100 protein-coding genes, 5 pseudogenes and 1 other annotated feature (2 of these 106 cut by a window edge) are annotated in these 115,343 nt (G+C 62.9%); of the genes and pseudogenes, 55 read left to right on the forward strand and 50 right to left on the reverse strand.

Going from position 1 to position 115,343, the window contains the following annotated elements:
• On the reverse strand, positions 1–108 hold the start of the coding sequence (locus ABT375_RS10975; RefSeq protein WP_224548299.1) for a DUF721 domain-containing protein. Its footprint begins 435 nt before the window's first position; 108 of the gene's 543 nt are visible here — the first part of the coding sequence; its start codon is at positions 106–108; its stop codon lies off the left edge, out of view.
• Positions 109–134: 26 nt separating this feature from the next.
• Here ABT375_RS10975 and ABT375_RS10980 point away from each other — a divergent pair, with 26 nt between their 5' ends.
• The 5 genes from ABT375_RS10980 to ABT375_RS11000 all read left to right on the forward strand — a co-directional run bounded on the left by ABT375_RS10980 (position 135) and on the right by ABT375_RS11000 (position 6,656).
• Positions 135–1,202 carry an A/G-specific adenine glycosylase gene (locus ABT375_RS10980; protein ID WP_416462430.1) on the forward strand — a complete coding sequence of 356 codons (1,068 nt, stop codon included), beginning with the start codon at positions 135–137 and terminating at the stop codon, positions 1,200–1,202.
• Positions 1,189–2,121 (forward strand): NAD(+) diphosphatase, encoded by a 933-nt coding sequence (nudC, locus tag ABT375_RS10985; protein WP_416462431.1) that lies wholly within the window; start codon positions 1,189–1,191, stop codon positions 2,119–2,121. Before ABT375_RS10980 ends, nudC begins: the two co-directional genes overlap by 14 nt.
• 45 nt (positions 2,122–2,166) lie before the next feature.
• Positions 2,167–3,513, forward strand: coding sequence for a TldD/PmbA family protein (locus ABT375_RS10990; RefSeq protein ID WP_416462432.1), 1,347 nt, complete (start codon positions 2,167–2,169; stop codon positions 3,511–3,513).
• Positions 3,500–4,303 carry an inositol monophosphatase family protein gene (locus ABT375_RS10995; protein ID WP_416462433.1) on the forward strand — a complete coding sequence of 268 codons (804 nt, stop codon included), beginning with the start codon at positions 3,500–3,502 and terminating at the stop codon, positions 4,301–4,303. Before ABT375_RS10990 ends, ABT375_RS10995 begins: the two co-directional genes overlap by 14 nt.
• A 277-nt stretch (positions 4,304–4,580) precedes the next feature.
• A complete protein-coding gene (locus ABT375_RS11000; protein WP_416462434.1) occupies positions 4,581–6,656 on the forward strand; it encodes a TonB-dependent receptor domain-containing protein in 2,076 nt (691 codons plus the stop codon).
• Positions 6,657–6,729: 73 nt separating this feature from the next.
• Here ABT375_RS11000 and ABT375_RS11005 read toward each other — a convergent pair whose 3' ends face one another.
• Together ABT375_RS11005 and ABT375_RS11010 are read right to left on the reverse strand one after the other, a co-directional pair.
• Positions 6,730–8,109, reverse strand: a complete 1,380-nt coding sequence (locus ABT375_RS11005; protein ID WP_416462435.1) for an ATP-binding protein — start codon at positions 8,107–8,109, stop codon at positions 6,730–6,732.
• 9 nt (positions 8,110–8,118) lie between these two features.
• Entirely contained in the window at positions 8,119–8,808 is a 690-nt protein-coding gene (locus tag ABT375_RS11010; RefSeq protein ID WP_390902431.1) for a response regulator transcription factor, read from the reverse strand.
• Positions 8,809–9,464: 656 nt separating this feature from the next.
• On the opposite strand from ABT375_RS11010, the gene ABT375_RS11015 reads away from it, so the two are divergent.
• From ABT375_RS11015 to ABT375_RS11040, 6 genes and pseudogenes are all read left to right on the forward strand, one after another.
• Positions 9,465–9,662, forward strand: a complete 198-nt coding sequence (locus ABT375_RS11015) for a type IV toxin-antitoxin system AbiEi family antitoxin domain-containing protein (RefSeq protein ID WP_416464882.1) — start codon at positions 9,465–9,467, stop codon at positions 9,660–9,662.
• Positions 9,663–9,717: 55 nt separating this feature from the next.
• Positions 9,718–12,165 (forward strand): TonB-dependent receptor, encoded by a 2,448-nt coding sequence (locus tag ABT375_RS11020; RefSeq protein WP_416462436.1) that lies wholly within the window; start codon positions 9,718–9,720, stop codon positions 12,163–12,165.
• Positions 12,166–12,297: 132 nt separating this feature from the next.
• Positions 12,298–12,417, forward strand: a pseudogene (locus ABT375_RS11025) (IS5/IS1182 family transposase); the annotation flags it as partial.
• Between the two features lie 213 nt (positions 12,418–12,630).
• Positions 12,631–13,023 (forward strand): annotated as a pseudogene (locus ABT375_RS11030) (recombinase family protein); the annotation flags it as partial.
• A gap of 122 nt (positions 13,024–13,145) precedes the next feature.
• A pseudogene (locus ABT375_RS11035) lies at positions 13,146–13,394 on the forward strand (recombinase family protein); the annotation flags it as partial.
• Between the two features lie 54 nt (positions 13,395–13,448).
• On the forward strand, positions 13,449–14,087 hold the full coding sequence (locus ABT375_RS11040) for a zinc ribbon domain-containing protein (RefSeq protein WP_416464883.1): 639 nt from the start codon (positions 13,449–13,451) through the stop codon (positions 14,085–14,087).
• Between the two features lie 768 nt (positions 14,088–14,855).
• On the opposite strand, the gene ABT375_RS11045 is transcribed toward ABT375_RS11040, so the two are convergent.
• The 11 genes from ABT375_RS11045 to ABT375_RS11095 form a co-directional block, all read right to left on the reverse strand.
• Complete coding sequence (locus ABT375_RS11045) at positions 14,856–15,056, reverse strand: hypothetical protein (protein ID WP_416462437.1); 201 nt, start codon at positions 15,054–15,056, stop codon at positions 14,856–14,858.
• Between the two features lie 100 nt (positions 15,057–15,156).
• A complete protein-coding gene (locus ABT375_RS11050) occupies positions 15,157–16,140 on the reverse strand; it encodes a fumarylacetoacetate hydrolase family protein (RefSeq protein ID WP_416462438.1) in 984 nt (327 codons plus the stop codon).
• 15 nt (positions 16,141–16,155) lie between these two features.
• Complete coding sequence (locus tag ABT375_RS11055; RefSeq protein ID WP_416462439.1) at positions 16,156–16,941, reverse strand: SDR family NAD(P)-dependent oxidoreductase; 786 nt, start codon at positions 16,939–16,941, stop codon at positions 16,156–16,158.
• Positions 16,938–17,858 carry an NAD-dependent epimerase/dehydratase family protein gene (locus tag ABT375_RS11060; RefSeq protein ID WP_416462440.1) on the reverse strand — a complete coding sequence of 307 codons (921 nt, stop codon included), beginning with the start codon at positions 17,856–17,858 and terminating at the stop codon, positions 16,938–16,940. The genes ABT375_RS11055 and ABT375_RS11060 overlap by 4 nt, the downstream gene beginning before the upstream one ends.
• The gene (locus ABT375_RS11065) at positions 17,855–18,409 is read right to left on the reverse strand and encodes a cupin domain-containing protein (protein ID WP_416462441.1); all 555 of its coding nucleotides are present in this window, start codon (positions 18,407–18,409) and stop codon (positions 17,855–17,857) included. Before ABT375_RS11065 ends, ABT375_RS11060 begins: the two co-directional genes overlap by 4 nt.
• Complete coding sequence (locus ABT375_RS11070) at positions 18,406–19,569, reverse strand: alpha/beta hydrolase family protein (protein WP_416464884.1); 1,164 nt, start codon at positions 19,567–19,569, stop codon at positions 18,406–18,408. Before ABT375_RS11070 ends, ABT375_RS11065 begins: the two co-directional genes overlap by 4 nt.
• Positions 19,570–19,575: 6 nt before the next feature.
• Positions 19,576–20,631, reverse strand: a complete 1,056-nt coding sequence (locus ABT375_RS11075) for a VOC family protein (RefSeq protein ID WP_416462442.1) — start codon at positions 20,629–20,631, stop codon at positions 19,576–19,578.
• 15 nt (positions 20,632–20,646) lie between these two features.
• The gene (locus tag ABT375_RS11080) at positions 20,647–21,789 is read right to left on the reverse strand and encodes an FAD-dependent monooxygenase (protein ID WP_416462443.1); all 1,143 of its coding nucleotides are present in this window, start codon (positions 21,787–21,789) and stop codon (positions 20,647–20,649) included.
• A gap of 78 nt (positions 21,790–21,867) precedes the next feature.
• Positions 21,868–22,452, reverse strand: a complete 585-nt coding sequence (locus ABT375_RS11085; RefSeq protein ID WP_416462444.1) for a malonic semialdehyde reductase — start codon at positions 22,450–22,452, stop codon at positions 21,868–21,870.
• An 84-nt stretch (positions 22,453–22,536) separates the two neighbouring features.
• Positions 22,537–23,685: an LLM class flavin-dependent oxidoreductase gene (locus ABT375_RS11090; RefSeq protein WP_416462445.1), complete on the reverse strand. Its 1,149-nt coding sequence runs from the start codon at positions 23,683–23,685 to the stop codon at positions 22,537–22,539.
• A gap of 24 nt (positions 23,686–23,709) precedes the next feature.
• Entirely contained in the window at positions 23,710–24,927 is a 1,218-nt protein-coding gene (locus ABT375_RS11095; RefSeq protein ID WP_416462446.1) for an MFS transporter, read from the reverse strand.
• Between the two features lie 199 nt (positions 24,928–25,126).
• On the opposite strand from ABT375_RS11095, the gene ABT375_RS11100 reads away from it, so the two are divergent.
• The gene (locus ABT375_RS11100) at positions 25,127–26,074 is read left to right on the forward strand and encodes an amidohydrolase family protein (protein WP_416462447.1); all 948 of its coding nucleotides are present in this window, start codon (positions 25,127–25,129) and stop codon (positions 26,072–26,074) included.
• Between the two features lie 20 nt (positions 26,075–26,094).
• On the opposite strand, the gene ABT375_RS11105 is transcribed toward ABT375_RS11100, so the two are convergent.
• Positions 26,095–27,111 carry a cupin domain-containing protein gene (locus ABT375_RS11105; protein ID WP_416462448.1) on the reverse strand — a complete coding sequence of 339 codons (1,017 nt, stop codon included), beginning with the start codon at positions 27,109–27,111 and terminating at the stop codon, positions 26,095–26,097.
• 92 nt (positions 27,112–27,203) lie between these two features.
• Positions 27,204–29,546 carry a TonB-dependent receptor gene (locus ABT375_RS11110; protein ID WP_416462449.1) on the reverse strand — a complete coding sequence of 781 codons (2,343 nt, stop codon included), beginning with the start codon at positions 29,544–29,546 and terminating at the stop codon, positions 27,204–27,206.
• 190 nt (positions 29,547–29,736) lie between these two features.
• Between ABT375_RS11110 and ABT375_RS11115 the strand changes: the two genes are divergently transcribed.
• The 9 genes from ABT375_RS11115 to trbL all read left to right on the forward strand — a co-directional run bounded on the left by ABT375_RS11115 (position 29,737) and on the right by trbL (position 39,304).
• A complete protein-coding gene (locus ABT375_RS11115; protein ID WP_416462450.1) occupies positions 29,737–30,219 on the forward strand; it encodes a flavin reductase family protein in 483 nt (160 codons plus the stop codon).
• A 338-nt stretch (positions 30,220–30,557) separates the two neighbouring features.
• Positions 30,558–32,600 (forward strand): conjugal transfer protein TraG, encoded by a 2,043-nt coding sequence (locus tag ABT375_RS11120; protein ID WP_416464885.1) that lies wholly within the window; start codon positions 30,558–30,560, stop codon positions 32,598–32,600.
• A 2-nt stretch (positions 32,601–32,602) separates the two neighbouring features.
• Positions 32,603–33,004, forward strand: a complete 402-nt coding sequence (locus ABT375_RS11125) for a CopG family transcriptional regulator (RefSeq protein WP_416462451.1) — start codon at positions 32,603–32,605, stop codon at positions 33,002–33,004.
• A 53-nt stretch (positions 33,005–33,057) separates the two neighbouring features.
• A complete protein-coding gene (trbB, locus tag ABT375_RS11130) occupies positions 33,058–34,023 on the forward strand; it encodes a P-type conjugative transfer ATPase TrbB (RefSeq protein WP_416462452.1) in 966 nt (321 codons plus the stop codon).
• A 3-nt stretch (positions 34,024–34,026) separates the two neighbouring features.
• Entirely contained in the window at positions 34,027–34,368 is a 342-nt protein-coding gene (locus ABT375_RS11135) for a TrbC/VirB2 family protein (RefSeq protein ID WP_416462453.1), read from the forward strand.
• A gap of 8 nt (positions 34,369–34,376) precedes the next feature.
• Positions 34,377–34,649 (forward strand): conjugal transfer protein, encoded by a 273-nt coding sequence (locus tag ABT375_RS11140; protein WP_416462454.1) that lies wholly within the window; start codon positions 34,377–34,379, stop codon positions 34,647–34,649.
• Complete coding sequence (gene trbE, locus ABT375_RS11145) at positions 34,643–37,099, forward strand: conjugal transfer protein TrbE (RefSeq protein WP_416462455.1); 2,457 nt, start codon at positions 34,643–34,645, stop codon at positions 37,097–37,099. The genes ABT375_RS11140 and trbE overlap by 7 nt, the downstream gene beginning before the upstream one ends.
• Positions 37,099–37,854 (forward strand): P-type conjugative transfer protein TrbJ, encoded by a 756-nt coding sequence (trbJ, locus tag ABT375_RS11150; protein ID WP_416462456.1) that lies wholly within the window; start codon positions 37,099–37,101, stop codon positions 37,852–37,854. The genes trbE and trbJ overlap by 1 nt, the downstream gene beginning before the upstream one ends.
• Positions 37,855–37,990: 136 nt before the next feature.
• On the forward strand, positions 37,991–39,304 hold the full coding sequence (trbL, locus tag ABT375_RS11155; RefSeq protein ID WP_416462457.1) for a P-type conjugative transfer protein TrbL: 1,314 nt from the start codon (positions 37,991–37,993) through the stop codon (positions 39,302–39,304).
• A 71-nt stretch (positions 39,305–39,375) separates the two neighbouring features.
• On the opposite strand, the gene ABT375_RS11160 is transcribed toward trbL, so the two are convergent.
• The 14 genes from ABT375_RS11160 to ABT375_RS11225 form a co-directional block, all read right to left on the reverse strand.
• Positions 39,376–40,604 (reverse strand): IS3 family transposase gene (locus ABT375_RS11160; RefSeq protein WP_416462458.1). Its coding sequence is split into 2 segments (ribosomal slippage): positions 39,376–40,316 and positions 40,316–40,604, totalling 1,230 coding nucleotides; the frame shifts between segments, so codons are not numbered across the junction.
• Positions 40,207–40,323 (reverse strand) — a sequence feature (AL1L pseudoknot). Its footprint overlaps the gene before it by 117 nt.
• A 15-nt stretch (positions 40,605–40,619) precedes the next feature.
• Entirely contained in the window at positions 40,620–41,066 is a 447-nt protein-coding gene (locus tag ABT375_RS11165; protein ID WP_416462459.1) for an Arm DNA-binding domain-containing protein, read from the reverse strand.
• Between the two features lie 334 nt (positions 41,067–41,400).
• Entirely contained in the window at positions 41,401–42,495 is a 1,095-nt protein-coding gene (locus ABT375_RS11170; RefSeq protein WP_416462460.1) for an NADH:flavin oxidoreductase/NADH oxidase, read from the reverse strand.
• An 87-nt stretch (positions 42,496–42,582) separates the two neighbouring features.
• Entirely contained in the window at positions 42,583–43,353 is a 771-nt protein-coding gene (locus ABT375_RS11175) for an SDR family NAD(P)-dependent oxidoreductase (RefSeq protein ID WP_278393256.1), read from the reverse strand.
• Between the two features lie 2 nt (positions 43,354–43,355).
• Positions 43,356–44,339 carry a methylmalonyl Co-A mutase-associated GTPase MeaB gene (gene meaB / locus ABT375_RS11180; RefSeq protein WP_278393254.1) on the reverse strand — a complete coding sequence of 328 codons (984 nt, stop codon included), beginning with the start codon at positions 44,337–44,339 and terminating at the stop codon, positions 43,356–43,358.
• A complete protein-coding gene (locus tag ABT375_RS11185; protein ID WP_278393253.1) occupies positions 44,336–44,752 on the reverse strand; it encodes a cobalamin-dependent protein in 417 nt (138 codons plus the stop codon). The genes meaB and ABT375_RS11185 overlap by 4 nt, the downstream gene beginning before the upstream one ends.
• Positions 44,753–44,764: 12 nt before the next feature.
• Positions 44,765–46,474, reverse strand: coding sequence for a methylmalonyl-CoA mutase family protein (locus tag ABT375_RS11190; protein WP_416462461.1), 1,710 nt, complete (start codon positions 46,472–46,474; stop codon positions 44,765–44,767).
• 7 nt (positions 46,475–46,481) lie between these two features.
• Positions 46,482–46,883: a nuclear transport factor 2 family protein gene (locus tag ABT375_RS11195; protein WP_284114472.1), complete on the reverse strand. Its 402-nt coding sequence runs from the start codon at positions 46,881–46,883 to the stop codon at positions 46,482–46,484.
• Positions 46,884–46,916: 33 nt separating this feature from the next.
• Entirely contained in the window at positions 46,917–47,318 is a 402-nt protein-coding gene (locus ABT375_RS11200) for a nuclear transport factor 2 family protein (protein WP_284114473.1), read from the reverse strand.
• A 37-nt stretch (positions 47,319–47,355) separates the two neighbouring features.
• On the reverse strand, positions 47,356–49,134 hold the full coding sequence (locus tag ABT375_RS11205; protein ID WP_313231225.1) for an acyclic terpene utilization AtuA family protein: 1,779 nt from the start codon (positions 49,132–49,134) through the stop codon (positions 47,356–47,358).
• Positions 49,131–51,074, reverse strand: coding sequence for a biotin carboxylase N-terminal domain-containing protein (locus ABT375_RS11210; RefSeq protein WP_416462462.1), 1,944 nt, complete (start codon positions 51,072–51,074; stop codon positions 49,131–49,133). Before ABT375_RS11210 ends, ABT375_RS11205 begins: the two co-directional genes overlap by 4 nt.
• A complete protein-coding gene (locus tag ABT375_RS11215; RefSeq protein ID WP_416462463.1) occupies positions 51,071–51,874 on the reverse strand; it encodes an enoyl-CoA hydratase/isomerase family protein in 804 nt (267 codons plus the stop codon). The genes ABT375_RS11210 and ABT375_RS11215 overlap by 4 nt, the downstream gene beginning before the upstream one ends.
• Complete coding sequence (locus ABT375_RS11220) at positions 51,871–53,463, reverse strand: acyl-CoA carboxylase subunit beta (protein ID WP_416464886.1); 1,593 nt, start codon at positions 53,461–53,463, stop codon at positions 51,871–51,873. Before ABT375_RS11220 ends, ABT375_RS11215 begins: the two co-directional genes overlap by 4 nt.
• A 20-nt stretch (positions 53,464–53,483) precedes the next feature.
• Positions 53,484–55,073 carry a class I adenylate-forming enzyme family protein gene (locus tag ABT375_RS11225; protein ID WP_313231220.1) on the reverse strand — a complete coding sequence of 530 codons (1,590 nt, stop codon included), beginning with the start codon at positions 55,071–55,073 and terminating at the stop codon, positions 53,484–53,486.
• A 335-nt stretch (positions 55,074–55,408) separates the two neighbouring features.
• On the opposite strand from ABT375_RS11225, the gene ABT375_RS11230 reads away from it, so the two are divergent.
• Positions 55,409–56,299, forward strand: coding sequence for an alpha/beta hydrolase (locus ABT375_RS11230; RefSeq protein ID WP_284114479.1), 891 nt, complete (start codon positions 55,409–55,411; stop codon positions 56,297–56,299).
• Between the two features lie 75 nt (positions 56,300–56,374).
• Here the strand turns inward: ABT375_RS11230 and ABT375_RS11235 are convergent, their stop codons facing one another.
• The 3 genes from ABT375_RS11235 to ABT375_RS11245 form a co-directional block, all read right to left on the reverse strand.
• Positions 56,375–57,541 carry an isovaleryl-CoA dehydrogenase gene (locus ABT375_RS11235; RefSeq protein WP_284114480.1) on the reverse strand — a complete coding sequence of 389 codons (1,167 nt, stop codon included), beginning with the start codon at positions 57,539–57,541 and terminating at the stop codon, positions 56,375–56,377.
• A gap of 61 nt (positions 57,542–57,602) precedes the next feature.
• Positions 57,603–58,916, reverse strand: a complete 1,314-nt coding sequence (locus tag ABT375_RS11240) for an acyl-CoA dehydrogenase family protein (RefSeq protein ID WP_416462464.1) — start codon at positions 58,914–58,916, stop codon at positions 57,603–57,605.
• A 9-nt stretch (positions 58,917–58,925) separates the two neighbouring features.
• Positions 58,926–60,011 (reverse strand): phosphotransferase, encoded by a 1,086-nt coding sequence (locus tag ABT375_RS11245; RefSeq protein WP_284114482.1) that lies wholly within the window; start codon positions 60,009–60,011, stop codon positions 58,926–58,928.
• Between the two features lie 324 nt (positions 60,012–60,335).
• On the opposite strand from ABT375_RS11245, the gene ABT375_RS11250 reads away from it, so the two are divergent.
• Together ABT375_RS11250 and ABT375_RS11255 are read left to right on the forward strand one after the other, a co-directional pair.
• Positions 60,336–61,118: an SDR family NAD(P)-dependent oxidoreductase gene (locus ABT375_RS11250; protein ID WP_416462465.1), complete on the forward strand. Its 783-nt coding sequence runs from the start codon at positions 60,336–60,338 to the stop codon at positions 61,116–61,118.
• Between the two features lie 223 nt (positions 61,119–61,341).
• Positions 61,342–61,890 carry a TetR/AcrR family transcriptional regulator gene (locus ABT375_RS11255; RefSeq protein ID WP_284114484.1) on the forward strand — a complete coding sequence of 183 codons (549 nt, stop codon included), beginning with the start codon at positions 61,342–61,344 and terminating at the stop codon, positions 61,888–61,890.
• A gap of 33 nt (positions 61,891–61,923) precedes the next feature.
• Here ABT375_RS11255 and ABT375_RS11260 read toward each other — a convergent pair whose 3' ends face one another.
• Positions 61,924–63,426 (reverse strand): flavin-containing monooxygenase, encoded by a 1,503-nt coding sequence (locus ABT375_RS11260; RefSeq protein WP_416462466.1) that lies wholly within the window; start codon positions 63,424–63,426, stop codon positions 61,924–61,926.
• Between the two features lie 71 nt (positions 63,427–63,497).
• On the opposite strand from ABT375_RS11260, the gene ABT375_RS11265 reads away from it, so the two are divergent.
• From ABT375_RS11265 to ABT375_RS11290, 6 genes are all read left to right on the forward strand, one after another.
• The gene (locus tag ABT375_RS11265) at positions 63,498–64,280 is read left to right on the forward strand and encodes an SDR family oxidoreductase (protein WP_284114486.1); all 783 of its coding nucleotides are present in this window, start codon (positions 63,498–63,500) and stop codon (positions 64,278–64,280) included.
• Between the two features lie 462 nt (positions 64,281–64,742).
• Positions 64,743–67,100, forward strand: coding sequence for a TonB-dependent receptor (locus ABT375_RS11270; protein ID WP_313231211.1), 2,358 nt, complete (start codon positions 64,743–64,745; stop codon positions 67,098–67,100).
• Positions 67,101–67,236: 136 nt separating this feature from the next.
• On the forward strand, positions 67,237–68,004 hold the full coding sequence (locus ABT375_RS11275) for an SDR family NAD(P)-dependent oxidoreductase (RefSeq protein ID WP_416462467.1): 768 nt from the start codon (positions 67,237–67,239) through the stop codon (positions 68,002–68,004).
• Between the two features lie 55 nt (positions 68,005–68,059).
• Positions 68,060–69,232, forward strand: coding sequence for an acetyl-CoA C-acyltransferase (locus ABT375_RS11280; protein WP_416462468.1), 1,173 nt, complete (start codon positions 68,060–68,062; stop codon positions 69,230–69,232).
• 169 nt (positions 69,233–69,401) lie between these two features.
• Positions 69,402–71,336, forward strand: coding sequence for an acetate--CoA ligase (gene acs, locus ABT375_RS11285; RefSeq protein ID WP_416462469.1), 1,935 nt, complete (start codon positions 69,402–69,404; stop codon positions 71,334–71,336).
• 210 nt (positions 71,337–71,546) lie between these two features.
• Positions 71,547–72,317 carry a tyrosine-protein phosphatase gene (locus ABT375_RS11290; RefSeq protein ID WP_416462470.1) on the forward strand — a complete coding sequence of 257 codons (771 nt, stop codon included), beginning with the start codon at positions 71,547–71,549 and terminating at the stop codon, positions 72,315–72,317.
• 202 nt (positions 72,318–72,519) lie between these two features.
• On the opposite strand, the gene ABT375_RS11295 is transcribed toward ABT375_RS11290, so the two are convergent.
• From ABT375_RS11295 to ABT375_RS11305, 3 genes are read right to left on the reverse strand one after another with little or no spacing between them, the layout of a single operon-like run.
• Positions 72,520–73,389: a 3-hydroxybutyryl-CoA dehydrogenase gene (locus tag ABT375_RS11295; protein ID WP_416464887.1), complete on the reverse strand. Its 870-nt coding sequence runs from the start codon at positions 73,387–73,389 to the stop codon at positions 72,520–72,522.
• A 37-nt stretch (positions 73,390–73,426) separates the two neighbouring features.
• Positions 73,427–74,608 carry a beta-ketothiolase BktB gene (bktB, locus tag ABT375_RS11300; RefSeq protein ID WP_416462471.1) on the reverse strand — a complete coding sequence of 394 codons (1,182 nt, stop codon included), beginning with the start codon at positions 74,606–74,608 and terminating at the stop codon, positions 73,427–73,429.
• A 32-nt stretch (positions 74,609–74,640) separates the two neighbouring features.
• Positions 74,641–76,362, reverse strand: a complete 1,722-nt coding sequence (locus tag ABT375_RS11305; RefSeq protein ID WP_416462472.1) for an acyl-CoA dehydrogenase — start codon at positions 76,360–76,362, stop codon at positions 74,641–74,643.
• Positions 76,363–76,463: 101 nt separating this feature from the next.
• Here ABT375_RS11305 and ABT375_RS11310 point away from each other — a divergent pair, with 101 nt between their 5' ends.
• Entirely contained in the window at positions 76,464–77,105 is a 642-nt protein-coding gene (locus ABT375_RS11310; RefSeq protein ID WP_416462473.1) for a TetR-like C-terminal domain-containing protein, read from the forward strand.
• Between the two features lie 352 nt (positions 77,106–77,457).
• On the opposite strand, the gene ABT375_RS11315 is transcribed toward ABT375_RS11310, so the two are convergent.
• Entirely contained in the window at positions 77,458–77,808 is a 351-nt protein-coding gene (locus tag ABT375_RS11315; RefSeq protein ID WP_416462474.1) for an ArsR/SmtB family transcription factor, read from the reverse strand.
• A 56-nt stretch (positions 77,809–77,864) separates the two neighbouring features.
• On the opposite strand from ABT375_RS11315, the gene ABT375_RS11320 reads away from it, so the two are divergent.
• The gene (locus ABT375_RS11320; protein ID WP_416462475.1) at positions 77,865–78,668 is read left to right on the forward strand and encodes a glucose 1-dehydrogenase; all 804 of its coding nucleotides are present in this window, start codon (positions 77,865–77,867) and stop codon (positions 78,666–78,668) included.
• Between the two features lie 51 nt (positions 78,669–78,719).
• On the opposite strand, the gene ABT375_RS11325 is transcribed toward ABT375_RS11320, so the two are convergent.
• Both ABT375_RS11325 and ABT375_RS11330 read right to left on the reverse strand, forming a co-directional pair.
• Positions 78,720–79,460 (reverse strand): SDR family NAD(P)-dependent oxidoreductase, encoded by a 741-nt coding sequence (locus ABT375_RS11325; RefSeq protein WP_416462476.1) that lies wholly within the window; start codon positions 79,458–79,460, stop codon positions 78,720–78,722.
• Positions 79,461–79,462: 2 nt separating this feature from the next.
• Entirely contained in the window at positions 79,463–79,876 is a 414-nt protein-coding gene (locus tag ABT375_RS11330) for a DoxX family protein (protein WP_416462477.1), read from the reverse strand.
• Between the two features lie 169 nt (positions 79,877–80,045).
• On the opposite strand from ABT375_RS11330, the gene ABT375_RS11335 reads away from it, so the two are divergent.
• Positions 80,046–80,372 (forward strand): winged helix-turn-helix transcriptional regulator, encoded by a 327-nt coding sequence (locus ABT375_RS11335; protein ID WP_416462478.1) that lies wholly within the window; start codon positions 80,046–80,048, stop codon positions 80,370–80,372.
• A gap of 29 nt (positions 80,373–80,401) precedes the next feature.
• Here ABT375_RS11335 and ABT375_RS11340 read toward each other — a convergent pair.
• A pseudogene (locus ABT375_RS11340) lies at positions 80,402–80,809 on the reverse strand (integrase); the annotation flags it as partial.
• 552 nt (positions 80,810–81,361) lie between these two features.
• On the opposite strand from ABT375_RS11340, the gene ABT375_RS11345 reads away from it, so the two are divergent.
• From ABT375_RS11345 to ABT375_RS11360, 4 genes are all read left to right on the forward strand, one after another.
• A complete protein-coding gene (locus tag ABT375_RS11345; protein WP_416462479.1) occupies positions 81,362–81,850 on the forward strand; it encodes an RNA polymerase sigma factor in 489 nt (162 codons plus the stop codon).
• Positions 81,843–82,853, forward strand: a complete 1,011-nt coding sequence (locus ABT375_RS11350) for a FecR family protein (protein WP_416462480.1) — start codon at positions 81,843–81,845, stop codon at positions 82,851–82,853. Before ABT375_RS11345 ends, ABT375_RS11350 begins: the two co-directional genes overlap by 8 nt.
• 127 nt (positions 82,854–82,980) lie before the next feature.
• Positions 82,981–85,494 (forward strand): TonB-dependent receptor domain-containing protein, encoded by a 2,514-nt coding sequence (locus tag ABT375_RS11355; protein ID WP_416462481.1) that lies wholly within the window; start codon positions 82,981–82,983, stop codon positions 85,492–85,494.
• Positions 85,495–85,505: 11 nt separating this feature from the next.
• Positions 85,506–87,611: an Atxe2 family lasso peptide isopeptidase gene (locus tag ABT375_RS11360; protein WP_416462482.1), complete on the forward strand. Its 2,106-nt coding sequence runs from the start codon at positions 85,506–85,508 to the stop codon at positions 87,609–87,611.
• Here the strand turns inward: ABT375_RS11360 and ABT375_RS11365 are convergent.
• The 7 genes from ABT375_RS11365 to ABT375_RS11395 form a co-directional block, all read right to left on the reverse strand.
• The gene (locus tag ABT375_RS11365; protein ID WP_416462483.1) at positions 87,608–89,359 is read right to left on the reverse strand and encodes an asparagine synthase-related protein; all 1,752 of its coding nucleotides are present in this window, start codon (positions 89,357–89,359) and stop codon (positions 87,608–87,610) included. The genes ABT375_RS11360 and ABT375_RS11365 overlap by 4 nt on opposite strands.
• Positions 89,359–90,003 carry a lasso peptide biosynthesis B2 protein gene (locus ABT375_RS11370; RefSeq protein WP_416462484.1) on the reverse strand — a complete coding sequence of 215 codons (645 nt, stop codon included), beginning with the start codon at positions 90,001–90,003 and terminating at the stop codon, positions 89,359–89,361. Before ABT375_RS11370 ends, ABT375_RS11365 begins: the two co-directional genes overlap by 1 nt.
• 64 nt (positions 90,004–90,067) lie before the next feature.
• On the reverse strand, positions 90,068–90,187 hold the full coding sequence (locus ABT375_RS11375; protein ID WP_150425829.1) for a benenodin family lasso peptide: 120 nt from the start codon (positions 90,185–90,187) through the stop codon (positions 90,068–90,070).
• A 123-nt stretch (positions 90,188–90,310) separates the two neighbouring features.
• Positions 90,311–90,919: a GntR family transcriptional regulator gene (locus tag ABT375_RS11380; RefSeq protein ID WP_416462485.1), complete on the reverse strand. Its 609-nt coding sequence runs from the start codon at positions 90,917–90,919 to the stop codon at positions 90,311–90,313.
• A complete protein-coding gene (locus ABT375_RS11385) occupies positions 90,916–91,809 on the reverse strand; it encodes a phytanoyl-CoA dioxygenase family protein (protein ID WP_416462486.1) in 894 nt (297 codons plus the stop codon). The genes ABT375_RS11380 and ABT375_RS11385 overlap by 4 nt, the downstream gene beginning before the upstream one ends.
• 15 nt (positions 91,810–91,824) lie before the next feature.
• Positions 91,825–92,439: an acyl-homoserine-lactone synthase gene (locus tag ABT375_RS11390; RefSeq protein WP_416462487.1), complete on the reverse strand. Its 615-nt coding sequence runs from the start codon at positions 92,437–92,439 to the stop codon at positions 91,825–91,827.
• A gap of 56 nt (positions 92,440–92,495) precedes the next feature.
• Positions 92,496–93,254, reverse strand: coding sequence for a LuxR family transcriptional regulator (locus ABT375_RS11395; RefSeq protein WP_416462488.1), 759 nt, complete (start codon positions 93,252–93,254; stop codon positions 92,496–92,498).
• 359 nt (positions 93,255–93,613) lie between these two features.
• Between ABT375_RS11395 and ABT375_RS11400 the strand changes: the two genes are divergently transcribed.
• The 12 genes and pseudogenes from ABT375_RS11400 (at position 93,614) to ABT375_RS11455 (ending at position 109,056) form a co-directional block, all read left to right on the forward strand.
• Positions 93,614–93,781 (forward strand): transcriptional regulator domain-containing protein, encoded by a 168-nt coding sequence (locus tag ABT375_RS11400; protein ID WP_416464888.1) that lies wholly within the window; start codon positions 93,614–93,616, stop codon positions 93,779–93,781.
• On the forward strand, positions 93,702–94,313 hold the full coding sequence (locus ABT375_RS11405; protein ID WP_416462489.1) for a DNA -binding domain-containing protein: 612 nt from the start codon (positions 93,702–93,704) through the stop codon (positions 94,311–94,313). The genes ABT375_RS11400 and ABT375_RS11405 overlap by 80 nt, the downstream gene beginning before the upstream one ends.
• A gap of 686 nt (positions 94,314–94,999) precedes the next feature.
• Entirely contained in the window at positions 95,000–97,729 is a 2,730-nt protein-coding gene (locus tag ABT375_RS11410; RefSeq protein WP_278392264.1) for a hypothetical protein, read from the forward strand.
• Positions 97,730–98,347: 618 nt separating this feature from the next.
• Positions 98,348–99,202 (forward strand): ArdC family protein, encoded by an 855-nt coding sequence (locus ABT375_RS11415; RefSeq protein WP_416464889.1) that lies wholly within the window; start codon positions 98,348–98,350, stop codon positions 99,200–99,202.
• 154 nt (positions 99,203–99,356) lie between these two features.
• Entirely contained in the window at positions 99,357–100,748 is a 1,392-nt protein-coding gene (locus ABT375_RS11420) for a tyrosine-type recombinase/integrase (RefSeq protein WP_416462490.1), read from the forward strand.
• Positions 100,745–102,532 carry a hypothetical protein gene (locus ABT375_RS11425; protein ID WP_416462491.1) on the forward strand — a complete coding sequence of 596 codons (1,788 nt, stop codon included), beginning with the start codon at positions 100,745–100,747 and terminating at the stop codon, positions 102,530–102,532. Before ABT375_RS11420 ends, ABT375_RS11425 begins: the two co-directional genes overlap by 4 nt.
• Positions 102,529–104,754 carry an integrase gene (locus ABT375_RS11430; protein ID WP_416462492.1) on the forward strand — a complete coding sequence of 742 codons (2,226 nt, stop codon included), beginning with the start codon at positions 102,529–102,531 and terminating at the stop codon, positions 104,752–104,754. Before ABT375_RS11425 ends, ABT375_RS11430 begins: the two co-directional genes overlap by 4 nt.
• 44 nt (positions 104,755–104,798) lie before the next feature.
• On the forward strand, positions 104,799–105,701 hold the full coding sequence (locus ABT375_RS11435; protein ID WP_416462493.1) for an ArdC family protein: 903 nt from the start codon (positions 104,799–104,801) through the stop codon (positions 105,699–105,701).
• Between the two features lie 56 nt (positions 105,702–105,757).
• A pseudogene (locus ABT375_RS11440) lies at positions 105,758–106,036 on the forward strand (zincin-like metallopeptidase domain-containing protein); the annotation flags it as partial.
• Positions 106,033–106,467: a DUF2958 domain-containing protein gene (locus tag ABT375_RS11445; RefSeq protein ID WP_416462494.1), complete on the forward strand. Its 435-nt coding sequence runs from the start codon at positions 106,033–106,035 to the stop codon at positions 106,465–106,467. The pseudogene ABT375_RS11440 and the gene ABT375_RS11445, both read left to right, overlap by 4 nt.
• Before the next feature lie 120 nt (positions 106,468–106,587).
• Positions 106,588–108,504 (forward strand): ParB/RepB/Spo0J family partition protein, encoded by a 1,917-nt coding sequence (locus ABT375_RS11450; RefSeq protein WP_416462495.1) that lies wholly within the window; start codon positions 106,588–106,590, stop codon positions 108,502–108,504.
• A 108-nt stretch (positions 108,505–108,612) separates the two neighbouring features.
• Positions 108,613–109,056: a hypothetical protein gene (locus ABT375_RS11455; RefSeq protein ID WP_416462496.1), complete on the forward strand. Its 444-nt coding sequence runs from the start codon at positions 108,613–108,615 to the stop codon at positions 109,054–109,056.
• 57 nt (positions 109,057–109,113) lie between these two features.
• On the opposite strand, the gene ABT375_RS11460 is transcribed toward ABT375_RS11455, so the two are convergent.
• A complete protein-coding gene (locus tag ABT375_RS11460) occupies positions 109,114–109,287 on the reverse strand; it encodes a hypothetical protein (protein ID WP_416462497.1) in 174 nt (57 codons plus the stop codon).
• Between the two features lie 708 nt (positions 109,288–109,995).
• On the opposite strand from ABT375_RS11460, the gene ABT375_RS11465 reads away from it, so the two are divergent.
• The 6 genes from ABT375_RS11465 to rlxS all read left to right on the forward strand — a co-directional run bounded on the left by ABT375_RS11465 (position 109,996) and on the right by rlxS (position 114,920).
• Positions 109,996–110,316, forward strand: coding sequence for a DUF736 domain-containing protein (locus ABT375_RS11465; RefSeq protein WP_416462498.1), 321 nt, complete (start codon positions 109,996–109,998; stop codon positions 110,314–110,316).
• Positions 110,317–110,482: 166 nt separating this feature from the next.
• Positions 110,483–110,707 carry a helix-turn-helix transcriptional regulator gene (locus ABT375_RS11470; RefSeq protein WP_037474231.1) on the forward strand — a complete coding sequence of 75 codons (225 nt, stop codon included), beginning with the start codon at positions 110,483–110,485 and terminating at the stop codon, positions 110,705–110,707.
• On the forward strand, positions 110,700–111,284 hold the full coding sequence (locus ABT375_RS11475; RefSeq protein ID WP_416462499.1) for a S26 family signal peptidase: 585 nt from the start codon (positions 110,700–110,702) through the stop codon (positions 111,282–111,284). Before ABT375_RS11470 ends, ABT375_RS11475 begins: the two co-directional genes overlap by 8 nt.
• Positions 111,272–111,886, forward strand: coding sequence for a lytic transglycosylase domain-containing protein (locus ABT375_RS11480; RefSeq protein ID WP_416462500.1), 615 nt, complete (start codon positions 111,272–111,274; stop codon positions 111,884–111,886). The genes ABT375_RS11475 and ABT375_RS11480 overlap by 13 nt, the downstream gene beginning before the upstream one ends.
• Positions 111,887–112,205: 319 nt before the next feature.
• Positions 112,206–112,565, forward strand: coding sequence for a hypothetical protein (locus ABT375_RS11485; RefSeq protein WP_416462501.1), 360 nt, complete (start codon positions 112,206–112,208; stop codon positions 112,563–112,565).
• Positions 112,566–112,907: 342 nt separating this feature from the next.
• On the forward strand, positions 112,908–114,920 hold the full coding sequence (gene rlxS, locus ABT375_RS11490) for a relaxase/mobilization nuclease RlxS (RefSeq protein ID WP_416462502.1): 2,013 nt from the start codon (positions 112,908–112,910) through the stop codon (positions 114,918–114,920).
• On the opposite strand, the gene ABT375_RS11495 is transcribed toward rlxS, so the two are convergent.
• Positions 114,917–115,343, reverse strand: partial view of an SIR2 family NAD-dependent protein deacylase gene (locus tag ABT375_RS11495; protein WP_416462503.1) — the final stretch only. It continues 434 nt past the right edge of the window; 427 of the gene's 861 nt are visible here — the last part of the coding sequence; its start codon lies beyond the right edge, outside the window; the stop codon is at positions 114,917–114,919. The genes rlxS and ABT375_RS11495 overlap by 4 nt on opposite strands.

Genomic DNA, 115,343 nt, shown 5'->3' on the forward strand with positions numbered 1-115,343 from the left:
GATGTCGGGCATCAGGTCCGCGATCGCCCGCGGCGCGCCCACGCGCGGCCTGTCTTCGGCCGGCAGCTTGCGACTCTTATATTTCGGGGGGGCCGGGCGTTCCGTCATGGCCCGCTTAATGGCATAGGGTCGCCATGCGCGTCGAGGGTAGAGCCACAAAAATCGCAAGCGACCTGCTTGCCCATTATGACGTCCATGCCCGGCGGCTGCCGTGGCGCGCGCCGCCCGGCAGCAATGCCGCCGATCCTTACCGGGTTTGGCTGTCCGAAGTGATGCTGCAACAGACCACGGTCGCGGCGGTCGGCCCCTATTATGCGAAATTCCTGGCCCGCTGGCCGACTGTTCAGGATCTGGCGGCGAGCGAAGACGCGGACCTGATGGCCGCCTGGGCCGGGCTGGGCTATTATGCCCGCGCCCGCAATCTGCTGGCCTGCGCGCGGGCGGTGGCGCGCGACCATGGCGGCGCCTTTCCCGATACGGAGGACGGGCTGCGTTCCCTGCCGGGGGTCGGCGCCTATACCGCCGCGGCCGTCGCGGCGATCGCGTTCGGCCAGCGCGCGGTGGTGGTGGACGCCAATGTCGAACGGGTGGTGGCGCGGCTGTTCGCCATCGCCACGCCCCTCCCCGCCGCCCGGCCGGCGATCCGCGCCGCCGCCGACAGCATCACGCCCGATGCCCGCGCCGGGGATTTCGCGCAGGCGATGATGGACCTGGGCGCGACCATCTGCACGGCGCGCAATCCGGCCTGCGGCATCTGCCCGTTGCGAGAGGATTGCGCCGCGGTGCTGACCGCCGATCCCGCCGCTTATCCCGTCAAGGCGGCGAAGAAGGTGCGACCGCACCGCACCGGCCATGGCTGGTGGATCGAGCGCGACGGCCATGTCTGGCTGGTGCGCCGCCCGGACAAGGGACTGCTGGGCGGGATGCGGGCGCTACCCAGTTCCGACTGGGGCGATGCGCCCGACCCGACGCCGCCGATCGCCGCCCGCTGGACCACGATCGAGACAGATGTCGCGCATGTCTTCACCCATTTCTCTCTGGCGCTGCGCGTTCACCATGCCCATGTGGAAGCGAACGAAACGCCGGAGGGCGCAGGCGAATGGTGGCCCATCGACCGCATCGGCGAGGCGGGGCTGCCGACATTGTTTGCACGGGCGGCCGACGCGGTGAGGAAAGAAAGGCAGGCAGATGCACGGAACTGATCCAGCGATAAAGGCCGTGCCGGGCTTCGTCGGCAGCAACCTCGACCGGGTGGACCATATCCGCACCAACCCCGCCTTGCTGGCCGAGACGTTCGCCGATCACGCGGCGCGCCTGCTGGTGCTGGACGGGCTGGAGCCGGTGGAGGTGGACGGCCATCTGCTGCTGGAGCCGCTGACGGCGGACGCGCGGGTCGAGGATCATCTGCTGCTGGGCGTCGATCCGGGCAAACGGCCGATCTTCGCGCGGCTGGTCGCGAACCTTGGCCCCAATCTGGTTCCCACGCCGCGCAGCCGGGCCATCGCCGACCTTGTGCCGACCGAAGAAGTCGCCCTTTACGGCACCGCGCGCAGCCTGGTCCACTGGCATGCCCGCCATCGCCATTGTTCGGTCTGCGGCGGGACGACGCAGCCGGTCAAGGCCGGCTGGGCGCGCAAATGCGAGGCGTGTGCCGCCGAGCATTTCCCCCGCACCGACCCGGTCGTCATCATGCTGGCCGAATATCGCGGGCGCATATTGCTGGGCCGGCAACATGCCTGGCCGCCGGGTCGCTATTCGGCGCTGGCCGGCTTCGTCGAACCGGGTGAGACGATCGAGGAAGCGGTGGCGCGCGAATTGCTGGAGGAAGCGGGCGTGCGGGTGCATAAGGTCCGTTATGTGATGAGCCAGCCCTGGCCCTTCCCCTCTTCGCTGATGATCGCCTGCATCGGCGAGGCGCTGGACGATGCGCTGACGCTCGATCCGACCGAGATAGAAGATGCCTTCTGGTGCGACGCAGATCAGGTCCGCGCGGCGATGGCGGGCGATCCCGATGCCCCCTTCCTCGCCCCGCCGACGATGGCGGTGGCCTGGCACCTGCTCGACCATTGGCTGGCGGGCGTCGCCGCCGCCAGCCTTGTTAGCGCTGGCGCAAGCGCGTAAGGCCGATCCCCTTCCCTTCCTGTTTTTGAGGACCATTTTCCTTCCATGCTCAGCCTAGAAGAAGCCCAGTCGCGCGCGCAGGATCTGGTCAGCGCCGCGCGCAAGGCCGGTGCGGACGCCGCCGACGCCATCTATGCCTGCAACGCATCGACCAATGTATCGGTGCGATTGGGCGCGCTGGAGGATGTCGAACGGTCCGAGGGCGAGGAGATCGGCCTGCGCGTCTTCATCGGCCAGCGGTCCGCCAGCATTTCCGCTTCGGACATGAACCCGGCGACGCTCGCGACATTGGTCGATCGCGCCGTCGCCATGGCGCGCGAAGCGCCCGAAGACCCCTATGCCGGCCTCGCGCCCGAAGACCGGTTGCTCAAGAAGCGCCCGCCCGCGCTCGACCTGACCGACGAGGAGGAGCCGGAACCCGCAGCGCTGCGCGAACGCGCGCTGATGGCGGAGGAAGCGGCGCGCAGCGTGCCCGGCATCACCAACAGCGAGGGCGGCGGCGCCGCGAACGGCCGCAGCCAGGTCGCGCTGGCGACCAGCCACGGCTTTGCCGGCGCCTATGCCGGCACCAGCCATTCGACCTGGGCCAGCGTGCTGGCGGGCACGGGCGCCGACATGCAGCGCGACCATGCCAGCCATAGCGTGCGCCATCTGGAGGATCTGGACGATGCCGAAGCGGTCGGCGTCCGCGCCGGCCAGCGGGCGGTGGCGCGGCTCAACCCGGTCAAGGTCGAGAGCGGCGTCATGCCGGTGATCTTCGACCCGCGCATCGGCTCCAGCCTGCTCGGCCATCTGATCGGCGGCATGGTCGGCCCGGCAATCGCGCGCCGGTCGAGCTTCCTGCTGGAATCGCTGGGCGAGGCGCTGTTCGACGCGAGCGTCACCATCATCGACGACCCATTGCTGCCGCGCGGCATGCGATCGCGCCCATTCGATGGCGAAGGCCTGCCGGTCGAACGGCGCGCGCTGATCGACCAGGGGGTGCTGACCGGATGGCTGATGGACAGCGCATCAGCGCGCCAACTAGGCTTGGAGCCCACCGGCCATGCCAGCCGCGGCGGCAGCGGCGCTCCGGGCGCCAGCATCACCAACGTCCATATGGAGGCTGGCGCCATCTCGCCCGGCGACCTGATGGCGGACGTGAAGCGCGGCCTCTATGTCACCGAACTGATCGGCATGGGCGTCAATGGCGTGACCGGCGACTATAGCCGGGGCGCGGCGGGCTTCCTGATCGAAAATGGCGCGGTGGCCCATGCCGTGTCGGAAATCACCATCGCGAGCAACCTGAAGGCCATGTTCCGGGCGCTGACGCCCGCGAGCGACCTGCACTTCCGCTATGCCATGAACGTGCCGACCATCCGCATCGACGGGATGACCGTTGCCGGAGGCTGAGGCCCATCTCCGTGCGGTCATATCCGCCGTGGCGGATGCGGCCGACCATGCGCTGACGCTGTGGGCGGGCGGGGAAACCCGCGTGCGCCAGTGGGAAAAGGTGCCCGGCCATCCGGTGTGCGAGGCCGATCTGGCGGTCGACGCCATGCTGCGCGCGCGGTTGGCGGCGATCGACCCGGACGCCGGCTGGTTGTCGGAGGAGACGGCCGATACCGTCCATCGGCTAGGCGTGCCACGGGTGTGGGTGGTCGATCCGATCGACGGCACGCGCGATTATCTGCGCGGGCGGCCGGGCTGGTCGGTGTCGGTCGCGCTGGTCGAGGATGGCGCGGTCCAGATCGGCCTATTGGCGGCGCCCGCGCGCAACGAATTGTGGGTGGCGCAACTGGGCCAGGGCGCAACGCGCAACGGCCAGAGGTTGCGCGCAGGAAGCCGGACCATGCTGCAGGGCGCGCGGGTGCCGGCCGACCAGTTGCCGCGCGTCGATCGCGATCTGGTGACGGTGGACAAGCCCAACAGCATCGCGCTGCGCATGGCGATGGTCGCTGCCGACGAAGCCGATCTGGTCGCCACCGTGCGCTGGGGCAATGAATGGGACGTCGCCGCCGCCGCGCTGATCGTGCAGGAGGCGGGCGGCGCGGTGACTGATGCGCTGGGCGATCCGCTGCGCTTCAACCGGCCGCAACCCACCGCCTTCGGCCTGCTCTGCGCCGCGCCCGGCATCCATGCCGCCGCCGTAGAGCGGCTGGCGCCCCGCGCACGCGAGATATTGGGCCAGTCGCCAGCCTAGAATGGCAAAGGGCGGGTTCCCGATCCATATTGCTGATCCTTGCGCCATATTGCGCTGCGTGTCGGTAAAGGGCAGGCAGTGCCGATCATCGTCTCCGTTCCGTAAAGAAACATTGCCCGGCCGCCGCCGTGCAAGCCTTTGATTGACCGGCCAGGACCGTCACCACATCAGCCACCCAGAATCTAACGCGACTTAGTCGCAATATTAGTTTTGGGGGTCTTCCATGTTTGCTTCTGCCTTATGTTCGCCGCGTCCTTCCGGGCTGCAGGCCAGCCTCATGGTCCTCGCATGTGCCCTGTCTGCCCCAGCGCTCGCGGCTGATGCGGCGCCCGTGGCAGGCGACGACCAATCGGGCGCGATCGTTGTGACGGCGGCAGGCTATGAGCAGAATATCGTCGAAGCCCCCGCCAGCATCACCGTGCTGGGCCGCGAGGAATTGCAGGAGAAGCGCTTCGGCAGCCTGGCCGAAGCCCTGCAGGACGTGCAGGGCGTCGATGTCGGCGGGGAGGCGGGCAAGACCGGCGGCCTCAATATCTCGATCCGCGGGATGCCCAGCGACTATACGCTGGTCCTGATCGACGGCCGCCGCCAGAATGCGCCGGGCGGGGTCACGCCCAATGGTTTCGGCGAAACCTCCACCAGCTTTCTGCCGCCCTTTTCCGCGATCGATCGCATCGAAGTGGTGCGCGGGCCGATGTCGACCCTTTACGGCTCGGATGCGATGGGCGGCGTGGTCAACATCATCACGCGCAAGGTCGGCAACCGCTGGGTGGGCACCGCAAGCGCCGAAAGCACGATCCAGGGCGACGATCGCTTCGGCAATATCCAGTCGATCAACGGGTTCGCCCAGGGACCGATCGTCAGGGATCTGGTCGGGCTGACCTTGCGTGGCAGCGTCTTCCATCGGGAGGGGTCGAATATCGACATTCCCGGCGACCCGGCGCTGACGCTGGGCCGCAACCCCGTGCGGTCGGACGTCTATACCTATGGCGGGCGCCTGAGCATCACGCCCCATGCCGATCATGACCTGTGGATCGAATATGACCGCAATGAACAAAGCTACGACAATAGCAGCGGACAATTGGGCACGTTGGGGTCGGGCGGCTACGCACCGGAGCAACGGTTCAATCGCACCAATTATGTGCTGGCGCATAGCTGGCGCATGGGCTTCGGCCAACTCGACACGACGCTGACCCGCAACGATACCGAGACGATCGGCCGCCTGATCCCCAATGGTACGCCAGGCGCGACGCCGGGCAGTGCGCGGACATTGGAAGCGCGCAACGACATTGTGGATTCGCGCTTCGCGGGCAAATTCGGTCCGGTCGCCTTCACCGTGGGCGGCCAATATTGGAAGGCGCGGATGGTCGAGGGTGTGGCGCCCGAACCATTCACATTCACCCAATGGGCGGGTTTTGCCGAAGCGACGCTGACCGTGACGGACGGGTTCAACATTACCGGCGGCGCGCGCTATGACGACCATTCGACCTTCGGCAACAAATGGTCGCCGCGCGCTTATGCTGTGTGGAATATCAACGATGTGCTGACGCTGAAGGGCGGCGTCAGCCGGGGATTCAAGACCCCGCGCGTCGAACAGATCGCCGAAGGCATCGTCGGCTTCGGCGGTCAGGGTCGCATCCCGCTGATCGGGACGCCGGGCCTGACGCCGGAAACCAGCACCAGCTATGAAGCGGGCCTCTATTATGACGGACAGGGCTTCTTCAGCGGCAATGTCACCCTGTTCAACAATGACTTCGATGACAAGATCGCGTCCGGCCCCGGCATTCCCAACTGCCAGTTCGCAGGCAATCCCAACCGCCCCGGTTGCCTGGACGTAGGCCCCTTCCCGACCGTCGACCTGCTCGGTCAGTCGATCAACATCGACAAGGCCCGCACCCGCGGCGTCGAAGTGGCGACCCGCTTCGCCTTCACGCCCGTCGTCTCGTTGTCGGTCAACTATACCTATACGGAAACCGAACAACTGAGCGGTGCGGAGCAAGGCCTGCCGCTGGTGGGTATGCCCAAGCATATGCTGAACGGAAACCTGCGCTGGAAGCTGGGCGACAGGGCGAGCATGTGGGCGCGCGCCGAAATACGGTCCAGCCGCTACCGCGGCAATAATGCCCAGCAGGCGGCCGTGGGCGATTTCCGCAGCTATGAGGTGTTCCACCTCGGCGGTTCGTACCAGATCGCACCGGCCTTCCGCCTCGCGGCGACGGTCTACAATATCCTCGATACCGACTATGCGGCCTATGTGCCATATCCGAACGGCCCGACGACCGCCTATACGCCAGCCTATTCCATCAACCAGGAAGGGCGCCGGCTCTGGCTGTCGGCGACGGTGGACTTCTAGGATCCAAATGCAAGGACATGCGGGACTGGAGGCCGATCCGTCGCCTTTCGGTTCCGCCTTTCTTGCGGGAAAATCATGCTTTTGAGGGCAGCGCCGGAATCCTGATCATGAAGCAAAGCCCCTGGTCCGACGGCATGATGTCGATTGTGCCGCGATGGGCGTGGATGATCGCCTTCACCATGCTCAGGCCCAGGCCGTGCCCCGGCTTCGATCGTGTGGGATCGAGGCGCACAAGCCGCTCGAAAATGCGGTCGCGATCGTCCGCCGCGATGCCCGATCCATCGTCGCTGATGGTCAGGATGGCCTCGTCACCGGCGGACATGAGCGCAATCGTGGCGTCGGCGCCGTCGCCCGCATGGGCAAGAATATTTTCCAGCATGTTGGCGACGGCGCGTTTGAGTAGCTGGGCATCGCCGGATATCGTCACGTCCGTCAGGGACGCTGTGATCGCCCGCCCCTCGTCATCGAAGGCGGGACGATAGGCTTCGACGATTTCGCCGAGGATATCGGACAAGGAAAGCGGAACGAAGCGTTTGCGCACCGCCAGCCCCTGCACTTCGGAAACGCCCAGCAAAGCTGCGAACAGATCGAGTAACGCGTCCATGTCCGCGATCGTCCGCTCCAGGGTCTGTGTGGTCGCATCGTCGGGCGCCTTCAGCAGCAGGGCTTCCATATCCTGCCGGATGCGCCCCAGCGGCGTTCGCATGTCGTGCGCGATGTCGCTGGACACCTGACGCAACGAGCGCATCAGCATGTCGATCCGCCCGAGCATCCTGTTGAGAATGGTGGAGATGCGATCGAACTCGCTGCCCGAACCGTCGATCGGAATGCGACGGGTATAGTCGCCCTCGATAATGCCCTGCGCCGTCCCGCTGATCAGAACCAGGCGGCGCCGGACCAGCCGGCCGAAGGCGATCGTACTGACCGTGCCCGTCAACAGAATGATGCCCAGCCCCACCAGCGCAGCGATCAGGATGCGGTCGTCGGCGCGGCTGAGCGCGTCGCGATCGCCGGCGACCACGATCTGACCGCCATCGGGCAATGGACGGCTGAGCGCCTGCGCCACGCCTTTGGACCCGTCCGGCCGACGGATGGGCAGGAACTCGCTCCAGCCGGTCGGCGGAATGTGCGGGATCAGACTGCCGGCGAGCCGCCGTCCCTGGGCATCGGCCAGGGCGTAGAGCATCAGGCGCCCGTCAGCGACGCTGTCCGCGAGATAGCCGGTGCCGTTCGTCGCGCCGCCGTCACGCAGGCGCACCAGTCGCGCCAGAGAGGCCGCGCCGTTGGTGGTGTGATAATCGAGTAGCGCATCCATCTCCATTTCGAGGCGATGGTCGATCTGCGCCTCGATCTCATGATGGGAGATGAAGATGGCGACCGCGCCCAGAGCCAGAGTCACCAGGCCCGATATGCCGGCCGACAGGATGGACAGGCCTTTGATCGTCCGGGGCATGACCACGACCTACGACGCGCTGCTGACGATCATATAGCCAGAGCCGCGAATGGTGCGGATCAGATTTTCGGCCCCGCCCTCGTTCAGCTTCGTGCGCAATCGACTCATATGCGTCTCGACGATGTTCGTTTTGGGATCGAAGCCGAAATTCCACACCCGATCCAGAAGCATGGTCCGCGTTACCAGCCGGTCGGGGTTGCGCAGCAGATATTCGAGCAGGCTGAACTCGCGCGGCTGCAGGTCGATGATCCGGCCGGACCGCTTTACGGTTCGGCGTATCAGATCCAGTTCGATACCGCCAACGCACAACATAAGCTGCGCTTCCGCCCTGTCGCCCGGCGGCGGTCGCCGCGCCAGCGCCCCAAGCCGCGCCGCCAGTTCAGCGAAGGCGAAGGGCTTGATCAGATAATCGTCCGCGCCGCCTTCCAGCCCGGCAACGCGGTCTTCGATGCCGGACATGGCCGACAGGATGATCGCGGGCGACTGGCACCCCGCGTTGCGCGCGAGCTTGAGCACCGTCAGGCCGTCCAGTCCCGGCACCATGCGATCCAGCACGAGGATGTCGAAGGCTTCCGCCAGCGTGCGCGCCAGCGCCGCCTTGCCCTCGCCCTCGACGACGACATGGTGGCCCAGCTCCTTCAGTCCGCGTGCGAGATAGTCCCGCATGTCCTGATCGTCTTCCAGCAGCAATATCCGCATCGCACCCGCCTGCTCATTCCTATCCTCCATGCGTCAAACTCCCCCCATTTAACATTGGCATTTCTATACGATTTCCCAATGTTTCCCGAATTGATGGACCTGTCGCGCCGTATCAGTAAAGACGCGCCATCTGCGAGTCATTATTATTATCGTTCGCAATATGGGGCTGAAATGGCGGGCAACGCGGTTATCTCAGGTGTATGCTTCGGCGTGCCGATCGCCCGGCCCATGGTGATCGGAGGGGGTGAGGCATGATGTCGGGCCGTGCGCTCAATCGACGCAATATCCATGAAAAACAGGCCATCGCCTGCCTGCGGGGCCGTGGCGACTTCGAACTGCGCCATGTCGCCGATGACCGGCAGGCTTTCGCACGGCTGTCTGCGCTGGCCCGCGGTCGCGGCCTGACAATCTTTCCGCCTGGCGCCAGGTTCATCAGCGACGGCGAGGTTGCACTTCTGGCCGATCTTGCCGCTGCGCAGCGCCTGGCCGGTCGCGCATATGTGGGTGGGGACGAACAGGATCGCGCGGCGTTGCTCCAATGCGCCGCGATTTTGCGCGAGGCCGGCATCTGCCTGCCGATGGCGGTTTTGCAGAGTGCGGCACCTGGTCGCGCGCGCGGTAAAATCCAGACTGCAAAGGATCGCCCTATGACGGGAATGGCACGCAATCGCGCGCTTTCCCTCGTTCGGGCACGGGAGATTGCGAGCACCCATGATTTCGCCGAAGCCGGCGTCTCGCGCCAATCCGTGAGCCGTTTTTGCAAGGACGGTCTGATCCAGCGCGTGCGCCACGGCTGGTATCGCGCAGCACCACTTCTGCCGCGCAACGCATCCGCTGCCCGGCTGCATGGATAATTTCGACAGAGCCGGACCCAACCGGCTCCTTGTTTCACGCCAGAAAGGGGCAATAATGAACCATAGCAACATGCGCGACCGCGCGCCGACCTCCACCTGCTTCCTCGCCTTGAGCTGTGTCGGGCTTTTCATCTCCGCCGCGCCTGCCATCGCACAGAATGGCGATCAGGCCGCCGACGAAACGCAGGGCCGCAAGCTGGGCGGCATGGTCGTTACCGACACCGCAATCGACGAGCAGGGCTATAAGGTCGACAAGGCGGATTCGCCCAAGTTCACAGCGCCTCTGGTCGATACGCCGCGATCCATCACCGTCATCCCCGCGTCGGTCATCAAGGATACGGCGTCGGCGTCCCTGACCGAGGCGCTGCGCACCGTGCCGGGCATCACGCTGGGCGCGGGCGAAGGCGGCAATCCGATGGGCGACCGCCCCTTCATCCGCGGCTTCGACAGCCAGGCCAGCACCTATCTGGACGGCGTGCGCGACGTCGGCGCGCAGAGCCGCGAAATCTTCGCGATCGAGCAGATCGAAGTGGTCAAGGGCTCCGACAGCACCACCGGTGGCCGCGGCGGCGCGGGCGGTTCGCTCAACCTCGTCTCCAAGACGCCGAAGGCGGACCGGTTCATCGCCGCGAGCGGCAGTCTCGGCAATGCCGACTACAAGCGCGCGACGATCGACATCAACCAGCCGATCAACGATTTCGTCGGCTTCCGCCTCAACGCCATGTGGCACGATCAGGACGTCGCCGGTCGCGACGCCATCTGGTCCAAGCGCTGGGGCGTGGCGCCATCGATCAAGCTGGGTCTCAATGGCCCGACCAGCCTGACCGTCAGCTATTATCATCTCGACACCGACGAACTGCCGGATTCGGGCATTCCCTATCTCTACACCATCGCCAACGCCCCCGCCGGCGTCACCGAGACCGGCCCTGCACGAACCTTCACCGCCCTCGACGACGGCGCGAAGATCAGCGTGCCGCGCGGCGCCTATTATGGCCTGAAGGATCGCGATTTCCGCAAGACCAAGGTCGACAATTTCACCATCCGCGCCGAACATGATTTCGGCGGCGTCACCCTGCGCAACACCAGCCGCTATGGCCGCAGCACCCAGGGCTATGTCTGGACCCAGCCCGACGACCAGCAGGGCAATGTCGCCAATGGCCTGGTCTGGCGTCGCAACAACAACCGCTACAGCGAAACCGACGGCCTGTTGAACCAGACCGACCTGTTCGGCGAATTTGCGATCGGCGGCATCAAGAACAGCTTCGCCGCCAGCGTCGAATTCAGCGAGGAAAAGGCGGCCAACGGCACCTATGTCTCCAATGCGCAGACGGGCGTCGTCATCACCACCGGCATCAACGCCGTCGGCGGCCGTTGCGGGGCGATCTCGATCGCGAACTATAACTGCACCAGCGTCGATAATCCCAACCCCAACGATCCCTGGGTCAGCTATGCCGCCGACGGCTCGTCGGTCGTCTCCCCCATCGTTCGCAGCCTGCGCAAGACCTGGACCATGTCCAAGACCACGACCCAGGCGGCGTCGCTGTTCGACACGATCACCATCAGCGACAAGCTGCTGATCAACCTGGGCGGTCGGTTCGACAAGTATAAGACGACCGTTAGCCCCGGCCTCGCCGCGACCGCAACCACCAACCGGATCGTCCTGGAGCGCGAGGACGACCTGTGGACCTATCAGGCCGGCATCGTCTTCAAGCCGACGGAAAGCAGCAGCATCTACGCGTCGACCTCGACCGCCGCGACGCCTCCCGGTTCGTTCATCGCGAACGGCGCGGAGGGCAATGCGCTCAACACCACCAGCCAGGCGCTGACCGACGCGCTCAAGGTGGAAAAGACCAAATCCTATGAAATCGGCGCCAAGGCCAATCTGTTCAACGACAGCCTGGCGCTGACGCTGGCGGCGTTCCGCACAGAAACCAAGAATGCCCGCGCCACCAACGATGCCGGTACCGTCGCCTTTATCGGCGAACGCCTCATCAAGGGCATCGAAGTCGGGTTCAACGGCAATATCACGCCGGAATGGAACGTCTTTGGCGGCTACACCTATATGGACTCCGAGATCGTCGACGGCGGCTTTACGGCGACCACGGTCAGCGGCGTCACGCTCTATGCACCGTCGGTCAATACCGGCAAGCAGTTCCCGAACACGCCCAAGCACAGCTTCACCGCCTTCACCAACTATAAGGTGACGCCGGCCTTCACCATCGGTGGTGGCGCGATCTACATGAGCAAGGTCTATGGCGGCTATTCTGACCTGCGCACCATCACCAACGGCGCGGTCGTCATCACCAAGGAACTGGCCCGCATGGTGCCCAGCTACTGGCGCTTCGACGGCAATGCGTCGTACAGCTTCAGCGACGCGGTGAACCTGCAGGTCAACGTCAACAACGTCTTCAACAAACGTTATTACGACAAGGCCTATGCCGCCCATTATGCCAACCAGGCGGCCGGGCGGACGGCGATCGCGACGCTCAACATCAAATATTGAGCTTGCCCGCCCTCCTCGGCGGTAAGATGGCCCACCTCGCAAGGGGTGGGCCATCTTTTTGGAGTGATCGACATGCCGACCCGTCCTGCCTTATGCGCGAACGGGCCAAGGCGCTGGCAGGGTCGCCGGAGCGATGCTTTAGAGGAAAAGGGCATCACCCCCTGCATCCCCGGTCGCAAATCTCGGAACAATGCCGTCAAACACGACAAGCGCCGCTACAAATGGCGCAACCGCATCGAGAAGGCATGGCGTTGGAACCTCTGAGTCACAGGTTCATTTAGTGCCGCAGGTGAGCCATGGCGCACTTTTGAGCTTGGCGCGTTGGATTGCGAGGCATGGCGATGTCATATCGGAAGAACATCCATTGGACAGATCTGCCGACGGATCGACGCCGGCGGCTTGTGGTCATTTTGGGGGAGCTGATCCAGCGACAGCTATCGCTCCCACGGGAGGCAAGCCATGACAATGGAACTCACCAGGGCGCGGCCTGAAAAGGTCCTGCCGCGCCATCAAGAGCGGCAGGCCGTCGTTTATGTCCGTCAGTCGACGCCGTGGCAGGTAGTAGAAATCAGAGAGTCGACACGCTTGCAATATGGCCTTGCTGATCGAGCTTGTGGGCTCGGCTGGCGGAGCGAGCAAGTGACAATCATCGATGATGACCTTGGACGTTCCGGATCCTCGGCGCTGGATCGGCCGGGCTTCCAGCGGCTTGTCGCGGAAGTGGGCCTCGGCCATGTTGGGTTGGTTCTTGGGATCGAAGTGTCGCGCTTGGCACGATCCTGCTGCGACTGGCACCAACTGCTCGAAATGTGCGCGCTGTTCGACACGCTCATTGGCGATGCCGATGGTATTTATGATCCCGGCACTTACAATGATCGCCTTCTGCTTGGGCTCAAGGGAACGATGAGCGAGATGAGGGAGTGCAGCGTGCAATCCGCCTGGTCTTCGCTGTCTTCGAGCGGCGGCGATCGGTCAGCGGTGTGCTGCGTTATCTCGTCGACCGTGACCTGCAATTACCTGATCGCGTGCGGAGCGGGCCGAACAAGGGAGATGTCTGCTGGAATCGTCCCAATCGCGCGACGCTATCGGATATGTTGCGCCATCCGGCCTATGCTGGCGCCTACGCCTTCGGGCGTCGCCACTATGATGGCCGTCGCCGGCTTCCGGGTAAGCCGCATAGTGGTCGATCTTATCTACGTGATCCGCAGAAATGGATGGTACTCCACCAAGATGCGTTGCCGGCGTATATAGACTGGAGCCACTTTGAGAGGAACCAGCGGCAGATGGCCATGAACCGCTCCCGACACACGGGTGTTCCGCGCGGCGGCGCGGCTCTGCTTGGCGGCCTCATCTCTTGCGGGCTTTGCGGTCGGCGGATGTTTACGACCTATACCGACGACGGACGCGAGGCTCGCTATGTCTGCCATCAACTCGCCACTACCTATGGGGAAGCACGATGCCAGTCGATCAGTGCCTGGCCGATCGACAGGCTGACCTCCACGCTGATCCTTGAAGCCCTTTTGCTGGCTGCAATCGAGGTGAGCCTGCAAGCGTCCGAGGATATCGAGCTGGAACGCCGAAAACTCCACGGCCAATGGAAAACGCGGCTTGAACGTGCGAGATATGAAACCGCGCTCGCGCGCCGCCGTTACGAAGCGGTAGATCCGGATAACCGCTTGGTTGCCCGGACGCTGGAACGGGACTGGGAAGCGGCACTCGCGGCCGAGCAGTCGCTGACAGACGAACAGCGGCGCGCTTTGGCGCAAGAGCCCGAACGCCTTACCCAAGCCAAGTGCGATGCTATACGGCAGCTCGCACAAGATATCCCCGCGTTGTGGGGCAACGCATCAACGACAGCGCGCGATCGCCAGGCCATTGCGCGTATGATGCTGGAACGCGTCGAGGTCATCGTCGTGGGTTAAACCGAGCGCGCTGGACTCGTCTGCCATTGGGTGGGTGGCACTGTGACGAAACATGCGTTCACACGACCGGTCCGGCGGTTCGAGCAACTGGAGAACTTCGACAAGTTGCTTGCCCGGGTGATAGACCTGCGAAGCCAGGGAGCAACCGCGCAGATTATCGCTGATGCGCTCAATACTGAGGGCTGGGCGCCGCCCAAGAAGGATAGCTTCAACGCTCCTATGATCCATCGCCTGCTCCAGCGGCGTGGGCTTGCCACAACACGCCCTATCTGGTCGAAAAATATCCCTCGGCGGAACAATAGCGAAATGACCCTCCAGGAATATGCCGATCGAATAGGACCGCACGGGCAAACCGTCTACGGTTGGCTCCGGCGCGGCCGATTCAAGGGACGGTTGGCCAAGGTCGGAACCCAACGCATCTGGCTCGTAGATCTTCAAAACAGCTCAACAGGAAGCTGCACTGGAGAGTCATCATGAACACACGATCGAGATCATGTTCGGCCGCCTCAAGGACTGGCGACGGGTCGCGACGCGCTACGACCGGTCTTGGCCTTGCCGTCGAAACGATAATTCATGCGCCAGTAGCGACCGCCTTTGAGGTGTCACCAGTCCATGCCCATCTGCCAGCTTGTATGGCTTTTCGCGTGGCTTCGCTTTGGACAGCGTGAGGGATGAAAGAGCCATGAGGGTATCTCCTTTGGCCATGTTGGCCGATACCCACAAAGATACCTTCATGTACCCCGAATTCACAAATCCACCGGCGGAAACCTATGGGCGCCAAACACAAAAAACCGCTGTTTCCAGCGGTTTTATCGATGTTTCCGGATTTCTCCGGAAGAGTATATGGTGCCAGAAGCGGCAACCAATCTCGTTGGCGACCGCTTCCATGATGCCTTTCAATTCGTGGATTTCCTTCACCGCGCGCAAGGCCGAGATGATGCCTTGCGCGAGGTGCCAATCCGGCTCCATCGCACCTCACCATCTACGGGCCGCTATCCCGTCCGCCTCCTCATCAATTCCCCTGCCCCTATCAAAATGAGTGGAGCCGCCCCCAATGAACGGCCGCCGGTCAGCGCGCGGTTGCGGCGACCACGACGCGCTGGTCGATGGCGCCGAAAAGCGATCCGCGTAGCTGCCGCACCTCAATGCGCACGCTTTCGCCATCTTGCATGAACGGCGTGAAGGCCTCGCCGGAACCGATCTTCTCGATTGCCCGCTTCTCGGCAATGCAGCTAGAGCCCACCTGCGCGTAATTCCGGTTTGAGATGGTGCCGGATCCAATGATAGTTCCCGCACATAGCGACCGGGTCCGGGCGGCATGGGCGATGAGGTCGTGGAAGCCGAATGCCATTGACCCGGCCTCCGCCGCGCCGAATTGCAGGCCATGGTAATGGACGAGGACCGGAAGGTGGACGCGGCCATTTTCCCAGCGGTCGCCCAGCTCATCTGGCGTGACGACGACGGGCGCTGCGCTGCAGGCGGGCTTGGCCTGCACCCACCCGAAACCGGTGCGCATCTCGGCCGAGCCGATGATCCGCAAACTCCAGTCGTTGACCAGCATGATGAGCTTGATGTGGCCAAGCGCATCCTCGGCACTGACGCCCTGGGGGACATCGTCGACGATGACGGCCAGCTCGGCCTCGAAGTCGATGCCGTCCTCCACGCTCGGGAAAGCCACGTCGTCATGTCCGGCAATGAACTGGTGCGACAGGCCCTGGTACATCAACGGTACGCCAGCGGGGACAGGCGGCAGGTTATAGGCCGTCTGCATGAGGTCGCCATGGGTCGGGAACGCCGAACCATCGAGCCATTGCCAGGCGCGGGGCAGCGGCGCCTTCATGCTCGTGGCCTCGAAGGGCAGCGTGCCTGGCGCCTGCCCCGCATCCAGCGCCCGCGAAAGGCGAACAAGTGGCGCTTCCACTTCATCCCATCGCTCGATCGCCGCCTGGAGGGTCGGTGCCGTCATGCTACAGGGCAGGATCGTCCTGAGGTCCTGCGAGACGAGCACCAGGGTTCCATCGCGCGTTCCGTCGTTCAGGGTGGCCAGTTTCATCGGGGTCGTTCGCTTTCAATTTCCGTCGGAGATGAGGGTGCCGCCATCGACAACGATGGTCTGGCCGGTGATGAAGCCGGCGGCCGGACCCGCAAGGAAAAGCGCGGCGGCGGCGATTTCCTCCGGCGTGCCGACGCGGCGAAGCGGGGTGAGCGAAAGGCGACGCTCACGGGCCTGCGGGTCAGCCAGGACGGCCTTTGCCCAGCTGGTCGCGACCAGCCCGGGCGCAAGGGCATTGGCGCGAACGCCCGCTGGCCCCCATTCCACGGCAAGATTGCGCGCCAGCTGGATCAACGCGGCCTTGGCGATGCCGTAGAGGCCAAGCGCCTTGTTGCCGCGCAAGCCCGCGATCGAGGCGGTGAGGATGATGCTGCCGCTACCCTGCGCGCCCATCAACGGCGCGACGCGGCTGGTCAGATGAAGCGGATGGGCGAGGTTGATGCGGAAAAGCTGGCCGCGCTCCTGCCATGTCGCATTGGCCAGGGGACCATGCGGACCCGAGATGCCCGCGTTGCAAGCCAGTATGTCGATGGTGCCGAACCGGCCAAGGGCAGCGTCCACGAGGCGGTCGAGTTCCACTGGCTTGGCGACGTCGCATGGCTGGGCCAGGACTTCACAGCCCAGAACGCCGAGTTCGCGGGCAAGGGCCGCACTGGCCGGCGCGTCGTCGCTTGCGATGACCAGCCGTGCGCCGGCGCCGGCAAAGGCCCGGCTCATGGCGGTCCCGATGCCCCCGGTCCCGCCGGTGATCAGGACCGTCTTGCCGACGAGCCCGAACCAGGTCTCGAGAAAGGCGTTCATGCCGCCCGGGCCGCGATATCCTGCAGGACCACCTCGACCAGGCCAGCCAGGTCGCCATCGTCGCGAAAACCGAGGGCCTGGGCCGCAGGCGTTGCGAGTGGCGGATAGGCGCCGAAAAGTGCCTGCAGCGCCGTATCAGGTTCAAAGAAGATGTCGGGCGAATCGACACCGAACAGCTGCTCGGCAAGGTCCCCGATCCTGACCCGGACTGCCGGGAGGGTCAGGGCCCGCCCATCGACCGCGGTGATTTCGGCGGCGTGGACGAGATTGTCCGCCGCGCAGGCCACGGACATCATCCAGCAGGTGGCATCGGGGCCGACCGGGACGGCGTAGGGTTGATGCAGCCAAGCGGCATGGAAGATGGCGCTCATGAAGGCCGACTTGAGACCGCTCGCGCCAGACGGGCGGGCGACGATCCCTGGTAGCCGCAGCGAGATCGCGCGAACCCGTCCCCGGCGGTGGAAGTCGGCTACGGCCAGTTCCATCATCCGCTTATGGGCGCCGTAGACCAGCGCCGGCGCGGGCGGCGTCTCGTCGTCGACCTGGTCTGGCAGCATGCCGAAGACCGCAATCGAACTGGCATAGACGAACCGGACCGGGTTCTGACCCGTATCGATGCGCTCGAGCAGCGCGAATGTCGCATCGACATTGACCCGCCGGGCCAGCGCCGGGTCCTGCTCCGCCGCGGCACCCGGCACAGACGCGAGGTGGATGACTGTATCGACGCCCTCGAGTGCGCGATCGACGACTGCGGGGTCGAGAAGATCGCCGCAGAAGCTGGAGAAGCGCGGGTCGTCCGGCGCGAGGGGACTCGTTCGGTCGAGCAGCCGGATCGCCTGCGGGCTGGAGCCCGCACAAAGTCGCTGCGCCACCGTCTGGCCGACGAAGCCGGCCGCGCCCGTGACGAGGATCGTCATGCAAGCCCGTCCGCAAATTCGCCATCGACGAGGATGAAGGCAATGCGGCAGGGCTGGTCGCTGCGGTTGACCCAGCCATGGTTGGTCCCCCGCTGCACGACGATATCGCCCGCGCGCACCGTAGTTTCGCCGATATCAAGCAGCAGGGTGATCTCGCCCGACAGCACGATGCCATAGTCGATCGAGCGCGTCCGGTGGAAGCTCGCGTGCCGCTGGGAGGCCTCGCCGACATGGGCGTCCTTGCCGCCGATGTTCTCGAAGACCGCATCGAAATCCGCTTCCGGCTTGTCCGGCGGGATATCGAGGATGCGAATGCGCGTGCCCCCTGGCGGCGGCGCGAGGACGAGTCGCTCCTCGGCCGGTTCTTCGTCGTTGCGATCGACAAGGGCCGGTGTCTCACGGGTGTTCCAGATCTCGTAGAAGACGAGGCCTTCCTCGCCCAACTCGTCGAAGATGCGGCCGGGCGGACCGTCGGTGGCGATCACCGCGCGGTTGCCGTCGTCATGGCCGGTAACGATGCGCCGGATCGGCGTTCCTGGCTCGATGCTCATGCGGTGCGCTCCCCAAAGGTCTCGGCGATCCAGTCGGCGATGAAGTCCCGCCCGTAGGACATGTTGTCGAGGCTCACATGCTCGACCCCGCCGGTCCGCTTGTCGAAGACCTTGAATTCGCGCTTGGGCGAATTGACGAGCTGGTCGAACGTACGCTGGGCATAGGCGAGCGGGATCTGCCGGTCCTTCTCGCCATGTGTGACGAGGAAGGGCACCGTGACCCGGTCGAGCACGCCTTCGAGCGTCACCTTGTCGGCGATCGCCATGAAGCTTGCCATGTCGGCCGCCCCCCAGACCCAGCGGACATGCTCCCAGTAATGCGGAACGGGGTTTTCGCCTTCCCGCTTGAGCCGCGCATGCTGGACCGCGCCCCAGTCGTGATTGGCGCCCCAGACCGCACCCAGCGCGAAACGCGGCTCGAACGCGACCGCGCGCGGCGCATAATAGCCGCCGAGGGACAGGCCCATGATGCCGATGCGGTCCTCGTCCACGTCGCGGCGGGTTTCCAGGTAATCGACGACCTTGGAGGCCCAGCGCTCGCTCTCGGGCACGGCGGTGAGGCCGTGGGCGCGAAGGGCCTCGCCGGTGCCGGGCTGGTCGATATGCAGGGTCGAGACGCCGCGACGCGCGAGTTCTGCCCCGAGACGGGTCCAGACCAGCATCTCCTTCGAACTGTCGAGGCCGTTGACGAAGACCAGGGTGGGCCGCTCGCCCTGCCCATGGGTCGAGGCCATGAAATAGCCGGGAATGATCCCGCCCTCATAAGGGATCTCTACCCGTTCGAGATTGTCGCGGCCCAGCAGCACCGCCCGCCGGAACGCATCCTGCCCCTTCTCGAACACGGCCATGCGGGAAGGCGCTCCATGCGCCTGCATGCGCTCTGCTGTCTGGTAGTAGAGAGCGGCACGGTGGAGCTTGGTCCCGGCCGAGAAATTGCGGCCGACCGCTACATCCTCATGCGCCAGGGCATCGAGCTTGTCCGCCATCGCCACCCAGCTGGCCATGAAGGCGTCGGTGCCGGCATCTGCGCCCTTGGCTGCGGCCTCGCGCAGCGGCGCACACATTTCCTCGATCTCGCCGATCTGGGCGCCACTTTCGAGGGCGATGTCGACCGACAGGTTCCAGACATAATTGCCCGGGAAATAGCTGAACATTGTCAGGTTCCTTTAAAGAGCGTGCTCGTCCTGCGCGGAGATCTGCCCCAGCCCCGCAGGCAGGTCGGAGAGCGCCGCCTTGCGAAATGGCTCGAGCGACTTGCCCTCGGGATCGAAGCGCATGTCCCAGCCGTCATGGTCGGTGCGGAAGAAGGATGGCGTACGGTGCGCCCAGAGCAACGCGCCGAACTTCCAGTCCCAGGCCCGAGGCACCCAATTGTCGTCGAGATAGTCGGTATCGCAGTGATACTCGGCCTCGCCGCCGCCGGGATTGTCCATGTAATAGTAGATTGCGGATGATATGCGGTGCCGCGAAAGCCCGCCCGAGCTGTTCGCGGATGTGTTGGTCCACCCCCGCTCGGCCATGATGTTCGCGCCGAGCATGACCTCGTCGATATCTTCCAGACCGAAGGCCAGGTGCATGAACCCCTGTGCATCGGGTGCGACCGGAAGGGCAGTGTTCACCCAGAAGATCGAATGATGTTCGTTCGTACCGTCGGCACGCGCGAAGACACCAAGGCCTTCGCTGTGATCCGTCAGCCGGAAGCCGAGCCGATCGCGGTAGAATTCGAAGGATTTCACATAGTCGTGCGAGAAGAAGACGATGTGGTTGAGCGTCTTGGGACGCGCTCGGCTGCGCCACTTGCGATGCTGGTTGAGCCGTTGGATGCAACCGGGGGCGTTGACCGGATCGGGCTGCGAGACAACCGTCCGCTTGGCCCACACCCTGAGGGCAAAAGGCATCCCGTCGTCCCCGACGGCATGGGCCGTGCCATCCTCGTCGCGGCGAACCTCGCGATCGCGCTCCAGGTCGCGGACCAGCGCCTCGAGAGCCTCGGGCGTGTCGACGCCCCAGGTCACCAGCTTTACGCCGGGCCAATCGAACCAGTCCTCGATCCCGGTGTTGGCTCGGGGGCGCACGATGATGCGCGAGCCCGTTGCTACCTCGAAGATGCTTTCGTGCGCGTCGCGCGACAGCGGCGCCAAGCCGAAGTCGTCCCAGAAACGAGTGCAGGTCTCAAGGTCGTCAACGCCGTAGACCACGCTTTCAATACCAAGGATTGCCATGGGTCAGATCTCCGATCAGATGTTTTCGTTGAGGGCCTGCTGGGCCGCATGCATGAGCTGGTTGAGCTTGTCGGGCGAACCACCCGCCTGTTGCATGGCACCGATTTCGACCGAGCTTTCCACCACCAGCCGGCATCGCTCCCAACGCCGCTCGGTGAAGCGGGAGAAGATCGCCTCCACTTCACCGCCCTCGGCAAGGCATTCGGCAAGCACCAAGGCATCTTCGATCGCGATGCCCGCACCAGACGCCAGATGTGGCGTGGTGGCATGGGCGGCATCTCCGATGAGGACGACCTTGCCCTTGTGCCATGGTCGCTGGAGCAGCAGCGCGTCGAGCGGGCGGCTGATGACGTGGGTGGTGGAATCAATGGTGTCGCGCAAACGCCCGAGCGGCCCTCCGAAGGGTGCCAGCAACTCTCGTAGCCCAGCTGCTGCCCGTGCATCGTCGATCCGTCGACGCATGGGCGCATTCTCAAGCAGCCACAGGTACATGTGCTCTTCCGAACAGGGCATGAGCCCGGCCGTGACCTCGCCCGTCAGGAAGAAGAAGGGGCGGTCGATCTCAGTCGGCCGGGCAGCGAGCATCCGCCAGCAATATTGGCCGGTGTAGCGGGGCTCGGGAGCATCGGGGAAAAGTCGGTCCCGCGTACTCGAAAAAGCGCCGTCCGCTCCAACGACCATGTCGTAATCGCCGCAATCGCCATCGCCAAAGGATGCACGGACGCTTCTGCCCTCGTCGGTTAGTTCGACGACGGTGGTACCCAGCCTCACCAATACGCCCAGTTCGCGCACGCGCCCGGAGAGGATGCGATGGAGACGAGGGCGAAGGATGCCACCAGCCGTAGGAAGGTCAGGCTCGAGTCGTTGCATCGGCACTTCGGCGACGACCGTTCCGTCCGGCGCACAGATGTAGCTGCCAGTACCGATGTAGAAACCTTCGGTCATAACCTCGTCAAGGAGGCCAAGGCGCTTGATGGCTCGGTAGGTCGGCCCGGTGATGCTGATCCCCGCACCAGCCACGCGCCAATCTGGATCCGCTTCCACCAGGTCGACCGGGTGTCCCAGTTCCCGTGCACGGATCGCGAAGGACATGCCCGCGATGCCGCCGCCGATTACGAGGATTGATCGCTTTGGATCCTGTCTGCTTGTCTCTGCCATGTGCCTCTTTCAGCCGGCAATCACCCGTTGCTTTCCGGGTCGTCGCTTTTTCGGGGTTTAGGGGTGCGATCGCCGGTTTCAGACCACGCGGTTGGCCTGTGCGAAATCCAGCCGGGGCGATCGGGGATGGAGGTTTTCGTCGCTGCCGAAGCCGAGCGAGCACAGGAAATCCGGCTCGAGATTTCCCTCGCGCAAGAATTCGCTTTTCACCTTGGAAGGGTCGAAGCCCGACATCGGGCCGCAGTCCAGGCCCAGCGCCCGTGCCGCGACGATGAGATAGGCGCCCTGCAGCGTGGTGTTGCGCACGGCAGTTGGGACACCGATGGCCGGGTTGCGGAACATCTCTTCCATCTGCGGCGCGTGCGGGAAGAGCTGTGGCATGTTGTCGGCGAAGTCGAGATCCCTGGCGATGATCACCGTGACGGGCGCGGCCAGGATCTTCTCGGCGTTGGCGCCCAAGGCGCAAGCGGCAAGACGCAGGCGCGCCTCGTTGCTGGCGACCCATATGAAGCGGGCAGGATTGGAGTTTGCCGACGTTGGCCCCATGCGTGCCAGACCATAGATCTCAGCCATGAGCGCTTCTGGAACCGGGCGTTCCTCCCAGCCATTGCGGGTGCGGGCTCGCCGGAAAATGAGGTCTAGGCTGTTATCGTCGGCGCGCATTTTTGATTTCCGTTCATATCGCTTGCCATTCGTGCGTGCGGTCCCCGCCGAGGGCGCAAGCGCCCACGACGGGGGAAACACGGGCTACATCGGGCGGGCGGAGGAGAGTTCGACCGGCCGCTCGGCGTTCGCAGGGTGAGCGAAGGTCTGGGCGTTGAGCTGTGGCATGACCTCGGACACGAAGAGTTCGAAGTTCCTCGTTGCCGCATCATAGTCGAGCACGCCGCTCGCGAAGCGGGTGAGCAACTGGATCCCGAGATCCTCATGATCCGCCTTGATTCGCTTGGCGACGGTGTCGGGGGAGCCGGCGACCACCCAACTCTGCAACGCGTCCAGCCGCGCATAGAGTGGATTCTCCTTGGCGCCCGGCGCATCGAGGTCGACCTTCGCCGCCTCCATAGCCTCGGCGGGGGTCAGCGGCGTCGCACCGAACGCTCCCGGGAGCACCGTTGCGCCCCGCGTCTCCTTCATCGCGTGCGCCCAGGCAGCCTCGCCAGTCTCCGCGACGAACACGTGCCGTGTGACGAGGGATTTCGCCAAGGCGTCTGCGACGATGTCGGCGTCGAGGCCGGCCCCTTGAGCGTTCTCGCGGTAGTTTGCGACATATTCCCGCAGGACGCTCGCGCGTGCGCCGCCCATGAACAGCGGCCAGCCTTTCGCACCCGTCTGGGCGATGTTGGCCGGCGTGTTCGTCGCGATCGCCAATGTCGGATGGGGCTGGCGCCAACTGGCCGGCATCAGGCGGCCCACGAGCCGTCCGCGATCCCACTTCGTGTCCATGATGATCGGCTCATCGCCCGGCTTGTGCGCAAAAGCGCGCAGGAGCAGGTCCAGCTTGGCTTCGTAGGCTTCCGTGCGGTCCTTGGGGTCGACACCGAAATTCTCATGGTCGGCCGAGAAGCTCGGGCGACCGGCCGAAATCCCGTAGACGACCTTGCCCTTGGCAAGGAGGTCGAGCAGATTCATCTGTTCGGCCAGGCGGAACGGCTGGTGAAGCGGCAGCGGAAGGACGGTGGTCGCCAGCCATGTGTCGCGCAGGAACGGAGCGACACGTGCGCCGATCATGAAGGGATTGCAGTACGGCTCGTAGTTGTTGAAGTGCTGTTCGCCGAAACTGACGGTGCTGAAGCCGGCATCGGCAGCCGCAATGGCTTGCTCGATGCAGAAATCGATGACTTCACGGTCCTGGTGGGGCCCTTCGGAAAAGGGGCCGAGGAACACGCCGATATACATAGGAATCTCCTGGTAGCTTGCTGCTCAGAAACTGGGGGCCGGCACGCGCCGGTTCGAAAGGGCGGCGCCAATGGCGGCGAGAAGACATGCCGCGCCGACGGCCAGATACGCGAAGGCCATGCCCCGATGCTGGTCAGCCAGTCCGGCCATCACGAGCGGGGTGATGAACTGGCCAAGGAAGAAGGCGCTGGTCCACAGCCCCGACCCACGGCCGCGGTGCTCGAATGGCAGTTGCGCCAAACACCATGTGATCAGGCATGGCATGAGGATGCCGCATCCGACCTGCGCCACGAACATCGCGAAGCCGATAAGCGGCAATGTCGAGGTGAGCCCGATCACGACGAGGCCAATGCCGATCAGGAGCAGCACGGTTGTCAGAATCGTTTTCACGCGCGGCGCGCGGAGCCGGCGAAATGCGAAAGCGCCGACAGGCACGCCCAGGCTCGACAGGCCGGCCATGATGCCGATCGTACTTGCACTGGTAATTCCGAGGTCTGACAAGCGGACGCCGAGTTGCAGCGGGCCGGCATAAAAGGCGACCGAGCATGCGAGGGTGACGGCGCATACAGGCACCATCGACCGCCAGGGGAATGCCGATCGATCGACGTCGTCGCGACCCGGCCGCCGCGCGGCGCTGGGCTCCCAAAGCCATTTCGCTGCGCCAAAGAAAACCGGCACGGCAAGGGCGTAGAGGAAGAAAGGCCCTTGCCAGCCCAGGGTGCCGAGGGCGCCACCGGCGAGGAACAGAAGGGTAGCCGCGAGCGATCCCGCGACAGCCTGCGCCGCAACCCATTTCTGGCGCTCATCCTCCTTGAAATAGTCACCGGTGAGGGTCGTCGTCACCGTCATGATCGCCGCCTCGGCCACCCCGAGGCCAAACCGGGTTGCGATGATGAGGATGAGATTGTCCAGCAGCAGCGGCGCGACGCCGAACAGGCCATAGAAAGCCAGCGCGGTAAGCAAGAGGCCGCGTCGGCCGAACCGGTCCGCCAGCATCCCGGTAAACGGCGACAGCAATGCGATGCACATGCCCGGGATCGTGAGAGCGACGGGCACCAGATAGTCAGCACCCGGCACATCGGCAAAATGACGGTGTAATTCCGGCAATACCGGTACCAACGAGATGACCCCCATGACCGGCAGGGTCACGGCCGCCAGCAATATGGCTGCCTGCGCGACGCCTGCAACGCCAGGCGGGGCAGCCGAGTCTAATTCGCCATCGTTGTCCATTTCAGCGGGCATTTGCATCTACTCCCCAGCACCGACGCTCCATTTCGATCCGAAGGGCGGCGTTGATGATGAAGTAACCGCAGTTTTTCGGATGATCTATTCAAGGTCATCCGGAATATTTGAGAGATCGTCCGAGATCGCGTCGCAGGCCTGTTCGCGAGAGTAACAGGGTTTCAGATGCATCGACCTCAATGCTCTGGAGAGAATAGGCATGCGGATCGATGTTCACGCCCACTACAACCCGGCTGCCCTCGCCGAAGCGACACTTCGCTTTGGGGGGCAGAAGCCCATGGGTCCAGCCCATCCCGACGACCTGCAGCCACGGCTCGATGCGATGGCAGAAGCAAAGGTCGAAACCTCGGTGCTGTGGCCGACCTTCCAGCCGGACCTGCCGGAGGCAGGCGCGGCCCGCGATTTCGCAAGGCTCACCAACGATCTCTACCGTGAGAAGATGAGTATCCATGGACGCGCTATCTCGGCATGGGGAGCCGTGCCGCTGCCCCATGTGGATTTCGCGATTGAAGAGGCTGTACGATGCCTCGACGAACTCGGCATGGCTGGCATCGGGCTGGGCTGCTCAATTGCCGGCACCCCGCTCGACAGCCCGGCATTTCATCCCTTCTGGGAGGAGATAGACCGCCGCGGCGCGGTCGTTTTCCTCCATCCCGGGCAGGTCGGCGGGTGTTTTCCGGGTGGTTCTGACTTCGCACTCGGACCGTGCTTGTGCAGCCCTGCCGAGATCGGCATCGCTGGCGCCAGGCTGGTACTGTCGGGCCTCACCGAGAAATTCGCCAACGTCAGGTTCGTCCTCGCGACGGGCGGCGGAGCACTGCCCTACGCAGTCGGCAAGATGGAGATTGTCCGCAACTTCATGCCCGACGCCGCCCCCTTTCGCGGAGACCTGCGGCAGGAACTTGCGCGCTTCTACTACGACACGAGCTTCCCGGAAGAGCCGACCAAATTGCTGGCACTGAGCAAGGTCTGCCCCATAGACCATATCGTCTTTGGCAGCGACCAGCCGTTCGGGTCCGTCCAGCACGGAATAGCCAGCATTGAGCAGGCCAGTTTCCTCAGCGACGACGACAAGCGAGCAATCCTCGACCTAAACGCGGCCAAGCTTCTCGGGGCTTCTCACGATTGCAGCACGCACAGGGGATGAATGCAGCAGCAGGCCGGCGCTCATGCGGCGCCGGCCTGACTGAGACGCGGCGTTTGCGTCACGGGCACCGTCTGATCATCGCTAGCCTGGGTGGCCTTGCTGCGCCGGTACTGGGCTGGTGGCATACCGACGATGCGCGTGAAGGCCACAGTGAAGGAATGCTGCGAACTGTAGCCTACGTCCCGCGCAAGCTGCTCCAGCGAGCCCTCCCCGGAGGCGAGGCGATCTGCGGCTGCTTCCATGCGACGGTGCAAGAGATACTCCAGGGGCGGTCGGCCAACCAGTTCAGCAAAGCGCGCTGCGAACGTGGAGCGCGACATGCCAGCGACACTTGCCAAGGTCGCCAGTTTCCATGGCTCGTTCATCCGCTCGTGCATGGCGCCTAGCGCACGCGCGATACGCTTGTCCGATGCCCCCCGCATCCAGCCGGACGTCTGTTCAGGGTGCAGGAGAAGGTGCGCTCGCAAGATGTAGACGAAGAGCAGCTCGGCGAGGCGCGAGGCGACAGCGGCGTAGCCCTCATCGGGATTCTCCGCCTCATGCCTCAGGAAATCGAGAGTCATCTCGATCCAGGGAAATGCTCCATATTCGTCCTTACGAAGCACGATGAGGCTCGGCATCACGGACAGCAGGGTTTCGCTCAGTTGCTCGCGAAATCCGAAGATCAGCGAAAAGGCCACCGCTGGGTCGCCGCCGCCGCCATGGGTAAGGCGCAGCGGCGCGGCCGGCGAAGACCCTGGCTTCCACAAGGGCAGTTCATTCGCCTCGAACACGTCGCGCAAGCTTGCCCTTGGCGCTTCGCCATCGGAGGCGACTTCGCCGTCCTCGCTATGCGAGAGCAGGACAACGTCGCCCGCATGGAGAAGGAGGGTTTCCCCGGTCGCCAACCGGATCTCGCACTGCCCCTCGACCAGGGAGAACAAGCTTGCCGCCGGATTCCTCTCCACGAGCAATCCCCACGGACTGCTGAGATTCATCAGCACGATACCAGTCGATTCGATCCGAACCGAGGTCATGATGCTGCTCAGGAGGTCCATGCCAATCCTTCCCGTCGGCCAAGGAGCCGCCTTCTGGGAGGAACGTGGCACAAAACGCCCGCCCGGTGAACCGGGCGGGCGCCGTTGGGACATCAGAAGTTGGCCGACAAGGTGAGACCATAGGTGCGGGGAGGCGCGAGCGTGCCCCAACCGCTTCCGGTGACTGGATCGGGGATGGTCGAGGTGGCTGAGACGAAGTTCTTGCCGTTCTCGATGTTGCGTACAAAAGCGGTGCCGCGGAAGTGACCGTCCGGCGCCTGGTAGGTCAGTTCCAGTTCGCTGCTGGTATATGCCTTTCGCGTGCTCCCCGGATAAGGCGACGCCCCGAAGTCGCGCTTGCCGACAAAGCGGGTCCGGCCGGCAAGGACAACGGTCCCGCCATTCCCCAGCGGCACGCTATGCTGGTAGTCTGCGGTGAAGGAAAGCTTGGGCAAGCCCGCAAGGTCCTGCCCATCGGCCACGACGGCTCCGAACGGCGAGGAGATTGTGTAGCGGTCATATTTTCCGCGTGCGACCAGCATGTTCAGCCGGAACTCGTCCCGGCTCGTCATCTTCCAGATGACGTCGGCATCAAGCCCATAGGTGTGGGCCTTGCCGGCATTGTCGTAAATCTGGCCGAATGTTGCACCCGCCGGCGTGAGCGGGGTTGCAGTGCAGGTGCTGCAATTCACCAGGCCGATCGTCTCGATCTGGAGATTTTTATAGTCCCAGTAGTAGGCTTCAAGGTTGATCGTGAGCGCATTTCCGAAGAAACGGTTCTTCGTTCCCAGCGAGTACGCCATGAGCGTCTCGGGGGCATAGGTCGTCTTGTACGGCCCCACATCGTCGGAGGCGATCAGCCCGCCGGCATGGTATCCCTTGCGCACATTGGCATAGACGAGGCTATCCTTGGCCGCGTCGAACTCAAGGCCGGCACTGAAGGTTACGGCGTCGAAGGTCTTCGCGTTGTGCACCGGGACGAAGGCCCCGTGGATCACGCCGCCGGGGAAGACCAGGTCTGAAAATGGCTGGGTATCATAGGGGGCATCGACGAAACCGAACGACCCGTCTCCAAGGGTCTTGCGATCGCGGGTGTAGCGAAGCCCGCCGGTCGCGCGAAACCGATCCGTAAGCGCATAGGTGCCTTGGCCAAACACGGCCCAACTGCTGTTTTTCACGGATGGCAGGTTGAGGAAGATATAGTCGGGGTCGGTCGAAGGCGGAAACGGGGGATGAGCGGGTGCCTGGCCGGAGATGTTCTCGCCCCATGCCAGGTTGGACATGTCTTCCTTGCCATAGAAGGCGCCTATGATCCATTTCAGGGGGCCCGGGCCATTGGACGAAAGCCGCGTCTCCGCCGTGAATTCCTTTGTCCTGAAGCGAGTATAGAGGCCGGTAAAGGTGACGTACCCGATATTGTCGCTCTTGATGTCGCGGTAGCCGGCGATCGTTGTCCACGTAGCCGGGCCGACGTCGACGTTCAGGGTTCCCGCGACACTCCAGATGTCATTGTGCACCCGGCCGTTCGCATCCGGGCCCGATGCGGCAGGATTGGAGAACTGGCCCAGCGAACGAACATAGCCGTCGATGGCAGCGCTGGAAGGCCCGTCCCACGCCCGCCCCACGAAATTACCGGTGAGCCCGGCGCTCGGGTTCGGTCCCATCGGGATTGCGCCCGGCCCTTGCCCGCGTTCACGCGATCCCGAGGCTGTAACCAGAAGATTCACCACTGGTGAAGGCTCGAAGTAGATGTGCAGCCGACCGGCCATCGTATCCTGGTCGCCATAGCCGTCGCGATAGTAGCCATTGCGACCGACTATATTGCCCGAAAGCCGTGCTGCGACCGTTGATCCAACCGGTACGTTGATCCCGGCCTCAGCCTGATAGGTTCCGTAATTGCCAAGCGTCATGCGGCCAAAGCCGTTGACCTCGCCAAGGCGCGGCTGGCGCGTGATCACGTTGACGGCGCCTGCGGTGGCATTGCGGCCATAAAGCGTGCCCTGGGGCCCTTTGAGTACCTCGATACGCTCAATGTCGAAGAAGGAAGAATCAGGACCGACCGGACGGCTGAAGCTGACCCCGTCCACGTTGAACGAGTTGGCCTGATCGGCAAGACCATTCTTCGGTGCAGCACCGACGCCCCGGATGAAGATTGCAAGGCCGCCAGGACCGTCATTTCCACGAAGATCGAGGCCGGAAACGAGTTTGTTCAGCGCCGTAGCGTCGGAGACACCGGCATCGCGCAACCGCCCGGCGTCGAAGGCCGAGATGGCGATCGGAATATCCTGGATCGAGACGCTGCGGCGTTCGGCGGTGACGACGATGTCAGCAATTGCGGGCTCCGCCTCGGTAACGTTCCCCGGCCTACCTGCGACCTCCCGGTCATCGCGCGCAAGTGCCGGCGAGCAAACCAGAGCCCCGGCTAGGGCAGTGGACGACAATAAACGCAGGACCATAATACCTCCCCATGTCGCGCATTCCAGGTGATGCGCTTCTCATGCTTGGGAGTAAGCTTCCCATTTCGGATCATCAAACTCAGCTAGTCCGAGTTTTTATCAAGATCATCCAGAACATGCGAGCTCGCGTGGCATCTGGTGCGCTCCTCATCCTAGGAGCGGCCCACACCCATCATGGCGGAGCCTGCATGTGACCAAAGACCTGGAATTCAAAGAAGCAATGGCACGGATGGCTGCCGCCGTTTGCATCATTACGACGGCCGGACCCAGTGGGGCATATGGTCTCACCGCAACCGCTGTCTGCAGTGTTTCCGCCAATCCGCCCATGCTCCTCGTTTGCATAAACAGGGAATCGAAGGCGAGCACAATTGTCCAGGAGAACGGGCGGTTCCGCGTGAACATCCTTGCAGCAGATCAAGAGGCCTTGTCCGAAGCGTTCTCGCGAAGCGGGCTCTCTGTCGAAGAGCGCTTCGCGCAGAGTGATGAGTGGAGGACACATGACAACGAATGCCCGATGCTGGCGAGTGCCACTGCAAGCGTCGAGTGCAAAGTTTCATTCTCGATGAATGTAGACTCGCACTCCATATTCTTCGGTCGCGTACAAGGTGTCGCCCTCTCCAACACGAAATCGAGCCTCTGCTACTTCAATCGCAGATATCACCCACTTTCTTAGAAGAGTGATTCAGCAGACATCAAGTAAACGATACTCATACGATCGCAGCATCCTCCTCGAATGAAAGCCATGAAGCCCGCTAGAACTGCCCCCGTCTTTCTTAAATCCCAAGTAGCTCAGAGAATCAGCCTCCAATCCTTTTGTGGGAAGAAGGCTTCCTGGACGTTCCCCGGATCGAACGCTGGCATCGGTCCTGGACGGTATTTCGGGCGGACGAGGCCGCGGGAGACCCCGAAGAGACCCTTGGCGACATCAGCGAGAGCCTGACGCGCCTGCCGTCCTTCTGGGATCATGTGTCCAAGCCCGCAGTCATTTTCCAGACTTGGGCGGAGGCGCCCATGACCCCGACAAAGCTGCTTATAGGACAGATCTTCGTAGTGCTCGCGATTATCCTCGCGAGTATCTGGACCGCAACGCAATGGGCAGCGGCGCAGCTTGCTTACCAGGCCCAGTTAGGGGCCCCTTGGTTCGTCGTGCTGGGCCAGCCGATCTACCATCCGTGGTCGCTCTTCCCATGGTGGTTCTCATTCGATGCCTATGCGCCCATCGTCTTCGACAAGGCTGGCGCCATCGCAGCCGCTGGCGGTTTCGTCGGCTGCGGCGCCGCGATCTTTGGCTCGGTGTGGCGCGCGCGTCAGTCGAACAATCTGACGACCTATGGCTCGGCCCGCTGGGCGACGCACCGGGACATCAAGGGTGCCCGTCTCCTTGGCCAGCGCGGCGTCGTTCTGGGCCGGATTGGTCGCGATGACTTGCGCCACGACGGCCCCGAACATGTCATGGCGTTTGCCCCCACTCGGTCGGGCAAGGGCGTCGGCCTTGTCGTTCCAACGCTGCTTTCCTGGACAGGATCGACGGTCGTCCACGACATCAAGGGCGAGAACTGGCAGCTGACCGCCGGCTGGCGCGCGCGCTTTTCGCACTGCCTTCTGTTCAACCCCACCGACGCCCGCTCGGCGCGCTACAATCCGCTGCTCGAAGTCCGGCGCGGCGTGAACGAAGTCCGCGACGTCCAGAATATTGCCGACATACTCGTTGATCCCGAGGGCGCCCTCGAACGTCGCAACCACTGGGAGAAGACCAGCCATTCGCTGCTGGTCGGCGCTATCCTCCATGTGCTCTATGCCGAGGAAGAGAAGACGCTCGCCCGTGTCGCGACCTTCCTGTCGGACCCGCAACGCAGCTTCGCCGCGACCTTGCGGAGGATGATGGCCACTAACCATCTCGGCTCGGCAGATGTGCCGCTAGTCCATCCCGTGGTCGCCTCTGCCGCCCGCGAACTGCTCAACAAGAGCGAGAACGAACGCTCCGGCGTGCTGTCGACCGCCATGTCGTTCCTTGGCCTATATCGAGACCCGACCGTCGCAGCCGTGACGGCAGCATCCGACTGGCGCATCGCCGACCTTGTCGAAGCGGCGCATCCGATCTCGCTCTACCTCGTCGTGCCGCCGTCCGATATCAGCCGGACCAAGCCGCTGATCCGCCTGATCCTCAACCAGATCGGCCGTCGACTGACCGAGGAACTGCATGGCGTCGGCAAAGACGGTGAGACCGCGCAGGGCCGATATCGGCTGCTGCTGATGCTCGACGAGTTCCCGGCACTGGGAAGGCTCGACTTTTTCGAGACGAGTCTCGCTTTCCTCGCGGGCTATGGGGTGCGCGCCTTCCTGATTGCGCAGAGCTTGAACCAGATCGAGAAGGCCTATGGCGAGCACAACGCCATCCTCGACAATTGCCATGTCCGCGTCGCCTTTGCGACCAACGACGAGCGGACCGCCAAGCGAATCTCGGACGCACTCGGCACGGCGACCGAACAGCGCGCGATGCGCAATTATGCGGGGCACCGGCTCGCGCCCTGGCTCGCGCACGTCATGGTCAGCCGCCAGGAGACTGCGCGGGCTTTGCTGACGCCCGGCGAGGTGATGCAGCTTGCGCCGACGGACGGGCTTGTCCTGATCTCGGGACACCCCCCGATCCGCGTGAAGAAGCTGCGCTATTACGAAGATCGCCGGTTCACCGAACGCCTGTCGCCTGCACCGATATTGGATGGCGCCGGCTATCGTGACCTTCCGGCGGCTCGCCCGGATGACTGGGCTGGTCAGGTTCGCGGAGCAGACATGCGCCTGTCCACCGGCAGCGATGCCGATGAAGGAGCCGACGCCGGCGACCTCGAGCAGGCCCGTCACCCCGCCCACGAGATCGAACCGGCAATCGTCAGCGAAACAGAGATCGCTGACCCCCTGGGCCTTGGCGAGGACGATGGAGACCAGGCCGCCGAGCGCCGCGCGATGGACCGGGTTCAGCAGCTCGGCGCCGCGCGCACGGTCTACGGCCTTGATGCCGCCTCCGACCGTCCTGACGATTTGCAGCTGGGCTTCTGACCATGGAAAAGGTCCGCCATCAGCTGTTCCTGCCCAAGCCGTTGTCCGATCGACTGGAAGCACTCGCCGCCAAGCCCGGCGCCAGCAAGTCGGCGATCCTCGTCGATGCGGTCACCGCCTGGCTCAATCGCCGCGGCGCATCGGAGCTGGAAGATCGTTTTGCGATCCGCCTTGATAGGCTCACGCAAGCGATCGGCCGGGTCGATCGCGACGCCTATGTGATCCTCGAAACGCTCGCCCTCTTCATCCGGTTCGAACTGGCTATCCAGACGCCGCTCGCCGAGAACGACCAGGCGGGCCGAGCGCTCGGCGCCAAACGATTCGAAGCCTTCGTGACCCAGGTCGGACGGCAAGTCTCGACCGGGCGGCGCACGCTGGTTGTCTCGTCGGAAGATGGCAAATGAGCGCCCTGCCAGCCCCCGCAGGGCCGACGACCTCGGCTGAGCGCCGTCGTCGCATGCTGATCACGGCCCTTGGCAGCGACATTGCCGCCGCAATGCGCGACCCGCTGGTCACCGAGATCATGGTGAACCCTGACGGAGCGCTGCGGTTTGATCGTCTTGGCGAAGGCCGTACCGATACCGAGGTCCGCATCGAACCCGAACAGGTCGAGCGGATCATCCGGCTGGTGGCGAGCCATGTCCGTGCCGAAGTCCATGCCGAGCATCCGATCATATCGGCCGAATTGCCGCCGCATATCGAGGGCCGCGCTGGCGAGCGCTTCGAAGGCGTGCTGCCACCCGTATCGTCCGCCCCGTGCTTCTCGATCCGCAAGCCTGCCACACGGCTGCACACGCTCGACGACTATATTGCCGATGGGCTGATGTCGGAGGTCCAGGCAGACGCGCTGCGCGCCGCTGTCACCCAGCGCTACAACATCCTCGTCGCTGGAGGCACCAGCTCGGGCAAGACGACCCTCGCCAACGCGCTGCTCGCCGAAATGGCATGGGTGGATAGCCGCGTGATCGTCATCGAGGACACGCGCGAGCTGCAATGCCCGCTGCCAGACACGGTCGCGCTCCGTACCCGCCCCCCGCACGTGTCGATGACCGAACTGGTACGCTCAACCATGCGCCTGCGCCCCGATCGCATCGTGGTCGGCGAAGTCCGCGGCCCCGAAGCGCTCGACATGCTCAAGGCCTGGAACACCGGCCATCCCGGCGGGATCGCGACCGTCCACGCCAACAGCGCCACTGCCGCGCTCTACCGCATCGAACAGTTGGTGCAGGAGGCGGTCATCACCGTGCCGCGCCAGCTGATCGCCGAGGCCATCGACATCATCGTCTTCATCTCCGGGCGCGGCATTGACCGCCGCGTCTCGACGATCGCGCGTGTCGCCGGGCTCGACCCCGACACCGGCGCCTACGTGCTCGCCGATCTTTCCAAGCTCAATCCCCCCAAGTCCAGCCCGAAGGAGACCTGACCCATGACCCTTGCCCGCAATCCCCGCCGCATCGCCAACCGCCCGTCGCTTATCGGTAGTGCGGTTGGCATCGCGCTAACGCTCGCCCCCCAGGTACAGGCGGCCGGCTCCGGCATGCCCTGGGAAGAACCATTGCAGCAAGTGCTGGAATCCGTGCAGGGCCCGGTTGCCAAGATCGTCGCGGTGATCATCATTATCGTGACCGGCCTGACGCTCGCTTTCGGCGAGAGTTCGGGCGGGTTCCGGCGCCTGATCCAGATCGTCTTCGGCCTCTCCATCGCCTTTGCCGCGTCGAGCTTCTTCCTTTCCTTCTTCAGCTTCGGCGGCGGGGCATTGATCTCGTGACCGGCGCCATGTCCTTTGGGGCACAGCATATCGACGGCTACGAAGTGCCGATCCACGGCTCGCTGGGTTCGCCGCTCTTGCTCGGCGGCGCGCCGCGGGGCCTCGCGATCGTCAACGGGACGTTGGCCGCAGCGGTCGGCCTTGGCCTCCAGCAATGGCTGGCCGGGGTGCTGCTCTGGGCCGTCGGCCAAAGCGTTGCCGTGATGGCTGCCCGCCGCGACCCGAGCTTCGCGCCGGTCCTCCTCCGCCACATCCGCCAGAAGGGATATTTCGCATGCTGAACCTGCGCGAATATCGCGCGTCCGCCGAGCGGCTTGCCGATCACCTGCCGTGGGCGGCGCTGGTGGCGCCCGGCGTGGTGCTGAACAAGGACGGCAGCTTTCTGCGCGTGCTTGCCTTTCGCGGTCCCGACCTGGAATCCGCGACCGAGGCCGAGCTGGTCGCCGCCTGCGCGCGGGCGAACAACGTACTCAAACGGCTCGGCAGCGGCTGGGCGCTGTTCTTCGACGCAGAGCGGCGCGAGGCGCAGTCTTATCCCGACAGCGCCTTTCCCGATGCGGCGAGTTGGCTCGTCGATGGCGAGCGACAAGCGGCATTCGAAGCAGCAGGCACGCATTTTGAAAGTCGCTATCACCTGACCCTGACCTGGCTGCCGCCGGCAGATGCGACCGACCGTGCGGGTCGGAGCCTTGTGGAGCGGCCCGACGGCGAGAACACACGCGACTGGCGCGGCGCACTGGAAGGCTTCGTCGCCGAGACCAACCGCGTGCTCGACCTGCTCTCCGGCTTCATGCCGCAGGTGCGCCCGCTCGACGATGCCGAGACGCTGACATTCCTGTATGGCGCGATCTCCGACCGTCGCCATAGGGTCGCGGCGCCCGAAACGCCGATGTATCTCGATGGGCTGCTCGCCGATACGCCGCTGGTCGGCGGGCTGGAACCGCGCCTTGGCGACCTGCATCTCCGCACGCTGACCATCCTCGGCTTCCCGAGCCTCAGCCGGCCCGGCATCCTCGATGCGCTCAACCACCAGGACTTTGGCTATCGCTGGGTCACGCGCTTCATCGCGCTCGACAAGACGCTGGCGACCAAAACGCTCACCTCGCTCCGGCGCCAATGGTTCAACAAGCGCAAGTCGATCACTGCGCTGCTGCGCGAGGTGCTCTATAATTCACCCGCGCAACTGCTCGACAGCGATGCCGACAACAAGGTGGCCGATGCCGACCAGGCCCTTCAGGTGCTTGGCGGCGACCATGTCGCGTTTGGCTACCTTACCACGACGATCACGGTCACGGATCGGAGCCGGGCCGCAGTCGAGGACAAGGTCCGGGCCGTCGAGAGGATCGTCAACGGGCTTGGCTTCACTTGCGTCCGCGAAACCGTCAACGCGGTCGAGGGCTGGCTCTCCTCGCTGCCGGGCCAGACTTACGCCAATGTCCGGCAGCCGCTCGTGCATACGCTCAATCTCGCGCACCTGATGCCGCTTTCGTCGGTGTGGGCCGGGCCGGTGCGCAACGGCCACCTCGACGGACCACCGTTGCTGGTTGCGAAGACCGCCGGCTCGACGCCGTTCCGGCTCTCCACCCATGTCGGTGATGTGGGGCACATGATGGTCGTCGGGCCAACGGGCGCTGGCAAGTCGGTGCTGCTGAGCCTCATTGCCCTGCAATTTCGGCGCTACCCGGGCGCCCAGGTCTATATCTTCGACAAGGGCAACAGCGCGCGGGCCGCCGTGCTGGCGATGGGCGGCGCCCACCACGCGCTCGGCTCGGCTGAGGTCGGCGGCGAGACGCTGGCATTCCAGCCGCTTGCGAACATCGACAATGCTGGCGAGCGGAGCTGGGCAGCGGATTGGATCGCGGCGCTGCTCGCGCACGAGAGTCTGGTCGTAACGCCGGAAATAAAGGACGCGATCTGGACTGCGCTCGGCAGTCTTGCTTCCGCGCCGCGCGAGGAGCGAACCCTGACCGGGCTCGCACTGCTGCTCCAGTCGAACGCGCTGCGCATCGCGCTACAGCCCTATACGCTCGAAGGCCCGCATGGCCGGCTGCTCGACGCCGCCGAGCAGCAGCTTAGCCTGGCCGACGTGCAGTGCTTCGAGACCGAGGCGCTGATGGGCCAGGCTGGCGCGGTCGCGCCTGTGCTGACCTATCTGTTTCACAGGCTGGAAGAGCGGTTCGATGGCCGCCCGACCTTGCTGATTCTCGACGAGGCCTGGATCTTCCTCGATCATCCGCTTTTCGCCGCCCGCATCCGGGAGTGGCTGAAGGTGCTGCGCAAGAAGAACGTAGCGGTGCTGTTTGCGACGCAAAGCCTCGCCGACATAGCGGGCTCGGCGATTGCGCCGGCCATCATCGAAAGCTGCCCGCAGCGGATTCTGTTGCCCAACGATCGGGCGATCGAGCCGCAGGGCCATGACATCTATGCGCGCTTCGGCCTGAACGACCGGCAGATTGAGTTGATCGCGCGGGCTACCCCCAAGCGCCACTATTATCTCCAGTCCGCAAGCGGCAACCGGCTGTTCGAACTGGGCTTGGGCCCGATCGCGCTGGCTTTGTGCGGCTCGTCGGATCCCGCAGCGCAGGCGCGGATCGATGCAATCCTCGCCGAGCATGGGCGCGGCCGTTTCGCCGAAGCCTTCCTGCGCGATGCCGGCCTCGACTGGGCGGCCGACCTCGCCGCCGATTTCCCCGCTTCCGACATCCAAGCCCCCCACCAAGGAGAGACATAATGCGTACTCCCCAGCGAAAGCACATCATTGCCGCCTTGCTCGGCCTCGGCGCGTGCGGCGCGCTCGGCATGGGTGCGATGACGATGACGGCGAGCCCGGCGCAGGCCCAGTTCGGCGGCATCGTGTTCGATCCGAGCAACTATGCGCAGAACATCCTGACCGCCGCGCGCACGCTGCGGACCGTCAACCAGCAGATCCAGCAACTCCAGAACGAAGCGCAGATGCTGGTCAACATGGGCAAGAACCTGACGCGCATCGACTTTCCGCAGCTCGACGCCCTCAAGCGCAAGCTCGCCGAAATCGACCGGCTGATGGGCCGCGCGCAGGCCATCGACTTCCGCGTCGACCAGCTCGACGACAAGTTCCAGTCGCTGTTTCCCCAGGACTTCAGCTCTGCCCTGCGCACCGATGCCCGCGTGCGCGACGCGCGAGGGCGCCTCGACGCCAGCATGGGCGCGTTCCGCCAGACGATGACCGTGCAGGCCCAGGTGGTCGAGAACATCCAGTCGGACACCGAGGCGCTGGCCGACATCGTCGCGCGCAGCCAGGGTGCCGAGGGCTCGCTTGCAGCGCAGCAGGCTACGAACCAGCTTCTCGCGCTCACGGCCAAGCAGCAGTTCCAGCTCCAGCACATGATGGCCGCGCAGTTTCGCAGCGAGGCCGTCGAACAGGCTCGCCAGACAACGCAGGCGGCGGAAGCCCGCGCGGCGACGAAGAAGTTCCTCGGTTCCGGATCGGCCTACACGCCTGAATAGCCCCTCAGGCATCAGGTCCGATCCGGCCCGCGATCGGCGGTGACCCCTCTCATGCCGTCGATCGCCGTCGCGGGGCGTGGTCCGCTCCCCCGCCGCGCCCCGCGACACCTCTTCGCTCCATCAGGAAGGCAGTCATTTGAACGACCTCAATGTCATCGACCGCTTCCTTCAGGCGTTCATCACCTACATCGACAGTGGGTTCGGACTGCTTGGGCCCGATGTAGGATTCCTGACCGCGACGCTGATCGGCATCGACATCACGCTTGCCGGCCTGTTCTGGGCGATGGGCGGCGAGGACAATGTCATCGGCCGGTTCCTGCGCAAGATCCTTTACGTCGGCGCGTTCGCCTTCATCCTGAACAGCTTCTCGACGCTGGCCGACATCATCTTCCGCTCGTTTGCGCAGGCTGGCCTGACGGCGGGTGGCGGCACCCTCTCGGCCGATGACCTGCTCAAGCCCGGGCGGCTTGCGGGAACGGGCTTCTCGGCGGCATGGCCACTGCTCGAACAGGCCAGCGAGATGGTCGGGTTCACGACCTTCTTCGACAACTTCCTGACGATCATGGTCCTGCTGTTCGCCTGGGCGCTGGTGATCGTCGCCTTCTTCATCCTCGCGGTGCAGATGTTCGTCTGCATCCTCGAGTTCAAGCTGACCACGCTGGCCGGCTTCATCCTCGTGCCCTTCGCGCTCTGGAACCGAACGAGTTTCCTTGCCGAGCGCGTGCTGGGCAACGTCGTCTCTTCGGGCATCAAGGTGATGGTGCTCGCCGTCATCGTCGGCATCGGTTCCAACTTCTTCACCGAGTTCACCGACGCGTTGCAAGGCCAGGAGCCGGACATCGGCCAGGCCATGAGCCTTGTGCTCGCGAGCCTTTCCCTGTTCGGCCTGGGCATATTCGGACCGACGATCGCTTCGGGCCTGGTGTCCGGCGCGCCGCAATTGGGCGCTGGCGCAGCCCTCGGCACCGCCGTCGGCGCTGCCGGGGTGACGATGCTGGCTGGCGGCGCCGCCGTGGGCGGAGCGCGCGCCTTGGGTGGCGCTGCCCTCGGCGCCGTCCGCTCGGGCACGGCAATGGGGTCGGCCGCATCGGCCGCCTACCAGCTTGGCCGCGAGACCGCCGCCACCCCCTCGGTCGGCGCGGGCCTCGGCGGTGTGGCCCGTGCAGCAGGAAATGCCGCGCGGTCGCGCGTGGGCGGCGCCCTTGGTCTCGGCGAAGCCGCGGCCGGCGGTCGTCAGGCTGCCTGGAATGCGCTCAACCAAAGCTCTCGGTCATCCAACCCGAGTGGTCCGGGCGGCGGCGGGGAGGCCGGCGGGACGCCCGCCTGGGCACGCGCAATGCGCGACCAGCAAACGAGCCGCCATCGCCAGAGCCAGGCGATCCACTCGCTCCAGCAGGGCGATCGCGGCGGTGGATCCGCCACCCCGGACATCAAGGAAAGGAACGACTGACCCATGTTCTTCAAGCGAAGCGCGCAACGCTATGAACCGTACCGGGTTTGCCGGAGGCTATTTGGTTTAAGTTACGCAGCCATGGAGACGTCGTCCAGCATGGCATAATATTGTGCTTCGGCCTCAGCCGGTGGGATATTGCCGATGGGCTCCAGCAGGCGTCTGTTGTTAAACCAGTCCACCCATTTGAGCGTGGCATATTCGACGGCTTCAAAGGACCGCCATGGTCCTCGCCGATGTATCACCTCGGCCTTATAAAGGCCGTTGATCGTCTCAGCCAAAGCATTGTCATAGCTGTCGCCGACGCTGCCAACCGATGGCTCGATCCCGGCTTCGGCAAGCCGCTCCGAGTATCGGATCGACACGTATTGCGATCCGCGGTCGCTGTGATGGATGAGACCACCCCGATGGACAGGACGTCGTTCGTGGATAGCCTGTTCCAGTGCGTCCAGCACGAAGCCGGCATGCGCAGTCCTGCTGACCCGCCAGCCCACAATGTAGCGAGCATAGACATCGATCACGAAGGCGACATAAACGAAGCCCGCCCACGTCGCGACGTAGGTGAAGTCCGACACCCAGAGCATGTTCGGCGCCGGTGCATGGAACTGCCGGTTCACATGATCGAGCGGGCACGGCGCAGCCTTGTCGCTGATCGTGGTGCGCACGGGCTTGCCCCGGATCACCCCCTGTAAACCCAGATCGCGCATCAGACGCGCGATAGTGCAACGGGCAACAGCAAAGCCCTCGCGGTTCATCTGCCGCCAGACCTTGCGCACGCCGTACACCCCGAAATTCTCGGCAAAGACCCGGACCACCTCTGGCTTCAGATCCTGATCGCGCCGGACACGATCTGACAGTCGCTCCGGATCACGTCGCTGTGCGACGCGCTCATGATAGGTGGATGGGGCAATTGGCAGAACCCTGCAAATCGGCTCGACCCCATATTCCGCGCGATGCTCGTCTATGAAGGCCGTCATCGTTTGAACGGGCGGTCGAGCTCCGCCTGGGCAAAATATGCGCTCGCCTTGCGCAATATCTCATTGGCCTGACGCAACTCCCGGTTCTCACGCTCCAGCGCCTTCAGGCGATCAGCCATCTCGGTAGGCACGCCAGCGCGCTTGCCGCTGTCCACCTCCGCCTTCTTTACCCACTCGTTCAGCGTGTGCGCCGAGCACCCGATCTTCTCGGCGATAGAAATCATCGCTGCCCAGCGAGAGGGATGATCTGCTTCGTGATCCAGCACCATGCGCACCGCCCGTGCGCGAACCTCAGGTGCAAACTTGTTCGTCGTTTTGCTCATATCGGCTCCACTTACTCAGAAGTTGGAGCCTCCGGCAAACCCGGTACGGTTCATACTGCCAATCACCGGGTAGGCCTTGGCGAGCAGCCAGCGGATTTTGTCTACGGTCACCGGGGCGAGGCCGTCTCGCTCGCATTTGACGAGCCACTCTTTCGCCACGTCCTCGAAGGTGTTTGCCGCGGCATACTTGGCGGCGATCCTCGCGCGCTTTTTCTCAAGCGCCGGATCGATCCCTTCGGCAACCTTCTTCTTGGCCTCGTCGCGTCGGACACGCGCATCTGCGAGGCTTAGTGTTGGCCAGCCACCGAGATGAAGCTTCTTCTGTTTGTCCAGAAAACGATAGTTGAAGCGCCATAGCTTCGAACCGTTCGGCTGAATGACGAGATAGAGGCCTTGGGAATCGGAGAGGTTCCAGGCCTTCTCTCTAGGCTTGGCGGCGTTGATCTGGATGTAGGTCAGCATGGTTGTTTTCCCAGCAAGGCCGGGTCGATCCGAGGGCAACAAAAAGAACCACATTTTGTGGTCGCTGCTGTTGCCCTTAGCCGGATTTCGCCGGACGGTGTCTGGCGATTCTCTGTCGGAAAATGCTGTGAAACCAGCCGCTTACTGGACGCCTCTGGACGAATCCAGAGGCGACAGTGGTGCCAGAAGAACACTCTTATCGGGTACTCAAGCAGCTGATTTACCCTGCAAATTAGCAGTGGGAAATCGACGACACCATCAATAGCACCATCACATCGCCTGGAAAAGGATGGACGTCCACGGAAAGGGACAAAATTCGCCACTCGCCTACTACTTAGTCGCCATACCGCCTAAGCCAGTGCGCATAAGGCGCAGGTAGCACCCAGGTAGGCCGGGCTTTTTTCAGTGCCAAGGCTGCAAAGTAGGGATAATGTGGATTAGCGAGATGGGCTTTAGCAATCATCACGAGGTCCAGTTGGCCCTTCTCTACGGCTATATTCGCCACCTCTGGGTCGTCCATGCCCCAAGCGGTTGCGACGGGTAGGCCCGTAGCCTGTCGTACACTAGCGGCATAGGGTGCCATGAAGCCTTTTTGCCATGGTATCTTGTTCTCGATTGTCGAGAAGCCGATGCTCACGTTGAGCATGTCGATCCCATGGGCGCGAAACTCCTTTGTCAGCGCGATCGAGTCCCCCAGCGTCTCCTCGTCGCGGCCATCGAATTCGATGACGCCCAAACGAACGGTAAGTGGCAAATGTGTGGGCCACACCTTGCGAACTTCTTCGAGTGTCTCGATCAGGAAAAGACCGCGACCGCGCCAACCGCCGCCATATCGGTCGGTCCGTTGATTGGCATGGACCGAGAAAAAACTCTGCCCAAGGTAACCATGGGCAAAATGCAGTTCGAGCCATTCAAATCCCGCCTCTAGCGCGCGCTTGGCAGCCGAAACGAAATCACCTTTTACGCGCTCGATGTCGTCCAGTGTCATGGCGCGAGGCGTTTTCGGCAGACCGCCGCCGAACGCAATGGCAGAGGGCGAGATCGTTTCCCAGCAACGCGGGTCGTCCGCTGGAATATGATCGTCCCCTTCCCAAGGGAGATTAGCGCTCGCCTTTCGCCCGGCGTGGCCGAGTTGAATTCCAGCTACCGCGCCTTCTGCTTTGATTTCAGCGGCAATGCGCGCCATGCCCTCTATCTGGCTATCGGCCCAGAGGCCTGTGCACCCCGGTGTTACACGTCCGTCCGGCGACACAGCCGTCGCTTCCACAATCACAAGGCCGGCACCACCGCGCGCAACCGACGGATAGTGAACCCAATGCCACCGATTAGTGACGCCGTCGATGGCGCTGTACTGACACATGGGCGGCACCGCGATACGGTTGCGCAGGGTGATGCTCTTAAGCGTGAATGGATCGAACAGGGCCGGCATCACACAAGCCTTTCGTTTTTCGCAAAGCATGACAAAGCCGCCAGCGAGATGCGGCGCATGGCCCGTGACGTCGGGCCGCAGGCATGATCAGGCTACCAGGGCATTCAACGCACCATCGACCACGACGACGGAGCCGTTCATGAAGGATCCCGCGTCACTTGCCAGCATGATGACTGGACCTATGAGTTCCTCGATCCTGCCAAGACGCCGGGCCGGCATTTGCGCGATACGTTCGACCCCAGCCGTGCTCTCGAAGAAAGCCTCGTTCAGTTCGGTCTTGAACCAACCAGGTGCCAAAGCATTGACGCGGATATTATATTTGGTCAGGTCCACCGCCATGGCGCGCGTGAGTTGGATCACCGCACCCTTCGACGCGCAATAGCTTGCCAGGCCAGGCTGCACGCCCAGTCCAAGGACTGACGCGACATTGATGATCGAACCACCCTTTCCGGCGCTGACCAGCCGCCGAGCGGCTGCCTGACCGACATTCCACACACCGCGAAGGTTGGTGTCGAACACGGCGTCACGAGCGGCCGGATCAATCTTCAGAAAATTGCGCGCATCGGTAACGCCCGCATTGCTGACGATGACATCCACGGTTCCGAATGCCTGCTCCGCAGCATCAAAGGCCCTTTCAATGCTCTCTACGTCGGTGACATCAGCCTGGGCCGCCACCGCGCTGCCCCCCGATTGTTCGATTTCACGGACAAGGTCGTCGAGGCGTTCGGCCCGACGGGCAACGGCCACCACATGCGCGCCCGCTGCTGCCAATCCCTGCGCTAGGACACGGCCGATCCCGCTCGACGCGCCTGTAACCAGGGCGACTCGCCCCGAAAGCGAAAAAAGGTCAGGGTTCACTTTCAATTCCTCATTTCAGTCAGTGGGTCGGGTCTGGCCAATATGCCTATCGCGGTCCTGGCCCCGTCGTCGCGCGATAAGGTGCCGTGCGCGACGTCTTCGGCGATTTCGTCAAACCGGGGGTCGGACGTGTCCAGCACCATGGCCGCCGCCATTTCGGCCACATCGCTGGCGAGCATCGATCGCGGATTGGTCCGCCTGAATGCCACGACAGGTAGTGCCGACGGAAGTTCAGCAAACCTTGCGTCAATCGCATCAGCAAGCGCCTTCATGCCATCACCGCTCACCGTCGATGCAGAGAGAACGGATCGACGCTCATCATGACCCCGATGATGAAGCATTGCATTCAAGTGCGCGGCGGTTCGAGCGGCGTCCGGCAGATCCGATTTGTTCACCACCAGCAGATCGGCGATTTCCAGTACGCCAGCCTTGATCGCCTGCATCTCGTCGCCCAGGCCCGGTGCACAAACGACAAGCTTGATGTCGGTAAGTTCTGCAACCTCGACTTCGGACTGTCCGGTGCCCACGGTCTCGACGATCACGAGGTCCATCCCGCCGGCTGCCAAAAGGTCCATGACGGACCGCGTGGTGCGCGTCACGCCGCCCAGATGGCCGCGCGTCGCCAGAGAGCGAATGAACACGTCCGGGTTCGCGCTATGTGCGGCCATGCGCACCCGATCGCCCAGGACGGCGCCGCCGCTGATCGGGCTGGATGGATCGACCGTTAATATCGCCAGGCGACCGTATCTCGGCAGCATTTCCTGCACGAGGCCATTGATTAGTGAGGATTTTCCGGCTCCCGGTGGCCCCGTCACGCCCAGCGTTCGGCACAAACTGACCTGACCGCGCACAGCGACGGCCAGTTCCGTCCCGACTGGAGTGCGGTTCTCGATCGCCGTGATGGCACGCGCAATCGCCAGCGGGTCGCGGCCGCGGACCCCATCGAGAAGGGATGCAGCGTCCAGTCCTGAGCGCAGACCAGTCAAACCAGTCCCCGATATGCCCGCGCGAGCCGCTGAAAGGTTGCCACGACGTCGGCAAGAGGTGCCCCGCCACGGAATATCTCCCTGACACCGACAGCCTCCAGCGGGGCCACGTCGAAGGGGCGGATGACGCCGCCCACGACCACCGGCAGGTCGCCAACTTCGCGGCGCTGCAACTCGGCGACGATTTTCTGGGTCGTCTCCACCTGGCCACCGGACATGAAGCTGAGTCCGATGATGTCGACGTCTTCCTGAAGGGCGACCGTGACGACGTCTTCGGGCTGTTCATAATCGATCACCACGACTTCCATCGCGGCATCGCGCAATGCCAGTGCGATCGTCGCGATCGCGCGATCATGGCTGTCGATAAAGCTCTTCGTCAGGAGTACGCGCGGGTTTGGCGCATTATCTTGCATAGTATCAGCTTTCTATTTGTTACGACCGAAAACGTCGTGGAGGATCGCCTGCATCTCACCGAGCGTCGCATCCGCTTCGGCCGCAGCAACGAGATTTTCCATCACCGATCCGATCGCCCGGCCTTCACTGACATCGACCGCCGCACGACGAAGTTTGTCCAGAGCCTCCGAGCAGCGCGCCGCATCGCGATCCCGGCGATGTCGCTCGATATCCTCAATGGCGAGGCGAGCGGCTTCGGGATCGGGCTGGAACACGGCATATTGCTCGGGCTCGTCGGTAGTGTACTTGTTGACGCCGACCATCGTGCGCGCGCCACTCTCGATTTCCTGGCGCCATTGGTATGCTGCGGCAGACACTTGCTGCTTGACCCATCCGGATTCGATACAGGCTATCAGGCCGCCACGATCGTCGATGTCCGCGATGATTTCGAACACCCGGCGCTCGATCTCGTCGGTGAGCGATTCGATATAGTATGAACCGCCGAACGGGTCGGATACATGGACCGCGCCGGTTTCCTCCGCAATGATCTGGCTCGTCCTGAGTGACAAGGTTACTGCCTCTTCCGTCGGCAATCCGAGCGCCTCGTCATAGGCGTTGATGGTCATGCCATTCGCGCCGGACAACACTGCCGCCAGCGCACCATAGGCGTTGCGGACCAGGTTGTTCAGCGGCTGTTGTACCGTGAGCAGCGAACCCGCAGTCTGCGCATGAATCCGCGCTTGTAGCGAACCGCTCTTCTTGCAGCCGAACCGCTCGCGATTGACCTTGGCGTAGACGCGCCGAAGCGCGCGGGTCTTGGCTACTTCTTCAAAGAAATTCTCGCCGTACCGAACGTGGAAGCCGAACCGGGGCACGACGGAATCCGGCTCGATTCCAAGCTTCACGCACTCCTCGTTGACAGCGATGATCGCGGCTATCGAATAAGCCACGGCCTGGACATTGGTAGCGCCCGCTTCGCAGATGTTATGCTCACTGATCGTCAGCGGATTCCAGAGCGGCACATGCTGCGAACAATAGGCTGCAATGTCCGCGACCAGCCGGTAGCTGCCGCGCGGCGAAAAGTTCGTGCCGCCGCTATGGCCGAAGAAATCCCAGATATAGTTGGTGAGGTTGCCACCGAGCGTGTCGAACGCGAAGCCGCGCCTTTTTGCCGCTGCCAGATAGAGCCCAAGCATGGCGGGCGAGCCAGCGTTCAGAACCAGCGAAACGGTGGTCTTGGCCAGGTCTTTGCCGGCGAGAAGCACTTCGTAATCGCTCGCCTTGCAGACCGAGATGCCGCAATCGCCGATGCTGCCGCGCACCCCAGGATGGTCGGGATCATATCCCATCGACGTCGGCATATCGAAAATGAAATTATAGGCTTCGCGATCGAAATAGCCTTTTGATCCGCCTTGTTCCAGCAACAGGTCCATGCGCTCGCGCGTCTGTGCGGGCAGGCCGAAGCCGATGATCTGCAGGTCCATCCACGGCTGATACTGGTAATGGATCGGGTAGATGCCACGGGTGTAGGGATACTGCCCCGGCATTTCCGCCTCATTGCCCATCCGGTCGAGGCCGCCATAGACAGGCTCGACTTCCACGCCCGACCTGTTGCGGGCGACGAAGGAGCGATCCTTGTAACGCGCCGCCACCGTCTGCTGCCAGCGCTCATAGGCGCTGTCTTCTGTCTTTGTGCCTGTGCTGGTCATAGGATTGACGGCTCCATCCAGAGATTGATGCATTGGTTTTTCAAGTTAAGAAAATAGAATTGGTGTGCATCGTATCGAGATATTCCTTGGCCAAGGATATTTTCTCTCCGCGAACATTGAACAAGAAATGATACTCGTTGTTGTAGACACGACCATTGTTCAATTCACCATAGGACTCAACTTCGGCAGCGACAGTATCGCCTTCCGCGATCATCGATCTCAATCGCATTTCAAGGCCGTTTGGTATCTCTCCCAATACGCCTCGCAGGATTGCGCTGATTTCTTCCTTTGTTTTGGGTCCGGCCAATGCGAATTGGTCCGGCTTTCCGCCGACCCACCATGTGGAATCCTCTGTCAGCATGTCGATGACGCCCTCGACGTCGCACTGGCCGAACTTTGCGAGTAATTTGCGGACGACATCCTTGCTCTGTTCTGCTGACATCTTGTTTTCCTTCGACGGTTCAGATCTGTGACTTCATGCCGCGAACACGGACTTCAGGTGGAGGGTGTCATGATATTCCTTCACGGCAGCGATGCGCCCTTCCCGGATCGTGAACAGGAAGTGATATTCATTATTGTATATCCGCCCGTTGGTGATCTCGCCGCGTGCTTCCACTTCGGCTGCGACCTTGTCCCCTTCGCCGATCATTCCGTGGATGCGCATGTCGATCCCGCCGGGGATTTTCGCGCCGATCCCGCGCAGGACGGCGCTGATACCGTCCTTCGTTTTCGGTCCGGCCTGTGGCAGGTCGGTCGGCTTTCCTCCGATCCACCAGGTCGCGTCGTCCGTCAGGCTGTCGATCAGGCCATCGGCATCGCCGGTCCCGAACCTGGCGAGAAACTGTCGCACGACATCCTTATTCTGTTCGATCGACATGATAGGCTCCAATAAGATTGCGTGACAAAGATGATGCTCATGAAGCGAGCAAATCGGACGGCACGGCTATGTCCACGCCAAGCAGTATCTGGGCATAGCCTTTGCCCTGGGGATCATTGCGCAGCGAGGCGATGCCACCGCCGCCCAGTACATCGTAGAGCATGAAGTTCAGACCCTGGATTCCAGGCAGATCGAAGCGTTTGACCTCAGTTGGGGCATAATGGTCGAACAGCTTGGCCACGCGTTCGGGTTGTAGCGCACGCTTGATATAAGGCAGGTATTCGGCCCGCCGCGCGACGATACCGATATTGGCGTGATTGCCCTTGTCGCCGCTGCGACCCCAGGCAAGCGCGATCAGCGGAACTTGGATAAGCTCCGCTTCGTCGATCAACAGGTCCGGTTCGGGCGTGACTGTAACGGCAGCAGCCGGAGCAGCTATCGCAGCGGGCGGCATTAACACATCCTGCCCATCCACATCGGCATGAATCTGCCCGTCGACCAGCATCTTATCCACGGCGATCGAGAACAGGCGGACGAGCGGCATCACCTTTGGCCTATTGCCGCCCATGCCGGTGAAGCCGGGCGCCATCGAAGTACCGGCTGACGTAAACTCGCGAACCAGCATCTCCAGCGCCTTTGGATCGACATGCTTGGCCGCGATCTTCAGCACGACTTCGCGAACGCCACGCGCCTGGCTGCTGGCACCATAGCTCGATTCGGCACCGAGTATCTCGATTGACGTCTCGGTAAACGGTGCGGCGCCCGCCTGCGTCAGGAGCGATGCAACGCGCGAGACGACCGCTTCTCCGACCTTCGCCGCCTTGCCGGCAGCGGCCTCGCCGATGATCGTCCAGGTCGCTCCCACGCGGTAGCCGTCCTGCCACGTCGCGCTCGCCTTGTACGTTTCGGGTGGTGCGCGTCCGATAGCGCCGGACACCCGCACCCGGTTTTTGCCCGTCTCCTCTATCTTCACCGAGCGCCAGTCGCATGTGACGTCGGGGAGCAGATAGGCCGCCGGATCGCCGATCTCGTAGACAAGCTGCTCGCTGACGGTGCCTCGCGAAATAAGCCCCCCCGTTCCAGCAGGCTTGGTGACTTCAAACGCGCCATCCTCCTCGATCACCGCGATCGGATAGCCGATGTTCGCCCAGTCACTGACATCCTGCCAATCGGTGAACAGGCCGCCGGTGGCTTGTGCGCCACATTCGACGATATGACCGGCGAGCGAGCCGCCCGACAAACGATCGAAATCCGCCAGCGACCAGCCGAATTCATGGATACAGGCTCCCAGCACGGTTGCGCTGTCCACGCATCGCCCGGTAACGACGATGTCGGCCCCGGCACCCAGTGCCGCCGCGATCGGTGCTGCCCCCAGATAAGCGTTCAGGCTCAACAGCCGTGCCGGCATCTCGGCATCGGAAAACATCTCCCGGCAGTCCTGCAATTGCGCCTGCATCGGAAGCAGATCGTCGCCGGTGACGACCCCGACCCGCAGATCGAGGCCCGCATCGGCGATCCGCGCGCGCAGGGCCTGCGCACAGGCGACCGGATTGACCCCGCCGGCATTGGCGATCAGCTTGACGCCCCGCTCTGCGATCTGCGGCAGGTGCCGCGCGGCCAAGGCGACGAAGTCGGTAGCATAGCCCAGCGACGCATCCTTTGCGCGGGCGCGGGCCAGAATCGACATCGTGACCTCGGCCAGATAATCGAAAGATATATAGTCCAGCCCGTCATGCTGGAGCAGTTGGGGCAAAGCGATCGAACTGTCGCCCCAGAAGCCGGAAGCGCCCCCGATACTGATCGTGCGGCGGCTCATGCCGGTTCCCCCTTGATGACGAAGAGTATGTCGCGCGCGCCCACTTGTTGGCCGGCGGTGACAGCGACGGTAGCGAGCGTGCCAGAAATCGGCGCGACGATCTGATGCTCCATCTTCATCGCTTCCAGCACGCCAAGCACGTCACCGCGGCTCACGGCCTGATCCGGACTAACGCGGATGGAGGTCACCGCGCCGCTCATCGGTGCGCGCAATACGCCGTCGCCCCCCGCGCTCGCCCGCGAGGCGGCCCTATAGGTCATGTCCTCGAACCGATAGGCCCGGCCACCGATGTCGATCGAGATCCCGTCGTCGCTGAACAGATAGGCCGCGCGACGCACCAGTCCGTCGATCTCGAACCGGACATGGACATTGTCGCGCTCGACGATCGCGACCGAAGCTACCTCACCATCGACCTCAGCCGACCAGCGGTGTCCCGTCCGGGCGACACGCACATTCGTCACGACGCCGTCGCTGCTCAGGCTGATCGGGTGAGCCTGCACCGCATTGGACGACCAGCCTGCCCTTGTCGTTTCCGTAGCCATGATCGCGGCAAGCCAGATCGCCGCAGGATCGCCCTCGCGCGGTTGGAAACCGTCGCCATAATGTTTGCCGATGAAGGCAGTGGTCGCACCGCCGTCGCGGAACTCGTCGATTGAGAGCGCGTCGAGCAGGAATTCGCGATTGGTCGCGACGCCCAGCAAATGCGTTTCCCGCACAGCCCGGACCAGCCGCCGCAAGGCTTCCTCGCGGTTCGCGCCCATCGCGATGATCTTTGCGATCATCGGATCGTAGAATGGACTTATAACCTGACCGGCCACCAGGCCATGATCGACCCTTATGCCCTCACCCGTCGCCGGTTCCCAAACGGTCGCGACGCCAGTCTGCGGCAGGAACTGATCGCGCGGATCCTCGGCATATAGCCGGACTTCGATCGCATGTCCGGTCAGCGTGACATCGTCCTGCGAGAACGGCAGGGGCAGCCCGGCCGCCACGTCGATCTGAAGATCGACCAGGTCGATCCCCGTCACGCATTCGGTCACGGGATGTTCGACCTGAAGTCGGGTATTCATCTCAAGGAAATAGAACTGCCCGTCCCCGCCCAGCAGAAATTCGACCGTACCTGCACCGACATAGTCGATAGCAGCGGCGGCCCGCACAGCCGCCTCGCCCATGCGCCGGCGAAGGTCTTGGTCCACTGCGGGTGAGGGTGCTTCCTCAATCACTTTCTGATGCCTGCGCTGGACCGAACAGTCGCGCTCTCCCAAGTGGACGACCGACCCGAAGGTGTCGCCGAACACCTGTATCTCCACATGGCGGGCATCGACGACGGCACGTTCCAGCAACAGCCGGTCATCGCCAAAGGCGTTCTTCGCTTCCGACCGAGCCGAGGCAAGCGCCGCCGGCAAGTCGCTGCGCTCATGGACCAGTCGCATTCCCCGGCCGCCACCGCCGGCGGATGCCTTGACCATTACCGGATAGCCGATCCGGTCGGCCTCGCGCACGAACAGGGCGTCGTCCTGTTCGTCCCCCTCATAGCCCGGTACGCATGGCACGCCGGCATCGATCATCCGTCGCTTCGATCGCGCTTTGTCGCCCATGACACGGACGGAGTCCGGCAAGGGTCCGATGAAGGTGATGCCCGCATCCGCGCATTGCTCGGCGAAGTCGGCATTTTCTGAAAAAAAGCCGTAGCCAGGGTGCAGAGCGTCCGATCCCGTGGCACGCGCCGCAGCCAGCATCCGCTCGGCAGAGAGGTAGGATTCCCGCAGCGGCCCGCCACCCAGCCGGAACGCCTCGTCGGCCTCCTGGACATGTCGGGCACCCGCGTCCGCGTCGCTGAACACCGCGACGGTCGCATAGCCCTTTGCCTTGGCGCTGCGGATTACGCGGCACGCGATTTCACCGCGATTGGCGATCAGTATCTTGGAAAACGGCTTCATGCGATGGCCCATGTCGGCGCTCTCTTCTGTTTGAACGCCGCAATACCTTCAGCGCCCTCGCCAGCTACGGCATCGGCGAAAACATCGGCTGCGGCCCGTGAAAACTCAGTGATGTCCAAACCCGGCAAGTCGATCAGCAATGCCTTGGTGGCTGCCAGTGCGTCGGGCGCGCACGCTTGAATTTCGGCGAGAATCGCGTCCAGCCGGGCATCAAGCGCGGCCCGGTCGGTGAACAGTTCGTCGACAAGGCCCAATGCGGTCGCCTGGCCAGCGTCGATCCTGCTGCCGGTCAGCGCAAGGCGGCGTGTCGTCGCGGGGCCAAGACGCGCAACAACGAACGGCGCGATTTGCGCTGCGACCAGTCCCAGGCGCGCTTCAGACAGGGCAAAATTCGCGCCCGGCCCTGCAAGGACGATGTCGGCGCATGTGGCCAGACCCATGCCACCGCCCATTGCCGCCCCCTCTATCACCACGATCACCGGCTTCGGAAAGGTGTTGAGCGCGCTGTAGATGCGCGCGCCGCGGATCGACAGCGCGATCGTCGCCGCGCGCGGATCGCCGCCACTCCCCGCCAGCGTTTTTCCGCCAAGATCGGCGCCTGCGCAGAAGATGCGATCGCTACCGCGCAGCACCAGCGCGCGGATCGCGAGATCGTCGCGATAGTGTGCGAAAAGCGTTTCGAAATCGGTGAGCAGTGCGTCGGTCATTGCATTGCGGGTGACAGGATCGTCAATGGTCGCGACCAGCGCGCACCCCCGTCGATCGAGGCGCAGCACCGAAGTCTGTGGAATATCGGTCATAGTCGGGCGATCCCGAAGCTGTTTCGGGCCGGTTCGCGCGCATCGCCCTCGCTACAGGTGTCGAGGCAGAAGGCGACGACGCGACGCGTGTCACGCGGATCGATAATGCCGTCATCCCAGATCCGCGCGGTGGCGAACAGCGCCTCGCCCTCGCGGTCATATTGCTTAATCAGCCGCTCCGACATGGCTGCCAGCCCGGCGTGGTCTGGTTCGACGCCGCGGGCGGCGGCACTGTCCTCGGCAACGATGGTCAGGACCTTTGCCGCCTGCTCCCCGCCCATCACCGACAGGCGGTTGTTGGGCCATGAGAAGATAAAGCGCGGGCCAAAGGAGCGGCCGCACATCGCATAGGCTCCAGCGCCGAAGCTCGCACCGATCTGGATCGTGATCTTGGGAACCGAAGCGTTCGTCACTGCCTGGATCAGCTTCGAGCCGTGCTTGACGATGCCCGACGTTTCCGCATCCACGCCGACCATGAAGCCGGTGGTGTTCTGGAGAAAAAGCAGTGGCGTTCGCGACTGGCAGCACAGTTGAATGAATTGCGCCGCCTTGGTCGCGCCCTGTGCGTCGATCGGCCCGTTATTGCCGATTATGCCGATCTCGCGCCCTTCGATCCGCGCATGTCCGCAAACCGTGTGGAGCCCGTAACCCGCCTTGAATTCAGTGAAATCACTGTCGTCAATGACGCGGGCAACCACTTCGCGGACATCATAAGGCTTGCGGTAATCGGTCGAAACGATGCCCAACAGATCATCGCTGTCATATCGTGGGCCAATTGGAGAAGATGTCGGCGTACCGCGATCCCAGCGCAATTTCGCGACGACCTCTCGCGCCTGGCGCAGGGCGTCCGCATCGCTCTCGGCCAGATAGTCGCCGACGCCGGTGACCTGCGTGTGCAATTCGGCGCCGCCCAGATCTTCGTCCTGAGCGATTTCGCCGGTCGCCGCCTTGAGCAAGGGCGGGCCGGCAAGAAATACCTTGGAGCGGCCACGGATCATGATGACATAATCGGACAGACCGACCTGATATGCCCCACCTGCGGTGGATGAGCCATGCACGACCGTGATCGTCGGCAGGCCCAGCGCAGACATGCGCGACAGGTTGGCGAATGTACGTCCGCCCTCGACAAACATCTCGGCCTGCAGGTTGAGGTTCGCGCCTGCGCTTTCGACCAGTTGAATATAAGGCAGCTTGTTTTCGATCGCGATATCCTGGGCGCGCAACTGCTTCTTGATGCCCATCGGGTGGGCAGCGCCCCCCTTGATCCCAGCATCGCTCGCGAACACCATCGCTCGAATGCCGGACACGAAGCCGATGCCGGCAATGGCACCGCCGCCATAGACGTTATCGACCCCATCGTCGTCGTGCATGTCGATGCCGGCCAGCGTGGAAAGCTCCAGGAACGGCATGTCGCGGTCGAGCAACAATGCTATCCGGTCACGCGGCAGCAATTGACTGCGCTTGGCGAATTTGGGGCCAGCCCTCGCTGACGTTGCCCGCACCTTGGCTTCTAGCGCGCGAACCGCCCCGATCAACTCCAGATGCGCGGCATGGTTCTGTCGGAACGCCTCGCTGTCAGGGATCGCCATGCTCTCAATGATCGCCACGATCAGTCTCCGAACAGATTGAGGAAGCGGTCGCGCAGTTCGACCTTGCGCAGCTTGGACGTCGCGGTCAGAGGAAGGTCATCGACGAACTGGACCGCTTTGGGCACTTCGTGCGGAGCAAGCGCCGCCCTGCAATGGTCGAGGATCTCCCCCGCCTCCGCAGTTGAGCCGGGCTTCAGCATGACGACTGCCACCACTGCCTCTTGCCAGCGTGGATGCGGAACGCCGATAGCCGCCGCATTACCGATCGATGGGTGCTGCAACAGCACCTGCTCGACCTTGACCGAGGCAACATTCTCCCCGCCGCTCTTTATGATGTCCTTCAGGCGATCGACGAACAGCAATTGGCCATCCTCGTCGATCACGCCCAGGTCACCCGTATGATGCCATCCGAACCGTCGCGAATGCGCGGTCGCAGCCTCGTCCTTGTAATAGCCGAGCATCACGTTCGGACCGCGATGCACGATCTCGCCCACCTGGCCTGGAGGAAGCAGGGTGCCATCGTCGTCCATGATCGCCATATCGTTGACGATCGATGGTTCGCCCCAATAATTGCCCTCCTTGAGCAATTGCTGCTCCGGGCGCAGCATCGCTGTGCTGGGGTACATTTCGGTCTGGCCTGATGAAAGCACGAAGGTCGGGCAGAACTCGCTCAGCAGGCGCCGCAACAGCGGCCCCGGCATCGGCGCCATCGCGTAAATGCAGTAGCGCAGCGAAGAGAAGTCCGTCGTCATGCGGACCGGATGGTCCATCACCGCAGCATACATCATCGGCAATCCGACGAAGAAACTGACCTTTTCGTCCTCGATCGCCGCCAGCACCCGTCCGGGATCAAACCCGTTATGCAGCACCACGGTCGCACCGGCGGCCATGAACGTCGTGAAAAGGCAGTGCGCCGACACATGAAACAACGGCAGGACGATGAGGATGCGATCCTGGCGCGTCACCATCCATTCGCCGATGTTGCACATCACCGTCGCGTAGACGGCAAGATTGCAGTGCATTACGCCCTTCGGGCGCGACGTCGTCCCACTTGTGTACATGATCATCGCCAGGTCGCGCTCATGTATCGGCAGATCAGGTTCCTTTGGAGAAGCGCTCGAAAGCCTCGTGTCGAAAGCCTCGCCCAATGCCAGCACGGGCGGCGATCCCTCGGCCCCCTCCGGTATCACATTTTGGATATGCTCATCGGCGATGACGAAAGACGCCTCGGTGTGATTGAGAATATAGGCCCTGTCGTCCGCAGCAATCAGCGGGTTTATGGGCACCCAGACCAGCCCGGCCTTGTGCAAGCCGAAGATGACGATGATGAAGTCGATACTGTTGGAACAGATTGTGGCGATCCGATCGCCCGGCTTTGCGCCTTCGTTGCGCAACATGTTCGCACAACGGTTCGCCATCTCGTCCAGCTGGCCGAACGTTATCGTTCTCGACGGGGTTATCACCGCTGCCTTATCAGGAAATCGCCGCGCTGAGCGCCGCAGCAGGTCGCCTAAAGCGATGCGTCCAAGCCCTCCGGTCACCTCGGGCGAAGGTTCCAGCCCACGATCGACCAAAAAATGGACATCGACCGGCGCGCCGACGGGCAGCATTTGCGTCGTTTCAAGGCTAACGCTCACAACCCCTCCTCTACGCTAGTCCTGTTATTGACCCTCAGCGGACATGCGATCCTGCTGGCGATCCTCCACGCAGTTCCCGAGCGGCGCAATTGGACAGAGATCAAAGCAGGCATCGACATCCTCTATTCGTCCGTCTTTGCTCTTGGAGAGCGCGGATCTGATTGTCAGGCTATAAGCGTGCCTCTTCGATGGGTCAAGACTTGCTTGCGGCAAGCTAGTGAATTATCGATCGGATCGGCCTTGCCAGCGATGTCGCGGATTTTGCGCGATCGGCATGTTAAATAGCGTAAGAAACGGAGAGAGCAGCGATGTCTGAAGCACAACTTGAGCAGGTACTGGAGATGATTCGCACAGGGCCAGACCTTTCCGCCCTCGGTCCCGAGAAATTGCGTGAAGCCTATGACGAGTTGGGCGACATTACCCTACCTGACGAGGCGATCGCCTACGAAGCGATAGTAGCGAGCGGTGTCCCATGCGAGGTCGGCGTCTCACCGGGCGCACGCACCGATGCGACGATCGTGTATCTCCACGGTGGCGGCTATGTGTTTGGGTCACGAAAGTCGCATCGCGGGCTGGTTGCGCGTCTGGGCCAGGCTGCGGGCATCCGGACCATTGCACCCGATTATCGGCTCGCGCCTGAGCATGTCTTTCCCGCCGCTGTCGACGATGCATTTGCCGTCTACAAATGGCTGCTGGCTGACGGCACCCCAGCTCACAAGATCGTCTTTGGCGGCGACTCAGCGGGTGCGGGTCTCACGCTGGGGACGATGCTGCGGTGCAAGTCCGAAGGCGTGCCACTGCCAAAAGCCGCGGTCCTGTTTTCTCCCTTTGTGGATATGGGCGTGACCGGCGACAGCGTTCAGGAAAACAAGGATCGCGACCTGCTGGTCAGCTTCGACGGAGCATTCGGTCTCGCAGCGACCTATATGGCGGGCGCGGATTTGAAGTCCCCCGAAGCATCGCCCATATTTGCAGATCTTGCGGGCCTGCCGCCCTTGCTCATCCATGTCGGCGGCAATGAAGCGATCCTCGACGACGCCTTGAGGTTGGCACGGCGCGCCATCATGGCCGACGTTTCGGTGCGCCTGCGCGCCTATCCCAAGCTGCCGCACGTGTGGCAGCTCTATTCTGCAATGCTCGACGAGGGCGAGGAGTCCTTGCAAGAAGCAGGCGCATTTCTCGCAAGCCAAATCGGCTGACGCGACAAACAAGGAGCCGGGCAGGCAACAAGTGCCTGCCCGGCTGTCGATTTCAAATTCAAACCGATGCCATGATCACTGCGCCAGGCGCTCGGCCTCGCCGATCAGTTCACGACCGATCAGCATACGACGGATCTCGTTCGTGCCGGCACCGATGTCGAGCAGCTTGGCATCGCGATAGAAGCGTTCCACCGGCCAGTCCTTGGTGTAGCCCGCACCACCGAGCGCCTGGACCGCCTCATTGGCGACCCGCACCGTATTTTCGCTGGCCAGCAGAATTGCGGCGGCAGCGTCGAACCGCGTCGTTCGGCCAGCGTCACAGCTTCGTGCCACGGCATAAATATAGGCGCGGCATGAATTAAGCGCGACATACATATCCGCCACCTTCGCCTGAATGAGCTGAAAATGGCCGATGGGCTGGCCAAATTGCTTGCGCTCCCGCACGTAGGGCAGAACGACGTCGAGACAGGCCTGCATGATGCCCAGCGGTATGCCGGCCAGGACGGCACGCTCATAGTCCAGCCCGCTCATCAGCACGCCGACGCCGCCGTTCACCGGACCCAGCGCATTTTCTTGCGGGACTTCGCAATTGTCGAATACCAACTCGGCCGTGGGGGAACCGCGCATGCCCATCTTGTCGATCTTCTGGCCGATCGAAAAACCCGGCATGTTCTTTTCGATGATGAACGCCGTAATGCCCCGACTGCCTTCGCCGGTCTTTGCATACACGACCAGTGTGTCGGCATAGGTAGCATTGGTGATCCAGAATTTGGTGCCGTTGAGGACATAGCCGCTGCTTGTGGCCTCCGCCTTCAGCTTCATCGACACGACGTCGGAACCCGCGCCTGCCTCCGACATCGCGAGACTGCCGAGATGTTCGCCAGAGATAAGCTTGGGCAAATATTTCGCTTTTTGCTCAGGCGACCCCCAGCGGGCAATCTGATTGATGCACAAATTGGTATGCGCACCGTAGCTGAGCCCGATCGCGCCGGACGCACGAGCGATTTCCTCGCACGCTATGACATGTTCCAGATAACCGAGGCCGAGACCGCCATCTTGCTCATCGACGGTGATGCCGTGCAGGCCGAGCTCACCCATGCTCGTCCAAAGCTCGTCGCGCGGAAACCAATCCTCCGCATCGATCCTCTTGGCCAGTGGCGCAATCTTGTCGGTCGCGAAACGGCAAGTCGTTTCGCGGATCATGTCGGCGGATTCGCCGAGATCGAAGTCAAACATCTGCATAAATCGCTCCGAAAGCTGTGAAAGTGTTGGTCTTTGATCCGTTCAGGTTCGACGGCCCCGGTTAATGCGCGCCAGCGTGCGGAGCGGGCCACAGGCTCGCCGCGGCCACCGCATCGGCTTCTTCAAGGGTCAATCCCTTGCCGCCGGAGCCATCTGACTGGCCATCGCCTGCGGCATGGCGACGCAGTTCGAGTTTGGCGATTTGGTTGCGATGAACCTCGTCCGGACCGTCAGCCAAACGCAATATCCGCGCGTTGGCGAACGCTGCGGCAAGGAAGTGGTCATTATTGGTGCCACCGCCGCCGAACAGTTGCATAGCCCAGTCGATGACCTGCTGCGCCATTGTAGGCGCTATGACCTTGATCATCGCGATTTCCTGGCGTGCAGCCTTGTTGCCGACAGTGTCCATCATCCACGCGGCGCGCATCGTCAGCAGCCGCGCCTGCTCAATCATGATCCGCGACTGCGCTATACGTTCCAGCGTTACGCTCTGCTCGGACAGCGGACTGCCGAACGCTACCCGTTCAGTCGCTCGTCGACACATCCGCTCCAGGACGCGCTCACTCAGGCCGATGAGCCGCATGCAATGGTGGATGCGTCCCGGGCCTAGCCGTCCTTGTGCGATCTCAAACCCCCGCCCTTCGCCCAGCAGCATGTTGGATGCGGGCACGCGCACATCTTCGAACACGACTTCCGCAGGCCGATCGGGGGTTCCGTAAAATCCGAGCATAGGTAGGGCACGGACGACACGGACGCCCGCAGCATTGCGCGGCACGAGTATCATCGACTGAGCCTTGTGACGATCCGCGAGAGCGTCACCGGTTCGGCCCATGAAGATGAAGACGGCGCAGCGGGGATCTGTGGCGCCGGACGTATACCATTTCCTGCCATTAATGACGTAATCGTCACCGTCGCGGACGATTTGAGCAGCGATGTTCGTCGCATCGGAGGACGCCACCGCCGGCTCGGTCATCGCAAAGGACGATCGGGTTTCCCCTGCCAGCAACGGCTCGAGATAGCGCGCCTTCTGTTCTGCCGTGCCGTAGCGCAGCAATGTTTCCATGTTGCCGGTATCGGGTGCGGAGCAGTTGAATATTTCGGGCGCAAACAAGGACCGGCCCATCACTGCACATAGCGGGGCATATTCGACATTGGTCAGCCCGTCCCCGCCGTGACCAGCGGGAAGAAAGAGATTCCATAATCCTTCCGCCCGGGCGCGCGCCTTGAGCTCCTCGATGCCGGGATAGATCGCCCATGGACCCAGCCGTTCGGCATCCAGATACAGATCGCGTTCTATCGGATAGAGATGGTCCGCCATGAACGTCTGCAGGCGCTGCTGCAATTCCAGGCTTCTGGCGCTTTGAGTGATATCCACGCTAATTCCTTACAATGCTGGAGCGCCGGCCCGGCGCGCTTGCTCCCAAGCCAGTTCGGCTAGTTCCGGAAGGGCCTTCACACGTTCGGCAGCGTCGGGCGAAGCTGCCGTTCCCCTGACCAGACGGCCCTTGATCCCGTGAAAAATTGCTGCGATCCGAAAGAAGGAAAACGCCACGAAAAAGTCATAGTCCGCAGTGTCCGCGAGCCCGACGCGCTCGGCGTAAAGCGCCAGATATTCCTTCTCGGAAGGGACGTTCAGCTTAGCAATATCCTCGCCTGCCAATCCGGCAACGATGTGACTGGGCATGCGATACATGGTTGCATGATAAGCGAAGTCCGCCAGAGGATGACCCAGCGTTGCCAGTTCCCAGTCCAGAACCGCGACGATACGCGGTTCCGTCGGGTGAAAGATCATATTGTCGCAGCGAAAATCGCCATGGACAATTGCCGCCCTGGCCTCGTTTCGCGGTCGGGCATGTTCGAGCCAGTTGATCAGCCTGTCCATGTTCGGATCGCGGCCAGCGGCGGTATCGGCGATATATTGTTCGGAAAGCCGCTTTATCTGCCGCTCGACATAGCCGGTCGGCCGACCGAAGCCATCAAGGCCGATTGAGGCGGGTTCGATCGCATGGAGGTCTGCAATCGTGGTGTTCATCGCCATGAAGTAATCGGATCGATCGCTGACCCCGACGTCGGGAAAGGTAGCGTCCCAGAAGATGCGCCCGTCGACCAGTTCCATCAGGTAGAACATCGTGCCGATCACGTCGGTATCGAGACACACCCCGAATATACGGGCCACCGGAACGCGGGTATCGGCCAGCTTGCCTTGCACAAGAGCCTCCCGATCGACGGCATGCGCCCCTTTCAGGAGCACACCGGAGGGTTGCCGCCGCAGCACATATGACCGCTCGGGCGTGGTGACGAGATAGGTGGGGTTTGATTGTCCGCCGCGAAATTGCCTGACGCTGATGGGGCCATCATGCCCATCCACATTCTCGCTCATCCAGCGCGCGAGGCCTGATTCGTCAAACTGTTGGGCTTCCCGGACAGGAATGATGCCTGCATGCACAGCCGTATTTGCAAGTTCAGCCACCTGGAAATCCTCTCTCATCCCGACACTTTCAGTCGTTGCCTCGCTATGTATCTTGCTTGCTTGCGTCTAGCAAGATACATAGCGAGGCAACAGCATTTTTCGGCACCATGTTAGGAAGTAGTGCGTCGGGCAGGAGTTTATAGGTCCAAGCCTGTCGAGCGAACTATCTCATTGCGCGAGATAGATGCTGGTTATTGCTTGATACAATCAAATGGAGCGCGCCTTGGAGGCAGTCGTTGTGGGTCAAAGTCGTACGCCATTGGCCCTGACCTTTTGCCCGCACCATCGCAGCGCAACCCGCAAATCTAGGATGAGGAAACCAGCATGAAAATTTCAGGATGCGCGGCCGTCGTCACGGGCGGAGCAGGTGGCCTGGGTGAAGCAACCGCGCGTGCACTAGCGGACGCCGGTGCCAAGGTCGCGATCTTCGATGTCAATGCGGTATTGGGCGCGCAGGTTGCTGCGGCCATCGGAGGCATCTTCTGTCAAGTCGATGTCACCGATGAGACGTCCGTTGCCGAAGGATTTGTTAAGGCTCGTCAGGCTCACGGGCAGGAGCGCATTCTGGTAAATTGTGCCGGAACCGGCAGCGCCTTCAAAACCGCGTGGCGCGCCCGTGAAACGGGGGAGATCAGTCATTTCCCTCTCGATGCGTTCCAGAGGATGATACAGATCAATCTGGTCGGCACGTTCATCTGCATTGTCAAATCGACAGCAGGGATGCTGGCGCTGGAGCCATTCGAGGAGGACGCCGCCCGGGGCGTTGTGGTGAATACGGCGTCCGTCGCCGCCGAGGATGGGCAGGCCGGCCAGGCAGCTTATTCTGCCGCCAAGGCCGGGATCGTCGGAATGACGTTGGCAATCGCCCGCGATTTCATGATGGACGGCATTCGCGTTAACACCATTTTGCCCGGCACTTTTGACACACCGCTGCTTCATTCCGCCCCTGAGGCAGTCAGGCAGCGATTGATTGACAATGTGCCTTACCCCCGGCGGATGGGCCACCCGGCCGAGTATGCCAGCCTGGTGCTCGAAATCTGCCGCAATGCCTATTTGAATGGCGAAGATATCCGGCTGGATGGCGCATTAAGAATGCCGCCGCGGTAAAGTCACACGGGACGCGCGGCTTTGAAGCATCTTCAGCGCGCAGATTCACATTCCTTGCGTCAAACAAGTGAACGAACTAAGGTCGCCTTCACCGTTTAACGAGGATTGAAGAGTGGCGACATCGCGGCGATTGCAACCGGAGACGACTACAGCAGTAAAGCGGCGACGCCTCACACAGGCGGAGCGTACATCCATATCTGACGGCAGGATGCTGGATGCCGCAATGACGCTTGTCGCCGAGCGGGGGACACAGAGCACGACGTTGCGGGAGGTCGGCGAGCTTGCCGGATACAGCCGTGGCTTGGCCAGCAATCGCTTTGGTTCCAAGGATGTCTTGTTTGCGGAGCTGATCGACATCTTTAACAAGCGCTGGAAAAGCGAGTTGCGCGCGTTTGTGGGCAGCAAGACCGGCCTGGACGCCTTTTCGGCGTCGGTCGAAAGCGGCATTCATTACCTCACCGAGAACAGCGACTATGTCCGGGCGATGTTCATTCTCTATTATGAAACAGTAGCAAGCAGTACTGTCATGCGCGAACGACTGGCCGAGCAGCACGGCGCCTACCGGCGCGCGGTCGAACGCTATATTCGCGAAGGAATAGAGGATGGCACGATCAGGAAGTCAGCTGTGCCGAGCCGGGTCGCACTTCAGTACACGTCGTTTTTCTTCGGCCTTGTATACCAGTGGCTGACCAACCCCGACAAAGTCGATTTCAAAAGTGCCCTGCATGATTTTCGTGATGCGATCATCGCGCTCATCGGTGAGCCGCGTTGATCGCATCGACAAGAACAGGCACAACCGCCCTATTCACCTTGCCAGCTTGAACTCCTCATAACGTGGCTCGCGCAGTATCTCACGATATGAGTCAGGCGTGCCGGTCCAAGTCTCTGGCATGCCGTTTTCGTCCATATACCAGTTCGTGCAACCCGAAATCCATATTGTCGACGGTACGGCGGACTTCACCTTCTGCAAAAACTCGTCCAGAGCCTCCGGCTTTGATTCGATCGAGTGGTATCCGTTCTCCGCGCAGAATTTGATAACCTTGACGATATGGTCGACGATCGCTTCCGAATAGGCTATCGCGCTGAAATTGCCTCGCGGCGAATGCGGGCCGCCGACAAGCATGAAATTCGGAAAGCCCGGAACATGCACAGAAAGGTGAGCGCCGGTCTGCCCTTCCCACACCTTGGTCAGCGATTCGCCGCGGGCGTTGGTCAGTTCAATCGGGCGATGATAGGCTCGTGCGTCGAACCCGGTGGCGAAGATGATGACGTCCAGTTCGTGCAGGCGGCCGGATTGATCGACTATGCCCTGCTCAGTCGCGCGAACGATGCCGTCGCGGACGATCTCGACATTGGGCCGTGATACCGCCGGGTAAAATGCAGTCGACATCACCATGCGCTTGCACAGGGGTTCATCGGGCGGTGTCAGCTTCCTGCGCAGTTCCGGGTCTTTGATCCGACCTAGATGCCATTTGCACATGCTCGACAAGAATTTACGCTGCCACCCATTTTTGATGACCGCCTCGGCGAACACATGCTCGAAAAACCAGCCATAAAATCTTCCAGCAGCGCGTCCGATCCAGGGCATCGCACGGACTATTTTCCGCTCCATATCGCCAAAGCGGCGGTTGGGCAGCGGAAATATCCATTGTGGCGTCCTGATGAACGCCGTCAGATCGACACCCTGGTTGGCGAGCGCTGCAATCAACTGAGTACCGGTTGACCCACTACCGATCACGCCCACGCGCTTGTCGCTGAGATCGATGCCGTCCATCCATTGGGCCGAATGAAACTTGGCGCCCTCAAAGTCGTCCAGCCCCTCGATCCTGGGAAATGCGGGGACATGAAGTGGTCCGGTCGCCGCGACGAGGAAATCGACTGTGTCGAGATGCCCTTCGACCGTTTCCAGATGCCACTTCCGGCCATCGAACCTGCACCCGGTCACCTTCGTGCCGAAAACAATATCTCGCCGCAGATCATATTTGTCGGCGACCTTGAGCATATATGACTGGATTTCTCCACCCAGTGCGAGCCGGTGGCTCCAGCCCGGATTATGTTCGAACGAGTAATTATAATGGTGCGCCGGCACATCGCAGGCGACGCCCGGATACCGATTCTCGCGCCATGTGCCGCCGACCTCGTTCGCTTTTTCATAGATGACGATGTCGTCAAGCCCGGCTTCCCGCAGCTTGATCGCCTGCATCATGCCTGCAGCACCGGCGCCGATAATCGCAGTGCGCGGGCGATATGCGGCTTTTCCATTCCGCGCTTCACCCATTGCCGGGCCTCCAGCTATGTCGCTTTGCATTGACCTCTCCACTTGTTTGTCACACGCTAGTATCTTCACAGCGATCTGACAAGATGATTGGGACACCTGCAATGAGTTCGTTAGCCCGCGTCGGCGGAAAGAAAGCACTGGTAACCGGTGCCGCGCAAGGATTGGGCGCTGCCTCCGCACAGATGCTCGCACGACACGGCGCGCAGGTCCTTTTGACCGACGTCAACGAGGCAGGGGCGCAGCGGGTAGCCGAGTCCATCAATATCGAAATGGGCAAAGAAGTCGCCTGGGCGGCCCGCCATGACGTGACCAGCGCCGATGACTGGACGGAAGCGCTCGACCAAGCCGTTCTGCTCATGGGTGGCGTGTCTGTACTGGTGAACAATGCTGGTCTGGTAATGACAGGCTCTGTCGAAGATCTTGAACTCGATCAATGGCACCGCGTCATGCAGGTCAACACGGACAGCGTCTTTTTGGGGTGCAAGATTGCGCTTCCATATCTGCGTGACAGCCAGCCCGGCTCGATCATCAACCTGTCGTCGATGGCGGGGTTGATGGCTTCGCCCAACCTCGCTGCCTACAACGCTTCCAAGGCCGCTGTCTGGCTGCTCACAAAATCGGTTGCACTGCTCACAGCAAAACGCGGCTGGGATATCCGTTGCAACTCGATCCACCCTACATTCATCCGTACGCCGATGCTCGATATCTTCCGGGGAGACCGGGAAGAAGCGGCCATGCTGGAACGACTTGCGCGCCAAGTGCCGGTGGGAAGACTCGGCGAGCCCGACGATGTGGCATACGCCGTCCTGTACCTCGCGTCGGATGAAAGTCGTTTCATCACTGCATCCGAACTCAAGGTGGATGGTGGCATTTCAGCAACATAATTCGCTTCGTAAAATACTTGCTTGCGGCTAGCTAGCTATATAGCTACACGTGAGAGACCTTCAGCGCAGATTGAAGTGGAGAGGATGATTGGACAGCGATGCGCCTATTGCCGCAAAGGCAACGATCATGCGGGACTGGCGGCCTCATGCACATTCTCCCGGCGAGCCACGCCCCCCGAAAATATCCGGAGGGCATGATTTGTATCTGGAAATTAAAGTGTGGGCGTGCCGAACAGCCGTATTATCTGGTCCACCCAAGGTTTCTTGCAAGTCGCACTCGCCCCTTTACGGCAATCCTGCAAAACAAACTCATAAGCAGAGCCGTAATTCTATCGGGTTAAAATCATTTCGGCGCAGCATGATTCCGGGTCCGGTGCATCGGTATTCTCACCAGGCACATGGCATATTTTCTCTTCATGAGGTCCAAGCAACAATATCAAATATAAACTAGGGAGAGGTTGAATGAGCCTTGTTAAGCACGCGCTATTGGGCGCCAGCATCACTACTATGGTCATTGCCAATCAGGCATATGCTCAGACCGCTGCTCCTCCTGCAGGTGCCGCGGTCGCCGATATCGTCGTCACAGCCAACAAGCGCGAGCAGCGTCTTAATGATGTTGGCATCACCGTTGCGGTGCTCTCCGGGAACGCACTACAGCGGCAGCAGATCAACTCGCTTGCCGATCTAGCCAATGCCACTCCAAGCCTGTCGTTCACCAACAGCGCAAACGGCACACCCGTTTACACCCTGCGCGGCGTCGGCTTCTATGAGACATCGCTGGGCGCCTATCCCACCGTCAGCACCTATGTCGACGAAGCGCCTCTGCCCTTCCCTGTTCTCTCTTCGCACTCGGCGTACGATCTTGAACGGGTCGAGGTGCTAAAGGGACCGCAGGGTACGCTTTTTGGACAGAATGCGACGGGCGGCGCGATCAACTACATCGCAGCGAAGCCCACTAGCGAATTGCATGCAGGCGCCAATGTTTCATATGGTCGTTTCAACGAAGTTGTCGCCGACGCCTTTATCAGCGGCCCGATCTCTTCGACATTGAAAGCCCGCCTCGCGGGTCGCGTCGAACGCGCCGACGGCTGGCAGGTGAGCAATTCACGCCCCGGCGACCGCAATGGCAAGGTCCGCAATTATATGGGTCGGTTGCTGATCGACTTTCAACCGACCGACCGCCTTCGCTTCGGCCTCAACGTCAACGGGTGGAAGGACGAGGGCGAAACCCAGGCGCCGCAATATATCGCCTATCAGTATCAGGCGCCTGCCTTCGTCACGCCCGCACTCGTAAACTCGCAATTTTCACCAGAGAAGCCGCGTGCGGCGGACTGGACCCCAGGCGTGCCCCGGCGCGACAACCGGATGGGTCAGATATCGCTTCGGTCCGAACTTGATCTGACAGACGACATTACCGTTACGTCGTTGACCTCCTACGTCGATTACAAGCAGCGTCAGGGCAACGAGGGCGATGGTTTGCCCATCCGCACGCTCGATCTGCCCCGTGATGACGGTCGCATCAAGAGTTTCAACCAGGAACTTCGCATCTCCAACGCCAGCAATTCGAGCTTTCGTTGGGTCGTCGGCGGCAATTATGAGCGCAGCAAGGTGTTTCAGGTCCAGGACCTGACCTTTCCGGATGTATCCGTGCGTGGCCTTTACGGCACTTTCGGATATCCCTTTTCTTCGTTGTCCTATTACAACGATCAGAAAATGCGGAATTATGCCGGTTTCGCCAACGCCGAATATGACATCGGCAAGCTGACGATCAAACTCGGCGGTCGATACACAAAATCACGGACTGATGCCAACGCCTGCAACTACGACCCGTCGGGCGATCCGCGCAACACGGGTCCGTTGTTCTTCGACGTTCTGCTTGGTGGCGCGTTCGGTCCCTATAACGGCCAATGCTATCAGATCAACAATCTGCCAATGGCGGTCGGGGGCGTAAATCCCGGATCCCCCGGCGCTTATGTGAGTTCGCTCAAGCAGGACAATTTCTCCTGGCGCGTTGGCGTCGACTGGAAGGCCAGTCCCGACGTGCTGATCTATGCAAACGTGGCGAAGGGCTACAAGACAGGTGGTTTCCCAGTGCTTTCGGCCTCCTTGTTCAGCCAGTATCTGCCCGTAACCCAAGAATCCGTTCAGTCTTATGAGGGCGGCATCAAAGCGACGCTGCTGGAACGCACGCTTCAGTTGAACGCGTCTGTTTTTTACTATGATTATACCGACAAGCAGCTGCGTTCAAAATTTGTCGATCCTAACTTTGGCATTCTTGACGTACTTCAGAATATTCCCAAGTCGGAAGTGAAGGGTTTCGAGCTTGAAATGAGTATTAGGCCGACACCTGGTCTGGTCGTCAACAACACATTTACCTATCTGGATGCGAGTATCAAACGCTTCAGTGGCATCAATGCTGCGGGCGTAGCCGCGAATTTTGCCGGCGCGAGCGTCCCCTACACGCCTAAGTTCCAGATCGGCAGTAATATCGATTATGATTTCCCGCTTACGAGCAGTCTGAATGGATTTATCGGCACAAGCGTGAACTTCCGCTCGAACACGGTCGCGACCATCGGTGGGGAGATCAACCCTCCTGCGGCTGCGCCACAGTCGAAGAGGATCTTCGGGGTCGCCGATTACACGCTGGTCGATCTGCGTGCAGGCATTGCGGCACCCGACGACCGCTGGCGCGTTACGATCTGGGGCAAGAATGTGTTCAACGAATATTATTGGAACAACGTCGTCGCCGCGTTCGATACGATCGGTCGCTACGCCGGCAAGCCTGCCACGTACGGCGTGAGCGTCGCCTTCCGCTACTAAGTTTTTTTCGTCCACAGGCCGCGTCTCTGCTGCCTGGCGAGATGCGGCCGCCATGAAGCATGATCCGATCCGGCAGATTGGATCATGCTTCCGGCCAGTTCAACATCATGACCATGAGATCATAGGAGTATCGAGTATGACCGACAGGCTGAAAGGCAAGGTTGCCGTTATTTCCGGCGGCGCATCGGGGATCGGCGCGGCGACGGCTCGACTGTTCGTGGCAGAGGGCGCGCGCGTGATCGTCGCTGATCTGCAGGAACCGCTCGATACTGCGCTGGCGGATCTGCTCGTTTCGAATCCCGAGGCGGCAAAGTTCAGGCATTGCGACGTTTCCGTCGAAGCGGACGTCGTTGCTGCCATCGACGACGCCGTCGCGACATGGGGTCGGCTGGACACAACTGTTGCGTGCGCCGGCGTACCGGGACAGGGCGCGGCGGCGGATATTACCGCTGACCATTGGGACAGGACCTTCGCCATCAATGCGCGCGGCGTATTCCTGTTCACGAAGTACGCGATCCCCCACATGATCAAAGCTGGCGGCGGATCGATCATCAATATCTCGTCAGCTTTCGGAATTGTCGGCGGACCTCATTTCGCCGCCTATGCCGCCTCGAAGGGCGCAGTTCGCAATTTTTCTAAAGCAACCGCGATCGACTATGTCGGACACGGTATTCGGTCGAACTCTGTTCATCCAGGCTATATCGACACCCCCATGGTTCAGAACATCGTCAACAACGCCCCTGACACCGGCGCCGCGCAGTCGATGTTCAATGCCCTTCAACCGGGGGGACGTGGCGGCGTGCCAGAAGACATTGCCTGGGGCTGCGTCTATTTGGCCTCGGATGAAGCCCGTTTCGTGACGGGAACGGAACTTGTTATCGATGGCGGCCTGCTGGCGCGATAGCGGTCGGCGCTGCATCCGACAATTCGCGACCATTTCCTGAAAGAAAGACCTCCCCATGCGTGATGCCGTCATCGTTTCCACGGCCCGGACACCGATCGGTCGTGCCTATCGTGGCGCATTCAACGCCACCCCCTCCCCAACACTGGCAGCGCACGCGATCCGCGCCGCAGTCGCACGGTCGGGCCTCAGTCCCGACGAAGTAGACGATGTCATCCTGGGTTGCTCGCTGCCGCAAGGCGTGCAGCAGACGATCGGTAGGACGGCAGCACTGCGCGCGGGCCTGCCCGTATCGGTATCGGGTATGACAATGGATCGGCAATGTTCATCGGGCCTGATGACGATCGCGACGGCGGCCAAGCAGGTCATCGTGGATCGGATGGACGCTGTTGTGGCAGGAGGGGTCGAATCGATCTCGATGGTGCAGACCCCGGCGCTGCGTTCCGACACCGACCCCGAACTGCTCGCCATGATGCCCGACATCTATATGCCGATGCTCCAGACTGCGGAGATGGTGGCAAGCCGCTACGGCATTTCCCGAGACCGGCAGGATGCCTACGCGCTCCAGTCACAACAACGCACCGCCGCAGCGCAGGCGGCGGGCGCGTTCGATGACGAGATCATATCCGTGACAGCGACGATGGCGGTCGCCGACAAGGCCACCGGCGTGACCTCGCACAGGGAGGTGACGCTCACGCGCGACGAGGGCAATCGGCCGGAAACGACGGCGGAAGGCCTGGCCAGTCTGAAGCCAGTCGTCGAGGGCGGCGTGATTACCGCAGGGAACGCATCGCAATTTTCCGATGGCGCGTCGGCTTGTGTCATCATGACCAGCGACCTTGCCGCAGCCCGCGGGCTGATGCCGCTTGGCCGCTATGTCGGCATGGCGGTCGCGGGCACTGAACCCGACGAAATGGGGATCGGTCCTGTCTTCGCCATACCTAAACTGTTGTCTCGTTTCGGCCTGAGCATGGCCGACATTGGCCTGTGGGAGTTGAACGAGGCGTTTGCGGTCCAGGTGCTCTATTGCCAGGATGTGCTCGGCATTCCTGACGAGATACTCAACGTCAATGGTGGAGCAATTTCGATCGGCCATCCTTACGGCATGTCCGGAGCGCGCATGACTGGCCATGCCCTGATCGAAGGACGCAGGCGCGGTGCAAAATATGTCGTCGTCACGATGTGCGTTGGTGGCGGAATGGGCGCGGCCGGGCTTTTCGAGGTACTCTGAGAACATTATCTCAGCACGCTCTCCGCCTTGGCAGCGATCGCTATTTAGCGACCGAGACCCCTTGGGGGATAAGGCTATCTTCACTGTCGCCGATAGCCCGACGGGCAGACTGAAATAAGCTCGTCGCCGAGTAAACAAGGCGTTGGGACATCGTTGATCGGAGCCGTGAATGACCGATATATATCCAGTGCCACCGGACTGGGCCATGCACACGCGCACGAATGCCGAACAATATGCGGCATCCTACGATCGCTCTTTGAACGACGCGGACAAGTTTTGGTTGGAAGAGGCGGCGCGGCTCGACTGGATAGTACCCCCGACCAGAGCGAGTGAAAGCTCGTTTCACGCCGCTGACTTCGGCGTAAAGTGGTTCGCCGATGGCCTTCTCAACGTTTCGGTCAACTGCATCGATCGCCATCTCAGGCTACACGCCGATCGCGTCGCAATCATCTGGGAACCCGATATCCCGAGCGAAGAGCCGCGCCATTATACTTATCAGCAACTACATGACGAGGTGTGCCGCCTCGCCAATGTTCTGAAGAAGCAGGGCGTGCAGAAGGGCGATCGCGTCACCATCTACCTGCCCATGATACCCGAGGCGGCGTTCGCGCTGCTCGCCTGCGCGCGCATCGGCGCGATCCATTCGGTGGTGTTCGGGGGCTTCTCCCCCGATGCGCTTGCCGGTCGGATCACTGATTGCGATTCCAGGCTTGTAATTACCGCCGATTACGGCCGCCGCGGCGGCAAGCTGGTGCCGCTCAAAGCCAATGTCGATGAGGCGGCTAAGCAGTGCCTCAGTCTCACGTCGGTGATCGTGGTCCAGGCGACCGGCGACGACGTGACGATGCAGCCAGGCCGCGACATTTGGTATCATGAAGCAGCAGTTGAGGTTCCCGCAACCTGCGATCCCGAGCCGATGAATGCCGAGGACTCGCTGTTCATCCTCTACACATCGGGGTCGACCGGCAAGCCCAAGGGGGTGCTACACACGTCGGGTGGCTATTTGCTCTGGGCAAGCCTGACCCATGACGTTTGTTTTAATTACCAGCCCGAAGAGGTGTTCTGGTGCGCCGCCGATGTCGGCTGGGTCACCGGCCACACCTATATCGTCTATGGCCCGCTCGCCAATGCGGCGACCACGCTGATGTTCGAAGGTGTGCCGACCTGGCCCGACGCGAGCCGCATCTGGCAGGTGGTCGATCGCCATCAGGTCACCACTCTCTTTACCGCGCCCACCGCGTTGCGCGCGCTGATGAAGGAAGGCGACGATTATGTCGCAACAACCTCGCGCAGGTCGCTCAAGCTGCTCGGCTCGGTTGGCGAGCCTATCAATCCGGAGGCATGGCGCTGGTATCATGAGGTCGTCGGCGAAAGCCGCTGCCCGATCATAGACATGTGGTGGCAGACCGAGACCGGCGGCGGCATGATCTCTCCCTTGCCGGGCGCCACCGCGCTCAAGCCGGGATCGGCGACGAAGCCATTTTTCGGCGTCGCGCCGCAGTTGATCGATGCTGATGGCAAGGTGCTGGAGGGTGCGACCGAGGGCAACCTCGTTATCACGCGGAGCTGGCCGGGGCAGATGCGCACTGTTTGGGGCGATCATGACCGCTTCTTTCAGACCTATTTCGCGACCTATCCCGGTACATATTTCACCGGCGACGGCTGCCGCCGTGATGAGGACGGCTATTACTGGATCACTGGCCGGGTCGATGACGTCATCAACGTCTCTGGCCACCGCATGGGCACTGCCGAGGTCGAATCCGCGCTCGTCCTCCATGCAAAAGTCGCGGAAGCTGCGGTGGTCGGCTTTCCGCATGCCATCAAAGGGCAGGGCATCTACGCCTATGTCACGCTGAACGCTGGCGAAGATTCGAGCGAACCGTTGCGTAGGGAATTGCGCGACTGGGTCCGCACAGAGATTGGCCCGATCGCGACGCCCGATGCGATCCAGTTCACACCCGGCCTGCCTAAAACGCGATCGGGCAAGATCATGCGCCGCATCCTGCGTAAGATCGCAGAAGGGGACGTCTCGTCGCTCGGTGACACCTCGACGTTGGCGGATCCGGCGGTGGTCGAAAGTCTTATCGCCGATCGAATGAGCTGATACCAATGCTTCCTTTGATCCTTTGTGATATGCTTCCTATGTTTGAAACCATCATGATCTTGACCGCAATTAACCCGGCAAGCGTCACAATCGCATATAATGCATGTCGCAAACATCTGCTCATCCCGCCTGCGCGCAAGATAATCGTTTCGCCCGCGTTGAGTCGGCTAAAGCCGCGGACAGGGTTTTTGCGATAGTGATCGAGCGATCGTGACCATCTCCGAAATTGCCCGCTTCTCGCGCATTCTTCCTGTCGAAGGCGGACTGAACCTCCGCGACATGGGGGGATATGTTGCAGCTGAGGGTCGCCGCGTTAAGACCGGCGTTATTTACCGCTCCGGGCAAATGGCGAACCTGAGTCCAGCAGGGGCAGCGCACATGGCTGCGCTTGGGATTCGAAGCATCGTTGACTTTCGCCGCCAGTCTGAATGCGCGGCTCAACCCACCGCATGGCACCTCGGCACCGGCACCGACTATTGGTCATCGGCCCAGGACGTGCTTAGCGGTGAGTTAGATGGCGTGGTGAGAAGCAATGCGGCAACGGCGGACGCGATGCGTACAGCCATGTTACGGCTATACCGCGACCTGCCACATAAGCACGTCGGCAGTTACAGGCATATGTTTAGCCGACTTGCCGGGGGGCATGTGCCGCTCCTTTTTAATTGCGCCGCAGGCAAGGATCGCACCGGGGTTGCAGCGGCCTTGATCCTTCATGCCCTTGGCGCTTCCCGCGACATGATCTTCGCCGACTATCTCTTGACCAACGATGCCGACTTATCTTCCCTTATTGGGTCCAAGGGCCGGTTCAGTCGCTTACCAGATGCTGTCCGAGAAGCGCTTTTGATTGCCGATGCCGGGTATCTCGAGGCGCTTTTCAGCGAACTTGAGACCGCGTTCGGAGGTGTCGATGCATATCTCACGCACGCATTAGGCGTTGATGCTACGATGCGTACCGAGTTACGGAACGTCCTGCTCGAATAAGCACATCACCGTCCTTTTCGGCTTGATTATGCAGGAACTTTGACGTCAGCGATCATTCTGTATTCGTTGCCCTCCATCTACGTCACACCATCGCTACCCCGACTCTGCGTTGGAAGGTTTTTATTCTACGGAATATGCGACGCGAAAGGCTCCGCTAGCATCCGCGCTCGCGGATATTACTTATGATGAGCATCCTGTAATATCATCGCGTCGGTACCGGCTCGCCAGACGTGTAATCATAGAAGCCGCGCCCGCTTTTCCGGCCATACCAACCTGCTTCTACATATTTCACCAGCAATGGCGCAGGGCGGTATTTGGGGTCGCCAAAGCCCTCCTGCATAACGCGCATGATGGCGAGGAGCGTATCCAGGCCGACAAAATCCGCTAGCGTGAGCGGCCCCATCGGGTGATTTGCACCGAGTTTCATGCCCTGGTCGATGTCGCGCACAGACCCGATGCCTTCGCCTAGAGCGAAAATCGCTTCGTTCAAAAGCGGACACAATATCCGGTTTACGAGGAACGAGGGTGAGTCCTGAGCCTCGATCATCGTCTTGCCAATCGCAGCGACGAATTCACTTGCGATCTGCATAGTCGCATCTCCGGTCGCCAGCCCACGGATCACCTCAACCAGCCCCATCATCGGCACCGGATTGAAGAAGTGCAAGCCGATGAAGCGATCCGGCCGATCTGTCATAGCTGCCAATCTGGTGATCGAGATAGACGACGTGTTGGTAGCAAGGACGCTGTCCTGAGCCAATTTCGGACAGAGATCGGCAAACATTTTCGTCTTCAGCGCCTCATTCTCGGTCGCCGCTTCGATCACGAGCGCTGCATCCGCGAACCGGTCGGTATCAACGGTCAAGAAGATGCGATCGAGCGAAGAAACCATCTCCGCGTCTGTGAGTATGCCCTTGGCAACCTGCCGCGCCAAATTATTTGCGATCGATGCCTTGCCTCTCTCCGCGCGGTCCATCGCCACTTCTGAGAGGATCACGTCGTAGCCTGCTACCGCCGCGACGTGCGCGATGCCGCTGCCCATCAATCCGCCGCCAATTACGCCAATGGTTTGCATAGTCACCTCTTGCTCCCTGAAATCATGTGATGGCCGATCAGGCCCGTTCCAGCACCAGCGCTATGCCCTGCCCCCCGCCGATGCACATGGTGACGAGCGCGTAGCGCCCTCCGGTACGCTGTAACTCGTACATCGCCTTTACCGTGATGATCGCACCCGTCGCACCGACCGGATGGCCCAGTGCAATGCCGGAACCGTTGGGATTAACCTTAGCCGGATCATAGCCAAGTTCATTGGCTACGGCACAAGCCTGCGCAGCGAATGCCTCGTTGGATTCGATCACGTCGATTTGGTCGAGTGTCAGGCCCGCGCGCTCAAGAGCGATCGGCACTGCCTGGACCGGCCCGATCCCCATGATGTCTGGATCCACACCTGCATGACCCCAGCCAAGGATCTTGGCCATCGGGGTCAAATTTCGCGCGCTGATCATCGTCTCCGAGGCGAGCAGGACGGCAGCGGCACCGTCGTTGATACCCGAGGAATTTCCGGCGGTAACCGAGCCGTCCTTTCGGAACGCTGGCTTAAGTCCAGCAAGCGAGTCCGCAGTAGTCTCGATCCTGACATGCTCATCCGTTGCGAACGTGACGGTGCCCTTCCCACTCTTGACTTCGACCGGCAGGATTTGCTCAGAGAAACGTCCTTCGGCGATAGCAACACTGGCGCGCCGATGACTTTGCGCGGCCATCGCGTCTTGCTGCTCGCGGGAGACCCCGTAGCGTTCCGCAACATTTTCAGCGGTTACGCCCATATGGAACCCCCCGAAGGGATCAGTCAGCGACTCTACCATGGCGTCGATCAGGCGGCCGTCGCCCATACGCTGGCCCCAGCGGCCACTGGTTAAAATATGTGGGGACCGACTCATGCTTTCCGCGCCGCCGGCGATGGCGACGTCATATTCGCCCAGTGCGATCCCCCGTGCCGCTGTGATGATCGCCTCTACCGAGGATCCGCATAGGCGATTGAGAGTGAGTGCGGGTGTCGAGGTCGGAATCCCGGCGTTCACAGCGATCACGCGGGCCAGATAAGCATCCTTCGGCTCGGATGGTATCACCTGACCTATCACGACATGCTGGACGTCGGCAGGAACAAGACCTGAGCGCCGGACGGCTTCGGCGACAACTTGGCGACCAAGTTCCGCAGGCGAGACGCCCTTCAATGCGCCGCCAAAGTCGCCGATGGCGGTACGGACGCCGGAAACAAGGAAGATCGGCTGTGTCATGGTGTTGCACTCACTTGCTGGAAAGGACGGATTCAGGCCGCGAACTGGTCTTCGCTAATGGCGTACAGCGGAGCGGCGCCCGCCGTTGCCGCGCTGAGCAGCGCGCCCGCTTGCGGCAGGATCTGCGTGATGAAGAAGCTGGCCGTCGCTATCTTGGTGCGCAGAAACGGAAGATCGTCGGCGGTGCCGCCGGCAATCCGCTCGCAGGCGATACGAGCCTGCCGGGCCAGGAGATACCCGCCCATCAGGATGCCAAACATCCGCAGATAGGGCGATGCTCCCGCCGTCACATCCTGCGCGTCGCTCTGATCAAGCATCCATTTGGTTGCATGCGTAAGCGCGGACAGCGCCGCCTCCAGCGGCGCTTGCAGTGCGGCCGTTTCGGGTGTCGCCCCGGCAAGGTCTATCTCGGTTGCTATCTCGGCGAATAGCGCCTCCCAGCGGCCCTGGCGCAGTTTGCGCCCAACCAGATCCATCGCCTGGATGCCATTGGTCCCTTCGTATATCGGTGCTATCCGGGCATCTCGGAAATGCTGCGCAGCGCCAGTCTCCTCGATAAAGCCCATACCTCCAAAGACCTGTATGCCCAGGCTCGCTACCTCGACGCCCATGTCGGTCGCATAGGCCTTGGTGACAGGCGTCAGAAGATCGGCCAGCATCTGTGCTTGGGCGTCGCCGGAATGCCCGCGATCGACGGCTGCGGCATTGAAATAGGCCAGCGCCCGAATGGCCTCGGTCGTAGCGCGCATCGTCAGGATCATCCGGCGGACATCGGGATAGTCGATGATGCGCAAACCCTGAACACGCTCGCGGGCGTAGCCGAGAGCCGCCTGATAGGCGCGCTCGGCGATACCGACCCCTTGCAATCCCACATTGATCCGCGCGTGATTCATCATCGTGAACATCGCACGCATACCGCCATTCTCGGCGCCAACCATATAGCCGACGCAGCCGTCCGCATCCCCGAAACTCATCGTGCAGGTCGGAGACGCATGGATGCCAAGCTTGTGTTCGATGGAAACACACCGCAAGTCGTTGCGCACGCCGTCCTCCAGAAATTTGGGAACAAGGAACAGCGAGATCCCCTTGGTTCCGGCCGGAGAACCCGGGGTGCGAGCCAGCACGAGATGGACAATGTTTTCAGCCAGATCATGTTCGCCCCAGGTGATGAAGATCTTGCTGCCCTTGATTCGCCAGCTACCGTCGGCAGCAGGTTCAGCGCGGGTCCTAAGAGCGCCGACGTCAGATCCAGCTTGCGGCTCAGTCAGGTTCATCGTGCCCGTCCACTCGCCCGACACCAGCTTCGTCAGATAAAGGGCGTTCAGATCGTCAGAGGCATGCGACTGAAGCGCCTCAATCGCGCCAAGGGTCAGCATCATGTTTAGCGCGAAGGCCATGTTCGCCGCAGTCAGTTGTTCCTGCACGGCCAAAGCCAGGACGAAAGGCAAGCCCTGACCGCCCCATCGCGGATCTGAGCCTAGCGAACCCCAGCCTCCGGCAACATATTGGCGAAAGGCCGAAGCATAGCCGTCGGGCAGCGACACTTCCCCATTGCGCCACACAGAACCCTCAATGTCCCCTATTTTGTTGAGGGGTGCAAACACCTGTTCAGCCAGCTTCGCGGACTCATCGAGTACGGCTTCAATCAGTTCCGGAGTGGCAGCGGTGAAGGCTGGCAGACTCGCGATGCCCTCAATATTGCCAATCGTTTCGAGAACAAATAGCTGCTCGACGAGGGGTGCGCGGAAGGACATTCTAAAGCTCCAGAACAATTCGGCAACAATGAGTTACTAGGTAACGATGTTTCTAAAGATTGGAATTATCAAGTCTGGTGTGATTGTGCAATGACGCGACCATGACAAAATTCGCACAGCCGGGCCGGCGCATCGACATTGGGAGAGATCGCGACGCCTTCCGCCTGCACGTCCGCGAGACGGTTTTGGTAGCTGCGGCGTCGATTCTGCGTAATGACGGTCCCGCAGCCCTGACGTTGCGCCGTGTCGCGCAAGACGTCGGCGCATCCACAAAGGTTATCTACACCACGTTCGGCGGCAAAGATGGTTTGTTCGATGCCCTATATCTGCGCAGCTATGCGGGATTGCAGGCGGCAATGGAAATGGCTTCGTCTGCTCAAGATGCCGAGACAAGGCTGCGGTCGATATGCGATGCTTATCGGGACTATGCCTTGGCCGAACCTGGATTTTACAACGTAATGTACGGGGATCTAGGGCGATCCTGGCAGGCACCCCCGGAAAGTCGGGCACAAGCTGGGCAGACTTTTCGAATCCTTCGAGAGGCGGTCGCCGCGATGCGACCATCCTGCCCTTCAGACAACGTGATTCAAATAACAAGACAGCTTTGGGCAGCCATGCACGGCCTTGTAAGCTTACAAATGCGTGGCCTGCTATCTGACGAGGAGGATTTTGACACCCTTTTCCACGATACGGTTGCAGTGATTTACAATGGTTCGCTTTCGGGCGGTAAGACAGAGATCTAATGGGTTGATGAATTGCTGAATGATCCATCAACCGCGTGCATTCAGCACTAAATTCGGGCCCTAGGCATTCGACAAACGACCAAGGCTACTGGAAATGCCAGCCCATTCGAAAACGTCCTGCCTGCCCCAGCCTATCACAGGTTTCGACGAGTGCCTTCTGCGCCATGAGCCCCCCATCCCGCTGGTCAGCGCAACCGCAGGGATCATCTCTCCACATCTTCCGTAGTAGCAACCAAGGAATTTCACGAATACGCCGGTTTCGCCGCGCTTGAGCTGCTTGACGCCAAGCCGATGGCAAATGCAGTGCCGCTATACAAAAGCCGCTGCGACAACATGGGTCAGCCTTCCCATGCTAGTCGGTCGACACCGTCCCCTTGGAATCGACGCCTGCATAAGCGTTGATGATCGCGCCGATCAGGCCGGGAAATCGTGCATTCACCTCGGCGAAGCGCGCGTGATTGCGCATCTCGATACCATGGCGCTCGCTACGGATCAGTCCGGCCTCCCGCAGCACTTTGAAATGGTTGGATAACGACGACTTCGGAATAACTCGATCGCCCAGCGCCGCGACATTCGAACAGGCTTCGACGACGCCGGTCGTCAGAATCTTCGCCAGGATGGCGGCCCGGTTGGGGTCCGACAGGGCGTGCAGGATCGCCTGGGGTTCTACGTCTTCGATCGCGGGGTGGAAAAATGGTCTCATCCTCTCTCCCCTAGCAGACATTGACGCGCAGTTCCATAGTTCCTATATTCGGAACTATGGAACTGCGGCTACCGAGCCGTGGCCATCCTCGCTTAGACACAAGGACAGCAGAAATGACGAAATTAGCAGGTAAAGTGGCCGTCGTAACCGGCGCATCCAAAGGCATTGGTGCCGGGATCGCCAAGGCGCTGGCGACGGACGGCGCCTCTGTCGTCGTCAACTATGCGTCGAGTAAAGAAGGCGCGAATACGGTCGTTGCAGCGATTGTCGCGGCAGGTGGAAAAGCTATCGCAATCCAGGGCGACGTCTCGATCGCAGCCGAGGCGCAGGGCCTGATAGAAGCAGCCGTAGCCGAATTCGGGCGGCTCGACATTCTGGTCAACAATTCGGGCGTCTGGGATGTCGCGCCGGTCGAGTTGTTTACCGAGGCACAATATCGGCGGCTGTTCGACGTCAACGTGCTCGGCACTTTGCTGACGACGCAGGCGGCGATCAAGCATCTTCAGGATGGCGGCAGCATCGTCAACATCTCGTCTTCGATCACGACATTGCGGACGCCGGGCACCGCGCTCTACACCGCCACCAAGGCTGCGGTGAACGCCATATCGGGCGTGTTGATGAAGGAACTCGCACCGCGCGGCATTCGCGTCAACGTCGTCAGTCCGGGCTTTGTCGTGACCGAAGGCACGAAAGCTGCTGGAATCGCGGGTTCCGCGATGGAGGCGGGCATTGTGTCGCAAACGCCGCTTGGCCGCGCTGGCACGCCCGATGACATTAGCCGCGTGGTCGCTTTCCTTTCTTCCGACGATGCGCGCTTCGTGACGGGAGAGGAACTCTTTGCAAGCGGCGGCCTGCGCTGACGCCAAGGTGCGGGCGCGGGGTCAACATACCCGCGCGCCCGCACGGCTCTTTCATCGTGCGCCGTCGATGACCATGCCGCCGTCGGGTGTGAGCGTGTAGCCAGTCAGGTATCGCGCATCCTCACTGGCAAGGAACAGGACGACCGGGGCAATATCCGCTTCAGGTGATCCATAACGAGCAAGCGCGTTGGCGGGCGGGGGCACATCGACATCGCCCCATGTCTCGGCCACGGGCTGGACATTGTTGACGGTGATACCGTCCGCGCCCCATTCGCGCGCTGCGGTACGGGTCAGTGCCCGCGTCGCTTCCTTTGCCATGTTGTAAGGCGCATAGGGTGCCATGCCCGTCAGCGCGGCGGGCGAGCCGAAGTTGATCACGCGGCCTGCGGCACTCGCCTTCAAATGCGGATAACAGGCCTGCATCATCCGGAGGCTGGCGATCGGGCCGGTATCGAAATTGCGCTGCAACTGCTCGACCGAAAGCTCGGCCACCGAAGACATGACGGCCGCAGGATCGAACGCATTGTTGACGAGGATGTCCACCCCGCCGAACGCTTCGACGACGGCGGCGACCGCAGCGGTGATCTGACCGGCATTGGCTACATCACATTGTATGCCAAGCGCAATGCCGCCCGCTGCCTCGATCGCGGCGGCGACCGCATCATTCCCCTCTGCTGTGCGGGACAGGACAGCGACTTTCGCGCCTTCCGCCGCGAAGAGTTTGGCGGTGGCGCGACCGATGCCGCGGCTCGCGCCTGTAATGATAGCAATTTTTCCTTCGAGACGACCCATGGTCAGTTCCTTGTCATGATGGTGAGGGAGGAGGCAGCCGGCGCGTAGGGCGACGGCATTTCGCGCGCTGTATTTTGGGTGGCGAACGACGCGATGAGCAGAATGAGGCCCACGACCGCGGGTATCGCACTGCCCGGCTTGCGCACGCCGAGATGCGCAATGCCCGACAACAGCAGGTGATAGAGGATGCCGGCATAGGCCAGATCGCTCAGTGCGACGTTGAGGCGCGAAAGGATGGTCAGCACCGCGAGGATCTTGATCGCGGCCATGACCGGGACGAGATAGGCGGCGTGGTAGCCAAGCCCCCGAAGCACTTCCCGCACATAATCACGCCTGGCGAGATAGAGTCCGGCGGATGACAGATACAGCACCGACAGCATCACGGTGCTGATCCAATAGGCGTAGGTTTGGACCATGTTCTTTCCTGGTGACGGCACTGTTCGCCTGACCACATTCGAGTTCGCAACAGGCCGTCAGGGGATTTCATTACCCCCCCCGACCAGCGGTCTTGGTATAAATTGTAATGCACAATGAATTTGTGCAAGTAGGATGGATTTCAGTACTTAAGTAGGAAACGACATACTAATGACCGCAAACGACTTCACCATGCAGAACGAGATGCGGCGCGCCTTCGCTATGCTTTCGGGCAAGTGGAAGCTGGAGATCATGTGGCTGCTGCATCAGCGCGTCCATCGCTTCGGCGAGTTACGCAAAGCCATCCCAGGTATCACGCAGCATATGCTTACGGCGCAGCTGCGGGAGCTGGAAGCCGATGGACTGGTCACACGCACCGTGTTCGCTGAAGTGCCGCCTCGCGTTGACTATGCGATGACCGCGAAAGCCTATGCGCTGCGCCCCACCATGGATGCGCTCACCACTTGGTGGACCGAGCATGGATCGCCGGGGTCGTAGGTCAGCTTTTCGGCCAACTAGGTGCGGGCTTAGCCGAGTTTACGCATAAGCCGACCAGCCGCGCCCTGCTCTGCCGCAAGGTTACGATTGTAACTCAGCGGCATTCTGGGACTCTTCCAGCGTCCTGCGTCCATAATGCCGGCGAGATCCTCGCCACTGACGAACATATCCTGAGTGAGGCCCACCCGCGTCGAATGCGCGCTGATCCCCTTGAGGAGGCGTACTATATCGTCGATCGTCAAATCCATCAGCGCGCCGCGCTCAAAAGCCTTGCGGATCATGGCGTGCCAGATCGGCCCGATCGAGCCGGGATGGAGCGCGCCCTGCACCACATCAAACTCCACGTGCGCCGGTACGGCACGCTTGGGCGGCGTCTTGCGCAAATCCAAGGCCTCGCGGCTCGAAATGCTCTCAATCTTCCTACCTCGCTGTGTCGCGGCCTGTGCGACAGTTGTCCAATTGGGGCCTCCATGATGCGCACGAGATCGACGATGAATTGTACGTTGGTCGACCGAAGGCCTTGCCGCATGATCATGACCATCGTCACGGCAAAGGGCCATGAAGAAGGGCGAAGGTGACGTTCGCCCTTTCACGTCGATAGGCAAGCCCAACTGCAATCTCCTCTGCGGTATTGCTTCTGTGAATCAGAATGTTAGTCTGGTCGCGCGCTGCGAAGGCGGCGCCGAGGCTTGAGAACCTCGCTTGGGAAGACGATTTGACCCGCCATCGACGCGGCCGGGTGGCCGACGCGCATGTCCAAGCCGCTTGCGGCCAAAGGCGTCGGCGCATGTCTCAAGCATGTTCTCTACACCCGGCTTTTGTCGGCAATGCCTCGCCAGTCGCATGGAGGCGTTGTCGATGGTGCGTGAAGCGAGCATCCCAAAGGGATTTCGGTCGAGATGTCGACCGCTTTAGGCGCTGCGCGCCTGCCTCTTGATGAACGCGATCCGCTTCCGCCTGGCCATGACCGGGTGGAAGCGCCGAAGGACGTGCTCGGCGATCTCTACCGCGCGGAACGGCCAGGGTTGCTTCGATTTCTGTCGCGGCGCGCATCCGACGACCGTGCCGAAGATATCGTCCAGCAGGTCTTCGCCCGCATGGCCGGGAAGACGGCGGACCAGACGGCTGCGATCCTATCTCCCGCGACCTATTTGCGCCAGGCGGCGCGCAATCTCGTCCGCGACGACGCCAGGACGGCCGGACGCAATAGCGCGCACCTGCATGTTTCGATCGAGGACGTGGCTTTGCCCGATGCCGACCCGGTCGCCGCCCTGGAGGCCCGTGACCGGCTCGCGCGGATCGAGCAGGCCGTCCTTCGGCTCAAGCCTCTACGGCGACAGATTTTTCTCGCATGTCGTCTCGACGGCTATAGTTATGCAGAGATAGCCGAGCAGACCGGGCTGAGCATAAGGGGTGTCGAGAAACAAATGAGCCGGGCGATCAAGCAACTCGGGCGACATCTGCGCCACGATGACTGATCCTGAACGGGCCTCGATTCCACCCGCCGTGCATGACGCGGCTGGCGCGTGGCTGGTGCGTCGGCAGGCCGGTGCCGATGCTGCGGTGGAACAGGCCTTTGCTGCCTGGCTGGAAGCCGATCCTCGACACCGCATCGCCTATGGACAGGTGGCCCGCGATTGGCGCGACAGCGCGCAGCTTGCCGACAGTGCCGTCGGTCGAACCCGCAAGCTCGTCCGCGCACCGTTCCTGATGCGACGAAGCACGCATGTTGGTGCCGTCAGCCTGAGCCTTGCTGCCCTCCTGGGATTAGGCACTGTTGGGATTGTCCGGCACGCAGGACCCTTCGGTTTTGTCGCTCCGGCCGAGGCGGCGACCTACCAGACAGCCGTCGGTGAAATTCGAAGCGTGCGTCTCGCGGACGGGTCGAACCTCACGCTCGATACGTCGACCGTGGTGCACGTTCGTTTCAGCCGTGCGTCCCGGCGGCTCGACCTTAAGCAGGGGCGCGCGCGTTTTTCGGTGGCGAAGGACGATCGGCCCTTCACCGTTGCGGTGTCAGGCGGCGAGATCGTCGCGCGACACACGCTCTTCGACGTCAGCGTCGTCGGTCCGCAGCCCCTGGTGGCCTTGATCGAAGGAGAGGTCGAGCTTCTCAGCACCGCTCATGATGGCAAGGGCAGCCCGCAGCGGCTCGTTGGCGGCGAGCAGGCCGCGCTGGGCCAGGCTGCCGCGCCGCGCCCGCTGTCGATGGCCGACGCACGATGGGTATCGGGCATGTTGGCGCTTGAAGACACGCCGCTGGGCAATGCGGTGGCCGCCATCAACCGCTACAATCGAACGCAAGTGCGACTGGCCGACCCGCATCTTGCCAGCCTTGCCGTCACGGGTGCCTTCCAGGCGCGGGATTCGCAGCAATTCGCCCGTGCGGTCGCGGCCATGTTCGACCTGACCGTCGATAAATCGCATCCGGATATTCTCCTGCTGCAATCGAGACACGCACGAACTTCCACCCTCCCCTAAAATAGTTGGCGGGTGTTTTGCGCCCTCATCGTCTCTCGCCCAACCCGCCCCTTCGGCGGTTCAGGGGAGACCGAAGACAATGCATATATTTGGGAAGAACGGGCTTCATCGCCTTGCTGGGGTAGCCTTGCTCGCCAGCGCCGCAACGGCCCAGGCGCAACCAGCCCAGCGAATCGGCGTCGACCTTCCCGCGCAGCCGCTCGGCCGTTCGCTTCAGGCGCTGGCGCTGCTGTCCCACAGGACCGTCCTCGCGGATGCGACGCTGATCGGGGACAGGCAGGCGCCGTCGCTCCAGGGCGCCTATAGCATCGAGGACGCGCTGCGCCGGCTTCTCGACGGTTCGGGGCTGACCTTCGACCGCGTGGACGAAAGCTTCGTCGTCCGTCCGTTGCGCGCGACGGGTGACCGGCAGGGCAATGGCGACGCAGCAGCCATCGTCGTCACCGGCAGCCGGATTCGCGGCGCGCCGATCGCGTCACCCGTGACGATCCTGAGCGAGCAGACCATCCGGGACACCGGACTGGCCGATCTCGGCGACGTGGCCCGCAGCTTGCCGCAAAGTTTCGGTGGCGGACAAAATCCAGGCGTCGGCTTCAACGTACCGTCCAGCACGGGCGGCAATGTCGGTGGCGGATCCTCGGTCAACCTGCGTGGCCTTGGCAGTGACGCGACGCTCACGATCCTCAACGGGCGACGCGTGCCTTATGATTCGGCGCGACAGGGCGTGGACATTTCCGCCATCCCGCTGGCTGCGGTCGATAGGATCGAGATCGTCGCAGACGGCGCTTCGGCCATTTATGGCTCGGATGCGGTCGGCGGCGTCGTCAACGTCATTCTCAAGCGTGATCATGACGGATTGCAGACCCGCGCGCGCATTGGGGGCGCTACCGACGGCGGCGGGTTCGAGCAACGCTATTCGGTTCTGGCGGGCAGCCGATGGCAGGGCGGCGGTGGATTCATCACCTACGAATATAACCGCAACAGCGATCTCATGACGAACCAGCGCGCCTATGCCCGCGTGAGACCCAACGTCACCATTCTCCCCGCGAGCCGACGCCATGCGATCGTTGCCAGCGCGCATCAGGATATAACCGGCAATCTCACGATCGAAGCCGATGGGCTGTACAATGAACGCACCGGCGTGTTCACCTATCCGCTCAATGCGGCAGGCGATCTTGCGATCAGCCGAACGCGACAGACGTTCGATTCCTACACGCTGGCCCTGGCTAGCGCCGCGCGTCTGTCGCTCGGACCGTGGCAGCTCAGCCTGTCCGGCACCTTCGGCAAGGGTCGCACCTATTTTCAGGGTGACACGTTCAGGAACGACCAGTTCGCGAGCACGGCCTTCGGCCGCTACGACAACCAGACGGTCACGGGCGAAGTCGCCGGCGACGGCCCGCTGTTCCTGCTGCCGGGCGGCGAGGCGAAGCTTGCGATCGGCGCCGGTATCCGGGCCAATGATTTCGAGATATTCCGTGGCGCGGGCAATATCAACAACGCCCGGCCATCGCAGGACAGCCGCTATGCGTTCGCCGAGATCAACCTTCCCGTCATCGGTCCCGACCTCGACATTCCGCTCGTCCACCGGCTCAACCTGAGTGGGGCGTTGCGCTACGAACGCTATCGGCAGATCGGTGAGATCGTCACGCCCAAGCTGGGCCTGACCTATGCACCTGCCGACTTCGTCGATGTCAAGGCGAGCTGGGGACGGTCGTTCCGCGCGCCGAGCTTCATCCAACTCCATTCGATCCAGCAGGCGCTGCTCTATCCGGTCACGACGTTCGGCGGCACTGGCTATCCGACGGGTGCGACGGCGCTGTACCTGACGGGTGGCAACAGCGATTTGAAGCCCGAGCGCGCGCGCAGCTGGTCCACCACTCTCGCACTGCATCCGCCCGCCTGGCCGGGCGCTTCGCTGGAATTCAGCTATTTCTCGACGCGCTATGTCAACCGGATCGTGACCCCGATACCGATCGCGTCGCAGGCGCTGGGTGATCCGGCCAACGGCGGACAGGTCACGCTTTCGCCCACGCCAGCCCAACTGGCCGCGCTGGTGGCCGGTGCCAACGAGTTTATCAACGCGACGCCGTCGGCCTATGATCCGACGAGGGTCGTGGCGGTGATCGACAACAGCAACGTCAATGCCGGCCGGCAAAGCATCCGCGGGATCGACGTGCAGGGCCGCTACCAGACGACGCTGGCAGACGGACGATTGAGCCTGTCGGCCAGCGCGACCTATCTCGACAGCAAGCAACAGATCTTAGCGACCCAGCCGGTCCGCCAACTGGCGGGCACCCTGTTCAATCCGCCGCACTGGCGCGGGCGGGGGACCGCGAGTTGGGACAAGGGCGGTCTCGGCCTGGCGCTGACGATCAGCCATATCGGCGGCGTCGATGACCAGCGAACAGCTTCTGCGGGACGGGTCCATGGCATGACCACGGCCGATATCAGCCTTCGCTACCGGATCGACGGCGGGCGCGGCCTGCTGGATGGCGTCGAACTGGGGCTTTCGGTCCAGAATCTGACCAACGAGGCCCCTGCGGTAATCGCGACCAGCCTGTTCTACGATACGCCCTATGACTCGACCAACTATTCGCCCGTGGGTCGCTTCGTGGCTTTCGAGTTCGTCAAGAAATGGTGAGGGAGACGCTCTTGAGGATCGGCCTGCGCTGGGCCCTGGCGATGACGCTCCTCCTGCCGGCCCAGGCTTGGGCGCATTGCGCCGATCTGCTGCCGCGCGCGTTGCCACCGGCAGGACTGCAACGGTCGATCGCACCGGCCGATCTCGCGCGCCTGCGCGATATCGGTCGTCCCGACGGCGCACTGCTGGGGGGCACGAGCCCGCTTGCCATCTCCCCGGACCAGGCACGCGTCGCCTTCGTCATCAGCCGGGCCGATCCCGTGGCAAATGCCTATTGCGTCGGGCTGGCGGTGATGGACCTGCGCTCCGGCAGCCGCCCGCACCTCATCGACCAGGGCGGGGAGATGATCCTCGCGTCGGGCAATGTGCGCGGGCTGATCACGCCGACCGGCTATGTCGCGACGGTGACGCCGGCATGGTCGCCGGACGGCCGATGGATCGCCTATCTGCGCCGGGATCGCGGCGTCACCCAGCTCTGGATGGCACGGGCGGAGGGCGGCATGGCGCGCCAGCTCTCGCATTCCCCGGTCGATGTCGAACAGTTCGTCTGGCGGACCGACGGCAGCGCCGTCTTGTTTCCGAGCCGGACCGGACAGGTGGCCGAACGCGCCGCAGACGCCGCCCTGGCGTTGACGGGCTATCCTTATGGCGACCGCTTCGTGCCGGCGATGAGCAGCGTGCCGCTGCCGGTCGTCACGACGCCCTTGTCCGCCTATGCCGTCGATATTGCCAGCCTTGCCGTACGACCGGCCGCCGGCGATGATCGCACGCTGCTGCCACCCGACCCCCTGAACGACCCCGCGCCACTGCCCGCCGCGGACGCCGACGATGGGCGTCGCGCCTCGACGGAGCACAGCACAGCTAATCTGCTCAGCCCGCTCGTGCTGCAGGCCATAACGGCGTCCGGCCAGCCGATCGCCTGCACCGCCGGTGCCTGTCGCGGCAAATATACCGGTCTGTGGTGGATGCCCAAGGGCGGCCCGCTGCTCTTCATGCGGCGCGAAGGCTGGGATCTGGGCGACCTGGTTCTGTATCGCTGGCAGCCTGGGTCAGGACAGCCGCGCGCCGTCCTGCGGACGAGCGGCGTGATCGACGGATGCGTCGTGGCGCAAGCACAGCTCGTCTGCCTGCGCGAAAGCGCGACCGTCCCGCGCCACATCGTTCGGATCGACCCGCAGACCGGGCGGACCGAAAGCCTCTATGTTCCCAATCCGGAATTTTCGGCGATCCGTTTCGGCGATGTCGAACGTCTCTACTGGCGCAACGATCGCGGCCTTGAGGTGCGGGGCGACCTGATCCTGCCGCCGGACCATAAGCCGGGCAAGAAGCTGCCGCTCATCATCACCACCTATTGGAGCAGCGGCTTCCTGCGCGGTGCGACGGGCAATGAATATCCGATCCATGTCTTCGCGGCGCGCGGCTTTGCCGTGCTGAGCCTCCATCGCCCGCCCTTCGTCGCGGAAGCGGATGCGACGGTCATCGACGCGGACAGGCTGAATGCCGTCAACGCGGCGAACTGGGCCGAGCGCCGCAGCCTGCATTCCGCCGTGCTGGTCGGCATGCAACGCGTCATCGACATGGGCGTCGCCGATCCCGATCGCATCGGTATCACGGGCCTCAGCGATGGTTCGAGCACGGTCGGCTTTGCGCTGATCAACAGCCGACGCTTTGCCGCCGCGGCCGTGAGCACCTGCTGCCTCGAACCCTGGATGGTCAACGCGACCTTCGGACCAGCCTTCGCCCGCACGATGCGCAAACAGGGATGGCCCGCCGCCACGGCTAACGACCGCCAGTTCTGGGCGCCGGGGTCGCTGATCCAGAATGCAGCCTCGATCGATACGCCCCTGCTCATGCAATTGGCCGATCGCGAATATCTGACGGCGATCGACGTCTATGCCGCGCTGCGGGAGCAGGGCAAGCCGGTCGACATATATGTCTTTCCCGACGAATATCACAATAAATGGCAGCCTGCGCATCGGCTCGCCATCTACGACCGCAATCTCGACTGGTTCGACTATTGGCTTAAGGACAGGATCGATCCCGATCCGCGCAAGGCCGACCAATATGCGCTATGGCGATCCCTTCGTGAGCAGCATCGCAAGGCTCAGGACGACTAGGTGCGGCTTGCGATCCAGGCCTCGACATCGGCGAGACGCATGATCCTGTGATAGTCGGTCCCGCGCACAAGCGCGCTTTCATCGAGGGCGCGCTCGAGCTGCGGCGTATCGAGCAGGCCCGCGCCGCGCAGCCGACCGTCGAGCAGCATCGCACGAATGGTGGCGCGATTGGCGGCATATAAGGCGGCAATATAGCCGTCAGGCGACCCCTTCGATCGGCGCTGCACGATGTCGGCAGGCAGTCGATCGGCATAGGCTTTACGCGCGATCACGCGATTGCGGCCGTCGTCGAACCACCACCAGCTTGGTATGCCAAGGCAGGCTTCCACGACGGGCTGCGAGGCAAGCGGAGAGGCACGACGCACGAGACCGGGCAGATCACTGGCCTCGGCCCAGGCCTGCGCGGCCACGATCAGCGCGATATGCGCGGCAGTGCCTGTTTCGGCGCCTTTTGGTGCCAGCAGCCAGGGATGTCCGGGCATCATGGCATGTTCGCCGGGCAGCGCCGGGGCGAGATATTGGGTGTCGGGATGCCAGCGATAGGCAGGCGAACGGCGAAAGGCCCGTCTCGCCGCATGCGCCAACACGGTCGGCGCACCGACCTGTGCCAGCGCGGCGATCGATCGTGCCGTCGACCATGTTGCGCGCAGGCTGCGACCGCGCACGAGTGCGTCCGTGACGGGCGCTGCCGACTGGAGCGCACAGAATATATTGTCGCCCCCACCGCCATCGATCACCAGATCAGCGCCAGCCTCGCCGATCGCATCGGCCAGCAGCGCGTTGGTGCCTTGCATGAAACTGCGGGCCACGGGATTTGGTTGTCCAGCCGCGTGCGAGCGGGTGATATCGACAAGATCGACATCCCATTCGGCCTCGATGACGGGAGCGCTCAGATGGCGGGCCACCGCACGCGCATAGCGCCGCTCGTCACCGACACCGCCATGGCTGGAGAGATTGAAGCAGCTATAGGCACCGCCCTGGCTGGCCAGCGCCGCAGCCAGCACCGATGAATCGAGACCGCCAGACAGCATCAGCAGCATGCGATCGGCGGTGGCGATCGGCGCACGGATGGCCGTCGTCACCGCCTGGCGCAGCAGGACCATGCCCTGCTCGCGATTGCCGACCCAATGCCGTCGGCCGGCATGATCCCATGGCGACCAGGCCTGTGCGATGGTGATCCAGCCATCGTTGATCCCAAGACAGACGCCGCCTTGCACTTCCGACACGCCCGCGAGGCAGGTCGTCGGCGACGGCATGTTCTGATAGGCGAGCCGATGTGCGATCGCATCCCAGTTGAACCCGGCCGACCGCCAGCCCGCGGCATCCAACAGGGCGAGGCCGGACGCGACCAGCAGCATGTCCCCATGGCTGGCATGGAGGCAGGGCAATTGCCCGAACGGAGCCCGCATGATCTGCAGTGCGGTCGGCCCATTCCGCAGGATCGCGATATAATTGCCCCAATAGGCCCGCATGAAGGCATGGGGTTCGATCTGCCCTGACAGGGGGCCTGCGCCCTCGGTCGCGACGTTCACCGGCACGCTCTTGTCGGCCGGGAAAATCGATCCCAGGACCAGTCCGCGCCCGCCCTGCAGCCAACCCACCGGCAGGCCTGCCGTCGTCACGATCATGAGGCCGATCTCATCGAGGACGATCGTGAGGTCCGATCGATCGGCGATGGCCGATCGGACCCATGGCGCGATCGGAGAATGCGCTCCGCCGGTGCTCGCGATGATGAGATAGCCTTCCATCACACCACCAGAATGGGCGTGAACGGCCGGAGGAGATCGGGCTCGTCGCCAATGACCGCACCGTCCAGTTCGACCCAGCAATGCGCTTGAAACGGATCGAGCTTGACGCCGAGGACGAGGTCGGCGCGCGCGCCTTGCGCCATGAGAGCGGACATGAGGGCCATCGACGTCGCCAGGCACCGATCGCGCGTGGGGACGATGAGCGCGGCGCGGCGATAGGCCCCTTCTATCCGGGCGATCGCGGCGGGCGCCGGTGATCCTTTCCTTGTGCCTTTGTGCTTCTGGCGTTCGAGATATTGGATATTCTCGGCGAGCGGACGGTGCCTGACACGCCGCGACCATGAGGCCCGCCTGGTGAGCGCCATGGCTATGCTGGCGATCGTTGGGCGGGCTTGCAGGTCGGATTTCCCCGTCGCTATCCAGGATCGGGCCGCGCAGGGACTTGGTGATGGCGCGTCGCGGCTGGCGATGATGATGCCCATCTGGACCAGGGTGCTCGCCAGCGCGGGATCTGCCGGCTCGGACTTACAAAGGGCGGAAAACGCCCCGTCGAGAGGCACGCTGAGGCAAAAATAGCGGTCTGCGACGAGGTCGAGGAACAGCGATCGTTCACCGATCCTGCAGAAGCTCAAGCCGTCGCGCAATCTATAGCCAGCCATGGGACATCGGCGACACAATGGCGCGCGGCGCGAGCCGCGCGCCACCGCATCAATCCTCGGTCAGGCCGGTCAGGATCTGGTTGAGACCGACATCGCCGGCGTTGCCGCCCGGCCCCTTGGTCTCGATGCTGGCGGTGCCGAGGTCGATGACATTGTCTTCGCGTTCCATGATGCACTCCTTCTGTCATGCTGCGAATTGCAGCCATGGCAGCTTAGGAAGCGCGAAGACCTATCCGAACTTTATACCGATTCTATATGGATATTGTTTCGCCCCTGCGCGCAAACGGCCTGCTCAATCGAACCGGTAGACCGTCCGTACGATCGCGGCGGCAGCCCGCCGGCGGCGGCGATGATAGGCCGTGCTGAGCCGGCGCAGCCCGTCGCGTTCGCCGCTGGCCGCGGCAAGACCGATCGCCGCCAGTTCCTCTTCCACCCCGTCGAGCACATGGGGCTCGACGGAGCGGGTGGCATGAAGGCGCGCATTGAGGCGATCGACGGCACGGGGATGCTCGCCATTGGCCGACCGCCGGGCGACCGCCAGGAAAATCTCGCTTGTGCGATCCGCGATCGGTTGATCCGCCAGCACGACCGGCATCGGGGCGGGTGCCCTGGTGCGGGGCCATGCGCGGATCGCCAGGGCCAGCAACTCGGTCGACCAGTCGTACAGATCCCTGAGCGCCGGTTCGTCGAGCCCGGGGATATGGAAGCCGCCGCTCGTCCGCGTTTCGACCAGCCCCTCCCCTGTCAGGAGATGCAGCGCGTCGCGCACCGGCGTGACGCTCGAGGCAAGCGGCGCAGCGAGGACCGCCGGATCAAGGCGGTCGCCTGGCCGGTATGCACGGGTCATGATTCGTTTTCGCAGGGTCTCATGCACCCGTTCGGCGGTAGGACCGGAATTCATGATGCCGGCCTTTGTGCGGCCGCATAAGCATCGACCAGCGTCTGCTGGTCAGGCCGCAGTGCGTCGATCGCGCCCAACGGCGCATCGGCATGGTCGCCCAGCAGAATGGAGGGACACTGGCCTTCGAAATTGCCGAGATTAGGGCGATGTTGCTGGTAGCCGACCAGGGCCGCGAGATCCGGCGCAAAGGTTCGCGCGACCTGGGGCGGATAGGCGAGCCACGGATTCTCGTAGGGCTTGAGCCAGCCGAGCGCATAGCCGACCACGACGCCACGTCGCACCGTGCCGGTGACGTTGGCGCCCGCACCGTGCAGGGTCGAGCCGAGCATGATCAGCGCCGCACCGGGTACGATCGCCGCCGCGAAGGGCGCTCCTTCGGGTTCGGGGTCGAGCGCATGTCCGCCATGGCTGCGCGGCCAGACCAGCGTTCCGCCATTGTCCGGCGTGAACGGGGTCAAGGGCCACATCACGTTGACGAGATATTCGATCTCGCCGACCGGGCCGCGCCACATGTCCTGGTCACGGTGGGGTAGCTGCGCCGGCGCGCCGGGATGCACCGCAATCGCCTGGGTCGTGTTGAGCTGGATGCGGTCGCACCAGGGTGACAATATCGTCTCGACGACACCGAGCACGAGCCGATGCTGAACCAGCGCCGCGGCATGGCCCGAGCGGATCAGGAGCCGACCGAAGCGCTTGGTCGTCGTGCCGTAGAACCCGCCCTGGCCAAAGGGCGTGCGGATGAAATCACCGGTCAGGTCGGCGTCGAGCGCGGCGATCGTTGCCGACGGCAGCGCGTCGGGGATGATGCAATAGCCCTGGGCCAGCAGGTCGGCCGCGTGGCGCGCGATCTCGCTGGAAAGGTCGCCGGAATGGGTGATCATGTCGGTCATGTCCTGTCTCCCGCTTCAGGCCGCGACACGCTGGTCTTCGCGCAATGCTGAAGCGACCATGCGCCCGTCGGCAAGCAGCGCCGGTGTCTCCGCCGTGATGTCGATACGAAGCGCGGCGAGCATCGACCCGTCGATGACGCGCGGCAGGCCGAGCGGCAGGCAGCGCCAGCCAAAGGCGAGGATCTGCTGGTACCAGCCCATCTGCGCGATCGCGCTATAGGCGGTGATGCCGTTCGCGAGCGCATGATCGACCAGTGCGTTGACGAGCGCGTCGCGCACCTGGCGTCGTTCGCGCGCCCTCAGCCGACGATCGAGGCAGAAGCGGGTGATCTCGAAAATATCCGGGGATCGGGGCGGTGCGTCGTCGCACAGGTCGCGATAGAGATGGCCAAGTATATGGGGACGCATCGTCGGCAGCAGCCGCGCCGATCCCAGGTGGGTGCCGTCGGGTTCGGCAAGGATGAGATAGGTTGCATGGACATCGTCGAACTGGTCGACCTCATAGCGTCCGTCGAGGACGGGCACGTCCCATTTGAGCAGATCGACAAAGACGGATTTGCGGGCGGCGAACATCGACCGCAGGACGGCGTGCGATGCCGACGGCGTGGCGGATTGAAGGACATGTAGCATGGCAATGACTCCCTGGACGTGATCGGTCCAGGGTCGCGCTGCTGCGGGTCATGCCGCTATTCCGGAAAAGGGTAATATCGGCGGCGGAAGATATCGGAGAAGGTCAGGGTTCCGTCGAAGAGCGTCAGGATCACCAGATATGTCCGCTTGTTCACGCCATACCGCTCGCAGGCCTGCTTGATATGGCGGGCGACCGTCTCCTCGCCGACGCCCAGGATCAGGCTGATCTCCCAGTCGCTCTTGCCGCGCGCGACCCAGAGGACGCAGTCGCGTTGGCGGTCGGTAAGCATCGGTCGCAACGGCACTTGCTGGCCACTGCGGATCGACCAGATCCGCCGCGCGCCCTCGAACGCGAACATGCCGGCAAGTTGCGCCAGCGGCAGCATCTCCTGCGGTATTGGGCGGCCCGCCTCGTTCGCGAACGAGCAGGAGCCGCGCGCTTCGCCGGGCACATGCGCAGGAACCGTGAAGCCGTCGCCAATGCCTTGCATGCGCCCCAGCGCCAGCACGCGGTGGTCCTGCCGGGTCATCGGGATCATCTGCGATATCCGCGACCAGGGGAAGCCCACATTGGTCATATGGCTGGCGCGGTGGACCGGATCGGATACGCCGAGCGCGTTGCGATCATAATAATCGGCCCAACGCGCCGGATAATTGTGAAGGCGGATGGCGCTGCCGCTCGCCGCGACGATATCGACATGATGCGTCAGCGCGAAATATTGAAAACCGAGCTGATCCGTCATCGCCGCCGTGGCGGCGATGAGATCGTCCGGGTTTGCGACGGCCTCGATGACGCGCATAAACTGCGTCGCCATGCTCTGCATGCGCATAAGGCGGCATCGCGATCCCCGGCAGTGTCTCAAGCCACCGCATGTCCGGCGATCGCCCTTTCCCTATATTTCGGGTCGAGCACGGGTGTCTCACGTCGGTGCGCGACGACTCACGTCATAAACATGTCATATCACAACCGCTTCCTGCGAAATAGTGCAGTGCAGCATGGTCCGGGTCCGCCGGAGCGCATATCGCCCACGCCATCCACTCGTGTCCTTGATCGCCGTTTGACCAGCGGCGTCAAGCGCGGCGAGTGAGCGTGCCGACCGGCGAACCGTCTTCGCCGGACTGGCGTCACGGGCAAGGCTATGCGCGGCTGCGCGGCATCGATCGCGCCGGTCTCATGTGGGAATGGCTGCGCCGCGATCCCGCCTATGTCGCCTGGCATGTGCAGGCGAGTACCGCCACCCGGGGCGTTCATCCCGAACCGCTTGCATGGGGGCTTCACTTTCGCCGAACATCCGAGCCGCGCCGCGCCCGAGGCCCGGATCATCTGGCATGCTGCATTTGATCCCGGGACGATCGCCGTTGCCGCCATCCCCGCCGATCCGGCAGATCCCGACAGCCTCGATCTTGCCCATATCGCGCCCTGGCTCACCATCGCCATCGGTAGCGAGGGACGCGAACATGCCGTCCTCTCCGACGGCTGGCATCATATCCGGTTCGACATCGAGAAAGGGTGCCTGACGGGACAGCAAGCCGTCCTGCTCCATTTCAGATTGCAGGGCATCCAATCGTCGGAGCGGCGCTTGCTGCCCTTGCGCCGGTTTCTCCACCTGTGTCGCACGCGCCGTTTCTCTCGCTCGCTATTCCCTCCCGATCCCCGGATCGCCCGTATGGTCGACATGCTGCGGATCCATGATGCGCTCGTGCAAGGGGCCAGCCAGCGCGAGATCGGTGCGGCCCTGTTCGGCGAACAGCGTGTGGCGCTGGATTGGACAGTGCCATCCGATTCTCTGCGATCACGGGTCAGGCGTCTGGTTCGAGACGCGGGCATCATGGCACGCGGTGGCTGGCGGCAATTGATGCGGCGAAAGCCCTAGAGCATCGTGCGCAACAGTGGGAACCGGTTTTGCGCAAAAAACGATGCGAAAACAGAAAACTAGAGCACGCGACTTGCGTTGGATTTAACGCAGCGTGCTCTAGCCCCCTATGTGGTCCGCTCTATGCGGTGCGTCATGTCGGTTGAATGGGTTTTGCCCCCGAAGGGATGACGCCTCGCGCCGGTGAAGCGGCGCGACCGCGCTCTACGGCGTGAAGCCAGGCTTCTCGCCGCCGAGCCCCGTTGCCGGGTCTCGGCCTGCCGGTGACGATCGCTGGCGCGGGTCAGCGCTGCTGACCCTTGCGGTCGCCGCTGGCGCGGCGGCGCGTTTGGTGGCCTCTCCCGGTGGCGCGGGAGTGGTATGGTCAAGCCCAAGAGCTGACAAGCGGTGGTCGTTCGACCAGCCCGAGAAAACGACAAGAACTGGGCCGGTAGCCGAATGGCAAGAGCAAGGTGGTCGAGCGATGAAAGCGAACCTTCTTCAGTCGGCTGATCTGGGCAAGGTAGACCCACATCCAGTCATTCCGCGAAGCGATTTAGCCAGCCATCTCCGAACGTTCGTTAGCAAAGCCGAAAGCTTGTTGGAACTTGCACAAATGACATTTGACCAGCGCGCCCGAAGCCCGCGCGAAACGGCATAGACATCCCGGGGCCGCTCATGCTCAATACGTCGCAAGGGGAAGCCAATTGTCCACTAAAAAGTTGCCGTTCATCTCATCCGTAAATCTAGTGCAGATCGAAGGACGCGGCGTTGTACCTACCGCCATTTATTACAGTTCCGATCGGCGGGCGCACATTGGATACGAGGCGCGTGAGCGGTGCGACGCACCCGAAAAGCTTCTCGAAGACTTCAAGATCGAGTTGGGCCAACATGATCCAGACGCGGTGACGAAGAGGTCCGCGCAGTCGCCACACACCCATCGCACTACTGTGGCCGGCATTGCGCAAGACTTTTTCCGCGAACTATTGGCGAAGGTAAATGGCTGGCTTGAATTGCAGGGTCGACCACTGCCCAAGAACCTGCTGATTGCCGAACCCCTGGCTTTAGCCGGAACCGACATGGCGGACGAAAATTGGCTTTCTAATTACCGTCGGGCGATTCGCCGAATCCTTCATGGAAAGTTCGAGCAGATCGACTTCCTTCCGGAGCCATTCGCGGTTTTTCAGTATTATAGATACGGGCTTCGCCATCCTGTAATCGCAGAGAACCGTAAGCACATCGCGCTGGTACTTGACTTTGGCGGCGGCACTTTCGACATTTCGGTGATAGAGACCACTAAAACGGGGGATGTAAGCGGCTCCGGAACCAACTCGCGACCGCTTGGCGCCAAGTCGGTGCAGGTCGGAGGCTTTTACATCAATCGGCTACTCGCGGCGGACCTCCTGATGAAGGCGGTTCCGAAAGAGATTCGCGCCGAAGTCAGAAAGTCCATTGAACGGGCGGACAGGATTAAGACGTCGGACGATCTCTACGAACTAGCTGAGAAACAGCAGACTTTTTATCGCCACTACCGACGCCTGCTGCAGATTGTTGAAAATGCTAAGCTCGCGGTCTGCACATCAATCGCAAACTGGAGCCTCACAGCAGACCTCTCCCGCTCAACAGCGTTCCCAATCTCCGTGCCTGTCGACCCCTATGCTTCGGCATCACGCATGGCCAACCTTAAGCTTGATGCCGGCCTGCTTAGGCAGATCTTCGAGGAGGGGGTCTGGAAAGCGAAGCTGCGGGACGCAGTCAAGAAAACGATTGAGCGCGCGTCCCGGGAACTGCGCGGTCAAGACATATCAGTGGTGCTCCTCTCAGGAGGCTCATCGAACATTCAGTGGCTCGCCAAGCTGATCGATAGAGATTTGGGGAAGTCTGAACTTGCACATGCCCAAATGCTCAACCTTAGCGAAAACTTCCAAGAGATCGTAGCGAAGGGCTTAGCGACCGAGTGCGCGCGACGGTTCTACACAGAGGGCCAAGGCGATTTCCGTGCGGTTACCTACAATAGGCTGTGTTTAGCTCTGCGACCCGATGATGGTGAACTGGAAATCCGGCGCGCCCGACCCACTACTCCAAAGCTCGCCGCGGGCGCAGCGGATGGACACGACGCGGGCGTCCTGCTGCCTTCGGCCAGCAGCCTTCGTGGTTTGGTCGACACACCTCTGTTGTGGAAAGTCCGTTTGGACAGTCCCCCGCGACGGGTGCTCGAATACTTTTTCATGCGCTCATCCTTCGATCCTGATGACCTTGAGGCCCGACACAATATCGTCGAGACTAGAGCGGTCACACCAAAAGGCGCGCGCTTCGCGGCAAACATAGAGGTTGAACTCACCGTTCGCGAGGACGGGACGGCAATCCCAAAATTTATCTACGGCCGGAACAATCAGTCCATGGGCTACACCGCTGAAGGCAAGCCCTTTCACATCGACATGACTTTCGCCTCCGATGAGGTTGGAGGTTCTACTTATCTTGGGCTCGACTTCGGCACCAGTGCGTCTGCCTGCTCATTCGTCGACAGCGCGGACGTCCATCTGATCCAAGAGCGCAGCGCCTCACCCGGATGGCGCGAGCTTACGGAACTACTGTCGGATCTGCCCTATCCGGCAGCAGCGCCCCTTGCCCGCTTTATCTCAGAGCGCGATGCGGAGCGCCGTGTCCAACGGGGCCGTGGAGCGGCAGAGAGTTTGCTCAGCCTCGCGGCATATGTGGCCTTTGCCGACCTCTGCGCGATCAAATCCGGCGGACGGCTGTTCAAGGGCTTCAATCAGCGCTCCGCCGGTCCACTTTGGGGGCTGATCAAAACCTGCATCGCCGGCAACGAAGCGAAACTTGAGTTCGCGGCGCCATTATCCCCGTTAGTGCGACCGGAGAACGCCAGGCAAATTGATCAGTGGATTGAAGGACTGAACTCCGACAAGCATGACCGGCGGGCGGCAGTAGACTGGATCGGGTTCCTTGGCCTTCTCGCCAACCACGTAGCGCGCGTCTTCGAAGGCAGGCGGCTCGGCGTTTTCGAAGGCGTGGTGGCCAAGCGCTTCCACGCCGGTTCGTACTCTGGCATATTCCGGGTGTTGCATGGCTCTTCGCAGACCTTCGTGGACGTGCTCGAATACAGCGGACCTCATGCTTTTTCGGACGAACTCGTCTACGTCGTCGATCCCTCGACCGGGCGGGCCCTTTCCCTCAGTCCTCTCTACTTTTGGGGTCTAGAACGCAACTCCACGGACGCCTCCTCAACCGACATGCACGAATATGACATTGAACGTCGGGGAGCGTTTGGGTTCAAGTCTACCCAGCCTTCCGAAGGACTTGAGATCAACGCCGACGGAGAATTCATCGGCATTCATGAGCAGCTCGCGGCCATGCGTTGCAGCGACCCCGCTTCGCCGAAAGTCGATAAGCTCGTTCTAACCTCGTACGAGGATTGACCCAAACGCCTCGCGCCGGTGAATCGGCGCGACCGCGCTCTACAGCTCGAAGCCAGGCTTCTCACCGCCAAGCCCCGTTGCCGGGTCCCGGCCTGGCGGTAACGATCGACTGGCGCGGGTCAGCCTCTGTTGACCTGATGGAGCGGGGCTGCGGACGCACACTGACCGGGTGGCTTCGCCTCGCCCGGACAGGGTGCGGTGCCCGATGGCGACCCCGCAGGCATGCCGGCCTCTTGGTCGGGCGATGCGCCCGGTTTCGCTAGGCCGGCGACAATTACCGCCCTGGCCTCGCGAAGCCGACCCTGCACCGCTGATCCGCCCGCGCCGGCCGGGGGCCATCCCTTTGTTGGCGACGGCCTTGCCGCCGGGAAGCGCTGCGGTCGCCGCTTGCGCGGCGGCGCTGTCGGTGGCCTCTCCCGGTGGCGCGGGAGTGGGCGGCGCTCCCTGCTAGGCCCGCTCGCGTCCCCGGCAAGCCGGGCTGCGCCCGGCTCCTTCACTGCGTTGCGGCCCTTCGGGTGCCGACGCCGCTCAAGCGGTCCTCTTCGGTTCGCATCTTGCCGCCCACCCCCGCTTCCGGGGGAGGCCATGGTGGTTTTGGGGCGGTGCAGGAGGTGAATGATGCGTGCTCTCACGACTGTCCGCGCGCGCGGCAAGGGCCGGAAACCCAAGGCGTCCACCGGCGGAACTCCGAACGCGGCCAAGGCCCGGACAGAGTCCGAAACGGCGCGCACGAACCTTTATGACGAGGTGACGGCGCGGATCATCGCCGAACTGGAGGCGGGCCGCTTTCCGTGGGTTCAGCCTTGGGGGTGTCCCGATGGTGATGGCAGCGCGATCAGCCCCGGCCTGCCGCGCAACGCTCTGACTGCGCGCCGTTACTCTGGCGTGAACGTCCTTATCCTGTGGGGCGCAGTCATTGAACAGGGCTATCCCTCGCAGGCGTGGCTTACCTTCAAACAGGCGCTTGAGGCAGGCGGCTGCGTCCGCAAGGGCGAGCGCGGCACCACCGTCGTCTATGCCGACCGCTTCACCCCCGAGGCCGAGAAAGTGCGCGCCGTCGAAACCGGCGGCGACGCCAAGACCATACCGTTCCTGAAACGCTTTACCGTGTTCAACGTCGCGCAGTGCGAGGGATTGCGCCCCGGCCTCGCGCCCGATCCGGTCCCCTTGCCCGAACGCCAGATCGTGCCGATCGCCGAGGAAGTGATCGCCGCAAGCGGCATCGCGTTCCGTGTAGGCGGCAATCGCGCCTATTATGTGCCCGCGCAGGACTATGTGCAGGTGCCGCCGCAACCGGCCTTTTTCGAGCAGATCAACTATTACCGGACCTGCCTGCACGAACTTTGCCACGGCAGCGGCCACCCGTCCCGGTTGAACCGCAATCTCGTCAACAGCTTCGGATCGAAGGATTATGCCCGCGAGGAATTGATTGCCTTATCTGGACAGTCTGCACCGTGCCTGACGCACCATTGAACGGTATGTTCTTGGCACAACGCAGGGGGTCATCAGGCCGGATGAAGCGCTATCCATAAGCTGGCGTAGTCCGGCCTGATGACCACCGTCCCGCAGATCCGCAACGTGCGCGATCTGGAGTCGGGAGGGGGTCCGGGGGAGGGACTGGCAAGCTGTGGATACTTCAGACACGTCGATCGTCATTCAGGAACGCCGGGCAGCGGATGGCCTGGACTCCTACATCCCGGTGATCCTGCAAAGTGGAGAGATTTACGATCCAGACCTCGACCGCTACTTTCTCGATCTGCCGCTGAACGGGGCGCGTTCGCGCCATTCGCTGCGCGCCCACGGTTATGATGTCCTGGTCTGGGTTCGCTTCCTCGCCTCCGCGCGCGGCAAGTCTGTCTGGCAAGCCGATACCGATGATGTCGGTGCCTATCATCGGGCACGTCGGCGTAGTGACGCTGAGTTCCGGGTTTCGGCGTCGACGTGGAACCGGGCGATTGCCTCGCTCGACAAGCTTTATCGATGGGCCGAACGGGAAGGCCTGATCGAGCGCACGCCCTTTACCCACCGGCAGATCTGGAGAAGTTCGCACGGAGGGCGTCGAGCGGCCGTCACGGGCCGCAACGACGCCTATGAACGCGCGGCCCGCCGGTCCGATGTTCGCTTCATCGATCTCACCGATTACCGCGCCTTCCGCGAGGTCGGCCTGCGCGGCCTGACCGTAGAGGGAACGGAGCGTCCTGGAGCACGTGACCGCAATGGCGCGCGCAATGCGCTGTTCGCCGATCTTCTGGTCACCACCGGCCTGCGCTTGGAAGAGGCATCCCACCTGCTCACTGCCGAGATTCCGGTTGGCGATGCCCGCGCAGAACGGCAGCGGCGGGTCGAACTTCCGGCGGCACTCACCAAGGGAGACAGGGGGCGTAGCATGTTGCTGCCGCGCCGTTTGTTGCCGATGTTTGACGCCTATATTGCCGTGGAGCGAGCCGAAGCCGTCGCCAAGTTTGCAAGACGCCGTGGCTGGGAAGCCATCGACCGCCCGATTTTCATCCACCGCCCCTTATTCGGGCCGCGCGCATTGCAGCTGGTTGGCGGTGGCACGATGGACATGGAGGTCGTCACACCGGATGAACGCGCCAGGCTTGTTATTTGCGCTGACGATGGCACGCCCTGCGAAGCAGCGGTGCTCTGGCTTACCGAGGTCGGGCATCCGGTGCTCCCCAACTCGTGGGAAGCGATCTTCGCGCGGGCGAGCCGCCGCTGCACGGATGCCGGCATCCCGGTCCGGGTCAGCCCCCATCAACTCAGGCATTCGTTCGCGGTCCACATGCTGGCCATGCTGATCCAGCGCCGCCTTGCCGAGGCGGCGGCACAGGTGGGCGCCGTGGAAGGCTATCGCCAGTTGGTCGGCGATCCGCTTCAGCAGGTCCAGCGACTGCTCGGCCACTCAAGCCTCGCCACGACCTCGATCTATCTCGATCATCTTGCCACGCGTGCCGATACCGTCGATGCAGCGGTTGAAGAGCTGTTGGCACTCGTACCGGGCTATCTTCCATCATGACCGCTGCTCCACGCAAAGGACGCAAGGTCAGTTTCGAGGCCGCCGCGACTGCGCCCGAGGCCGATCCATGGTCGCAGATCAGCACGCTGCGCTTCATGATCGATCCGCCATACGGCGGCGAGTTGCTCGTGGATTTCACCAGCTTGCGGCCCCGTGGCCTGGCTCTCGCCTTTGCACGGGGCCTGTTCATGCTGGTCGCTCCGCGTGGCCCCATCATGGTGCGCTCGTCGATCAAGACATACGTCACACAGTTGCCGAGCTTCTTTGCCTATCTTGCCGGGACAGGCGACCGGATCAACGGCCCGGCAGACCTTCGCGCCGACCATATCGATGGGTTCGAGAGGTGGCTCGCCGCGAAGGGTAAGTCGCGCGTGCACGGGCCGACCTATGTCGCCAAGGTGGTTTCCGTCCTTCGCCGGATTGCGGCCGATAGCCCCGCGCTTGTCGAACCTGGCTTGCGGGAACGGCTGCGCTACGTCAGCTCGCACCCCCACGTTCGCCCCCGTCCACGTGATGCCTACAGTCCGTATGTTGCTCGCCAACTCCGCGATGCAGCACGCGCCGATCTTGTTGCTATCGAGGCGCGCTTGCGGTCGGGGTCGCGCTTCGACGAGGAGCCGGAGATCGAAGGTGCTTACCGCCAAGCCCACGCGGCGATCGAAGCGCGCGGTGTGCTGCACTACCGTGACCCCGCATATCAGAGCCTGTATAAGCTGCGGTGGATTCGCGAACTGAGCAGTGCAAGGTTCAACCTGAGCCTCCACGCTGCCCACTACCTTACCGCACACGACGTCGTGCCGCTTCTCGTTCTGCTCTCGCTGGAGACGGGGCTCGAGCTGGAGTGTTGCAAGTCGCTCACCATCGACTGCTTGCGCAACGCTTCGGGTGGCACCGTCGATGTCGCCTATACCAAGCTTCGCGCCCACGGTGCCGAACACAAGACCATCCGGGTCCGTGATGGCGGCTCATCGACACCGGGCGGCCTGATCCGGCGGATCATCGCACTCACCGCCAAGGCCAGGGTGCATAATTCCAGCGACAACCTTTGGGTCTATTATCAGACCAACGAGATCACCGCTGGTATCCGCCATCCGCGCATGACGATCGACGCCTGGACGCAGCGTCACGGTATTGTTGATGACGCCGGTGGACCGCTATTCCTGCGCCTCTCGCAGCTGCGCAAGACGCACAAGGCCTTGTGGTACCTCAAGACTGAAGGGCACATGGCCCGCTTCGCCGTCGGCCATACCGCCGAGATCGCGGCACGGCACTACGCCGATATTCCGGCACTCAGACCGCTGCACGAGCAGGCCGTGGCGGATGCCCTCGAAGAAGCGCTGACCGGTCCAAGGATACTTCCTCCCTCGGACGAGGAGCGGCTGCGCGGCGCGTTGGCGAGCCCCGATCCGGATTATGAAGGCATCTCGCGCGCACTTCTCGACGGCGAACAGGACGTCTGGCTTGCCAGCTGCGGCAACTTCTATTCCAGTCCCTTTGCATCTGCCGGTACCGCGTGCCCCACGCCATTCTGGGGTTGCCTAGATTGTCGCAACGCGGTCATCACCGCGCGCAAGCTGCCCGCCATCCTCGCGTTCCTCTCCTTCGTCGACGGTCAGCGAGCAGGCCTCAGCGCGGCCGAGTGGGCAGCCAAGTTCGGCCATGCCCGTGACCGCATTGTTCAGCAGATCCTTCCCGCCTTCGCCGACGATGTCGTGACAAGGGCCCGGGCGCAGGTCACGGCCGAACCTCCCACGGTCTATCTGCCGCCCGAGGCCCGGGCATGACTGCTTTACAGATTCTGGCCGAGGGCCGCGATGAACGTGATGCCCTCCCGGTGCTCCTGTCCGCACCACTGCGGCCCGACTTCGATCGCGCACATATCTCTCGATACGGTGATCCGGTCTGGGATCTGGCTCCCGGCGTGTTTCGCGATAACGCCCGGCGCTGCCATATCACGGTACATTTCGATGGTATCGACGACCCATCCATCGCCGATGCCCTGCGCCAGATTCTTCATGCACGTCTCAATGTCGATCTACCCGGCCACCGTTCACGGCTTGAGCCGGCGGGGGTGCGCGGCGAGGCCAACCGTACCTTGCGCTTTTTCGACTTCGTGAAGGCTCAGCTGGGTCGTTTCGATCTCGGCCGGGTCGATCAGTCGTTGGCTGATCGCTACGCCCGCTCTTTGCGCCTTGCCGGACTGCGTCCGGTTGCGGCGGCAGCGCTGCTGCGGATAATCTTCGACCTGCATGAGTTGCGGCACCATCTGCCGATTGCGCGCCTGTCCTTTGAACCGTGGCCGGGGCGCAGCCCTTTCTCGGTAGCAGGAGCAAAGTACGTCGCCGGAGAGAACCGGACGCCGCGTATTCCGGAAGCGATCATCACCCCGCTACTCGCCTGGTCGCTGCGCTACGTGACCTGCTATGCAGATGACATCCTCGCCGCGCGGGCGGAACTCGATCGCCTTGAAGCAAAGCGCGACCGTCTGGTTGCCGCTGAGTCAGGTCTTGATCACGCGGATCGTCGGTCGCGGCAACGCCAACGTCTCAACACCTATATTGCCGCCTTGCGGCGGCAAGGGCGCGGGATTCCGATCTGGACCACCCCACACAACGGCACAACGCGGATCGATCCACAAAGCGGCGAAGTCACACCGCCGATCAACTACCACCTGATCCACCTCCACGCCGGCATCGACGCGCAGGCCGAACCTGCCATGCACCTTGGCCTCACCACCGGCGCGCCGAACCTCATTGCCATCGCCATTGCAGAACTCGGCACCGAGATCGGCGGGATGGATACAGCCATTTCCACCGATCCCGATACTGGCCTGCCCTGGCGCACCCGCTTCGATGCCAAGGTCCTGGCTCTCGAAGAGGTCATGCTGCAGTCGGCAGCCTACGTCGTTTGTGCCTATCTCTCAGGCATGCGGGACAGCGAGATCCAGGCGATGAAGCGGGGATGCCTGTCCGTCACCAGATCAGAAGATGGTGCGATCTTGCGGCATCGCATCAAGTCTACCGCTTACAAGGGCAAGCGCGGCGGCGGCGAGGAGACCGAGTGGGTTACCATCGCACCGGTCGCCGAAGCCATCGCTGTCCTCGAACGCCTTTCCGCGCGGGCGGGGCAAGCGCGCGGGACAACGACCTTGTGGCCGGTCCTCGCGCTTCGGGCCAATACCAAGACACACGTTTCTGCAGAGATCGTCCGGCAACTCAACCGGTTTCGCGATCATCTCAATGACCGGTTCGGAACGGCTGAGGCACCGATCATTCCTGCCGGACCCGATGGCGCGCCCTGGCGTCTGACCACACGCCAGTTTCGCCGGACCATCGCCTGGCACATCGCCAACCGGCCCTTTGGGACGATTGCCGGCATGATCCAGTACAAGCACGCCAGCGTTGCGGCGTTCGAAGGCTATGCCGGCAGCAGCCGGTCCGGATTTCGCGGAGAGATCGAAGCCCAGCGCGCGCTTGGCCAGATCGACGATATCCTCGTCTACTTCGACGAGCGGCAAGGTGGTGCGCGCCTTGGCGGACCTGCCGCGAACAGGATCGGAGCCGCACTCGATACTGTTGGCCACGAGTTGGCGCCGCTACCCGCCATGATTGCCGACCGGCCCCGGATGCGCACGATGCTCGGCAGTCTCGCGCGGACATTGCATGTCGGCCCGCTGGCCGATTGCTTCTTTGATCCGGCAACTGCCTTGTGCCTCAACCGGATTTCGGAACCGGGTGCGACCGGACCAATGATCGCCATGTGCGAGCCGGTCCGCTGCCCCAATGCCTGTATTGTCGAACGGCATCGCCCGGCCTGGCAGCGCGGAGCTGACGAGGCGCGGCTGTTGCTGCGCGAGAAGCGGCTTCCAGAACCGCAGCGGGTAACGCTTCAGGCCGAGGTGGCAAGGATTGAGCGTGTCCTCGAACAGATCGCGCCCGGTGCCGCCACACCTCGGAGTGGTGTGGCGGGAGAGGGAGAGGAGGCCGGTTTTCGGGTGACGGGCTGAAGGAGTGGAAGAGAGTTTCCCTCCGCCCGTCGTGGAGACCCGCCATGTCCCGATCCCACCCTGCGACGCCGCGAGCCGACGTCTATTCGCGCATCACCACCGAGATTGTCTCTGCCATCGAAGCCGGTGCCGGAGACTGGCGCATGCCCTGGCACCATGATGGCGCTGCCACGACCCGTCCGCAGAACGTCACCTCCCGCCGTCGCTATCGCGGTGTCAATGTGCTCGCGCTCTGGATTGCCGCTGAAGCCAGCAGCTATTCCAGCGGTCTTTGGGGGACCTATCGCCAGTGGGCAGCTCTTGGCGCACAGGTCCGCAAGGGTGAGCGCGGAACCACCGTCGTGTTCTGGAAGCAGGCCGCATCGCGCGCCGATGATGATCATGACGACGGCGAAGCCGGCCCCGGCCGCATGTTCGCCCGGGCTTTCACCGTGTTCAACCTCGCACAGGTCGAGGGCTATGAACCCGCACCTGTTGCGGTATTGCCCGAGTGTGAGCGGTTCGCGCATGCCGAGGCATTCGTCGCGGCTCTGAAGATTCCGATCACCGAAGGCGCCTACGATGCGCACTACCGGATCGATCTCGATCACATCTTCATGCCAACCTTTTCCGCGTTTCGGGATGCATCGGCGCAGATGGGCACCCTTCTGCACGAAGCCGGCCACGCTACGGGCGCAAAGCACAGGCTCGACCGCAATTTTGCCGAGAGGTTCAAGCGCGACAGTCTGGCGATCGAGGAGATCTGCGCCGAACTGACAGCATCGTTCGTGCTCGCCGACCTCGGGATCGCCCACCATCCGCGCGCCGATCATGCCGCATACGTGGCATCGTGGTTGCGCGTGCTGAAGGACGACCCTCGCGCCATCTTCACCGCCGCCAGCAAGGCACAAGCCGCAGCCGACTGGATGCACGCCCAGCAAACTCAGCCCGAGGAGTTGGCGGCATGACGCGCGTCCGGAAAATTGGCGGTGGAAGTCAGATTAGGGCTGGACTGTCAGGATATGTCGCCGAAATGGGTTCGGCCTTTCTCTGCGCCGCGCTCGGCATCGTCCCGACCGTCCGTCATGCCGATTATCTCGGCAGTTGGCTGGACGTGCTGCGCGAGGACAATCGCGCGATCTTCCGCGCCGCCAGCGCCGCCAGCAAGGCCGCCGACTGGTTGCTGGCGCGGCACGCCGCCGCGCAGGTCGCGGCGGTTCAGGCCGAGGCCGCCCAAGGCGACACTTCTCGCGAGGACACCGGCGAACGCCAAGCTCCGCAGGACGAAAGGCTCTCGGCATGATCCTCCTGACCCCCGAGCTTCACGCCGCGCTGCGCGTGAATGCCGCAGCGCACTGTGATGCGATGCAAACTGGCACCCACGAACCCGACCCCGCGCCGGTCGTCAAATTCTTCAATCCCGTGGGCGCGGCAACATGGCTGGCGACCGAGCTGTATGATGATGGTGACACGCTATTCGGGCTGGCCGACCTCGGTTTCGGCTGTCCCGAACTGGGCTGTTTCAGCCTGTCCGAACTGGCGGGCATCCGGCTGTCGTTCGGCTTGCAGATCGAGCGCGATATCGGATTTTCGACGACCGTCAGCCTGTCGGTCTGGGCCGACACCGCGCGTCGCGCCGGTTCGATCAGCCAAGCCCAATCCATCATCTGGCGCATTGAAGCCGCGCCGGTCCCCGATCTTCCGACCGATCCTAAGCCAGGGAAAGGCGGATGACGCGCGGCGCGTCCCGTCGCAAGCCTCGCCGGGGAGGTCAACGACCCCGGTAACCGGTCCCGACGCGGCGAAACCGCGAATCCCGTGGCGACGGGACCGGCACTCACAAGGAGTAGACCCATGAAACTCGATTTTATCCCGCTCGACAAGCTGGTCGTGAGCAAGGCCAATATGCGTTACAGCAAAAAGGCCCCGGACGTGTCCGACATCCTGCCGACCGTCCGCAGCCGTGGCGTCATCCAGCCGGTCATCGTCCGTCCCAATCTCCGTCCTGAGCCTGTCGGGCCGAAGGCGACCGAAGGTCAACGGTGCGCGCCCGATGGCTATGAGATCGTTGCCGGAAGCCGCCGCTTCCACGCCGCGAAGATCGTGGCCGAGGAACGGCGGGCGGCGGGCGATATGACGCCGGAGCCCCAAGACTCCATGCTGCCCTGCGCGATTCTCGACGAGGGCGACGACGCCGCTGCCATCGAGGCGTCGATGATCGAGAACATGGCGCGACTCGACCCCGACGAGGTGACGCAATGGGAGACTTTCACGCGCCTTGTCCGCGAGGGCCGCAAGGTGGAAGACATCGCCGCGACGTTCGGATTGCCCGACCTCACCGTCAAGCGCGTGCTGGCGCTCGGCAATCTGCTCCCCGCCATCCGCGATCTCTATCGCAAGGAACAGATCGACGCGGCGACCGTGCGCCATCTGACGATGGCGTCCAAGAGCCAGCAAAAAGCATGGCTGGCACTTGCCGACGACGAGAATGCCTATCTGCCGACCGGCCACCAGTTGAAATCATGGCTGCTGGGCGGGCAGTCAATTCCGGTGAAACATGCGCTGTTCGACGTGGAGGCAAGCGGCCTTGCGACCATCGCCGACCTGTTCGGCGAGGACCGTTATGTCGCCGATGCCGATGCTTTCTGGATGGCGCAGAATGCGGAGATCGAGGCACGCCGCGCCGCCTATGTCGAGCAAGGCTGGGCCGACGCGATCATCGTGCCACCCACGACACATTTCTCGACATGGGAATATGAGAAGGCGGGCAAGCGCAAGGGCGGGCGCGTCTATATCGACGTGCGCGCGACCGGCGAGGTGATCGTCCATGAAGGCTATGTCTCCGGCAAGGAAGCCCGCCGGATCGCCAAGGCCGAGGGGTCCGAGAACGGGACCGGCCAGAAAGCGGCGCGGCCCGAAATGACATCGACGATGCAGACCTATGTCGACCTGCATCGCCACGCCGCCGTCCGGTCCGCGCTCACCGGCCATCCGGCCATCGCGCTGCGCTTGATGGTGGCCCATGCCATCGGCGGTTCGCATCTGTGGCGCGTCACGCCCGAGCCGCAATCCACCCGCAACGATGAGGTGCGCGACAGCCTCGACAACAGCCAAGCCGAGGCGGATTTCGACGAGCGCCGCCGCGCCATGCTGGCGGTTCTCGGCTTTTCGCCTGAGGAACCGACCGTGACCGGGGGCAATGGCGACGACTATGGCGTCGTTGGCATCTTCCACCGGCTACTCGACCTTCCCGATGCGGTCGTCATGGAGGTGATCGCCATCGTCATGGGCGAAACGCTGGCATCGGGCAGCGCCGCCGTCGAGGCAGTGGGCATGGAGATCGGCGTCGATATGGCCCGCTGTTGGCAGGCCGACGACGCCTTTTTCTCGCTTGTCCGCGACCGGGAAGTGTTGACCCGGATCGTCGCCGAGGTGGCGGGCGAAACCGTAGCCAGCGCCAACCGGCAAGAAAAGACCAAGACCCTGAAACGCATCGTCCGCGATCATCTGGACGGCACCAACGGGCGCGACCAGCGCGAAAGCTGGGTGCCGCGCTGGATGGCGTTCCCGCCCGCCGCCTATACGGCGCGTGGCGGCGTCGGCACCGTCGCGGCCCATGCCAAGGCGCAGGCGGCGCGCGAGATCGAGCGACGGACGCCGGGCGACGACGAGCCTGATCCGACCGCACCCGGCGCGGTAATGGCCCTGCCGGTCGAAGGGAGTCCCGTGCCTCCCTTCAACGAAGACGAGGCCGACCGCCTCGCCGCCTGATCCCCTGCGGGCGGCGGAAAAGCCGCCGCCCGCATCCTTTTCGTTCACGAAAATTTGGCCGCGCGCCCTCGCCCTGATGGGCTCGGGCGCGCGGGAAAGGAGACCATCATGGCCGACCGCGTATCCGCGAGCATCACCATCGGCGGCACCCTGCCGCTATCCCTGCTGCCCGACCTTACCACTCTCGTTCAGGCAGAAGGACTGTCCACCGAATGGGACGGCGAACCCTTCACGCTCACGATGTTTCGCGAGGGCGTGCCGCTCGAACTCATGGCGCATGAAGTGGCCTGGGGCCGGTTCGCGCACCTCGAAACATGGTGCGTCGAGCATGGCCTGCCATTTACACGCTGGTCGGGCGCCTATTGCGGTCAATGGGGCGCCGAGCGCGTCGTGTTCACCGGCGCGGGCGAGGTGCAGTCCTATGCCGCCGACGAGGACGATTATCTCCTGATTGGCCGTTGCACCGTCGAACGTCTCGGCAGCTACGAGACGATCCTCGCCCACTTCGCGGCGGGCGATTTCGCGGTTCCGCCGCTGCGGCTGATGCCCTGAATATCGGCCGCGCCCCGGCCTGCTGGCGCGGGCAGGGGCGCGGCTATTCCATCATCCTCATAAGCGTGCGCGCGCACCAGTCGGGCTTGCGCTGCCAGCGCGGCCACCAGCGCGCCCGGTCGCCACCTGTTCGGACGCGACATCGCGATCGGCCAGCGTCAACCGTGCAACCGTGCGATTATAGCTGCGCCCGACCCGCATGATGGTGACAGTCCGGCCGTCGAGCAGCATCCGCGCGCGCGCCTTCGCGACCCGGCCTAGCGCAATTTTAGCCCTGCATCTGGCCTGTCCCGTGTGTGCTGCCAGCGCGTCGATCCCCGCGATGCGAGCGCCAAGCCACACTCCAGCCGGAAGGTGTCATCATCTGTGCCTAGCCGACGCGCCCTTGGCCCGGCGGCGCGGCGGCAATCCGAATGAGCGTGGCGCAGCCTGTCGGAAGGCGGAGGATCGTCATCGACATGTCACTCACCTCTATCGCCTTTTACCCCGGACGCGAAGCTCTGACCGGCCGTCATCGGCCACACCGACGATAATGGCGGCAGCCTTGTCGTGCGTGCGTTTGGACGGTCGATCCGATGGCGGTGGTGCGTCCGCGCAGTCCAAGACCAATCCATCGCGAGGGATGAACCGGCGGCATTGTCGTCGTCACCACTGCCGTGTCCTGCACCGTTTCCGGCTCCTCGGGCGCATGACCTGGGACGGCCGCAGTCCCGCGAAACCATCGCCATGCGGCTTATTTCCCCGCCCGCGCCCACCCCACGCGGCATGCCGCGTGGGGTGGGCGCGGGCTCCTCGCGGTCGCTACGCTCTCAAATAAGCCTTCGGCTCCGGTCCTCCGCTGCCGCTCCGGCCTGCCGGTTCGCGGGCCTGCTGTGACCGTCCCTCCGGTCCGCCCATCGCCCGGAAACGGTTTGGGGCGACTTTTTAAGGAGACGAACAATGCCAGCCATCGGTTATGTCACCCGCGACGGAAACGGCTTCAAGGGTCAGCTCAAGACGCTCTCTATCCGCACCGACATTGAGATCATTCCCAACACCCGCAAGTCCGGCGACACCCAGCCCGACTATCGCGTGTCGGCAGCCGGCGTCGAGGTCGGAGCGGGATGGATCCGGCGCGGCGAAATGAGCGGCAAAGACTATGTGTCGCTGTCGCTCTCCGCCCCCGAATTCGGCCCGCGCCGACTCTACGCCAATCTCGGCCGCGCTGCGGGCCAAGACGATGACGACGCCTTCGCGATCATCTGGAACCCGGCCGACTGAGCGAACTGCCCCGCGCCCGAAATGGGCGCGGGGCATCGTCGCCAGACCAAAACAGGGAGGTCGCAATCGCATGGGTCGATTTGCGACCCTGCCTGAGAGGACCGGATCGATCCAATCCGCACCTCTCAGCCGACGCAGGGTGCATCGGCGCAGATGGACCTTCATCATGGACGATACCGCGACACGTGCGCAGGCCGCGCGCGAAACCTGCCCCTTCCTCACCGCCAAGCAGGCGGCCTTTCATCTTGGCCTTGCCTACTCGACGCTCAAGCGCCTGCGCCAGACAGGCAAGGGGCCGACGTGCCGCCTGCATGGGCGCACCTGGCGCTATCATATCGACGATATCGAGACGTGGTCGGCAGCCCGCGCGCGCGGAGGCGATCATGGTTGAGCCCCGGATTCGTGATCGACCGCTGCCACTCTTCGCCTGGTTGGAGGTCCGGCGCGCCGCCCATGTCCGCCGCCTGCGGCTGCGCCGCCGCGCTGCGCTGATCGCCGCTGGCATCGCCTGTCTCGGCCTCACGATCGCGCTGCCGCCTGTGCCCCGGCTCGTCTGGAACGCCAGCGCCAGCGCGCCCATCGGACTCTATGCCGTGTCGCCCGGTGCAGCGCTCCAACGCGGCGACATGGTGATTGCCTGGCTGCCTGTAGAAGCGCGGCAATTGGCTGCACGCCGCCACTATCTGCCGTCCAACGTGCCGCTGGTGAAGCGCGTCGTCGGCGTGGCCGGGGATCGAATCTGCGCGGTCGATCGCGTGGTGACGCTGAACGGAAGGGCGGTAGCCATCCGCCGCGCCGCCGATGCGGAAGGCCGCGATTTGCCCGCGTGGCAGGGGTGCATCCGGCTGGGACCGGGGATGGTCTTCCTGCTCATGACCGAGACCCCGGACTCGTTCGACGGGCGCTATTTCGGGCCGACGCTGGCGCAGGATGTCATTGGCAAGGCGACCCCGCTGTGGCTGCGCTGAGGACGCTCGCGCTCGCCGTCGCGCTGTTCGTCGCGACCCCTGCCGCTGCCGATCCACTTGATCGCTGGCGGGTGGAGATCGCCGAGGCGTCCGCGCGGTTCGGCGTGCCGGTAGCGTGGATCGAACGGGTCATGCGTGCCGAAAGCGGTGGCCAGACCATGCTTGGCGGGCGACCGATCACATCCCGCGCTGGCGCTATGGGCCTTATGCAACTGATGCCAGCGACATGGACGGCGATGCAGGCGGCGCACGGCCTGGGCGGCAATCCCCATGATCCACGCGACAATATTCTCGCAGGCACCGCCTATCTACGCGCGATGTATGACCGCTTCGGCTATCCCGGCCTGTTCGCCGCATACAATGCCGGTCCCGGCCGTTATGCCGCGCATCTTGCATCAGGCCGTGCGTTGCCGGCCGAGACGCGCGCCTATCTAGCACAAGTGTCGGGGACGCCCTCGAGGCCGCCGCAATCCCTTCCGCAACAGCCGCCACCAGCACTGTTCATCGCCCTTCGCACCAGCAGCGCATCCGTCACTCCATCACCATCACGCGCGCCAGACGAGCCGCCAGATATGCTGTTCGCGATCCGCGCACCCCGTTGAGCTTGCATAGGCGGGAGCGTCGAAGTGTGTGGGCTGCGAGGGCATCGCGCGATCTCGGACGTTGGAGGGGCTCGTCTCGGCAAGGCCTAGCATAACGGGCGGCGAAGCGGCTGTGCAAGGCCGGCGGCCCCTCCAATTTTGCCGCGAGCCGGAGGCTGCTGCGCAGCCGAGTCTGTTTGTTCCTTTGCAACAAAATCGGTTCCTCCGCCGCCGCTGCGCGGCGCTTCCGGCTGCGCCTCCGCGGCCCTGACAGCCGCTTCGCCACCCGTCTTCGGAGGTCTGTCCTCAATGAGGAGGATTTCAAGCGAAGGAGGCGATCATGACCATGTTTCAACCCATCGGTGCGGCGTCGGACCGCGTGGTGGCAACGCTGGTAGCGGGACTCGAAATCGAGTTCGGACGGGGCGCAGGCGAGGCGCTGGCACAGCGGTTCCTAGAGGCCGAGGAGAGCGATTTCCTTTGGGACGCAAGGGTGTCGGAACGGTGGCTCGGTGCGTATCAAGCACAAGACGAGGAGGATTTCGAACTCGATCGGGTGGCGATTATCGGGCGGCTGGACGGTCGCTGGTTCGTGGCGGTGAGCATCGTCGATGGCGATGGCAACGCGCAAGGATTGATGGGGCGGCGCAGCTTCAGGAGCGAAGCGCGGGCACGCGCAGCATTCGCAATCATGCACTGATCGGTGGCTCGGAAACGCCGGGACAGGGTGCCGGACAGGCATCGTGTCCCGGCTTCTTTTTTGCCTCGGCTCGGCGAAATGGGCGAGCATCAGGAAAGCGGAAATGGGCGACAGGAGCGGTTCAAGCGGAAGGGTGGCGTAAGGCAAGATAAAGCTATGGCACTGGCGCGCCATAAACCCTTGTCTGCACATCGCTTTTTGGACCCGTGACCGGCACTGCCCACTGGGCACCAGTGCCGTTCCGCGCCAAAGGGGCGGCATTACGCCATCTGCGGCGGCACCGGTTTTCATATCACCGGCTGCGCGGCATGCTTGCCCTTCCCCGCCCTTGGAATCAGCAAAATGGACGACGACGACAGCTTTTTGCCCACTCTCGGGCGCCAACGCCAGCAGGGTGGCAAGCGCGCCCGGCGCTATCTCGGCCGCGTCCTCGCCGCCGCCAATCTAGCTCGCGGTAGCGCGGCTGCACCGGGCGTCGCGCGGGGAGCGTTCTCGGGCACCCGGATCGGGCGCGGCGCGGGGGTCGGACGGCTGCTCGCCAGCCGCGGCGGTCATGCGTCGTCGAACCGCCGCCGCGTCATCGTCAAGGCAAGCATTGTCAGGCTCGCCGGAAAGGGCGCATCGGCTGCTGCCGCGCACCTGCGCTATCTCCAACGCGACGGTACGACGCGCGAGGGCGAACGCGGCACGCTCTACGGGCGCGATGCCGATACCGTGGACGGCAAAGCATTCGGCGAGCGCGGGTCTGGTGATCGCCACCAGTTCCGCTTCATCGTCTCGCCCGAGGACGGCGATCAATATGACGATCTGAAACCCCTGACCCGGCGGCTGATGGACCGGATGGAAGAGGATCTCGGGACCAGGCTGGACTGGGTGGCCGTCGATCATTTCAACACCGGCCATCCACACACCCATATCGTGGTGCGCGGGAAGGACGGTCGTGGCGCCGATCTCGTCATCGCCCGTGACTATATGACGACCGGCATCCGCGAGCGCGCCGCAGAGCTGGTCGATCTTGATCTTGGCCCGCGCACGGACCGTGAGATCGCGCAGGCGCTGCGCGCCGAAGTCGAGCAAGAGCGCCTGACATCGATCGACCGGGTCTTGCTCAAGGGGGCAGACGCCGATCTGGTGGTGGCGACCAACGGTTGCGACGCTTTCGACCAGACACTGCGCGCCGGTCGGCTGGCGAAGTTGTCGCGCCTGGGCCTGGCCGAGCCACTCGGCGCCGGACGTTTCCGGCTCGCGCCCGACATTGCTGAGACACTGCGCGCATTGGGCGAACGCGGCGACATCGTCCGCACGATGCAGCGCGAATTTTCGCGCGCCGCGACCGAACGAGCGGTGGTCGACCAAGTGATTTACGATCCGGGCGCACCCGGTGCCCGACCGATTGTCGGCCGCGTGCTGGCGCACGGGCTCGCCGACGAGCATGCCGATCGCCACTATCTGATCGTCGATGGCGTGGACGGGCGCAGCCACTATGTGGCGATCGGCAGGCCTGTCCTTAGCTTCGCCGACGGAGGCACGGAAACCGATGCCAGCTTGCCGCATGGCGCGATCGTGCGGATCGATCCGGTCAGCCCGACAGTGCGTGAGGTCGATCGGACCATCGCCACTGTCGCCAACGCCAATGGCGGCCGCTACGACATGGATGCCCATCTGCGCCACGATCCGACCGCTACCCAAGCCTTTGCCGAGACCCATGTACGTCGGCTGGAGGCGATGCGACGATTATCGGGCATCGTCGAGCGCGAGCCGTCGGGCCGCTGGATCATAGCACCCGACCATCTTGAGCGGGTTGCGGCCTGTGAGGCAGCGAGGCTGCAGGACCGTCCGGTCGCGCTCACCATGCTGTCGGCACAGCCGCTCGATCGGCTGGTCGGTGCCGAGGCCGCGACCTGGATCGATCGAGAACTTGTTTCGGCCACGCCCGAGCCTGTTCGCGATGCCGGATTCGGCCACGACCTGCGAGATGCCCAAGCGCGTCGGCGGCAGTGGCTGGTGGCGCAGGGTTTTGCTGAGGAAACCGGGGCCAGCACTAAATTTTCGAACGGCATGATCGCGGCGCTCCGGCGCCGTGAGTTGCTTCGGGTTGCAGGCCAGTTCGCCGACGAGGTGAAAATGCCATTCCGGGAAGCTGCCGAGGGCGCGCGGATCGAGGGCGTCTATCGCCGTTCGGTCGATCTCGTCAGCGGGCGCTTCGCCGTCATCGAGCGCGCCCGGGATTTCACACTCGTACCTTGGCGTCCGGCGCTGGAACGGCAGGTCGGAAAGTCGGTCTCGGGATTGATGCGCGGCGACGGCATTAGCTGGTCGATCGGGCGCGGCCGGAGCGGGCCGACGATTTCCTAGACCGGCAGCGCTGAGGCCGCTAGCGCAAGGACGAATTCGGCCAGTTCTGCATATTCGTCTGCGGAACTCACGGGGATCACGCGGATCTTGAAATCCTTGAACCAGCGCTCCTTCTCGACCTCGTTGATCTTTTCTTTGGTCAGAAGCGCATAGTGCGTCGGACCGGAGTCAGGAGCAAATGTGCTGGCGACGTAGTTCAACATCAAATTGACTTCAGGATCCGTCATTGACGCGCCAGCGAAGATGACCGTGTACATGGAAAACATGGTCGCCAGCATGTGCTGGTACGCCGGCTCCTTGAACAGGATGTTGCGATAATCCTGCTCAGTTAGGATGATCCCGTCGCCGCTCTTCGTCGCGTCGCCATGCGCCTTTAGGATGAAGAATTCTCGGCTCGACAGACTACGTCGGACCTCACCAGCA

This window comes from Sphingomonas sp. VDB2 (assembly GCF_047946695.1).
Lineage (GTDB): Bacteria > Pseudomonadota > Alphaproteobacteria > Sphingomonadales > Sphingomonadaceae > Sphingobium > Sphingobium bisphenolicum.

Bases quoted from the DNA above. Each gene is read 5' to 3' on its own strand.
- ABT375_RS11380 (WP_416462485.1), bottom strand. From the start codon at position 90,919: ATGAATTCCGGTCCTACCGCCGAACGGGTGCATGAGACCCTGCGAAAA.
- ABT375_RS11475 (WP_416462499.1), top strand. From the start codon at position 110,700: ATGGTTGAGCCCCGGATTCGTGATCGACCGCTGCCACTCTTCGCCTGG.
- ABT375_RS11055 (WP_416462439.1), bottom strand. From the start codon at position 16,941: ATGAACGCCTTTCTCGAGACCTGGTTCGGGCTCGTCGGCAAGACGGTC.
- ABT375_RS11430 (WP_416462492.1), top strand. From the start codon at position 102,529: ATGACTGCTTTACAGATTCTGGCCGAGGGCCGCGATGAACGTGATGCC.
- ABT375_RS11375 (WP_150425829.1), bottom strand. From the start codon at position 90,187: ATGGAACGCGAAGACAATGTCATCGACCTCGGCACCGCCAGCATCGAG.
- ABT375_RS11125 (WP_416462451.1), top strand. From the start codon at position 32,603: ATGGAAAAGGTCCGCCATCAGCTGTTCCTGCCCAAGCCGTTGTCCGAT.
- ABT375_RS11220 (WP_416464886.1), bottom strand. From the start codon at position 53,463: ATGGCGATCCCTGACAGCGAGGCGTTCCGACAGAACCATGCCGCGCAT.
- ABT375_RS11105 (WP_416462448.1), bottom strand. From the start codon at position 27,111: ATGGACCTCCTGAGCAGCATCATGACCTCGGTTCGGATCGAATCGACT.
- ABT375_RS11210 (WP_416462462.1), bottom strand. From the start codon at position 51,074: ATGAAGCCGTTTTCCAAGATACTGATCGCCAATCGCGGTGAAATCGCG.
- ABT375_RS11305 (WP_416462472.1), bottom strand. From the start codon at position 76,362: ATGTCCTTCCGCGCACCCCTCGTCGAGCAGCTATTTGTTCTCGAAACG.
- ABT375_RS11390 (WP_416462487.1), bottom strand. From the start codon at position 92,439: ATGCTACATGTCCTTCAATCCGCCACGCCGTCGGCATCGCACGCCGTC.
- ABT375_RS11165 (WP_416462459.1), bottom strand. From the start codon at position 41,066: ATGCTGACCTACATCCAGATCAACGCCGCCAAGCCTAGAGAGAAGGCC.
- ABT375_RS11020 (WP_416462436.1), top strand. From the start codon at position 9,718: ATGAACCATAGCAACATGCGCGACCGCGCGCCGACCTCCACCTGCTTC.
- ABT375_RS11100 (WP_416462447.1), top strand. From the start codon at position 25,127: ATGCGGATCGATGTTCACGCCCACTACAACCCGGCTGCCCTCGCCGAA.
- ABT375_RS11445 (WP_416462494.1), top strand. From the start codon at position 106,033: ATGATCCTCCTGACCCCCGAGCTTCACGCCGCGCTGCGCGTGAATGCC.
- ABT375_RS11170 (WP_416462460.1), bottom strand. From the start codon at position 42,495: ATGCCGGCCCTGTTCGATCCATTCACGCTTAAGAGCATCACCCTGCGC.
- ABT375_RS11335 (WP_416462478.1), top strand. From the start codon at position 80,046: ATGACCGCAAACGACTTCACCATGCAGAACGAGATGCGGCGCGCCTTC.
- ABT375_RS11365 (WP_416462483.1), bottom strand. From the start codon at position 89,359: ATGGAAGGCTATCTCATCATCGCGAGCACCGGCGGAGCGCATTCTCCG.
- ABT375_RS11050 (WP_416462438.1), bottom strand. From the start codon at position 16,140: ATGAAACTGGCCACCCTGAACGACGGAACGCGCGATGGAACCCTGGTG.
- ABT375_RS11435 (WP_416462493.1), top strand. From the start codon at position 104,799: ATGTCCCGATCCCACCCTGCGACGCCGCGAGCCGACGTCTATTCGCGC.
- ABT375_RS11120 (WP_416464885.1), top strand. From the start codon at position 30,558: ATGACCCCGACAAAGCTGCTTATAGGACAGATCTTCGTAGTGCTCGCG.
- ABT375_RS11185 (WP_278393253.1), bottom strand. From the start codon at position 44,752: ATGCAAGATAATGCGCCAAACCCGCGCGTACTCCTGACGAAGAGCTTT.
- ABT375_RS11275 (WP_416462467.1), top strand. From the start codon at position 67,237: ATGACCGACAGGCTGAAAGGCAAGGTTGCCGTTATTTCCGGCGGCGCA.
- ABT375_RS11350 (WP_416462480.1), top strand. From the start codon at position 81,843: ATGACTGATCCTGAACGGGCCTCGATTCCACCCGCCGTGCATGACGCG.
- ABT375_RS11135 (WP_416462453.1), top strand. From the start codon at position 34,027: ATGACCCTTGCCCGCAATCCCCGCCGCATCGCCAACCGCCCGTCGCTT.
- ABT375_RS11200 (WP_284114473.1), bottom strand. From the start codon at position 47,318: ATGTCGATCGAACAGAATAAGGATGTCGTGCGACAGTTTCTCGCCAGG.
- ABT375_RS11455 (WP_416462496.1), top strand. From the start codon at position 108,613: ATGGCCGACCGCGTATCCGCGAGCATCACCATCGGCGGCACCCTGCCG.
- ABT375_RS11460 (WP_416462497.1), bottom strand. From the start codon at position 109,287: ATGCTGCTCGACGGCCGGACTGTCACCATCATGCGGGTCGGGCGCAGC.
- ABT375_RS11250 (WP_416462465.1), top strand. From the start codon at position 60,336: ATGAAAATTTCAGGATGCGCGGCCGTCGTCACGGGCGGAGCAGGTGGC.
- ABT375_RS11270 (WP_313231211.1), top strand. From the start codon at position 64,743: ATGAGCCTTGTTAAGCACGCGCTATTGGGCGCCAGCATCACTACTATG.
- ABT375_RS11230 (WP_284114479.1), top strand. From the start codon at position 55,409: ATGTCTGAAGCACAACTTGAGCAGGTACTGGAGATGATTCGCACAGGG.
- ABT375_RS11040 (WP_416464883.1), top strand. From the start codon at position 13,449: ATGGCCATGAACCGCTCCCGACACACGGGTGTTCCGCGCGGCGGCGCG.
- ABT375_RS10980 (WP_416462430.1), top strand. From the start codon at position 135: ATGCGCGTCGAGGGTAGAGCCACAAAAATCGCAAGCGACCTGCTTGCC.
- ABT375_RS11235 (WP_284114480.1), bottom strand. From the start codon at position 57,541: ATGCAGATGTTTGACTTCGATCTCGGCGAATCCGCCGACATGATCCGC.
- ABT375_RS11000 (WP_416462434.1), top strand. From the start codon at position 4,581: ATGGTCCTCGCATGTGCCCTGTCTGCCCCAGCGCTCGCGGCTGATGCG.
- bktB (WP_416462471.1), bottom strand. From the start codon at position 74,608: ATGACACAGCCGATCTTCCTTGTTTCCGGCGTCCGTACCGCCATCGGC.
- ABT375_RS11295 (WP_416464887.1), bottom strand. From the start codon at position 73,389: ATGCAAACCATTGGCGTAATTGGCGGCGGATTGATGGGCAGCGGCATC.
- acs (WP_416462469.1), top strand. From the start codon at position 69,402: ATGACCGATATATATCCAGTGCCACCGGACTGGGCCATGCACACGCGC.
- ABT375_RS11195 (WP_284114472.1), bottom strand. From the start codon at position 46,883: ATGTCAGCAGAACAGAGCAAGGATGTCGTCCGCAAATTACTCGCAAAG.
- ABT375_RS11310 (WP_416462473.1), top strand. From the start codon at position 76,464: ATGACAAAATTCGCACAGCCGGGCCGGCGCATCGACATTGGGAGAGAT.
- ABT375_RS11265 (WP_284114486.1), top strand. From the start codon at position 63,498: ATGAGTTCGTTAGCCCGCGTCGGCGGAAAGAAAGCACTGGTAACCGGT.
- ABT375_RS11425 (WP_416462491.1), top strand. From the start codon at position 100,745: ATGACCGCTGCTCCACGCAAAGGACGCAAGGTCAGTTTCGAGGCCGCC.
- trbB (WP_416462452.1), top strand. From the start codon at position 33,058: ATGCTGATCACGGCCCTTGGCAGCGACATTGCCGCCGCAATGCGCGAC.
- ABT375_RS11005 (WP_416462435.1), bottom strand. From the start codon at position 8,109: ATGCCCCGGACGATCAAAGGCCTGTCCATCCTGTCGGCCGGCATATCG.
- ABT375_RS11205 (WP_313231225.1), bottom strand. From the start codon at position 49,134: ATGAGCCGCCGCACGATCAGTATCGGGGGCGCTTCCGGCTTCTGGGGC.
- ABT375_RS11315 (WP_416462474.1), bottom strand. From the start codon at position 77,808: ATGAGACCATTTTTCCACCCCGCGATCGAAGACGTAGAACCCCAGGCG.
- trbE (WP_416462455.1), top strand. From the start codon at position 34,643: ATGCTGAACCTGCGCGAATATCGCGCGTCCGCCGAGCGGCTTGCCGAT.
- ABT375_RS11140 (WP_416462454.1), top strand. From the start codon at position 34,377: ATGTCCTTTGGGGCACAGCATATCGACGGCTACGAAGTGCCGATCCAC.
- ABT375_RS11010 (WP_390902431.1), bottom strand. From the start codon at position 8,808: ATGCGGATATTGCTGCTGGAAGACGATCAGGACATGCGGGACTATCTC.
- ABT375_RS11085 (WP_416462444.1), bottom strand. From the start codon at position 22,452: ATGCGCGCCGACGATAACAGCCTAGACCTCATTTTCCGGCGAGCCCGC.
- ABT375_RS11280 (WP_416462468.1), top strand. From the start codon at position 68,060: ATGCGTGATGCCGTCATCGTTTCCACGGCCCGGACACCGATCGGTCGT.
- ABT375_RS11110 (WP_416462449.1), bottom strand. From the start codon at position 29,546: ATGGTCCTGCGTTTATTGTCGTCCACTGCCCTAGCCGGGGCTCTGGTT.
- ABT375_RS11075 (WP_416462442.1), bottom strand. From the start codon at position 20,631: ATGGCAATCCTTGGTATTGAAAGCGTGGTCTACGGCGTTGACGACCTT.
- ABT375_RS11095 (WP_416462446.1), bottom strand. From the start codon at position 24,927: ATGCCCGCTGAAATGGACAACGATGGCGAATTAGACTCGGCTGCCCCG.
- ABT375_RS11015 (WP_416464882.1), top strand. From the start codon at position 9,465: ATGGCACGCAATCGCGCGCTTTCCCTCGTTCGGGCACGGGAGATTGCG.
- ABT375_RS11450 (WP_416462495.1), top strand. From the start codon at position 106,588: ATGAAACTCGATTTTATCCCGCTCGACAAGCTGGTCGTGAGCAAGGCC.
- ABT375_RS11485 (WP_416462501.1), top strand. From the start codon at position 112,206: ATGACCATGTTTCAACCCATCGGTGCGGCGTCGGACCGCGTGGTGGCA.
- ABT375_RS11330 (WP_416462477.1), bottom strand. From the start codon at position 79,876: ATGGTCCAAACCTACGCCTATTGGATCAGCACCGTGATGCTGTCGGTG.
- ABT375_RS11470 (WP_037474231.1), top strand. From the start codon at position 110,483: ATGGACGATACCGCGACACGTGCGCAGGCCGCGCGCGAAACCTGCCCC.
- rlxS (WP_416462502.1), top strand. From the start codon at position 112,908: ATGGACGACGACGACAGCTTTTTGCCCACTCTCGGGCGCCAACGCCAG.
- ABT375_RS11190 (WP_416462461.1), bottom strand. From the start codon at position 46,474: ATGCATCAATCTCTGGATGGAGCCGTCAATCCTATGACCAGCACAGGC.
- ABT375_RS11320 (WP_416462475.1), top strand. From the start codon at position 77,865: ATGGAACTGCGGCTACCGAGCCGTGGCCATCCTCGCTTAGACACAAGG.
- trbJ (WP_416462456.1), top strand. From the start codon at position 37,099: ATGCGTACTCCCCAGCGAAAGCACATCATTGCCGCCTTGCTCGGCCTC.
- ABT375_RS11090 (WP_416462445.1), bottom strand. From the start codon at position 23,685: ATGTATATCGGCGTGTTCCTCGGCCCCTTTTCCGAAGGGCCCCACCAG.
- ABT375_RS11395 (WP_416462488.1), bottom strand. From the start codon at position 93,254: ATGGCGACGCAGTTTATGCGCGTCATCGAGGCCGTCGCAAACCCGGAC.
- ABT375_RS11465 (WP_416462498.1), top strand. From the start codon at position 109,996: ATGCCAGCCATCGGTTATGTCACCCGCGACGGAAACGGCTTCAAGGGT.
- ABT375_RS11065 (WP_416462441.1), bottom strand. From the start codon at position 18,409: ATGAGCATCGAGCCAGGAACGCCGATCCGGCGCATCGTTACCGGCCAT.
- ABT375_RS11080 (WP_416462443.1), bottom strand. From the start codon at position 21,789: ATGGCAGAGACAAGCAGACAGGATCCAAAGCGATCAATCCTCGTAATC.
- ABT375_RS11260 (WP_416462466.1), bottom strand. From the start codon at position 63,426: ATGCAAAGCGACATAGCTGGAGGCCCGGCAATGGGTGAAGCGCGGAAT.
- nudC (WP_416462431.1), top strand. From the start codon at position 1,189: ATGCACGGAACTGATCCAGCGATAAAGGCCGTGCCGGGCTTCGTCGGC.
- ABT375_RS11415 (WP_416464889.1), top strand. From the start codon at position 98,348: ATGCGTGCTCTCACGACTGTCCGCGCGCGCGGCAAGGGCCGGAAACCC.
- ABT375_RS11385 (WP_416462486.1), bottom strand. From the start codon at position 91,809: ATGACCGACATGATCACCCATTCCGGCGACCTTTCCAGCGAGATCGCG.
- ABT375_RS11225 (WP_313231220.1), bottom strand. From the start codon at position 55,073: ATGCTGCCCGTCGGCGCGCCGGTCGATGTCCATTTTTTGGTCGATCGT.
- ABT375_RS11255 (WP_284114484.1), top strand. From the start codon at position 61,342: ATGACGCTTGTCGCCGAGCGGGGGACACAGAGCACGACGTTGCGGGAG.
- ABT375_RS11325 (WP_416462476.1), bottom strand. From the start codon at position 79,460: ATGGGTCGTCTCGAAGGAAAAATTGCTATCATTACAGGCGCGAGCCGC.
- ABT375_RS11400 (WP_416464888.1), top strand. From the start codon at position 93,614: ATGTGGGAATGGCTGCGCCGCGATCCCGCCTATGTCGCCTGGCATGTG.
- ABT375_RS11060 (WP_416462440.1), bottom strand. From the start codon at position 17,858: ATGACGATCCTCGTCACGGGCGCGGCCGGCTTCGTCGGCCAGACGGTG.
- ABT375_RS11215 (WP_416462463.1), bottom strand. From the start codon at position 51,874: ATGACCGATATTCCACAGACTTCGGTGCTGCGCCTCGATCGACGGGGG.
- ABT375_RS11045 (WP_416462437.1), bottom strand. From the start codon at position 15,056: ATGGAGCCGGATTGGCACCTCGCGCAAGGCATCATCTCGGCCTTGCGC.
- ABT375_RS10990 (WP_416462432.1), top strand. From the start codon at position 2,167: ATGCTCAGCCTAGAAGAAGCCCAGTCGCGCGCGCAGGATCTGGTCAGC.